The 91,537-nt window shown below is 36.1% G+C and carries 76 protein-coding genes and 1 tRNA gene (1 of these 77 running past the window's edge); 41 read left to right on the top strand and 36 right to left on the bottom strand.

From position 1 onward, the window contains the following. Positions 1–295: 295 nt before the first annotated feature. Positions 296–1,333 (bottom strand): M28 family metallopeptidase, encoded by a 1,038-nt coding sequence (locus tag K8F54_RS11900; protein ID WP_290791234.1) that lies wholly within the window; start codon positions 1,331–1,333, stop codon positions 296–298. A 146-nt stretch (positions 1,334–1,479) separates the two neighbouring features. On the opposite strand from K8F54_RS11900, the gene K8F54_RS11895 reads away from it, so the two are divergent. Continuing rightward, positions 1,480–2,874 (top strand): MBL fold metallo-hydrolase, encoded by a 1,395-nt coding sequence (locus tag K8F54_RS11895; RefSeq protein ID WP_290791232.1) that lies wholly within the window; start codon positions 1,480–1,482, stop codon positions 2,872–2,874. Here K8F54_RS11895 and K8F54_RS11890 read toward each other — a convergent pair. Then, positions 2,871–3,248 carry a hypothetical protein gene (locus K8F54_RS11890; protein WP_290791230.1) on the bottom strand — a complete coding sequence of 126 codons (378 nt, stop codon included), beginning with the start codon at positions 3,246–3,248 and terminating at the stop codon, positions 2,871–2,873. The two genes, K8F54_RS11895 and K8F54_RS11890, sit on opposite strands and share 4 nt — an antisense overlap. A gap of 224 nt (positions 3,249–3,472) precedes the next feature. Here K8F54_RS11890 and K8F54_RS11885 point away from each other — a divergent pair, with 224 nt between their 5' ends. Beyond that, positions 3,473–4,477 (top strand): DUF4397 domain-containing protein, encoded by a 1,005-nt coding sequence (locus tag K8F54_RS11885; RefSeq protein WP_290791228.1) that lies wholly within the window; start codon positions 3,473–3,475, stop codon positions 4,475–4,477. A 128-nt stretch (positions 4,478–4,605) separates the two neighbouring features. On the opposite strand, the gene K8F54_RS11880 is transcribed toward K8F54_RS11885, so the two are convergent. Further along, complete coding sequence (locus K8F54_RS11880) at positions 4,606–5,505, bottom strand: T9SS type A sorting domain-containing protein (protein ID WP_290791226.1); 900 nt, start codon at positions 5,503–5,505, stop codon at positions 4,606–4,608. Positions 5,506–6,434: 929 nt separating this feature from the next. On the opposite strand from K8F54_RS11880, the gene K8F54_RS11875 reads away from it, so the two are divergent. From K8F54_RS11875 to K8F54_RS11845, 7 genes are all read left to right on the top strand, one after another. Next, the gene (locus K8F54_RS11875) at positions 6,435–6,653 is read left to right on the top strand and encodes a DUF6140 family protein (protein ID WP_290791224.1); all 219 of its coding nucleotides are present in this window, start codon (positions 6,435–6,437) and stop codon (positions 6,651–6,653) included. Continuing rightward, the gene (locus tag K8F54_RS11870) at positions 6,654–7,679 is read left to right on the top strand and encodes a PD-(D/E)XK nuclease family protein (RefSeq protein ID WP_290791222.1); all 1,026 of its coding nucleotides are present in this window, start codon (positions 6,654–6,656) and stop codon (positions 7,677–7,679) included. Positions 7,680–8,086: 407 nt separating this feature from the next. Further along, a complete protein-coding gene (locus K8F54_RS11865) occupies positions 8,087–8,884 on the top strand; it encodes an ABC transporter ATP-binding protein (protein WP_290791220.1) in 798 nt (265 codons plus the stop codon). Further along, on the top strand, positions 8,881–9,618 hold the full coding sequence (locus K8F54_RS11860) for an ABC transporter permease subunit (RefSeq protein WP_290791219.1): 738 nt from the start codon (positions 8,881–8,883) through the stop codon (positions 9,616–9,618). Before K8F54_RS11865 ends, K8F54_RS11860 begins: the two co-directional genes overlap by 4 nt. 17 nt (positions 9,619–9,635) lie before the next feature. Continuing rightward, positions 9,636–10,682 carry an ABC transporter substrate-binding protein gene (locus K8F54_RS11855; RefSeq protein WP_290791217.1) on the top strand — a complete coding sequence of 349 codons (1,047 nt, stop codon included), beginning with the start codon at positions 9,636–9,638 and terminating at the stop codon, positions 10,680–10,682. Continuing rightward, a complete protein-coding gene (locus K8F54_RS11850; RefSeq protein ID WP_290791215.1) occupies positions 10,663–11,418 on the top strand; it encodes a class I SAM-dependent methyltransferase in 756 nt (251 codons plus the stop codon). The genes K8F54_RS11855 and K8F54_RS11850 overlap by 20 nt, the downstream gene beginning before the upstream one ends. A gap of 6 nt (positions 11,419–11,424) precedes the next feature. Next, positions 11,425–12,579 (top strand): hypothetical protein, encoded by a 1,155-nt coding sequence (locus K8F54_RS11845; protein WP_290791213.1) that lies wholly within the window; start codon positions 11,425–11,427, stop codon positions 12,577–12,579. Positions 12,580–12,693: 114 nt separating this feature from the next. Here K8F54_RS11845 and K8F54_RS11840 read toward each other — a convergent pair whose 3' ends face one another. Then, the gene (locus tag K8F54_RS11840) at positions 12,694–13,413 is read right to left on the bottom strand and encodes a recombinase family protein (RefSeq protein ID WP_290791211.1); all 720 of its coding nucleotides are present in this window, start codon (positions 13,411–13,413) and stop codon (positions 12,694–12,696) included. Beyond that, entirely contained in the window at positions 13,413–13,727 is a 315-nt protein-coding gene (locus K8F54_RS11835; RefSeq protein ID WP_290791209.1) for a hypothetical protein, read from the bottom strand. The genes K8F54_RS11840 and K8F54_RS11835 overlap by 1 nt, the downstream gene beginning before the upstream one ends. Before the next feature lie 411 nt (positions 13,728–14,138). Here K8F54_RS11835 and K8F54_RS11830 point away from each other — a divergent pair, with 411 nt between their 5' ends. Then, positions 14,139–15,284: a hypothetical protein gene (locus K8F54_RS11830; protein WP_290791207.1), complete on the top strand. Its 1,146-nt coding sequence runs from the start codon at positions 14,139–14,141 to the stop codon at positions 15,282–15,284. 39 nt (positions 15,285–15,323) lie between these two features. Continuing rightward, complete coding sequence (locus tag K8F54_RS11825; RefSeq protein ID WP_290791205.1) at positions 15,324–15,713, top strand: hypothetical protein; 390 nt, start codon at positions 15,324–15,326, stop codon at positions 15,711–15,713. 7 nt (positions 15,714–15,720) lie between these two features. Here the strand turns inward: K8F54_RS11825 and K8F54_RS11820 are convergent, their stop codons facing one another. Beyond that, positions 15,721–16,122: a hypothetical protein gene (locus tag K8F54_RS11820; protein ID WP_290791203.1), complete on the bottom strand. Its 402-nt coding sequence runs from the start codon at positions 16,120–16,122 to the stop codon at positions 15,721–15,723. Between the two features lie 126 nt (positions 16,123–16,248). Between K8F54_RS11820 and K8F54_RS11815 the strand changes: the two genes are divergently transcribed. From K8F54_RS11815 to K8F54_RS11750, 14 genes are all read left to right on the top strand, one after another. Continuing rightward, positions 16,249–16,494: a helix-turn-helix transcriptional regulator gene (locus K8F54_RS11815; protein WP_290791201.1), complete on the top strand. Its 246-nt coding sequence runs from the start codon at positions 16,249–16,251 to the stop codon at positions 16,492–16,494. Next, positions 16,494–17,090 (top strand): DUF1819 family protein, encoded by a 597-nt coding sequence (locus tag K8F54_RS11810; protein ID WP_290791199.1) that lies wholly within the window; start codon positions 16,494–16,496, stop codon positions 17,088–17,090. The genes K8F54_RS11815 and K8F54_RS11810 overlap by 1 nt, the downstream gene beginning before the upstream one ends. Continuing rightward, positions 17,091–17,672, top strand: coding sequence for a DUF1788 domain-containing protein (locus K8F54_RS11805; RefSeq protein ID WP_290791197.1), 582 nt, complete (start codon positions 17,091–17,093; stop codon positions 17,670–17,672). Between the two features lie 6 nt (positions 17,673–17,678). Continuing rightward, the gene (brxC, locus tag K8F54_RS11800; protein ID WP_290791195.1) at positions 17,679–21,173 is read left to right on the top strand and encodes a BREX system P-loop protein BrxC; all 3,495 of its coding nucleotides are present in this window, start codon (positions 17,679–17,681) and stop codon (positions 21,171–21,173) included. A gap of 6 nt (positions 21,174–21,179) precedes the next feature. Next, positions 21,180–24,782, top strand: a complete 3,603-nt coding sequence (gene pglX, locus K8F54_RS11795) for a BREX-1 system adenine-specific DNA-methyltransferase PglX (RefSeq protein WP_290791193.1) — start codon at positions 21,180–21,182, stop codon at positions 24,780–24,782. Beyond that, on the top strand, positions 24,782–25,888 hold the full coding sequence (locus K8F54_RS11790; protein ID WP_290791191.1) for a phospholipase D-like domain-containing protein: 1,107 nt from the start codon (positions 24,782–24,784) through the stop codon (positions 25,886–25,888). The genes pglX and K8F54_RS11790 overlap by 1 nt, the downstream gene beginning before the upstream one ends. Before the next feature lie 241 nt (positions 25,889–26,129). Then, positions 26,130–26,504, top strand: a complete 375-nt coding sequence (locus K8F54_RS11785; protein ID WP_290791189.1) for a hypothetical protein — start codon at positions 26,130–26,132, stop codon at positions 26,502–26,504. Between the two features lie 23 nt (positions 26,505–26,527). Continuing rightward, positions 26,528–27,580 (top strand): 3'-5' exonuclease, encoded by a 1,053-nt coding sequence (locus K8F54_RS11780; RefSeq protein WP_290791187.1) that lies wholly within the window; start codon positions 26,528–26,530, stop codon positions 27,578–27,580. A 9-nt stretch (positions 27,581–27,589) separates the two neighbouring features. After that, the gene (locus tag K8F54_RS11775) at positions 27,590–29,785 is read left to right on the top strand and encodes a hypothetical protein (protein ID WP_290791185.1); all 2,196 of its coding nucleotides are present in this window, start codon (positions 27,590–27,592) and stop codon (positions 29,783–29,785) included. Then, entirely contained in the window at positions 29,778–32,273 is a 2,496-nt protein-coding gene (gene pglZ / locus K8F54_RS11770) for a BREX-1 system phosphatase PglZ type A (RefSeq protein ID WP_290791183.1), read from the top strand. Before K8F54_RS11775 ends, pglZ begins: the two co-directional genes overlap by 8 nt. Positions 32,274–32,275: 2 nt before the next feature. Then, the gene (gene brxL, locus K8F54_RS11765; RefSeq protein ID WP_290791179.1) at positions 32,276–34,288 is read left to right on the top strand and encodes a BREX system Lon protease-like protein BrxL; all 2,013 of its coding nucleotides are present in this window, start codon (positions 32,276–32,278) and stop codon (positions 34,286–34,288) included. Positions 34,289–34,305: 17 nt separating this feature from the next. Continuing rightward, complete coding sequence (locus tag K8F54_RS11760; protein WP_290791176.1) at positions 34,306–34,569, top strand: hypothetical protein; 264 nt, start codon at positions 34,306–34,308, stop codon at positions 34,567–34,569. Positions 34,570–34,643: 74 nt separating this feature from the next. Then, entirely contained in the window at positions 34,644–35,387 is a 744-nt protein-coding gene (locus tag K8F54_RS11755; RefSeq protein WP_290791174.1) for a hypothetical protein, read from the top strand. 75 nt (positions 35,388–35,462) lie between these two features. Continuing rightward, positions 35,463–36,053 (top strand): hypothetical protein, encoded by a 591-nt coding sequence (locus K8F54_RS11750; protein WP_290791172.1) that lies wholly within the window; start codon positions 35,463–35,465, stop codon positions 36,051–36,053. A 596-nt stretch (positions 36,054–36,649) separates the two neighbouring features. Here the strand turns inward: K8F54_RS11750 and K8F54_RS11745 are convergent. From K8F54_RS11745 to K8F54_RS11685, 13 genes are all read right to left on the bottom strand, one after another. After that, positions 36,650–37,528, bottom strand: coding sequence for a hypothetical protein (locus tag K8F54_RS11745; RefSeq protein WP_290791169.1), 879 nt, complete (start codon positions 37,526–37,528; stop codon positions 36,650–36,652). Positions 37,529–37,553: 25 nt separating this feature from the next. Beyond that, complete coding sequence (locus tag K8F54_RS11740; RefSeq protein WP_290791151.1) at positions 37,554–38,054, bottom strand: hypothetical protein; 501 nt, start codon at positions 38,052–38,054, stop codon at positions 37,554–37,556. A gap of 527 nt (positions 38,055–38,581) precedes the next feature. Continuing rightward, on the bottom strand, positions 38,582–39,871 hold the full coding sequence (locus tag K8F54_RS11735; RefSeq protein WP_290791149.1) for a BT4734/BF3469 family protein: 1,290 nt from the start codon (positions 39,869–39,871) through the stop codon (positions 38,582–38,584). Positions 39,872–39,873: 2 nt separating this feature from the next. Then, entirely contained in the window at positions 39,874–40,191 is a 318-nt protein-coding gene (locus K8F54_RS11730; protein WP_290791147.1) for a helix-turn-helix domain-containing protein, read from the bottom strand. An 84-nt stretch (positions 40,192–40,275) separates the two neighbouring features. Continuing rightward, positions 40,276–41,298 (bottom strand): hypothetical protein, encoded by a 1,023-nt coding sequence (locus K8F54_RS11725; RefSeq protein ID WP_290791145.1) that lies wholly within the window; start codon positions 41,296–41,298, stop codon positions 40,276–40,278. 61 nt (positions 41,299–41,359) lie between these two features. After that, positions 41,360–42,580, bottom strand: a complete 1,221-nt coding sequence (locus K8F54_RS11720; protein WP_290791143.1) for a site-specific integrase — start codon at positions 42,578–42,580, stop codon at positions 41,360–41,362. A gap of 241 nt (positions 42,581–42,821) precedes the next feature. Beyond that, positions 42,822–42,906, bottom strand: a tRNA-Ser gene (locus K8F54_RS11715). Between the two features lie 134 nt (positions 42,907–43,040). Beyond that, on the bottom strand, positions 43,041–43,985 hold the full coding sequence (locus tag K8F54_RS11710; RefSeq protein ID WP_290791141.1) for a nuclear transport factor 2 family protein: 945 nt from the start codon (positions 43,983–43,985) through the stop codon (positions 43,041–43,043). Positions 43,986–44,221: 236 nt separating this feature from the next. Then, positions 44,222–44,611, bottom strand: a complete 390-nt coding sequence (locus tag K8F54_RS11705; RefSeq protein WP_290791138.1) for an acyl-CoA thioesterase — start codon at positions 44,609–44,611, stop codon at positions 44,222–44,224. Positions 44,612–44,687: 76 nt separating this feature from the next. Next, on the bottom strand, positions 44,688–45,065 hold the full coding sequence (locus K8F54_RS11700; RefSeq protein WP_290791136.1) for a response regulator: 378 nt from the start codon (positions 45,063–45,065) through the stop codon (positions 44,688–44,690). Between the two features lie 30 nt (positions 45,066–45,095). Beyond that, entirely contained in the window at positions 45,096–47,225 is a 2,130-nt protein-coding gene (locus K8F54_RS11695) for an ATP-binding protein (RefSeq protein WP_290791135.1), read from the bottom strand. Between the two features lie 42 nt (positions 47,226–47,267). Next, positions 47,268–49,325 (bottom strand): PAS domain-containing protein, encoded by a 2,058-nt coding sequence (locus tag K8F54_RS11690; RefSeq protein ID WP_363299759.1) that lies wholly within the window; start codon positions 49,323–49,325, stop codon positions 47,268–47,270. A gap of 86 nt (positions 49,326–49,411) precedes the next feature. Beyond that, entirely contained in the window at positions 49,412–50,992 is a 1,581-nt protein-coding gene (locus K8F54_RS11685; RefSeq protein WP_290791132.1) for a sigma-54 dependent transcriptional regulator, read from the bottom strand. A 384-nt stretch (positions 50,993–51,376) separates the two neighbouring features. Here K8F54_RS11685 and K8F54_RS11680 point away from each other — a divergent pair, with 384 nt between their 5' ends. The 6 genes from K8F54_RS11680 to K8F54_RS11655 all read left to right on the top strand — a co-directional run bounded on the left by K8F54_RS11680 (position 51,377) and on the right by K8F54_RS11655 (position 56,399). Next, positions 51,377–52,012, top strand: a complete 636-nt coding sequence (locus K8F54_RS11680) for an NAD(P)H-dependent oxidoreductase (protein ID WP_290791130.1) — start codon at positions 51,377–51,379, stop codon at positions 52,010–52,012. Between the two features lie 117 nt (positions 52,013–52,129). Next, the gene (locus tag K8F54_RS11675; RefSeq protein ID WP_290791124.1) at positions 52,130–52,738 is read left to right on the top strand and encodes a hypothetical protein; all 609 of its coding nucleotides are present in this window, start codon (positions 52,130–52,132) and stop codon (positions 52,736–52,738) included. Positions 52,739–52,766: 28 nt separating this feature from the next. Next, positions 52,767–53,387 (top strand): hypothetical protein, encoded by a 621-nt coding sequence (locus tag K8F54_RS11670; protein ID WP_290791122.1) that lies wholly within the window; start codon positions 52,767–52,769, stop codon positions 53,385–53,387. A 2-nt stretch (positions 53,388–53,389) separates the two neighbouring features. Next, complete coding sequence (locus tag K8F54_RS11665; RefSeq protein WP_290791120.1) at positions 53,390–54,013, top strand: hypothetical protein; 624 nt, start codon at positions 53,390–53,392, stop codon at positions 54,011–54,013. Positions 54,014–54,210: 197 nt separating this feature from the next. Beyond that, positions 54,211–55,410 (top strand): DegT/DnrJ/EryC1/StrS family aminotransferase, encoded by a 1,200-nt coding sequence (locus K8F54_RS11660; protein ID WP_290791118.1) that lies wholly within the window; start codon positions 54,211–54,213, stop codon positions 55,408–55,410. Positions 55,411–55,517: 107 nt separating this feature from the next. Then, positions 55,518–56,399 carry a hypothetical protein gene (locus tag K8F54_RS11655; RefSeq protein WP_290791116.1) on the top strand — a complete coding sequence of 294 codons (882 nt, stop codon included), beginning with the start codon at positions 55,518–55,520 and terminating at the stop codon, positions 56,397–56,399. On the opposite strand, the gene ribB is transcribed toward K8F54_RS11655, so the two are convergent. From ribB to tpx, 9 genes are all read right to left on the bottom strand, one after another. Next, positions 56,396–57,544: a 3,4-dihydroxy-2-butanone-4-phosphate synthase gene (gene ribB, locus K8F54_RS11650; protein ID WP_290791114.1), complete on the bottom strand. Its 1,149-nt coding sequence runs from the start codon at positions 57,542–57,544 to the stop codon at positions 56,396–56,398. The genes K8F54_RS11655 and ribB overlap by 4 nt on opposite strands. Positions 57,545–57,597: 53 nt before the next feature. Further along, complete coding sequence (locus K8F54_RS11645) at positions 57,598–59,028, bottom strand: LptF/LptG family permease (protein ID WP_290791109.1); 1,431 nt, start codon at positions 59,026–59,028, stop codon at positions 57,598–57,600. 8 nt (positions 59,029–59,036) lie between these two features. Next, positions 59,037–59,675 carry an outer membrane lipoprotein carrier protein LolA gene (locus K8F54_RS11640; protein ID WP_290791107.1) on the bottom strand — a complete coding sequence of 213 codons (639 nt, stop codon included), beginning with the start codon at positions 59,673–59,675 and terminating at the stop codon, positions 59,037–59,039. A gap of 4 nt (positions 59,676–59,679) precedes the next feature. After that, positions 59,680–62,040, bottom strand: coding sequence for a DNA translocase FtsK (locus tag K8F54_RS11635; protein WP_290791105.1), 2,361 nt, complete (start codon positions 62,038–62,040; stop codon positions 59,680–59,682). Positions 62,041–62,144: 104 nt separating this feature from the next. Then, positions 62,145–63,143, bottom strand: coding sequence for a hypothetical protein (locus K8F54_RS11630; RefSeq protein ID WP_290791103.1), 999 nt, complete (start codon positions 63,141–63,143; stop codon positions 62,145–62,147). 10 nt (positions 63,144–63,153) lie between these two features. Beyond that, positions 63,154–63,780 carry a hypothetical protein gene (locus K8F54_RS11625; protein ID WP_290791101.1) on the bottom strand — a complete coding sequence of 209 codons (627 nt, stop codon included), beginning with the start codon at positions 63,778–63,780 and terminating at the stop codon, positions 63,154–63,156. An 11-nt stretch (positions 63,781–63,791) separates the two neighbouring features. Further along, entirely contained in the window at positions 63,792–65,195 is a 1,404-nt protein-coding gene (locus tag K8F54_RS11620; protein ID WP_290791099.1) for a VWA domain-containing protein, read from the bottom strand. 116 nt (positions 65,196–65,311) lie between these two features. Then, positions 65,312–65,671: a diacylglycerol kinase family protein gene (locus K8F54_RS11615; RefSeq protein WP_290791097.1), complete on the bottom strand. Its 360-nt coding sequence runs from the start codon at positions 65,669–65,671 to the stop codon at positions 65,312–65,314. Then, positions 65,671–66,171, bottom strand: coding sequence for a thiol peroxidase (tpx, locus tag K8F54_RS11610; RefSeq protein ID WP_290791095.1), 501 nt, complete (start codon positions 66,169–66,171; stop codon positions 65,671–65,673). Before tpx ends, K8F54_RS11615 begins: the two co-directional genes overlap by 1 nt. A 187-nt stretch (positions 66,172–66,358) precedes the next feature. Between tpx and K8F54_RS11605 the strand changes: the two genes are divergently transcribed. Beyond that, complete coding sequence (locus tag K8F54_RS11605; RefSeq protein ID WP_290791093.1) at positions 66,359–67,675, top strand: OmpA family protein; 1,317 nt, start codon at positions 66,359–66,361, stop codon at positions 67,673–67,675. 20 nt (positions 67,676–67,695) lie between these two features. Beyond that, positions 67,696–69,261: a hypothetical protein gene (locus tag K8F54_RS11600; protein WP_290791091.1), complete on the top strand. Its 1,566-nt coding sequence runs from the start codon at positions 67,696–67,698 to the stop codon at positions 69,259–69,261. A gap of 156 nt (positions 69,262–69,417) precedes the next feature. Here the strand turns inward: K8F54_RS11600 and K8F54_RS11595 are convergent, their stop codons facing one another. The 5 genes from K8F54_RS11595 to nhaC form a co-directional block, all read right to left on the bottom strand. After that, positions 69,418–70,098 (bottom strand): hypothetical protein, encoded by a 681-nt coding sequence (locus K8F54_RS11595; protein ID WP_290791089.1) that lies wholly within the window; start codon positions 70,096–70,098, stop codon positions 69,418–69,420. 181 nt (positions 70,099–70,279) lie between these two features. Next, on the bottom strand, positions 70,280–70,903 hold the full coding sequence (locus K8F54_RS11590) for a response regulator transcription factor (RefSeq protein ID WP_290791087.1): 624 nt from the start codon (positions 70,901–70,903) through the stop codon (positions 70,280–70,282). 45 nt (positions 70,904–70,948) lie between these two features. Beyond that, positions 70,949–74,158, bottom strand: coding sequence for a sensor histidine kinase (locus K8F54_RS11585; RefSeq protein WP_290791084.1), 3,210 nt, complete (start codon positions 74,156–74,158; stop codon positions 70,949–70,951). Positions 74,159–74,335: 177 nt separating this feature from the next. After that, a complete protein-coding gene (locus K8F54_RS11580; RefSeq protein WP_290791082.1) occupies positions 74,336–74,980 on the bottom strand; it encodes a peroxiredoxin in 645 nt (214 codons plus the stop codon). A gap of 109 nt (positions 74,981–75,089) precedes the next feature. Then, positions 75,090–76,586 carry a Na+/H+ antiporter NhaC gene (nhaC, locus tag K8F54_RS11575; RefSeq protein ID WP_290791080.1) on the bottom strand — a complete coding sequence of 499 codons (1,497 nt, stop codon included), beginning with the start codon at positions 76,584–76,586 and terminating at the stop codon, positions 75,090–75,092. A 167-nt stretch (positions 76,587–76,753) separates the two neighbouring features. On the opposite strand from nhaC, the gene K8F54_RS11570 reads away from it, so the two are divergent. Then, a complete protein-coding gene (locus K8F54_RS11570) occupies positions 76,754–79,573 on the top strand; it encodes a tail fiber domain-containing protein (RefSeq protein ID WP_290791078.1) in 2,820 nt (939 codons plus the stop codon). 1 nt (position 79,574) lies between these two features. Here the strand turns inward: K8F54_RS11570 and K8F54_RS11565 are convergent, their stop codons facing one another. After that, entirely contained in the window at positions 79,575–80,774 is a 1,200-nt protein-coding gene (locus K8F54_RS11565) for an aminotransferase class I/II-fold pyridoxal phosphate-dependent enzyme (RefSeq protein ID WP_290791075.1), read from the bottom strand. A 160-nt stretch (positions 80,775–80,934) separates the two neighbouring features. Between K8F54_RS11565 and K8F54_RS11560 the strand changes: the two genes are divergently transcribed. The 5 genes from K8F54_RS11560 to K8F54_RS11540 all read left to right on the top strand — a co-directional run bounded on the left by K8F54_RS11560 (position 80,935) and on the right by K8F54_RS11540 (position 86,344). After that, complete coding sequence (locus K8F54_RS11560; protein ID WP_290791073.1) at positions 80,935–81,396, top strand: Lrp/AsnC family transcriptional regulator; 462 nt, start codon at positions 80,935–80,937, stop codon at positions 81,394–81,396. A gap of 86 nt (positions 81,397–81,482) precedes the next feature. Then, positions 81,483–82,883, top strand: a complete 1,401-nt coding sequence (lpdA, locus tag K8F54_RS11555; protein ID WP_290791071.1) for a dihydrolipoyl dehydrogenase — start codon at positions 81,483–81,485, stop codon at positions 82,881–82,883. A gap of 89 nt (positions 82,884–82,972) precedes the next feature. Beyond that, entirely contained in the window at positions 82,973–83,878 is a 906-nt protein-coding gene (locus tag K8F54_RS11550) for a T9SS type A sorting domain-containing protein (protein WP_290791069.1), read from the top strand. A gap of 19 nt (positions 83,879–83,897) precedes the next feature. After that, positions 83,898–85,436 carry a T9SS type A sorting domain-containing protein gene (locus tag K8F54_RS11545; RefSeq protein ID WP_290791067.1) on the top strand — a complete coding sequence of 513 codons (1,539 nt, stop codon included), beginning with the start codon at positions 83,898–83,900 and terminating at the stop codon, positions 85,434–85,436. 365 nt (positions 85,437–85,801) lie between these two features. Then, complete coding sequence (locus tag K8F54_RS11540; protein ID WP_290791064.1) at positions 85,802–86,344, top strand: NAD(P)H-dependent oxidoreductase; 543 nt, start codon at positions 85,802–85,804, stop codon at positions 86,342–86,344. A 7-nt stretch (positions 86,345–86,351) separates the two neighbouring features. Here the strand turns inward: K8F54_RS11540 and K8F54_RS11535 are convergent, their stop codons facing one another. After that, positions 86,352–86,486, bottom strand: a complete 135-nt coding sequence (locus K8F54_RS11535; protein WP_290791061.1) for a hypothetical protein — start codon at positions 86,484–86,486, stop codon at positions 86,352–86,354. Next, positions 86,477–89,863, bottom strand: a complete 3,387-nt coding sequence (locus K8F54_RS11530) for a TraB/GumN family protein (RefSeq protein WP_290791055.1) — start codon at positions 89,861–89,863, stop codon at positions 86,477–86,479. Before K8F54_RS11530 ends, K8F54_RS11535 begins: the two co-directional genes overlap by 10 nt. A 73-nt stretch (positions 89,864–89,936) precedes the next feature. Here K8F54_RS11530 and K8F54_RS11525 point away from each other — a divergent pair, with 73 nt between their 5' ends. Continuing rightward, complete coding sequence (locus tag K8F54_RS11525) at positions 89,937–91,238, top strand: anthranilate synthase component I family protein (RefSeq protein WP_290791054.1); 1,302 nt, start codon at positions 89,937–89,939, stop codon at positions 91,236–91,238. Positions 91,239–91,317: 79 nt separating this feature from the next. Then, a protein-coding gene (gene tilS, locus K8F54_RS11520; RefSeq protein WP_290791049.1) for a tRNA lysidine(34) synthetase TilS crosses the window boundary here: on the top strand, positions 91,318–91,537 show its start. 1,091 nt of this gene lie beyond the right edge of the window; the window shows 220 of its 1,311 coding nt (coding positions 1–220); its start codon is at positions 91,318–91,320; its stop codon lies off the right edge, out of view.

Here is a 91,537-nt window from a genome sequence, read left to right as displayed (position 1 = left end):
CGTCAGAATGACAAAAAGGGGGTAATGGGACTTGTCACACTGTGCTTAATGGATTCTGACTTGCGTCAGAATGACAAGAAGGGGGTATGGTATTTGTCAGACTGTGCTTGACACAGTGTCCATTGGGTTTATAGTCACTGCAAATAATGGATTCTGACTTGCGTCAGAATGACAAGAAGGGGGTAATAGGACTTGTCACACTGTGCTTGACACAGTGTCCATTGGGGATAATAGTCTCAACGAATAATGGATTCTGACTTGCGTCAGAATGACAAAAAAAAGACACAATTGCGCCTTACTTCAACTTATCGGCTGTAATACGTCCCTCTCGGTTTGCAATCTCCCAGGTGGTTTGAAAAATAAGCTGTGCACGTTTTGCCATAAGCTCATATTCAATTTTATCGGGCGTATCCGTAGGTTGGTGATAATCGGCATGTGTTCCATTGAAATAGAAAATCACCGGAATATTTTTCTTGGCAAAATTGTAATGGTCACTTCGGTAATAGAACCGATTTGGATCGTTATCATCATTGAATTTATAATCCAATTCTAATTGGATGTATTTTTCATTCACGGCTTCAGAAACATCGTGTAATTCCTGACTTAATTTGTCACTGCCAATAAGGTAAACGTAGTTTGGATTGTCTGCTTTATCGGGGTCGATACGACCAATCATGTCGGTATTCAGATTACACACCGTATTTTCCAAGGGGAACAGTGGATTTTCGGTATAATATTTTGAACCGTACAATCCAATTTCTTCACCGGTAACATGCAAGAAAAGTATCGATCTTTTAGGGCCATTGCCATCCTCAACTGCCTGTTGAAAGGCCGCTGCTATTTCCAACATCGAAACTGTTCCGCTTCCGTCATCATCGGCACCGTTATACACATTGCCATCTTTATCGGTTCCCACATGGTCGTAATGCGCAGAAAGCACGATCACTTCCTCCGGTTTTTCAGAACCTTTAATATACGCCACCACATTCTCTGAACCTTTCGGGTCTTTCATTCTACCGAAATATTCGGCTGGAATTGCCTGATAATAGTTTTTATCTTCAATAGGTGAGGGGATTCCTTGGTCCATATAAAAATTCCGAAGGTATTCTGCCGCCAACTTCTGACCTTTTTGTCCGGTCATTCGACCTTCCATCGCATCGCCAGCAAAGATATATAAGTGAGTTTTTAATTCGTCAGCAGTAATTGTATTTGCATAATCAACACGGGAAGGGCTACTCACCGTAGTAGGCGGTACCGAATTCTGAGCAGAATTATGTGTTGAATTACAAGCAACTGCAACAACGGTAATAATTGAGACTAGTAAATATTTCATAGGATTTTTTTCAGATAAAATTGAATTGGCTAAAGATATATAAACTTGAAAACCCAATTGTGAAAATTATGTGAAAAATAGAAAATCGACCTGATTGGAACTCTTGAAACTAGAACAATGGTTATATTTGTGAAAATTCTTGGATTATGCATATCGAGCAAATTTATACCGGCTGTCTCTCTCAAGGGGCCTACTATATTGAAAGTGAAGGCGAAGTAGCCATTATAGACCCTTTACGTGAAGTAAAGCCTTATTTGGAAAGGACGAAACGAGATAATGCCGTTATTAAATATATTTTTGAAACACATTTTCATGCCGACTTTGTAAGTGGTCATGTAACGCTTTCGAAGGAGACCGGTGCTCCTATAGTGTATGGCCCGAATGCAAATCCGTCTTTTGATGCAATTATTGCGAGCGATGGTGCGGAATTCAAATTGGGAAAGATTACCGTTGTGGCCTTGCATACGCCGGGACACACCATGGAAAGTACCACCTATCTATTACGGGATGAAAACGGAAAAGACCATGCCATCTTTAGCGGAGATACCTTATTCTTAGGGGATGTTGGAAGACCCGATTTGGCACAGAAGGCCAATGAAGTGACTCAAGAAGATTTGGCAGGCATCTTATTTGAAAGTCTTCGAAATAAAATTATGCCTTTGGGCGACGATGTGATTGTATATCCGGCACATGGTGCAGGCTCTGCCTGTGGAAAACATATGATGAAAGAAACGGTGGATACGCTTGGGAGTCAGAAACGGCTAAATTATGCACTTCGGGCCGATATGACCAAAGCCGAATTTGTGAAAGAAGTGACCGATGGTTTATTACCTCCGCCGGTCTATTTTCCACTTAATGTGAAAATGAACAAGGAAGGCTATGATGATATTGATGTAGTTATCTCTCGGGGAACTCAAAAGCTCTCCCCGGAAGCTTTTGAACATTTGGCCAATAGTAGTGACGCTGTGATCTTGGACGTGCGCCACCAAAGTGAATTTATAAAAGGACATATCCCTCGTTCCATCTTTATTGGACTGGATGGTGGTTTTGCCCCCTGGGTAGGAGCACTTATCGCCGATGTAGCACAACCTATACTCTTGGTGACTTCTGAAGGGAGAGAAGAAGAGGCCGTTATACGTTTATCACGCGTAGGATTTGACAATACGCTGGGCTATTTGGTGGGTGGCATTGAAGCTTGGAAGGCTTCGGGTAAAGAAACTGACGCTATGGAATCTATTTCAGCTGAAACTTTTAAAACTACTTTGAAACAGGAGGTGCCGGTTATTGATGTACGCAATGAAGGTGAATTTGAAAATGGACATATCCCGGATGCTATGTTAATCCCCCTCGGGTTTATAAACGATCATTTCTCTAAATTCCCGAAAGAAAAAACCTTTTATGTACACTGTGCGGGCGGCTATCGCTCGGTAATTGCAGCTTCCATTTTAAAAAGCAGAGGGATTCACAATGTGATCGACGTGGCCGGTGGATTTGCCGATATCAAGAATGTGGGAATACCTATCGCCTCACTGAGCAATTAATGCAACTGTATTTCGTCTTCAAACTCTAGTCTAAAAGTTTCGGTAGCCGTAGTACCTTGTCCGGTTTCAGAATAAGCATATAAGGAAGCCTGGGTCAATTTGTTGGTGGTAATTACACCATTCGCCAACTTCAACACTATACGTATTTCCGTAAAAACACGACGAGCAGTAGCCGCGTCCTTGAGCATTGGACTATGGCTGTCTTTAGATTTCACAATTAGGTATGCATTCTCACCATCGGACGTGGCTTTTTGTATGAGCATTCGCGTTGCCTTGTTGGTGTTATCCAGTCCGTAAACAGCTATAGCCATATCTTGACTGAATCCTGTTGTCGCAATACACGCGATAAATAAGAAGAAAAGTAATTTTTTCATGGAGTCATATCTATAATGGTATAAATATACTTTTTTAAATTTTGTATTACCAATTGTATGGCTGTAAATGCTACTATACCTCTTTTTGGGAATGTTTTAATAAAATCGATGTTTTTTAGCATGTTTAAAATCAAAAGATTAGATGGTTTGTTAAACTTTTAATAAAAAAGATTAAACAAAATAAATTATTGTTTAGATTTGGTCAAACTTTAAAACAAAACGCTATGAAAAACGTATTACAAATTCTTGTTGTGACCCTTATTTCGTTCACAGCATTTTCACAAACCGCTAGAGTAAACATTATTCACAATTCAGCAGACGCAGCAGCCGAACAAGTGGATGTTTATCTTGATGCAAACCTCACCTTGGACGATTTCACTTTTAGGACTGAAACCGGATTTATAGACTTTCCGGCCGGTGTTGAAGTTATTATAGGAGTGGCGCCACCAACTAGTACTGGCCCGGGAGATATTATTGCTTCTTTCCCAGTGACCTTAATGGATGGAGAAACGTATGTCGTCGTTGCCGATGGGATAGTAAGTCCAACGGGATACGACCCACCACAGCCATTTGGATTACAGGTGTATGTTATGGGTAGAGAAGCGGCCACAAGTGGTACCAACACCGATGTGTTAGTGCACCATGGCTCCACAGATGCGCCAACTGTAGACGTAGTAGAAACCGGTGTAGGAGCAGGTACCATTGTAGATGATATCTCATATACCGAATTCCAAGGCTATTTGGAATTACCTACTGCAGATTATGTTTTAGAAATTAGAGATGAAACAGGATCTGTTGGGGTAGCTGCTTTTGCTGCACCATTGGCAACTTTGAATTTAGATGGAGCTGCTCTAGTAGTATTGGCTTCTGGGTTTTTAAACCCTGCAAATAACAGTAACGGTCCTGCTTTTGGATTGTGGGTTTCGACAGGTGTTGCAGGAAATTTAGTTGAATTACCAAGTGCACCCTTAGGAGTAAATGACTTTGATACTACTACTTTTTCCTTGTATCCAAATCCGACGTCAAATCAATTGAACCTAGTGGTTGAAGGAATTGAATTAGCCAATTTCTATGTTTCAATAACCGATATGTTAGGACGAACAGTTGTTAATAATGTGGTTACATCAAATAATACAATTGATGTTAGTGCATTGCAAACAGGTGTATATCAACTAAGTGTTCTGGATGGAACTGCCACACTGGTTTCAAAAAAGTTTATCAAGAAATAACCTATTCTTGGTTATACCTATATTTGATATTAAATTTGATTTCACAAACGAAAACCCACAACTGAAGTTGTGGGTTTTCGTTTGTGGAAATTATAAAAGCATATTAAACCAATAAGGTACTTTTAGTTTTACGCCACGATAATTTTTAAAACCTGTTTGCTATTGTTGTTGGCTTTAAGCACAAGTATATAGATTCCCGATGGATATTTGTTTAAATTGAGGCTGATCGAATCACGATTATCATTCTCGAAGGATTCTAAAATCACGCCCGACAAATTATAGAGTTGGATAGTTGTAATGTCGGCTATATTTATGATCTCATACACATTGGTTGATGGCGTTGTTATGGCTTTAACAATATTCTTTTCATCTTCAAAGGAAGATGTGTCAAGAATAAACAAAGGCTCACATTCATCGATGATATCTAAATCTGAATAAAACGATTCTCCATTTTTAAACATACAGGCAACTCGACCTACACCGTTAATATCGGGATCCCCACTGGGGGCGGTAATTATTGACATCGATCCAACTCCTTCAATCCAAATAGCATTATTTGTGCTAACCGTGTTGGAAGCAGACGGAGAAAAATAGAAATGGCGGTAATGGTTTCCGTCGACCAAGGGTCGTGGTATGATAGAATCTACCGTGAAATAGCCAGCATCTTCCGGAAATGGAGTAATGGGGTTTTTCATATCAATAGAGTCGCCCACGGGAAGAGAGAAATCATATAATAGATAGTCGCTTATTCCACTTGGTAAAATAACTTTTAAATAAACTTTTCTTTCAGGAATGTTTTCTCGCAATAAAAACCCTCTGGAAATATAGTGATAACCATCCAGCACCTTATAGTTCATGCCATCGACTAGCGTATCCCCATTTGTGTAATACAGATCCGTATCGCATATGGAGGCAAAACAAAATCTAAGATTCCACTCATTGTAATAATCTAACAATGGTGTGTAATCTTGTGAATATGAATGGTTTGAAAAAGCCAACAATAGTAAAAGCACGAGTAGTTTTTTCATTTTTAACTTATTTTTTTTGCAATATATTCAAAATTACAATCAAATTAGAGTTGAAAAAGAAATATGCCCTATCATGATTTAGATCACATGTCTTTTTGAAGGAAAGAGGATTACTTTGCTATGGTTCAGTGATCCCTAGGTGGTAATCCATCACCACCATAAGCACACTAAACACACTGACACGTATTTAGTTTTCAAAAATCACACTGGGATTACTCACCTTGTTCGTGATCCCGAGGTGGTGATCCCTAAGAATGAAATCCTGAGCAAGCATAGAAACCGGACCGAGCGTTAAATAAGTGTCCAGTGGACACTTTTAGTGAAGGAGCCAGTCGGCGGAATGGCATTGTTTACTGTGTTTGTTCTTCGCTACAGAGATCTAGGGATTACTCACTTTGTTTGTGATCCCGAGGTGGTGATCCAATACCACTATAAGCGCACTAACCACATTGACAGGCGTTTGGTTTTTAAAAATCACCCTGGGATTACTTACTTTGTTCGTGATCCCGAGCTGGTAATCCAATACAAACATAGAAACCTCAACCACCTGCGGTGGTTTTGTTTATTGTTCCCAGTCACTTACGAAAGTAAACTTTCGGCGCTCCTGAAAACAATAAACCCACAACTTTCGTTGTGGGTTTCCTTTTGCGGAGAAAGAGGTTCTTCCACCTGTCTTTAAACATCAATGTTTTCAACGCTTCCCAATGGTTGAGTTTTTAGGGTAACCCATAGGGTAACTTAGCTCTCCTGTTTTAAAGAATAATTCTAATCAAATATATAAATTTATGGTAAGCTTTATTTATCTTCAGGAAAAAGATATCGACATTATTGTTTCTCATTTAATATGTTGTGTGCAATTAAAACACAGCGGTCGGAAAAAGCTGAATAAAGACTTAAAACAGAAGTAGGCAAAAAAAAACAAATTAAAAATGGCATTATTTAGAATTACAGTAAAACAAAACAAGTATTCAAGCGGAATTAGACTTGAAAAGGGAATGACGGTAGACGTTTCTTCAAGATACTATAATCCAGTAACCACTAATGGCGGACACGAAGTTATTAATGCCTTTCAAAGAATATACGGAATTGACATTAAAAATAATGGCGGACTTTCAACAGTTTATCTTGACGTGAAAAAGGTGAAATAAATGAAGTTAAAACCAAATCTCTTTGACTATGCAACTTCTGAACTTTCGCAAGACGCATTTTTGACTTGGTTAATTCAATGGGCAGATAAAGACTATCGAGAAGTTGATAGTTTTTTAAATGCTTGTGCTATTTCCTTTGTTCAAGAACTTTTGGGCAAAGACAAATCCTATTCAATTGAAACCGTAGAAGCAGGAAGACAATGGAACAACATTGACGTTTGGGCTTTAGTGAACAACAAATACTTTCTTGTAATTGAAGATAAAAAAGGTACTAAAGAACATTCAGACCAACTTATTAGATATTCTGAACTTTCAAAAAAGCATTACGAAAAATCAGACATTGATATAAAGCTTGTTTACTTTAAAATGGAAGAACAAGGAAAATACAGAGATATTAAGGAAGCAGGTTTTTCGCTATTCCAAAGAAGCAAAATGCTATTAATTCTCGAAGACTATATCAACTCAACTGAACGGTCTCAACAAAACGACATTATTGTTGATTATTACAACAACCTTGACAACTTGGACAAGAAAATTAAAAGTTATCTAAATAAACCGTTAAACGAATGGCATTGGTATTCTTGGCAGGGTTTCTACTCTGAACTTCAAAAACACATTGGCGGAAATTGGGAATATGTAGCAAATGCAGCAGGTGGATTTCTCGGTTTTTGGTGGAATTGGAATTACTCTAAAATTGACGGAAGAGAATTTGAATATTATCTGCAATTGGAACAAGACAGATTTGTGTTCAAACTCTATTCTTACAAGGAAAATGACCGTAGAGAAGTGAGAGATTTTTATCGTAGACACTTGTATAAAAAGGCAAAAGAGTTGAATCTTGGAATTTCTCAATTTGGTCGTTTAGGAGCATATATGGGAGTTGCCAAACTGAACTCTGAATACCGACTAACATACGAAAATGGACTTTTGGATTTTCAAGCGACAGTTGAGAATTTAAAAGGACTTATGAAATTAATAAATGAAACTGAAAAAGAAATAACTGCACTCAACACCTTGTATAGTTAGTGGCGGTTAAATTTATTTAATCTTCACACTTTTTAAAAAGTCGTTGTACCTGAATTGCATAGACTTTTTGATAGTGGACTTATCATAATCTGTGCGAAAGGAAGAAGCGAAACTGTTCTTTCAGAATTAGGTAAAATAATAATCGAAATTGGAATGAGTGTTAATCTAGAAGGTAAAAAGATTTGATAGGTTTATGTTATTTTTTATTACGGAATCTCTTTATGTAATATTATAATTATTAACTTTACTCACTCACTATTACAAACGCCCCAGTTTTATTTAGCAATTCCTAATTGGGATAACAATGATTGAAAACCGTTGTTTTCTGGGTTTAAATTGCTTTATAACCATTTCTAAATAGGACATGTAACGAGTTATACACAAGCTCAAGAACAATTAGAAAAGTAATGAAAATAGAGCTAAAAAATATCTCATTCGGTTATAATGCAACAGAAACCGTACTTGACAATATCTCATTTACCGTAAATCCATCTTCTTGTACATCAATTGTTGGCTCTTCTGGTTCTGGAAAATCAACAATTTTGAGATTGATAAATGGTATGCTTCAAGAAACAAATATCGATTTTCTTAAAGGTGAAATAAAGATTAATGACTCTGATATAATAAAAGAAAAAATCAAATGGAAAAATAAAAGGTCTAAAGGAGAATTGGGTTATATGTTTCAAAATTCAAACCTCCTGCCTCATTTAAGTGTTGAAAAAAATATCAAATTACCGTTAAAAATACTAGGCAAAAAAACCGAAGAAAATGAAATAGTTTCAGACTATCTCAAAATTACTGGGTTAATTAATCATAAAAACAAATTGCCGAAAGAATTATCAGGTGGTATGAAAACAAGAGCTGCTTTAGCTAGGACATTTATAACTAATCCTAAACTACTGCTTTTGGACGAACCTTTTTCATCATTAGATATAGTTTGGAAATCAGAATTATATGAGGAAGTTAAAAGATTGAAAAATCTGAATAATACGACTGTGATTTTAGTTACTCACGATATTTTCGAAGCAGTTTATTTCTCAAATAATATTGTTATTCTTGGAGATAATCACAAAATAATTAAGTCAATCAATATACCAAATTGGTCAGATGAATTAAGCTACAATGATGTAGTGCTAAAATACAATAAAGAATTTGTTGAAATTAAAAAATGTATTGAGGAAAACCGTGGACAAATAAATCTATGAAAAAAAACATTATACTTATAATATTTATTATCATTTTCTTAATAATATGGGAATATGCTGCTTCATATTCTTCAGCAATAAATTATTTCGTATCTAGTCCTACAGCATCATTTGATTATGCAAGAATAAACTATTTGAATCTTCTAAATTCAACTATTACAACTTCATTAGAAGCTATATTAGGTTTAATAATTGCAACTGTTTTTAGTTTTGCAATTATGTTTATTTGTTTGATATACCCTAAAATTTTAAAAATAATTCTTCCAATTTTTGTGACATCTCAAGTACTACCCATTATAACACTAGCCCCATTTTTTATTATACTTTTTGGAATGGGCATATTGTCAAAAATCGCAATGGTTGTATTAATGTGCTTTTTTCCAGTTTTTGTAAATTTTTCAGCAGGTGTTAATAGTATTTCCAATGAAACAAAAGAACTACTCTACACATATGATGCAAATAAGTATTTCACGATTTTTAAAATAATTTTGCCTCTTTCGACACCTAATATTTTCACTGGTTTGAAATTAGGAACAACAATGGCAATGATGGGAGCTATTGTTGTAGAGTTTTTAGGAGCGATTGACGGTCTTGGTAAAAATCTCTATTTAGCACCCAAGAACTCAAAACCTGAATTAATGGTATGTTCAATAGTATTAACAGTATTTTTAGGTTGGTTTTTATTTAAAACTGTTGAAAAACTTGAAAAAAAAATAGGTAAATGGTATATATAAATTTAAATTATAACAATATGAAACTAAAATTTAAAATTTACATATTAGGAATATTGTCCTTGCTGCTTACAAACTGTAAGGACAACAAAGATTGCGATAATTATCGTTCAAAAATGGACGTTAATTCTAAAGGAGAGACAATAATCAAACTACAACAACAATGGTTTCCAAATTCGGGATTCGCTGGTGAACTTTACGCACAAAATGTTACAGATTCAATTTATAACTTGGATATAGAAATCATTCCAGGTTCTGACCAAACCAATATAATGCAATTGGTTAAATCTGGTGAAGTTGACTTTGGAGTAGCTGGTGCAGAACAGGTAATTCAGGCAAATCAAGACAATGACAATTTTGTAATTGTTGGAGTTATCAATTACAAATCCTTAGCTTGTTTCATTTCCAAAAAAGGAAAAAATATTTTAGTCCCTAAGGATATGGTAGGAAAAAAGATTGGGACGATGGAAGGCTCCCCCGTTCACCTAATATACCAAGCTTTAAAACAAAAAGAAAAACTTGGAATAGAAAAGAAAAATGAAATCCCTACGGGATGGGTGTTGACTGGCTTTACTCAAGATGATTATGACGTTTATCCAGCTTTTATTAACGATGAACCTATCACATTAAACGCTCAGGGAATAGAACTAAATTATATATACCCTAGTAATTATGATATTAACTTTATAGGAACAGTCTATTTCTGTAAAAGAGAATTAGTTGAATGTTATCCAGAGATAGTACAAAAATTTGTTAATTCAATTTCTCAAGGTTGGGAACTAGCTCTCAAGAATCCCAAAAAATCAATTGAGTACTTAAAAGAATACGATAAAAATATTGATGAAAACAAAGAACTAAAATCTCTTATACAAGGAATGGAGTACTTCAAAGGAGAAAATGGCAGAATACTTTATGCTAAAGAAGAATCTTGGAGAAAAATGTCAGAACTTTTAACAAGCATTGGTCAAATTAACTCATTTGATTACGAAAAAACTGTTAATACAAAATTCATTTCTAAATATCTTAGTGAAATAAAACCGAAAAACGATGAAAATGCTCAAGAGTAAGTTTGATTTTAGAAAAGAGAATCAAAAAAATTGGGAGAAGAATTCCACTTATTGGTTAAACAATCCACTGAGGCAAGTTGAAGACACACAATCTTTTTTTAAAAAAAAATTATTAAGTCTTGTAAAGCCAAATATGACCATAATAGATATGGGGTGCGGTAGTGCTTGGCTATTAGAATTTCTATTAGAATTAGATATTGATTTTAAATATATTGGTCTAGACTTCAATCCTATTTTTATTAAACATCTAAAAAACAAGTATCATTCTAAATCTAACGTTGAATTTATTGAAATTGATTTCGAAGAAGGAATTCCAAAAAAACTAATACAAAAGGCTGATATTGTATTTAATCTATTTACTTTTTTTGAAAACTCGGATTTAGACACTGCTTTTTCTAATGCTCATCAAATGTTAAAGGCAAACGGTGAATTAGTCATATTTACTATAGACTGTATATTTTTAATACTTGCGGTAAGTAGAAATATGGAAGAGTTCAAAGAAAAACTAAAAATGTATGAAGAAATCAAATCGACTGGAGAAGTTCCATATTTTTTTCAAAATATTGACTTAGGAGATGCAGAAAGTGAAGATTTAAAATATGCAAGTGTACTGTATTCTTTTGATGATTACTACAAACAGGCAAACCTATTGGGAATGAAATTGTCCGACTACGGTGAAGTCGTGAAAACTTCAAAATTTCTTCCAAAAACATATCAATATATGGTATTCAAATAATTATTGATGAAAGTTAATAACACTACATATAGAGTTGGCTTATGGCTAGAAGATGAATTGAATGTTGAAAGTTACACTACAAAAATCAGCAATATAAATTATGAGATTTGTTTTCATTTTGCAGGTGATAACAAATATTGCGACTTAGTGATTACAGATAAGAAATTATCAAATTTTAATGACATTCCCAAAGAAATAAAAAACACTCACGGTACAGCAATAATTGTTTCAAAATTATTGAGTCCAATTGATGAAAGCAAATATGAAGAAGTCTTTGCAAAGGCAAACACTGTAAAGTTTAAAAAAGAAAATATTTTAAAAAATATTAAGACAACAATTAATACTGAACTAGTTAAAAGAAAGGTAATTGAAGGTAAATTGAAAAATTTTAATTTTATCCTTAATAAGTATACGAGAATGGGACTTCTAAAGGAATATTCTCAATTAATATGGCTTTTCATTCCTATCGTTCTTATCATTTTATACTTTATAATTCACTACTTCATTGACGGGTTTTCATTATCAAAACTTTTTCCAAATAACCAAGAATCACTAGGAACTGATAAGGAAGTAGCTTTCTTCATAATATTTTATTCAATATTTAATTTAAAGTTTTTTTATGATTACATACTTTCATTTTTCAACAACATTAACAATGAAGTATTTCAGACTAAAAGGAGGAAAATAGCACATAGTTTTCTTCACTTTTCCGTTCCTATAATCTTATTTTTTTCAACTCTAATAATATTTAAGGAACTATATGTGTTAATTTTTAACAACGAAATAAGGATAATTGAAAGAACTAATATTGAAACAGTTTTTAATAATACTATTCCTTTTTTAAATGTAAAATATCTTATTTATACTTTTATTTTACTAGATGCCTTTATGTGGTTAATAGCTAAAAATTTTATGAGTCAGATAGATAAAAATGAAATAAGCTTTACTTCCAATAAGCAAAGAATAATAGTAGAACGAGGACAAAGTAGTTTTAGGGTTTCTCTTATTTGGGATTTAGTAATTGTTTTTGGAGTACCATTAATTGCATTTATAACACCTATCGAATCTTATCTCTTAATAATTATTCAACTCATCTTTCTACAAAGTATATATTTATATCTTAATTTGAGAACAATTCGGGAAGACTTTAAATATAATTAAGTAAAAGCCAGTGCATAACAAAGAACTGAGTTAAAAAACAAATCTTCTTAGCTCAATTTTGAAACAAAATTCTCATCATAGGTCTTCCCAATTTTGTGATTACAAGGGCTTGTTTTAATCTTCACACTTTTTAAAAAGCCGCTGAACTTGGATAGGATTAAACTGTTTCCCTCGTCTCGTAGTGTACTGTAATTTATTTAATTTATCTGCTATAGCTTGATAAGTCATACCTTCCTTTCTTGCTGAACATATAATATCCATAGCTTGGATATTATTTTTATTGTTGCGTGCATTTTCTTTTATTTTTTCAACACCTAATTTTTGATATTCACCAAATCCATTAGGATTACCCAAACGAACTTCACCATCAATGGGAGTCATAGCTGAGCCATCCTTATTGATATATATTCCTTTGTTGATTTTATCCTTTTTCACTTTTAAAGCGTCCTTAATCCTTTTAGATATAACCTCAGCTTCGTGTTCTGCGATTACTGAAAGTAACTGGATAGTCAATTTGTTTGCATTTGGGTTGTCACAACAAATGAACTCAACTCCACCATTGAATAGGGCAGAGGTGAATTCTACATCACGAGCTAGTCTGTCTAGCTTTGCTACAATCAATATAGCTTTATTAGCTTTTGCTAATTCGATAGCTTTATAAATCTCTACACGTTTTTTCTTTCTAGTTCCTGTTTCAACTTCTGTAAACTCACCAACTAGATTTCCTTTACCATTAACATGATTAGCAACAGCATTTTTCTGAGCTTGTAAGCCAAGCCCAGAACTTCCTTGTTTTTGGGTTGAGACCCTATAATAAGCGACATACTTTTTCATTAGGCTGCGTGTTTTCCTTCGATATAATCTATTACATCTATTAGCATGTCATAATATACACCTTCAACGGTTTTTACAATCTCACGTTTTCTATTGGTGAAAACTACTGTATATGTATCTAACCAATCTAATTCAATTGTTACCCAACCTTTATGTGTCAAACCATTGACCTTAAAACTTAAACCTCCAACTCTAGTTTTATTCTCAGATAAAGAGCAAAATGATTTTGCTCCCCATGCCATAAGAGCACTTCTATCTAAATATTTGATTTGGTATAAAATTGTTTGAGCTATTTGTATAGAGGGATTTTCCATGACTATGTTTTTAAGTTAATCAAAGATAATTATTTTTATAACAAATCGCTAACATTAGTTTGCAATTTGTTATAAATCCGACTTATAAATTAAATGTGAGATTAACACAAGGAGATAGACAGCAGTTTTTATGAAATTTAATTGATGAAAGCTCTACTAAAATATAAATTAAGCTGAAGCTGACCACTGGGTTCGAATATTTAAAAAGAAGAAAGAAAATAAGCTCTCCCTTCAATAGATAAAGCGGTGACTGGTAAAAAAAACAAAAAAGGAAACCTAAGCAGTATAAAAATACTGGCTTAACTCAGTAATAATTGAATAATTGTCATTTTAAATATTGACCTCTTATTTCTTTTTCAATTATTTCCTACAATAAAAAGTTTGTGTAGATTTAATAATTCAAATTAGTATATGCAGATATTTTACGATAATAAACGCTACTATCCTTATTTGTGCATAAATGATGCCTCTGATGAGCAGCTAAAAAAAATAGTGGCTCATTTAAAAAATGCGAATCTAGCTCCAAAGAAATTTTATACTGACCCAAAATATTCAGCTTCTGATGGGGTTAGTTACAGCTACATGTTTAAACTTCCGTTTACAGATGATAAGATAACTAAACCAAGTTCAGAATCGATTAATGAGCTGCTAAATGAATTTATCACTAATAAAAAGGAATCGAAAAAAGCCGATGATAGTGTTATAAATAAAGAATTGAGCATATTTATTGAATCGGAAAAAAAATATTTAAACCAAATTAAAACTTTACTTGATTCTGAGAGAATCATTTTGGAGACTGATAAAGAGTTTTTCAGAGAGCAATTAGACAAGTTAGGCAAGCTTACAAAATCGCTACAACAAGAAAACAATAGAATTATTGACTTTTTTGGAAGTATTAGTTCAAAGATTTCAGAAGACATTGACAATTTATTCAAGAAAAAATCTTTAGATAGTGAAGAATTAAAAGTCTTACAGTCTAATATTGAGAAAAAAGAACAATTACTAATTGAAAGAGAATTAAATATAAAGAAGATAGAAAAAGATTTTGCCACAAGGGAAAAAGATTTCGAACAGTACAAATTAGAACAGGAAAAGAATTTTAAAGAGAGAATTGATTCAATTAGAGCATCAAATATTGGATTGAACATCTCTGAAGAAAATCAAAATGAAGATACTCTTAAAAAAATTAAAATTTTAATAATTGGGGGTTCAACTGTGAATAAAAGTGGAATTATTAAAATTTTCAAGGAAACTTTCGAAAGGAATATCGAATTAACACTTCCTAATAGTTCTATTATTGTTCCGACAACAGATTATGATAAAATGAAGAATATCAACATCTTGAATTATTTTAAAAAAGATTTTGATTACATAATTCTTGGACCAAGACCACATTCAATGAAAGGTATCGACTTAAAGAAAGGTCCTGTCACCCTTAAAAAAGAATATAAACTAAAAGCAAATATATTTAGTGATAATAATAGTAAATTAAGTAGAAATAAATTGGAAGAATTAGCTCTTCAGATTTCTATTGATTGGAAATCAAAAAATTCATAAAACATAACTGAAACAAACTGCCTACAAAAATTCAATAAAATGAAAGCTCGAGAACTAATTTCAAAAATGACATCAAAAGAGACTAATAAAACCTATCTGAATACAGTTCTTTCAGCTTTTCAAAATATGGATTATTATATGCTAAATAATTTGCTTCGTGATGATTGCTTTTATCAAGATATGAGAAAAACGTCTTTCATATATCGTCAAAAAGAAATTTTTCAATACTTTAAAAAACAAGGAGACACCTTTTTAAACCTTTCTACCAATTTATGTACTGGTTGTCTATGCAGTGAACCTGTATTTGTTTTTACAGGAAATAATTCAGGAACCCGCTATAGTATTTACATAGAGTTTGTAAAGGATAATATTGTTGACATATACTTCTGCTCAGAACAATCTAGTTATCTTGGTTTAATGCCATTTTAAGCAGTATTTACCAGTGGTAATAATTATCTAAATTAAATATACCTCCAAAACAATTGCAAAACTTAACACCAGTTATTCGGTCTTTTGTAATATCAAAAATTAGCCCAAGGTTGATACCTGATTCCATTCCAATAAATTCATGGATAATCTCATCTTTGTGAATTTTAAAACAATGGGTAATGTTCAAATAAAATTTCTCATCTTTTAAGATTCTGTGTTTTCTAAATCTATCGCTAAGCATTTCCAAAAACTCTTCCTTACTAGATTCATGGAATTCAACCTCATCAACTAATGCTTCAGCAACCTCTATTATATTCATACTCATAATAGCGTGCCAGACTTGGTTAATATGGTCAGCTCGCTTATTAGGCAACAATTCTTCTGGGTATAGGACTTTAGGCAAATACATTATCTGATTTTGATTGTTAGGGAAAGCTAATAAAATAAAACCACACTATAAAATTCAGTTAATTAGGTTTTTATACTACTTCAAATTTTAGATTTGGTTATCATAAGAGAAAAAATATTGATAGTCATGCAGAAATTATTTATTGCTTTTTGTACATTTGATAGAAGACAAACTTTAATTTTAATTAAAGACATGATGCTGAAAGAACTCTTAAAATCAAAAGGTGTAAAACAAAAGTGGCTTGCCAAAAAAATTGGTGTGAGTGAAGTCACATTGAGCAATTGGGTTAAAGATAAGAGCCATCCCTCTAAAAGTAATCTTAAAAAATTAAGCGAGGCATTAAATATTGATGAATCCGATTTAATAAATTAATGACAGAAACAAAGAAATATAATTTTTCATTTACTGGTTTCTCATTAAGAGAAAATGAAATGCTAAAAGTTGCTGAAGCTATCAGTAAAAGACTTCCAATAGAAATGGTGGATTTTGGTGATGGTAATCGAAATACTGGACAACGTAGATTAGTAGCTATAAAAAGGCGTTTAAAGCAATTTTCCGAACAACAATTTCAATTATTTATGTCAGGTGATTTAAATACACGAAAAAAGCTAGCATTTCTGTCGGTTTGCAAAGCACATGCATTTATAAGGGAATTTGTGGTTGAGGTACTTCGAGAAAAGTTACTAGTTTATGACTATGAAATAAGTGAAGGGGATTACATTTCCTTTTACCGTAGAAAGTTTGAATATCACCCTGAAATGGAATTGCTAACCGAGCAAACAGAGTACAAGATTAGACAAGTCACCTTTAAGATTCTTGAACAAGCTGGAATTATAAATGATGTTAGAGAGAGGTTACTTCAGCCTCAGCTTTTAAGTCCTGAAATTGTGCAAGTCATTGTAAGTGATAATGAAGAATGGCTTAAAGTATTCATGTTAAGTGATGAAGTAATTAACAACATAAGTTAAATGGTAGAACTGGTTAACAAATTTGAAAAGCTTTATGACAAACTATCCTCAAGATGGTTTTTGCAAAAGGATGGTCTAGGTGGTGAAATACCTTTTTTTATTTCACCTTATGATGCTATGGACGAGATAAACGTCATGGACTCCATCCAAATGCTAAAGAAAAAATTAAATAATGCTGGCGTGCCTATCCTTGAAATCAATCTATACGATGTGGTGTGTGAAATATTAGACGAAAAAGGTGGTATGGAGCGTATGTTCAGAGTAGAAAAGGCTAAATCTAAGGACAAGTTCCTTAAAGCATTGCAGTCGTCATTAAATATACATCAAATACTGATACCTAATATTGATGAAAAAATTAAAGCGTCAAATGCCAAGATTTACTTTTTAACAGGTGTAGGTTTAGTATATCCATTTATCAGGTCCCATACTATTTTGAATAATCTTCAAAATATTGCCAAGGAAGCTCCTACAGTAATGTTCTTCCCTGGTGAATATGATGGTCATTCATTAAACCTGTTTGGTCTATTAAAAGATGACAATTATTACAGAGCATTTAACATTGATAATATAGAAGCAAAATAAGATATTATGATAAAGAATTTCTTTCTCAACGACATCAACAGAACTATAGAAACGGTAATCAAAGCAGATGACCGTGAACACATCCCTGATGAGGTAGCTGAATACGTTGTCACCCATGAAATAGCAAAGAAAATAAGAGATTTCTTCTCAGCTTATAATAATTATGCTGGTGCTAACGGTGTTTGGATTTCTGGTTTTTTTGGAAGCGGTAAATCACACCTTCTAAAAATTTTATCTTATGTTTTAGAAAACAAAAAATTTGATGGTTGCAAGAGTGGTGAACTTTTTGCCGAAAAGGTTGAAGATGATGAAATGCTAAAAGCAGATGTACTCAAAGCAACTAAAAGACCTTCTGAAAGTATTCTGTTTAACATAGACCAACAGGCTCAAATAACTTCTAAATCAGATGAGAATGCTATTTTATCAGTTTTTTATAAAGTCTTTTATGACCATCTAGGATTTTATGGATTCAGACCTCACGTGGCAGAATTTGAGATGTGGTTAGATAAGCTTGGTCAATACAACGATTTTAAAACAAAATTTAAAACTGAATTCGGAAAATCATGGGAAGAGGCTAGACTTGATTATCATGACCCATTGGTCGAAGAAGTAGTGGCAAGAGTATTAGGAGAAATAAATAATACGGATTCAAGTAAATACATTGGTGTATTAGATAAATTGGAAGATAATGAAAAACAATCCATTGAAGATTTTGCTAATCGTGTAAAAACATATTTAGATTCAAAAGGAAATGGTTTTAGATTAAACTTTTTTGTTGATGAAGTAGGGCAATACATCAGTGACAATACCAAACTCATGCTTAACCTTCAAACGATAGCCGAAACCTTAGCTACACGGACCAATGGAAATTCTTGGATTCTAGTGACTTCTCAAGAGGATATGGAAAAAGTCGTTGGAGATATGAATAAGAGCCAACAAAATGATTTCTCTAGAATACAGGCGAGATTTAAGATTAAAGTTCCTCTTACTTCAGCAAATGTGGATGAAGTTATAGAAAAGCGACTTCTTAAGAAAAAGGAAGATATCCATAAAAAATTAGCCTCTTCCTTTAAAAAAGACAGTGCACATTTGGAATCCCTTTTATCCTTTTCTGAGGCTGGAGTTCAGTTTAAAGGTTATAAAGATGGGGATGATTTTAGTAATAAATTTCCTTTAGTTCCTTATCAATTTGATTTATTCCAACAATGCCGAAGAGCCTTGTCTACGCACAATGCCTTTCAAGGAAAACATGCTTCGGTAGGAGAGCGTTCTATGTTAGGTGTTTTTCAACAGGTAATCCAACATATTGAAGAAAAGGGGGATAATGCTCTAGTAAGCTTTGATTTAATGTATGAAGGTATTCGAAATGAATTACGTGGCGAGATTCAGAGTTCAGTCATTATGGCTGAACGGAATTTAGATAGCGAGTTCGCCATTAAAGTATTGAAGGCGCTCTTCTTAGTGAAGTACTTTGGGAACTTTAAGACAACCAAAAGAAATGTTTCTGTACTCTTAATTGATGATATTCATGTAGATATCAAAGAGCACGAAAAGCAAATAGATGAAGCTTTAAATATTCTTGAAAATCAAAGCTATGTGCAACGTAACGGTGATTTATATGAGTTCTTAACGGATGATGAAAAAGATGTTGAAGAGGAAATCAAAAACACTGATATTGATGACCAAGCCATTACCCAATTCCTTAAGGAAATCTTATTTGATGAAATCATACGTGATAATAGAATCAAATACCTAGATAACAAACAGGATTATGATTTTACCAGTAAAATGGATGGTGTTATGTTTGGACGTGAAAAGGAACTGGAAATAGAACTCATTACAGAGAATTATAATGATTACGATAACATTACCTTCATTCAATCCCAGACCATGGGCAGTACAGGAATGAAACTAGTTTTGAGTTCGGATGCCCTATTTATGAAGGATGTAAAAATGTACTTGAGAACTGGCAAATATGTAAAACAAAACCTATCCACCTCAATGCCATCAGAGCGTAAGCGAATCCTTCAGGATAAAGCACAACAGAATTCTGAACGTAAACGCAATATAACATTATTAGCCAATAATGCTTTAGCGGCATCTACGGTATATATGAATGGTGCTAAGCATGAAGTTGCTCACACTACAGATGGCAAAACCAAAGTGATTAAAGGGTTTCAGGACCTAATTAAAACCGTGTATTCTAGTCTGCGTATGCTAGGAACCACTCAGTATAGTGAAGACACAATTAAAACCACGGTTAGGTCCACACAAGATGACCTTTTTGGTACTGATGACTCAAGCATGTCTGAAGCCGAATCAGAAATACTAAATCTAATTAATAGACGTAAGAAACAAGCAGACAGAACCTCTTTAAATGATATTAGAGCTCACTTTAGTAGAAAACCCTATGGATGGTATCCAAATGCTATTTGGACCATTGTGGCTAGGCTATACAAAAGGGGGAAAGTTGAGGTGATGCAAGGTTCAAACAACCTTGAAGATGATGAGGTACTAGGAGCTTTATTAAATAGTGCTAAACATAGTACCACTCTCTTAGAACCACAAGCTAATTTTGACTCTAGTGCTGTTAATGCTTTAAAACAAACATATAAAGATGCCTTTGATGAGTCCTGTCCTTTCAAGGAAGCAAAAGATGTGGCATTGGCTTTTAGGGATAAATTAAATCAAATGTCCGTGGATGTCAATCAGATTCTGGCTAGAAGACATGAATACCACTTTTTACAAAGCTTAGATAGTTTGAGTGATAGACTTGATAAACTTAATAAAAAAGAATACAGTTATTTTATTACGAATTTAAAGGATTTTGAAGATGATTTATTAGAAACCAAAGAAGACCTTCTGGACCCTATCAAACGTTTTATTAATGGTGACCAGATTAAAATTTTTGATGATGTTCAGTCGCTACTAAAAGGTAATACAGCCAACTTTGGGTATATAGAAGGTGATGAATTAGAAACTCTAGAAACTTTAGTCAAGAGTAATACACCTTACAAAGGCAATGGCATTCAGTTGGCTAAAGCTGCAAAAGACAGTTTAACAAAAAAGGTCTTAGAAGCTATCAAAGTTGAAAAAGACCAATTCAATACCAAAATTGATGCTATTGAAAAAGACATCAAAAATTCTGATGAGTTTGGCAAAATTGATACAACACAACAGGGTGAAATTCTCGGCGCTATTAATGCTTTAAAAGCCAAAATAAAAAATGAACGGTTCATTGGAAATATAAGAGATGAGGTTCGTAAGCTAGATGACCATTTCTACAGCGACCAAATGAACAAAATGGCACAATGGTTAGCACCAAAAGGTGGTGATGGAAAAGCGAAAGAACCTAAGGCAAAATATATTAAAAGAAGTAACATTCATATAGACTTCAATAAACGTGAGTTGCAGACAGAAGAAGATGTAGAAGCCTATTTAGACGCATTGAAAAAAGCTTATATGGAGCGTATTAATCAGAATCTTAAAATCACGCTGTAATCTAATATGAACACCAACCATCTCAAAAAATTTGCTCAGGAAGCTCGTAGAAAACTACTGGAACTCGTTGGTTCTAAACTTGAGCTTGTATTAACTACAGACTCAGCAGAATTAAGGGAAAAAGCATCGCAATTAAGAAAACTTCAAGAAGCTATCAATGCATCAAGTAAGGAACAAGTCATAGATAAAGTTGCTTATACTTGGTTTAATAGACTCATGGCATTGCGTTTTATGGATGCCAATGATTACCAGCCCATTGGTATAAAAGTAGTCACACCTAAAGAGGGTTATACTTTGCCAGAACTTTTGGATGAAGCCAAACAAGGGAACATACCAGATGAATTATCTGTAAATAACCAGCATATTTATGATGTCTTGGATGGTAAAATACCAAGTGCTAACCCTCAAAACGAAGCTTATAAAGAGTTATTGATTGGAGCTTGTAATCATCTCAACAAAGTCTTTCCATTTCTGTTTGAAAAGTTGAGTGATTATACCGAGTTGTTGTTGCCAGACGATTTAATATCTGAATTTTCAATTGTACAAGATATTAGAGATGGCATGACCATTGAAGATTGTCAAGAAGTTGAAATTATTGGTTGGATTTATCAATTCTATATTTCTGAGAAAAAAGATGAGGTGTTTGCTTCAAAAAGCAAAGTGAAAAAAGAAGATATTCCAGCTGCAACCCAATTGTTTACACCACGATGGATTGTAGAATATATGGTGCAAAATACAGTAGGTAAACTATGGTTACAAAATAAACCTAATTCTAAGTTGCGAGAGCACATGCCCTATTTTATAGAGTCACCCTCAGTTGAAAGTGAAAATTATTTAAAGGTAAACTCTGTTGAAGAGATTACACTGTTAGACCAAGCTTGTGGTAGTGGACATATTCTGGTATATGGTTTTGAATTATTGACCAAGATTTATGAAGAAGAAGGTTATAATCCCAGTGAAATACCACAACTCATCATTGAGAAAAACCTCTTTGGTTTTGAAATAGATGAACGTGCTGCACAATTAGCTGGTATGGCATTACTTATGAAAGCCAGAAGTTACCAACGTAGAGTATTTAGAAAAGAGCTAAAGCCTAATATTCTATGCTATCAAGATTTAAAACTCACTACAGACGAAATCAAAGAAGCATTTATAGGCATTGGAACAGATTTATCTGATGAATTATTGCATGACCTAAAAAACATGCAACAAGCTACCAATTTAGGGTCGTTAATTATACCTCATACTTCTTTAAGTGAGCTTGAACGAATTATAACAGAAATTGATAATAAATTTAATACAACATCCGATGTATTCCTAAAAAGCTATTCGCAGCAATTAACCAGTGCCTTAAGCCAGTTAATACCTTTAACCAAAAAATATCATTGTATTGCAGACAACCCACCATATATGGGAGGTAACATGAATAAAGAATTAGGTAATTACGTTAAAGTAAATTATCCAGATAGTAAAGCCGACTTAATGACATGTTTTATGGAAGCTGGATGGAATGCCCTTCATCCAATGGGTATTCTTGGAATGATTAACCTTCCATCTTGGTTATTTTTATCTTCTTTTGAAAAACTCAGGAAAAAATTAATTAAAGAAAAGCATATTGATTCATTGCTGCATATGGGACGAGGAATATTTGGTATTGATTGGGGTTCAACAGCTTTTATTATACGCAATCAAAAAATTGATAAAGAGTCGTATTACTTTAAACTACACAAGCGTAATTTTCAGCATTTATATCCTAATGACATAAGAGATATATTCTTGAAATCAAAAAATGATTCATCTATAAAAATTAATTTTGATAAGTATAGAGAAGACAAGGAAGTGGCTTCAATTGAATCCTTAATAGATGAATCTGGTCTAAAAATTTCATTTAAAGCTAATCAAAAGGACTTTTTAAGAATACCAAGCAATAGAATTGGTTTTTGGCTCTCAGAGCAACAATACTATGTGCTTGAAAACTCAATACCATTCCACAATGTCTGCGTCCCTAAAACAGGAATGCAAACAGGCAACAATACAAAATATACTCGAAATTGGTTTGAGGTATCTCATAAGCTACAGAGTAGAATGCCACAATTGTCTGAGGAACAATATTGGATACCTTATCAGATGGGAGGGAGTTCTAGGAAATGGTATGGTAATTTAACTCATCTGATTAATTGGAAAGATGATGGGGAATTAATTAGAATGGACCCCAGCTGTCGATTAAATGCAATGGCTAAAAAGGAGAACTATTTTAAGAAAGGAATAAGCTGGAAAAGAATTACTTCTGGAACAAATACAATAAGACTTTTAGAAGATTATTTTTTGTTCGACCAAGCAGCTGATTCATTATTCGTAGAAAATGAGAATGAATTTGGCTATTTATTTGCCTTTATGAATTCTAAGACTATTAAACAGGTCTTTGAATTTATCTCGCCAACCTTAAATTTAACTTCTGGAACAGTAAAAGAGATTCCTGTATATATGAATAGTGATTTCTTTGATACAACCAATGTCATTGTAGAAAATTCGATTCACATATCTAAAGAAGAATGGAACTCACGAGAAAAAGCATGGGATTTTTTACAAAATGAATTAATCCGTATTGATAGTCAAGACCTTGAAGAAACCTACGATTTATACCAACAATACTGGAAAAACAAATTCTTCCAATTGCATAAAAATGAAGAAGAGCTTAACAAACAGTTTATTGAGATTTATGGTTTACAAGACGAGTTAACCCCAGAGGTACCGTTAAAAGATATTACTATTTTAAAAGAAGAAACAGATATTGTAAATGGGGAGTTGGTATTTGATGCTGAAGAGGTATTTGCTCAATTTATGAGTTATGCCGTGGGTTGTATGTTTGGACGTTATTCTTTAGACAAAGAAGGTTTAATCCTTGCAAATCAAGGAGAAACCTTAGAAGACTACCTTAAAAAAGTTGAGAAAACAGAAGATGCCATGTCCTTCCTTCCAGATGATGATAACATTATCCCAATACTAGATGATGAATGGTTTGAGGATGATATTGTCAATCGTTTTTATGAATTCCTAAAGGTAAGCTTTGGAAAACCCAACTTTGAGAAGAACCTAGCCTTTGTAGAAGAGTGTCTAGGGAAAGATATCCGAAAATACTTTGTAAAGGATTTTTATGCAGACCATATAAAGCGTTATAAGAAACGTCCTATTTATTGGATGTTCTCATCACCAAAAGGGTCATTTAATGTGCTTATTTATATGCATCGTTATACACCAGATACCTTAAACCAAATATTAAATGGATACCTAAAGGAATATAGAGAAAAACTCAACACACATTTAGAGCATCTGGACCATATTATAGAAACAGGAAGCTCCAGTGAGCAAACCAAAGCTTCTAAGGAGAAAGACAAGCTGAGAATAGTGCTTTTAGAGCTTCAGGAATACGAAAGGGATGTGTTGTATCCCTTAGCTACAGAACGTATTGCTATAGACCTTGATGATGGTGTATTGGTGAATTATAACAAGTTTGGTAAAGCTATTGCTCCTTTAGCTGGTTTAAATGATAAAAAAACTAAAGACAAGGTGAAGAAGTTTGATTGGATAGATACCACAACCATTAAATAATGAAAACTATAACCCAAAATCTTCAAAAGGAATTGAAGTCGGCTTTAAAAAGTGCCGATGAGGTTTGGGTGGCGGTTGCACTCCTAACCAATCAAGGATTAACTTTCATTCAAGAAAACCTTCCAAAAAAGGCTAAAGAACACTATATCCTAGGTATTGATTTGCCTACTGAAGTGAAAGCACTAAAGGAATTAGATAAACAACAGTATGTTAGTGATGTCGAGGTCTTGATGTTTGCTAAACAAGAATTTTATCATCCTAAGGTCTATATTGTTAAATCTAAAGGGAAGTATAAAGCCTTTGTCGGTTCTGCAAACACCACACGAAGTGGGCTTTTTTCAAATATTGAGCTATCCTTTATTGTTGAAAGTCAAAGAGCTTGTAAAGAGCTTATAGTATGGTTTAATGGGATAAAGGAAAGAGCCTCCATTTTAACCTCAACCTTTATTAGTGAATATGAGGAATCCTATAAGGAACGCTTGGAAAGAAAAAAACAAGACGAGAAAGAGGCTAAGGAAACTAAGAAGGAATTGGAGAAGGAAAATGATGTTATTATGAGTTCTAGAGAAGCACTCATAAAGAAATTGAAGGCATATAGAAATCATAAAAATTACAAAGAGGAATCAAAAGCACGTTGGAAAGATGTTAAGGAATTAAGAAGTAGTTTAGACTTCCCAAACTTCGATAAAGTGGATGTTGATGCTTTTTTTGAAAATTGGGCGTTAGGTCATCTAATATCCATTCCAAAGCCAACGTTAAAGGAAGAGAAAAAGCGATTCAAGAAATTGCTTCAAGTCTTGACAGATGATACCATTGATGTTGCCATTCGTTTCAATAGAGCTTATGAAGGTGATTTATATATTAAAGGCGTTGGAGTTGCAACCATTTCTAAAATTTTGACACTTCATAACCCTGATAAATATTGTGTAAGCAATGATAAAATAGCAGACTTGTTGAATGAATATGGCATTGAATTGCCCCAAAGAATTTCCAAGGGAGAAAAATATAAGGCTACGAATAAGTTTTTCATAGAAATCTGTAAAGAAACAGGAATTGATGATTTAGCAATTCTTGATTATTACTTGTATAAAGAAGCTAATGAATAATGCAAAATAAATGAAACTTTAAGAAAATGAAATTGGGTTTTAATGATAAAAGAGCAAGAGGATAAGTTATGGAGTTTGGTTGGATAGATACGACGAAAATTAATTAATAAATTATGAGATGAAGTGTTCTTGTGGCAATGAAATGAGGCTTGTCTTTTATGCTCCTAGAGAAAGAGATTATACTTTTTTCTGGGGTTGTAGTAACTATCCGAATTGTAGAATGACAAAAGAATATATTCCTATGAGTCCAAAATTGGATATCGCCATTCAAGATACCATGGATGCCATAAAAATTTTAGAAGAAGGTGGAGCTGAAGAAAAAGTTTCAATAATTAATGAAATTAAAGTACAGATGGTAGATATTCTAAATCATTTTATAGATTGTACTTGGGGAGCACATTATATGACGCTTTTTAATAAGATGATTATTCCTTATTTAGATGACCCAAAAGTGTTACAATTTGTACTAAATGGTCCAATCATAGACGACAGCAAAGGAAATGTTTTTAGAGGTAAAAGTGGAACGAAAATGTATAAGGAGTTGTACTTTTATTTAATGCGAGTGGAGGCTGAAAGAATTCGGGATTTTTTATTTATTGAATTTAACAGAACATAGTTAATACGTTAAAAAATATTATTATGGCAAAAGAAGCATGGTACATCAACGAATCCGAATTAGACGATTATCAAACTCCTATTATACAAAAGAAGATGAGCAGCTCTTTTGTAGTAAAAGGCTGTGCTGGTTCTGGAAAAACGGTCCTAGCACTCTGGAAAGCAAGAGAAATAGATGATGCAGAATTAGGTAGTTATTATGTTGTAGTGTATACTAAGGCGCTCCGTCAATTCATTAACGATGGTGTTGATGAGGTAGGACTTGAACAAAGCAGAGTAATGCACCATTATCGATGGAAAAATAACGGTCATAAATCTGCAGATTATATTATAGTTGATGAGGTTCAAGATTTCACAAAAGATGAGTTAACAGAATTGCAAAATTCGGCTAAAAAAGCTTTTATCCTCTTTGGTGATTCTGCACAACAGATTTATAAAGGCTTAAAAAATAATCTTATGACCATGGAGCAAATAGCTTATCACACAGCTTTACCCATGGAGCAGCTCGTTTTAAATCATCGACTACCAAAAAAGATTGCAAGAATTGCTGAGTATGCTAACTCGACAGGAGACTCATTGGAGAGTCGATGTACAAAGGAAGGTGCTAATAAACCGTTTTTAGTTAAAGCTAGTAATTGGTCCCAACAACTAGATTTTATTATGGATACAATAGATGAACGCGGTTATACCGATGTCGGGATATTACTACCAGATAATAAATTGGTAAAGGCAGCTGACGAATATTATAAGGGTAAAGAATTTCAAGTTGAAGCTAAATATGATATCTCATGGCCCGACGACACAAAGTTTACACTTAATTTTCATAGTGAAAACCCAAAAATTTTAACCTATCACAGTGCTAAGGGGCTTCAGTTTGAAGCTGTTTTTATTCCTGAGTGTTCAGATTACAATATAAAGAAAAGAGATGAAAATCCGCTTTATGTTGCACTTACTAGAACGTACCAAGATTTATTTGTTCTGTATTCCGACTCGTTAACTGATTTATTGTCAGGAATTCCAAAATCACTTTTTGAAGCTGTTGACCTAGATGAAGAAGCACTTGACTTACCTTTCTAATATTATATTATGAATAAGTATTATTACATACCCGTTAATAGTTTGAATTTTAATAATATTCTGTCTTCGGAGAGTATATCACCAGTCTCTTTCTATGAAAAAAGAGGGTTTGGATTTAAGCGCTTTGACAGGATTAACGCCAATCCATTTCAAAATTCTATACTGGCATATAATAAAGTTCCATTGCTTTCTGATATTAGAAGTGATAGAGAGGAATACCCATTATATGTTGGTGTTCCTGAGAAGTATCTATCTGAAAGTTATTCAAGCAAATCCATTGATAATATTGATATCATTCAAACGGATAGGTCTATTTATATCAATTGGATGGAGTGTTTTTTCTTAACAAGAACTGAAGAGGAGAAGAAAAAAATAATTGCAAGTACTAGAAGGAGTATTGAGGTTAAAAATGTAGACAATTATACTAATAATATATATGTTTTAGAGGAATTTGATATTGAATCTTTCAATTGGAATGAGTCAGTTATTGCTGACTTGTCAGATGCTAAAAATAGTAATCAATCCGAAATTTTAAGAGACCAGAAAATAAATAAATTCAAGGGATTTGTTTATGCTTATGCTTCTGGAAAGCTAAAAGAACAACCTGAAGAAATGGCTGAAGGGTCAAGATATTTCCAAGAATTTATCAATTCCTTTTCGGCTTTAATGAATGACTTATCTGTGCTTACAAGAAATTACAAAGCAAAGAAGGTCAAATTTGATTATACTTCAACAAAAAAGAAAATAGCTCATTTAGTTGAAATTACTGAGAGAATAAAATTTTTATTTGTCGCATTCGAACAATCAGACATAGATAATTTAATCCAAAAAAGTTTTAATGCTGATAAAAACGACATTGAAATCTTAAACAAGCTTCAATATCAAAGCACTAGGATAAATGTGTATTCATTAGTTTCCGATTTCATAAAAAGCAGAGATAATTCCTTGTACACCATTGATGAATTACTGGAAGTCTTGATTGATAATGTAAATGAATTTTTAGATAATTCTTCTTTGGAGAATTATAAAAGTTTAAATGATAATTTTGATAGGTACACCTCTATTATTAATAATAAAATTAGAGATTACAAATCGATTATAGCGAGAGAAAACGCATTAGATAGTATCAACATTAATATAAATGAAGGCTTAACAGAAGTTAAAACAACGTTCAATGAGATTAGTGAAGATGAGAATTTAGTTTACCGTCTTATAGTTAATGAAGTTCTCAGCAGAGTTGAACTATCTTCAACTGATGAAATTGCACAGTGTAGACAAGGTATCATTCAAAACGTGGCAACTTTAGTTAAAAGCTCTAAAGGTGAGAAGCATGAAAGTGTAATATTCCTGAGAAAGCTATATAAAAGCCTTATAACGGTTGGTGTAGGATTCAAAATAAATGAATCAGAAGACAATGCGCTTAAATCACTGGCTTGTTTCCTCTCACGTTATTCAGAAATGGAAAAACTACAAGATTTTATGGATAGAAATAAATTCTATCATTACGGTCTTGCTTTTGGTATTTGGGGTGCTGCATATGGATATGCAAATATTTCTAAAATACTGATGGAGTCATTAACGTCAGATGATGAAAAACTTTCATTAGTCACAAGGTATATAAACAAGACAATATTTAATCAAGAAATTGACCAAAATGGATTGAAAGCTTATATAGAAACCTTTGGAGAAAAGAAACCAATGCCAACCAAACCGAAATGGAAAATAGATGCTGAGCGAATAAACCGAGAACAGAGCAAGGAAAATTCTATAGAAGAAGAGCAACCTTCTTATGAAACTAATCAAATTAAAGATTACACAAAATCATCGATTAATAAAAGTGAGCAGTTGGATATCTTCCAAACTCCAGAACAGGGAGAGGATACAAATTCAAAAGGTTCAGTTGTTGTTGACCCAGAAATTAAAAACGGTAGAGATTCTAGCAATAAACTAGGGTTCATGGATTTAATTATACAAGATGATTTAATTGGGAAAAGACCTGACTGGGTTTCTTTAATAGAAACTAGTTTCAATCAATTTAATGAGGAATTAAAGGCAAACCCAGATATGGGGATAGGTAGTAAGAAGCACGAATTTGAGCGTCTATTGGCTGAGGGAAAAAGACTAGATAAAATAAAAGGTTTTGGTGCTCAAAAGATTAATGAAGTAATTAGAATATTTATTACCTACATCCAGTCCAATGAATAAAATCCAAGAATCCATATCGACAAAATTCAAGTCTAACAGAATTATATTTTGGTACGATACTATGTCAGAATTGAAGGAAGAGTTTGAGACTCTAGAAGAAAGTGGTTTTGAAAAAATTAGAGTTCAAGGCAATGAATTTGAAGTGAAATACAAAGTGTATAAAGATAATCCCGACAAGAAGTATCTTCTTTACTTCACTGGACCAAAACCAGCACCCGAGGATAATTGGTTGTTGGATTTAGAATTAGCTCACTATACCTTCCATACAGACCAAGAAGCTATGTTCTTGCAAGAGTTAGGTTTAGGGTATCATCTTAAAGAGCTTGTAGCAGAGCATATTGAATTCTTTAAATCGAAAGAACGAAAGGCAAAACTAAAAGAGCTTTTAGGAGATGGAGATGAACATGAGGATATTAGAGGTAAAATGCTGGCAGTTGTTTTTAATACTGATTTTGTTAACCTCAACACATTTATTCAATCCCATAGTACTAATTTTATTGATGGAAATGATAAATTTGATAAAAACTTAGAACGCTTTAATCTGAAGAAATATTACTGGGGTAAAATTAAGCACCAGTTTAACTATACTACTGAAAACCCCACTATTTATGATTTTCTTGTTGAGGTGTTTAACAAAAACTTTGTTTATGGTCAAAAAAATGATTTGAGCAAAGAAACCAGAGTCTTTTTATTGCAATGGAAGGATACAATCCAATTTAAGGAAACATTTCAAAGGGTTTCGTCTAGAGTAGCATTAGACTTAAATATAGAGTCGAAACTGAGTAATGCCGACCTAGATATCATAATGAATGACAATCTATTTGAACTATGTGACCGTAAAATAATACACAACCTGAATGAATTAATAGTTGCTGGTGAAATATCTTCAGATAAGATTAAAAACTATATTAAAATTCGAGAAAACAAATTCTGGTTCTCAAAGTATAAGCACTTTTATGACTGTGTCAATATAGCCGCTGAATTTATAGAACTTGTTAAGAAATATAGTACCACTATATATAGTTCTTTTAAAGAGGGAATAGAACACTACACTGAAGAGTTATATGAAGTTGACCTTCTTTACAGGAAGTTTATATGGAATTACAGGGAGACGAATCAGAATAAAATAATATCTGAGCTGGCACAGACTGTTGAGAAAATTTATTCTAATAACTGGTTATTGAACTATAATAATAACTGGCAAAAACATGTGGATGCAACAAAGCAGTGGTCAACAACAGCTCAAAACAGCCAACGTTCATTTTTTAAGAGTCATATTCAACCATTTATTGAAAAAAATCAAAGAGTCTTTGTGATTATTTCAGATGCATTACGATATGAAATTGGTGCAGAATTAAACAATCGCCTTAAAACAGAAAATAGGTATGAGTCAGAAATTGGGAGTATGATAGGTTCTTTACCATCGTATACTCAATTAGGAATGGCTTCTTTATTACCGCATACTAAATTATCGTTTAAGTCTAAAACGGATTCAATAATTGTAGATGGAAAATCAAGCTCAGGAATTCAAGGACGAACAAACGTGCTTCAATCTAATTCAGGAGTCAGAGCAGTTGCTATAGGTGCTGATGAGTTTATGAACTTCAATTCTAGTACGACTGGTCGGGAGTTTGTAAAGCAGTATGACCTCATCTATATTTATCATAATAGAATTGATAAAACGGGAGATGATAAGGTTTCTGAAGAAAAGGTGTTTGATGCTGTAGAAAAAGAATTAGACTATTTAACGGAACTTTTGAAAAAGATAGCTAATATGAACGGTAATAATATGATTATTACTTCGGACCATGGCTTTATTTACCAGCATAGTCAATTAGATGACAGTGACTTTATTGAATCTGGACATAGTGGAACCATTTGGAAAGAAAATAGACGGTTTATTATTGGTGAAAAACTAAAAGGAGATAATACAACGAAGGCTTTTACAGCTAAAAGCTTGGGATTAGATTCGGATGCTGATATACTTATCCCTATATCTATAAATAGACTTAGAATTAAAGGCGCTGGTTCACGATTTGTTCACGGTGGAGCTACCTTACAGGAAATTGTTATTCCTGTGGTTAAAGTGTCTAAAAAGCGTCAGGACACTACTTCAAAAGTTGAGGTAGATATTATCAAATCTACAGATAGAATTACCACCAATATTTTGGTAGTAGCTTTTATACAAACAGACTTAGCTACAGAAAATACATTACCAAGGTCACTACGTGCTGCTATTTATGCTGAAGATGGTGAGTTGTTGAGTGATATGTTTAAGTATAATTTTAACATTATAGAAGGAAGTGAAAGGCTGAGGGAAGTCAAACATCGGTTCCAATTAATTTCTAAAGCAAGTGGTAAGTATAAAAATCAACGAGTAAAGTTAATTTTAGAAGAACCTGTCGAGGGTACTACCAAATGGAAACAATACAAAGAGTACTACTATACCTTGAATATTTCATTTACTAATGATTTTGATGACTTTTAATTATGAAAGAATTAGACATAAAATTGAATGAGTATTTCGGAGGAAAGGTTGTTAGAAAGGACCTCACTAATGCTGTAAAGGGCAATGCTATAGTTCCAACATACGTTTTGGAATATCTTTTAGGGCAGTACTGTGCTACGGATGATGAGGTTACTATAGTGCTAGGTGTAGAAACTGTAAAAAATATAATATCACAGCATTTTGTTCATCGAGATGAAGCTCAAATAGTTAAGTCTACGGTTAGGGAAAAAGGTTCACATAGAATAATTGATAAGGTATCCGTTAGACTTAATGACCAAAAAGACCAGTATGAAGCTTCTTTTGCAAACCTTGGTCTAAAAGGTATTCCCATTGGAGATAATGTTATAAAAGAACATCAAAAATTATTATCAGGAGGTGTTTGGTGTATTCTAACCTTGGGTTATTTTTCAAGTGATGAAAAGGGAATGGTTCCTTGGCTCATTGAAAGTATTAAGCCTATACAAGTATCTAATATAGATATTAATGAATATAAGGAAGCGAGAAAACAATTTAGCAAAGAGGAATGGATTGATGTATTAATGCAAACCATTGGGTTGAATCCTGAAGAGTTTACTTTTCGGTCAAAATTACTCCAATTAACTAGACTTGTTCCTTTTGTGGAAAACAACTATAATCTCATTGAATTAGGTCCTAAAGGAACGGGTAAGTCTCATATTTTCTCTGAAATGTCACCTCATGGAATCCTTATTTCTGGTGGTGAAGTTTCTAAGGCAAAGTTATTTGTAAATAATAGTTCTGGAGAGATTGGATTAGTTGGATATTGGGATGTTGTGGCGTATGATGAATTTGCAGGAAAAACAAAAAGAACTGATAGAGGTCTAGTAGATATTATGAAAAATTACATGGCTAATAAATCATTCTCCAGAGGAACAGAGGTTTATGGTGCTTCTGCATCTATGGTTTTTGTGGGAAATACAGACCGTTCTGTACCCTATATGTTAAAACACAGTGACTTATTTGATGCCTTACCGAAAGATTATTATGATACTGCATTCTTGGATAGAATGCATGGTTATTTGCCAGGGTGGGAAGTGCAGAAATTAAGAAATGAAATGTTCACGAGTGACTATGGATTTATTGTGGACTACTTAGCCGAAGTATTAAAGGAATTGCGAAAAGAAGACAGGACACATGATTATTCACATTATTTTGAATTATCTGATTCTATTACGACCAGAGATAAAACAGCCATTGCAAAAACTTATGCTGGGTTATCAAAAGTAATTTATCCTCATGGCGAAATAAACCAAGAAAACGCGCGAGAACTTTTAGATTTTGCCGTTGAAAGTCGAAAAAGAGTGAAGGAACAACTTTACAAAATGGATGAAACCTTTGAAGAAGTTGATTTTAGTTATAGCTGTAAAGATTCAGGTGAAATAATAACTATTGAAACACTAGAGGTCCTCGAGTTTGGAGAGCCTATAAAAAAGCTTTATGTAAATCAAGAAAATGATAGGTCGGTTATGTCTATTGCTTCACTGAAAGAAACTAAAATTGAATTACAAGAAGGGCAAAAGATTGTTAGGGACAATCAATCTGGAATTTCATATGATGTGCTATTTGGAGCTTATCTTCTTGGAGCATCAGATATAAAAATAGTAGACCCATATGTGCGGTTGCCTTATCAGCTTAGAAATTTTATGGAATTGGCAAAACTAATTTCAGAAAAGAAAGACCCTGATTCTGAAGTTAAATTACATCTGGTTACAAGTAATGTAGAAGATTATGTTGCAGAAGCTAAGGATGCTTTTGAACAGATGACTTATTCTTTGGAGTCATTAGGCATTATTTTTACTTATGAATTTGATGATTTTATTCATGACCGTTCTATTGTTATGGATAATGGCTGGAAGGTTATTTTAGGTCGAGGTCTTGACATTTGGCAAAAAACAGGCGGTTGGTATGATATTAATGAATACATACAAGAAAAGAGGCTCTGTAAGGCTTGTGAAGTGACGTTTGTAAAACATTAATTCTAAATAAATGGTTTATGTTAGAACGATTTAAGTGTTATCTAATCCAGCAAGGTTATAGCGAATTTACCCCTTCTGGAAATCCATCTACAGTTTATGACTACATGAAACGAGTTCAAAAAATTTGTAAAAGAGAAAACATAACAGTTAACAGAGTGGCTGAAAATATTGATTATTTCATTGAGAAATATGGTCCTACTGGTAATGAATCTGAATTCGGTAAGAAGAGTCATAATGCCTACATAAGTGCATTGAAAAAGTTTGGTGAATTCTTAAAATAGAAAAGGAGTTGTATAGAAGTAAACTTGAAGATGGAAAAACATAATCATCTAACCATTCATAATGAGAATATTTTATGATTTTTTACAACAAACAAGAAATAAATTCGATTGATTTAATTTATAATAAATTTAATAAAAATGAATTTAAATCTCCGAGACGGTCAACAATTCCACTTATAGTTTTGTTTAAGCACAATCAGATTCTTAGCAAAGAATTAATAAACTTAAATTCTATCACAGATATTGATTACATATTTGAATATAAAATATCTGCTGTTAAAGGTAAAGGTTTACCTTCTTGCACTGATTTAATGATTGAATATTCGAATGACTGCATAGCTATTGAGGCTAAAAGAACAGAACCTCCATATGAAAAAGTTAAAAAATGGTTAAGTAATAGTTCTAATAAAAGACTTGTAGTTGAAGGATGGTTGGAAATTATAAACAACTATACAGGATTGAAAATAGAAATCAGTGAAATACAAGATTTGCCATATCAATTAATTCATAGAGTTGCATCTGCTTGTTCGCTAATGAAACTACATACCAAAATAATATACATTGGATTTGATTTAAACAAAAGAAAAAGTAATTATTACTTAAACTGTTTAGAATGTTTTTCATCGATTTTAGAAAATAAACTTGATTTATATCTCTATTGCTACAATATTGATAAAACTGAAGAACAAATTCAACTTGAGAGAAGATGGGATTTAGGAGAAAGAGATTTGTCCAAAAATATTATTAGTGGTTTACAGAATGATAATTTGATGAAATTATCCGAAACAATGAAAAGAAAAATAAACAAAAGCGCCTAACAATGGCTATAAGTAATTGCTAAACCACTCAACTACTGATACACGAGACCGTTGGCAGGCATTAAAATCTAAAGAATGTATTACTATTATTACTATTACTCGGACGTTAAAATAAGCTTCAATTTTAAAGAAAAAGGGGAGTACACTATTGCTGGACAAGACAAAGTCACAATAGAAACACTTTCCTCTTTTCTCTACGACCTTAATCTTCTTAATGACCTGCTTGTTCTTTCAACAATCGAAGATTATGAAAATTATAATTTTTCTCAATTCTTTTATTACCGAAAAGGACGCCCTTTAAAAAGGGAGCACAAGCTTTATTTACACTCAATTAATCACAATTCCCCATTAAGTCTTGAGGTTATTATACCTCTTGCAGCCAGTGCAGCGGGAATTCCTTGGCTTATCTTTCAATCTGTTCAGAAAATTCAAAATTGGAATTTGGAAAAAAGAAAATTAAAAGCTGAAACAGAAAAGGCAGAATTCGATGCTAAAGAAAAACGAATAAAAGTACAGAACGAACAATTGGACTTGGAGGAAAGGTTGATAAAGCGAGATGCACTTGATACTTGGAACAACATACTGAAACGCATTTCAAAAAAACCTTTTATTGCAGACAATATTGAAATCACATTTTTAAATCGAGACAAAGAAGAAGAAAAATAAATATGAGAACCACTAACAATGGTTATAATTAAAACGGGGTTTGTGCCACACTAAAATTAAAGTATCAATAAAACGGCTGGAATTATCTAATGATTTAATATCTCCTAGACTCTGATTCAATTAAAGACCTTATTACAGAGGATGAAGTACCGTGGCTTCTTTTAGCCAATTGATTTAATTTATCCTTTAATTTTTTTGACAACCTAAAAATTACGACTTCATTATTCATGCTTGTTGGTAGTTTTCCCATATCATTTCTTTATATATAAATATGTGAGAAATGTATAAACCTCAGCCAAATATTATAAATATGTTTAACGGTACCATATTGCACTGAACTAGCACCGTTTTTAAAGTATATACTATGGTTGAATTGTCGTTTTTATGCTTATATGGACGGTTACATAGGGAGTGGTGTCTAAATCCAACCCAATAATTGGAAAAATTTATAATGGGACCTCGTATCCTCTCTTATAATAGGGTCAAAAATATTCTTGTATATACATTGGTCGGATATGTAAAAAATATTTTTCTGAAAATTTTGAGAGAATTATTTAAGCATTAAACCTCAACAACTTTGTTATTCACTACTTATTTTAACATCCATATGGAACCGTGTTAAGTAGTCTCTTAAATCCGTTATCTTGAATTTCATATATTTCAAATCCAATGGATTCATAACCAACACCTTGAAATACGAGTTCATAAATTCCGTTATTATTAAAGTCGGTAACACCAATCAAATTGTAACCATTGGACCAGGAGTCGATTTCACCAACCTCTTTTATATAATCTTCAGTTATATTAAATACTAATAGTACTGTATTTCTCTCGTAAATATTTCCAACAGTCGCTTTAACCAATACCTCCTCAACACTATCGCCATTTAAATCAACAGATTGAAGAATATCAATGTCTAATGGTTTGTATACTTCATTGAAGTTATTATCAAATCCAGAAGTTATATCAATTTCTTTATCCTTAAAGGCATTTAATAATTTACTTTTTACAATATTCAAAGATTTACTGTCGAGATTAATAATGTTGTCATTAAGTAAATTTTTGAAATTGGAGTCATTAGTTGCTAAGCTAAACTCATTTTTAATGCTCAAATGAAATTTATTACTATGCCCAACTGTCAAAGGACTGCACTGAAAATCTTTGCTAATAATTTCATCAATTGTAATTTGTTGAACCACTTTATCTTGGTTAATAAAGTATTTAGAATATTTCTCTAAATATGGTTTGCGGTTTACAACATAATCGGCTTTATTATCGTCCCAATCTGTTATCTTTTCAATAGAATCTCCTATAACTTTACCTAAGATAATTATATCTTGAAAATCATATTTTTGATTTTGAACATAAATGGCAATTAATTCTTCAGAAGGTTTTTGAATATTTTTTTCTTTTTTATTACAACCAATAAAGAAAAATAAAGGAATGGTAAATAGAATAAATATTAATTTTCGCATAGAATTTCGTCAATTAGATTACTTTTTATCTGATTAATATCCTATCTGCTAATTCTGATATTTCGTTTTTTCTATAAAAATTATTAGTTGTTAAGTTAACAATAAAACTTTTTTGCCTGTAAAGAAAAGAGATAGAAATATTTTTAAATTCTTGCTCGCCATAAGTTAGATAGGATATACTACTGACAGCACTAATACCATTATTTAAAAGAATAAAATTAGGTGACTCCCCATTGTTTTTGGAATTTGATTCAATCGTTTCAAGAAATGTTTTTTTAAATTCATTAAGACTGCTATCATTTAAGCCATTCATTTCTGTTTGAAGGTTTGTGACTGTAATAGAATAGTTGTCTAGCTTTTCATCATTGTTATATAAATAAGGACAACTATAATTATTTTGATTACCAATATTTCTGGTATATTCAAGTTCACAAGGAGCATTTAAACTAACACCCTCTATTTTGGTAATGATTTGAGCGTTTAATGAACTATAAGTTATTGTTAATAGTATAATTATTTTTTTCATTTATTCTTTTTATCAAGTTAATGAACCTTAAAGTTACTAATCATTTTTAATATTTATATTTCGGAAAGTAGAAATACAAATATTTATTTGCTTAACCTTCACTGACTTTATTCTAAATTTATTTATTCAGGACATTATCTATCACAATAGATACTTTCTTCTTCATCTGTGCTGACTCTATTCTTAACTTTATTGTATAACTACCTGGTTTTCAAATATATTATTATGCAATTTTAATAAAATACACCATATTTGCTGTGTAAAACTTAGGATTATGACACAAGGAGAAAGACAAGACTATAAATGGAGACCGAATGATAATTCATCAACAACAAGATTGAGATATGACCTTGAAGCTGAACATTGGTACAATTCATTTAAAAGTACCGAACTTAAGAATAAACCATCTCCAATTGTAACACAATTAGATTTGATTGGATTATTGCTTCAATTGGTGTTCTCATTATTTGTCTTGGTGGTATTGAGTCTAATTAAGTTTTTCAAATGGCTGACACGTATATGAAAAATTATGCAGATTTTTTCAATTGTGGTTCATTGAGATAAAAATTGGAATAGTCTATTCTACATTCTATCATTTCTGTTCCGTCACCTATTAAACTACCTTTATAGTCATCATTAAGCTCCTTTACAAAGGCTTTAAAGTTGCTCCAATATCTTTTTATGGTTGAAACATGAAGCTCCATTAAATCGGCTACCTTGACCTGATTGATTTTATTATAAGATTGAAAGTCCCATTCTTCAATACATACATATATTTTTTCAATTGTCCTATCTGCTGCCATACTACCTAATTCTTTATTGACGATTTTCATTTTCTCTTTAAAAGGTAATTTCTGTTTAGGATTAAATATGATTCTCCTTTCTTTATTATAGAACATCTCTAATTCATCGGACTCTTTGATTTTAAAAATGCTATTAATTATGTCATTTAATTCACTTTCTGGAAGTTCTGGGTGCATCACATTTAAATTTACACTATCTGCTATAGCTTTTACGTAGGCTTTATTAATATGTGGATTTAGAGCTACTATCTGTGATAAGTAAATAAACAAATAACTATTTCTATTTCCTTCTTCTACCTTTCTTGGTATAAACGGAATACAAAGTTTTTCTTTTTCTTCCTTGAAAACTATATATGTTGAATTATTATCAGTGAAGTAGTCATCAATATTGTTAAACCTAATCTTAATATTTTGAGAAACTGGTAAAAAAGTCTCATTCCTAGTTAAACACTTTTTTTCTTTTTTTTGTTTAATAGCGGATGGTACTTTTTTAATTTCTGCACAATTATAAGTTTTAGCATCATAATTTATATAGATGTCAGGGTCATAACTTTGAACAGTCTGCTGAGTAGGTTTTCTAGCCCCTATATCTGAATTAATCTTTAATAATGATGATATATTATCATATGTGTCATTAAAGTTATTTACTGTTAAGTTATCTACCTTCACGAGAATGCTATATCCTTTTAAAGAAATAGACTTCCATTTAGCAAAAATAAAGTCATTATCAAGTATAGTGTCAGTATTGTCAACATCAATAAATATCAAGCCTGTAGGTTCAGTTATGTTCTTATTTGAAGCCTTTCTATCAAAAAGAAAATTAAATCGGAATGTTGGTATTAGGTTTGCTTTAATTGAATTATAGTCTTCACTTCCTTTATTAAAACTTCTAGCATATTTTATATGATTTAAAGCTGAATCACCTTCTTTAATAATTTTAAATACCTCAGCAATGTCCAATGTATCTTCTACATCTGAACTTTTAATATTTTTATATTTTGTTACTTGAAACATATCTAACTAGCCTTATTTTGGAATAAATCCCAGTTAGAGTTCATTTTAAGAATATCATCGATTTGCTTAATAGGATAAAGGTACACTTCACCAATCATTGTAAATGGAATGACGCCAGATTCTCTATATTTTATAATAGTGTTAGGAGAAAGACCTAATTTTTCTTTTAGGTCTTTATTTCGGTAGTAACCTACTTTATGTGTAGTTGCTTTATTGTTGAGGTATTTCTCAATTACAACCAGTTTATTTAATACTGGATTTAATAGACTTTGTAATTTGTCTATCGATAATAGAACTAAGTGCGAATCGTTGTTTCCCATAATATGCTTTTAAATTATTATTCAGCAAATTTCTGGGATTTCGTCAAGTATAGCTAGGGATTCCCTAGCATTCCCTCAAATTAATTAAAGAAGACCTTCTTCTGAATTAGCTTCAATTTCTTCTTTTTTTGATTTTAGTTTTGATATTAGAAGTTCAATTAGATTAATCTCGTGTTTTTCGTATTTGTTATCATTAAGGAACTTTGAGAACTCCTTATTAATATTTTTAACCTTATCAACTTTTTTGTTCTCCATGTAATACATGTTTGAACTATCAATGTATTTTTTGAGATTCGTATAAGGGTTTTTCTGGTTTTTATTATCTACCTCTATAATCCCAACATCATGAAAAACTCTATAAAATAGAGCAACATCCAACTTATTAATTTTAAATTCAAGTTTTAGATTATTAGGGTCATTGTCATAAACCTCATCTAATGTTAGTTTGTCTTCTTCAAAATTTTCTAGTTTCTTAATATAATTCACAATTGAATCGAGGTGTTGAGTTATGTTTTTTAGCATATCTCGGGTTAATTCTAGACAAACAGATAAATGAACATAGGAGTATAAACTTTCTAATTGGTCATCTTCAACTTTTAATTTTGAAAGTACTTCATCTTGTAAAATATCTTTCAACCCTTCTGGACCACCGCATTCATCATCATTATATATGTCAAATTTTTCAAGTTCAAATATTTCAGACATTTTTGTTAGTATGTAATCAAAATCATCATGTGAATCTGGAGAGTAATAAACTTCTTTGCTCTTTTTTTTAGGTTTTCTAATAAACCCTTCTGAAACATATTTTTGTTTCAATTTAGCTTTAAGAGTGTCCAATTCATTAAAATTTAATTTAAGCTGTTCATTATACTTTTGTAAAACGTCTTGATGAAATACCTTTAGAAATTTCACTTTACTAGGACTATCTAAATCAGCAATATCATTGATTTTTTTCTTGATGGTTTCTTGCCATTTTATAAAATATGTGTAATCTATTTCACTTACCCAGTCCCCAAAAAACATAATATTTTGGTAATGGTGATGATATTCAATTACAGGATTAGTGATTTTTTCAATCTCAGCATTTATTTCAAAAATATTTTTCATAAGACAATAATTTTAAAAAGCTCTCAACTTTGAGAGCTTCTAAAGTAAATAAAATGCTTAACTATATATATTTCTGTCTTAATTTGTTCATATCCCTCTTTACATTAGAATCTAAAACTTTAGCATAGTGCTGAGTCATTGATATTCTGGTGTGCCCCATCATCTTTGAGACACTTTCAATTCCAACGCCATTGCCCAGAGTAACAGTCGTAGCAAACGTATGTCTTGCAACATAGTGAGTTAATTTTTTATTTATCTTACATAAATCGGCAATCTCTTTCAAATATTCATTAATCTTTTGGTTACTTATTTTAGGAAGTAATCTATCCCCATTCAAATAAGTATATTTATCAATGATTCGCATGACAGGTTGCAATACAGGGACATTTGATTTTATATTAGTTTTGGCACGATTAGTTATAATCCAATATGAATTTTCCGAATCTTTAATCAGATTATTCTTAGTTAAGTTCTTCACATCACAAGGAGCGTAACTCGTATAACATGAAAACAAAAAGATGTCTTTGACCTTATTTAGTCTTTCTGAACTGAATTCTTTAGCCTCAATTCTTTCAAGTTCATCTTTAGTGAGAAATACAGCATCCTTTATTTTTAATTTTTCATCGTAGCAGATAAAAGGATTAGATATTATTAGGTTTCTTTTAATGCCATATTTACATATTGTTTTGAAACATTGGAAATACTTAACAACCGAATTATGGCTAATACCAACTTTACTATTAAACGTAGATTCGTATTTCAAATATGATTCAAGGTTATACACAAATTGATTGTCAATGTCAGAAATAGGGAATGATGTTTTTCCGTATTTTACCTTAATATATTTTGTTAATAAATCTTTCGCCCTATTGTATTTTTGTAAAGATGCTTTGCTACGTTCTCCATTCTCAAATTTTCTTTTAAAATAATCGTTGTGTCTTTGGAATAGCTTAAGGATGTCTATTTCGCTTTTTCCTATTGCTTTGCCATTTAGTTTATTCTTTACATCGTCTAGTGTTGTGTTAGGGTCACTCTTCGATAGTTCTAAATAAATAGATTCAATTTTTGTTTCTAGTAAGTCTATCGTTGATTTGGTTATCTTTTCAGTATTTAAACGGAGCGTGTTCTTTAGCTTGTTGGTCGATTTCCAGCGTTCCTTATTAATAAATTTGCCAGTACTTAGAGTTCTTGTTTTACCTTGCAGTTTAATCTTGGCATAAATGGGTGACTCTCCTTTATTGTTTTGCTTGTCAGTTTTTAGATAGAAAAATGTTTTAATCATAGTTTTACTAATTTAAATATTAGACAAAATTATCAGTAAAACAGGGGGTTAGCTAGGGATTCCCAAGGATTCCCTCAAGAAAGAGTTACCCTAATTCTAACGAATTTTAAGGGTAACCTATAGGGTAACTTAACTTTGATATATAATGTGTATTTTGACTATATACCAAAAACAAAAAACCCTCTAAACGTAATGTTTAAAGGGTTTTGACTTTTAAAGTGTCATATGACAACTCTATCAGCGGAGAAAGAGGGATTCGAACCCCCGGAGGTGTGACCCTCAACAGTTTTCAAGACTGCCGCATTCGACCACTCTGCCATTTCTCCTTTAGCGGCTGCAAATATAGCACCTTTTTTTACTCTTTAAAATCTTTTGATTAATAATTTCGACGCGAACTATATTGTGTAACATAAAAAACCCATACAGTGCTGTATGGGTTTTAGTTATAAATTTGAAATGTCTATTTTTTCTCTTTTTTATCTTCAAAGTGAACTAAACTATAGTATCCGGTTTCAGCAATTATCATACCCTCATCGTTAAAGCGATGCGAATAATGGGCAGGTACCACAAACTCTTTTTTATCCTTTTTTCTTAGTAACCGTATGTTCCACCAAGAGTAGACTACTTTCGCATTGTCTTGTTCGTATTCCATATAGTCTGGATAACCTCTAACATCGACACTCTGAATTTCATAGGTTTCCATCATTTTGGTAAAACCTTCCCGGTCTTCGGCAAGTGTATGCGACTCTCCAATGGGCATATTTATATTGCTAAAACGCGCATCCTTATCAAAAAAACTATACGCCTTGTCTAAGTCGTTATTTTCAAGGGCACCCATCATTCGGCGGACCTTGTTAATATATTCATGATTGTTGTAGATGGTTCCATTGGTTCTGGGAGCGTTACTATTTCTAATCTCGCGGAAAGGACTTTCCGAATATTCAATCATTACTGCTACCTTGTTATCGGCATTAACGCGATATAAGGTATGCACCGGACGGTCAATCTTCACACCGGTTTTTTCATGAATACCACGCTGAACATCCCAGGTTTGGACCCATAATCCCGACTCATCATCCTTGTATTCGATAGCATCGGGATAGGCACTTCCTTGGCGGAATACTTTGCCATAGGCAATGTTCTTTTTGTTCCACTTTGTCCAATTTATAAATTGTTGTTTATTGGTGCCTTCAAAGTCTCTGTTGTCGGCCGTGCCATCGAAATACCTAAAATCATCTGCTAAATACATAGCTACTTTAATGGTGTCTCCAACAATACTGGCCTGTTGCAAAGCTTCCACCATGGTAATGGCAGGATGCTCGTTATAAACAGTTCCGTTTTTCTTTTTTTGCGAATAGGCAATGATGGTAAACATCATGACCGAAAGAATTAAAATTTTCTTCATGTTAAATGGTTTTGGTTAGTAAAATATATAGCAGGCTGTTTACCTGTTTCGTTTTTTAAAAGCTCAAATACAATTTTAATCGAAATGGGGATAACATAAAATTAGCAGGCTGAAGTAACCTGCGATAATTTTAAAGATAGGCAATTTAGATCTGAATCCGATATAAGTGATTAAAATTCAGATAATTAATCAAAAAAACAGGTTGAATGGTATTAAAACTGTACGAGAACACCTACTTAATCGATAATTGAAATGGGTTTTTTATCTTCTCCCACCGCCACAAAGGTAAAATAGCCGGTTACGACTTTCTCTCTTTTGGTGCTGTACATGTCTTCCATAAAGATCTCGGTTTTTACCACACAGCTGGTGCGACCCACTTTATCCACTCTGGCAACTAATTCTATGATGGATCCTTGTGGAATGGGGGTGGTGAAGTCTATTTTATCTGTTGAAACCGTTACCACTTTTTTTCTGCTGAAACGCGTCGCGCAAATAAAAGAGGCCTCATCCATCAAATGTAAAGTTGCTCCTCCAAATAGCGTATCGTAATGATTGGTAGTATTAGGGAATACCGCTTTAAATATTCTGGTTTCGCTTCGGTCTTTGCGGGTTTCTATTTCTGACATAGTTTATTGTTTTACTATTGGTAGGCGTGCTTTTATCTGTTCCGAATTGTCGTCCACAAGTGCTATGACTTTTGTACTATTTTTCTTTGGTTTGATGAATACGTTCCATTTTCGCCACAAAAGTTTCAGGATCTATAGGTTTCTCTATATAACCATTGGCACCGGCTTCCAGAGATTTTTCTTTGTCTCCACCCATTGCATAAGAGGTTACTGTTATAATTGTTGTATTTTTAGGTATACTATTATGTCTTAATTTAATACAAATTTCATAGCCATCCATATCGGGTAATTGAATATCAATTAAAATAATCTCCGGTTTATGGTCATGAGCCAATTTTAACCCATCAACTCCATTAAATGCTTGAATTACATGATACCCACTTTTAACAAGGAGGTAGGACAACATATACATATTCTGCTCGTTGTCTTCGATTATTAAAATATTTGTTTTCATTAATTTATGGATTTGTTAAATTAATACGTCTTATTTTATAGGTAAGCTAAATGTAAATGTACTTCCTTTATTTACTTCACTTTTTGCAGAAATAGTTCCACCTAGCTTTTCCACTAAATTTTTGCTAATTGCTAACCCCAACCCGGTACCTTCATGACTCCTCGTGAGACCCCCATCAAGTTGGATAAAAGGCATGAATAACTTATTTAAATCTGAATTACTGATTCCAATTCCTTCATCTATAACCTGAGTGACGAGTGTATTATCTCTGCTATCTACTTTGATGAGGATGGTTCCATTATTAGAAAACTTTATAGCATTTGAAATTAGATTCAATAGAATTTGCTCGACCCTTCTTTTATCACTCTTAATTTTTATCACTTTTTCGGAAATTTCTGTTTTAATTTCAATTCCTTTCTTTGAAGCCTGAGGTACAATAAAATCGATAGTGTTGGTAAGTGTTTTTACATAATCAAATTCAACCATCGATACGACCAATTCACCGGCTTCAATTTTTGATATATCTAAAATGTCATTTATTAAATTTAGTAAATGCTGGCCGCTATTTTTAACCATGGCTAATTGTTTGGCCTGTTCCTCGTTTAAGGGCCCCGCGTATTCCTGCAATAAGATACTTGTAAATCCAATGATCGAATTCATAGGTGTCCTAAGCTCATGTGACATGGTCGCTAAGAAGGCAGATTTCATCAAATCGGCCGACTGCGCCTTTACTTTTTCTTTTTCCAGCTCGACAGATTGAGAATTTAAGTCCTCTAATAGGTTTAATAAAGCTTCTTTGCTATCGTTGAGCTCTTCGGTTCGCAAACTCACTAATTTCTCTAAGTCTGTTTTATAAAGTAATAATTCCTTTTCCGTATCAATTCTTTCTGTGATGTCTAATGCGATTCCAATGTATCCAAGCAAATTATTATTTGCATCGATCAACTTGGTTGCTTTCGCCGCAAGGAATGTAATATTGCCTAACTTATCCTGAAATCTCAATTCCGATTTAAACTCGGTGTCAGAAACAATCGATTCTTGCCATTCGTTCAATACCCTTTCCTTATCGTCGGGATGTATGGCATTTTGATAGCCCACTCCCATTGCTTCAGAAAAACTCATGCCGGAAAATTTCATCCATTCTTCATTTACATAGGTACAGGCCCCGAATTCATTTGTATTAAAAATGGCAACCGGAGCATTGGAAGTTAGGCTGCGATACAACAGCTCGCTTTTTTCTATTTGTGCTTTGGAGGTTTTATGAAGCGTACTTAATTGAGATTCTTGTTCGACTAGTTTCACATTGATTAATTTGCTTATCCGTTCCGATTGTCCTGTAAAATACCAAGCCCCCCAACTAAAAAGGACAGTGAGTATAAATCCAATTAATTCGAACCATATTCCTGTATTAAGGCCTTTTTTTATTGGCACCACATAAAGCTTCCATTCACCGAATGACAATTTAATGGGGACCGCAAAATCTTTAAATGCCGACATATCATGTTCTAAAAAATAATTTTCTTCACCCGTTTCAAAATTAACTCTGGAAAGCTGATAAATAAATTGATTGTCACCTGATGTGTCTATATTCAAATCCTCAAAAAAGGTGGAAAGCTTTGTAATAACGGCCGAAAATCCTGCGAATTTGTCATCAATAAAAATAGGGTGCCTACTTATTATACCCACGCCCCCTTGTTTTAGGTGAACGGGACCTGCTATAAAAAAATCTTTTCTTTCAATGGTAGCTAGTGCTCCACTACTAGCGGTAGCACTTTTCATAATATTAAAACCTATTACTTCATTTCCCTTTAATGGATAAACATGTGTGATAAAACCATCGCCATCCACCAATTGCACGGCGTCAAAATATTCTTGTTTGTCTAATAATTTGATGGCGATGCTATCAAAATCTGGAGGTATACCATTTCTTTCAACAATGTACCCCAGTGTTTTTGTTGTCGAATAGCTGTACATCACCAATGCCTGCAGTTTCTCTTTGATTAGGTTTACCTGATTGTCTATTTCTTTCTTTTGATCATTTTCATTAATCAAGTACTTCTGATAGGCAATGTATTGACTAATAGAAAGGAGTATTATAAAAGTTGAGAAACCCGCTACCAAAGGCCTTTTAAAGAAAAGATAAAATGGGTTGCTCTTCATACTAAAACAAAATTGAATGGTTTTTTCACGCTCATGCTATATCTAACTATCTTTTTTAAACTGCAACTCTTGTATAATATTCTTTAGTTCTTTCATTTTTAATTCTCTCCCAACAAACAATTTATTCATGCGTTGTAATTCAGTGTTTTTAGAATTAACCTCTTCAGTTCTGAGTTTCACTATTTCCTCAAGATTATTTTTGTGCTTTTCTAACTCCTCTTCATCTTTCTTACGTCCTGTAATATCTCTAATAGTTCCAATTAGAAATTTAGTGCCGCTATCATCAATAAACCGGGTCTTTTTCGTGGAAATTATTCGTGTTTCATTGGCATTTACGGTTAGGGTCTCCTCATTAACATTTTCAAGACCGGTTTCAAGCACATGTCTGTCGATACTTAAAAAACTTTCTCTTTCTTGCGATGGAACGTTTTCTGCCAAAGTCTTTCCGATGATGTCTTGTTTTGAAAGGTTAAATATTTTACAAAAAGCATCGTTTACGAGTAGTATATGACTCTGTTCATCTTTTACAAAAACAGGGTCTCCAATATTATTAATGATGTTTTCTAAGTACTGTTCACTTTTTATTAAAGCAGTTTCTGCCAGTTTTCGATGGGTCACATCCCTTGTTACTCCAAGCAATGAGATTATATTTCCATCTGTATCTTTAAAAGGCACTGCATGTGTTTCGAGCCACCTCTTGGTTCCTTTAAGTCCTTTTATTTCAAATTCAAGGCGACCTGACTGTCCTTTAAAAACTTTACTATTTAATTCTTTAAACGCCTTTTGATGTTCGGGCAGTATGAGACCTAAAATAGAGTGTCCTTTGACCATATCAAGATTTTCTGCTTCTATCATTGCTAATCCTGCAGGATTCATATAAATTAATTCGCCTTTAGTGCTCAATTGCTTAATACATTCAGGTTCGGTTTCTAATATGGTTCTAATATGATTTTCACTTTCTTTTAAAGCTAATTCTGCTTTTCTTTTCGCTGTGATATCGGTAAAATAAATGGTTAGCCCGTCGGGTGATGGGTAAATTCTGTTTTCAAACCAACGGTCAAAGGGTTCGTAATACTCTTCAAAGTAGATTGTTTTTTGAGTTTCCACGGCCTTATAGTATGCCTTATAAAACGGGAGGTCAACACCTTCGGGAAATTCGGTCCAAATATGCTTGCCAATTAAAGTTTCGGGTGATTTTCCTAAAAATTCGGCCCCTTTTTTATTGACATAGGTATAACACCAATTAGTGTCTAGTGAGACAAATCCATCGGAAATATTATGTAAGGTAGTCTCAAGTTGAGAGGTCAATTTTGATTCAACTTGTTTTTTTTCGACTAGTAGGTCTAGAAACTTCTGTTTATATGTAAGAATTGATAAAACATCTCTGTTTTGATTGGCGATAAAGGCAGTGTTTTTTTTATCATCATCAACAAATTTTAAATAAACATATAGGATCACTGAAAATATAAGTGCCGAAAAAGATTTGCCTATGATATGACCAACTATTGAATTTACTAGATCGGGAGAATCATATCGGAGAATTATATTAAAGGCGAAAGCATCGAAAATTAAAACGGACAATAAGGAAATAAAGAGCACTAGCAAGTAATTCAATTTTTTGATTTTTGAAATCAGAAATTGATAAATGATCCCCAATAAAATGAAATCTACTAGCAATATGACCGTGCCTACAATAAAAAATTTATAATTAATTAAAAAGGATGAAACAGCATTGAGGTCTTGATTATTTCCAAGCACAAGTTCTTGTTGGTAAGTGATTCCAAAAAGTGCAGACAAAACGAGGTTTGAAATAATAATTCCAATAATAAGCATGCGTGCACTGGTAACACCTTCCTTTATATAAATTAATAAAACAGCAAATAAGACCGCAGAGAATAAAATGACAGAGCCGGGATATATGGTAAATCTGTCGAAGATTTCAAAGGCTACCATTGTATTTGAAAGTGCCTGTATATATTGAACAGTTCCTAAAAGAATGTACAAGGGAGCTAAGCCCATTTTTTTCCTAAATTTAAATAGGAATAGAATACTAGTGGAGATTAGTAAGAATTCTAAAAATATGCTGATGTATATGTTCATCGGGTACTAACTATTTGGGGTATCCGGCAAGTTATGAAAATAGCATCCAAATCCTATTTCGCAACTTGGAATATCAACCGGATGTCTTATTTCTTACGCGGCTTTTTTATGCCGAGTTTGGTCATTTTATCTCGTAATGTGCTGGGTTTCAAATTTAATATTTCTGCCGCTCCTTTTGCTCCGCTTATTTTCCAGTTACATTGTTCCAAAACTTGAATTATATGACTTCTCTGAATCATTTCTAGCGTTAAATCGTTTTTATTGGCAGCGATAAGTTGTTTAGAAGCTTGGGTTTTCGATTCGAATCCCGGAATGATTAAGGTTTGATTTGTCGATAAAATGGAAGCTCTTTCAATTAAATTTTCTAGTTCTCTAATATTCCCAGGCCAGGGATACGCCTTGAGCTTATTAATTGCTTCATCCGAGATATACTTAATATTCTTTAAATACGCCTTATTAAACTTGTCGACAAAATGCTCCACTAACAAAGGAATATCATCTTTTCGATCTCTTAATGGAGGTATAATAATTGGAAATACGTTTAGACGAAAATATAAATCTTCCCTGAAACGCTTTTTATAAATCTCTTTTTTTAACTCTCTATTTGTGGCAGCAATGACTCTCACATCTAACTTCTTTATCTCGGTACCACCAACCACTTCAATCTCACCTTCTTGTAAAAATCTTAAAATTTTTGGCTGCATATCAATGGGTAATTCACCAATTTCGTCCAAAAACAAAGTGCCTCCATCTGCCAGCTCAAACTTACCCACTTTATCGTTTATCGCCCCTGTGAACGATCCTTTCTTATGTCCAAAAAACTCACTTTCTATAAGTTCTCTCGGTATTGCAGAGCAATTAACCTTTATCAAGGGTTTGTTATTTCGTAAACTTTCATTGTGAACGGCTCTGGCTACTAATTCTTTTCCGGTACCGGACTCTCCTTGTAACAAAACGGTAGCATCGGTTGGGGCCACTTTTTCAACCTGTGCAAGCACATTTGCAAATGCAGCACTGCCATATACTAATTCCCCATAGTTAAATACCAAATCCAGTTCGTCTCTCAAATAAACATTTTCTTGTTCCAGTTGTTTTCGTAAATGAACTAGCTCTAAATTTGCCTTAGAAAGCTGCTCGTTTGTTGAAATTAATTTTTCTTCTGCTTTTTTGCGTTCAAGAATTTCATTTTCAAGTTCAATATTTTTAAGTTCTAATTTATTTACCAGACGTTCGCTATATAATTTTAGCACTTCTTTATCGGTAACCTGTATGTTCTTTCCGGTTTTCGCTTTAAAATTATCCGTATTGAAGATACTTTGAATTTCACGCATTAATTCGTCTTGCTCCATAGGTCTTCGTAAAAACTTAGCCCCACCAAGTTTTAAAGCAAAGTCTTCATCTAGTTTGGCGGTGTAGGTTGAAGAATAAAAAACGAATGGAATCTCTCGAAATAATTTATGCTTTTTACATGCCTGACAAAACATATAACCATCCATTACCGGCATCAGAATGTCCGATATAATCATGTCGATTTTATTTTCATGAAGTATTCGTAGGCCTTGTTCCCCATTTTCAGCTTCAAATACTGTAAATCCTCCTTTTTGAAGGATCACACGAAGTAAATATAGATTTTCAAAGGTATCATCTACTATGAGTATACTTTTCATACTGCTAAATGCGTCAATTGGATATTAAATTATTGGACTAGAACTAATTGAGGAGAAACGCCTTGTAAATTATGCTGAATATATGATAATTAAAGGAATTATTAAAACTTAATTTCCAGAAGCAAAAGTGAAACTGTCAATTTTGTGCTCGAAAAAATAATACACCCGCATCGATTCAATAGCGTACTAGCCGGCCAATTTGTTTGGCGTGAAGATTAGGCGTGATACATGGCAAGTTGGGTTTAGAACTTCTGGTTTCGCTTCTGTCTTTGAAGATTTCTATTTCCGACATAGTTTTTTGTTTTGCTACTATTAGGCATCATTATGCGATATGCTTCGCCAATCGTCCAAGTATTCTTAAATTTGCTCTCAAAGATACAGTAAATGACTTCCAATATAATTGAACGACTTCAATGGCGCTACGCCTGTAAAAAATTCGACCCGTCTAAAATTCTTTCCGAAGAAAAACTGAATATTTTAAAGGAATCCTTCAATCTTACGGCTACCTCTTATGGATTACAACCCCTTAAAATGATTGTAATTGGCAATACTGAAATAAAAAAGAAATTGGTTCCATTAACCATGCAGCAAAAGCAAGTGCAAGATGCTTCGCATGTGTTGGTCTTTTGTATTGAAACCAAATTGACGGCAAAATATATCGAGAATTATTTTGACCGTGTAGAGGAAATCCGAAACACTCCTCGCGCGATCTTGCAACCATTTGAAACTTTTTTAGTAGACGATTTTTCTGAAAAATCCTCGGCGTCAATTGATGCATGGATGGAAAAACAAGCCTATTTAGCGATGGGGAATATATTGACCGTCTGCGCACTAGAGGGGATCGATGCCTGTCCTATTGAGGGTTTTGAGCCTGAGGGCTATGATTCCTTACTCGGATTAAATGCTCTCGGACTGAAATCGGTATTGGTATTGCCCATTGGGTATCGATCAGACGACGATATGTTCGCCAATTTCAAGAAAGTTAGAAGAGGAATAGACGAAGTCATCATAAATTTATGATATGTTAACAAAAAATGCATTTCATCGAGTAAATAATACACTTAATCGGAAAAAAAGGCAATAATTGTTTGTTTTGTAAGGAATTATACTTAGGTTTATCGCCTAAATATTCCAGACATGAAGATTACTATTTATGTGTTGCTCGTCATTCCCCTTTTCGTCTCATTTTCTCAAAATGTTGGAATAAATACCACAAATCCACAGGCTACATTGCATGTGAATGGCAACCTAAAATTTGAACCTAATTTATCCATATCAGCCACTAGACTTGTAGGTGTTGTTCAGAATGGTGGAACACGAGAATTTGAATTAGGAACTACCTTTAATATTACCAATGGCACCTTGGAGGTCACCGAATCGGTCGACCCGAATATCTTTTTGATTGGAGATGTAGATCAATCGATCACGGCCTCCGTAAATCAATATAACAATTACGATATAGGATTAGGAGATGTGAATCAGGATAAAACGGTCATTCGGTTTACAGGAGAGACATCTGGTTATGTGGTAACTGGTTTTGCCGGCGGCTATGATGGGCGTATCATTTATTTCTATAATTCTCAATTTCAAAGTGTGACCTTTTATAATCTTAATGCTGCCAGTGATTCTGAAAATAAAATTATAACGGGATCAGGAGCAAACATAGGAATTAACAATGTGGGTGTGGCAGAGTTTATATACGATGGGGCCATTGAAAAATGGATCTTGGTCAATGTACGGGGCTAATTCATTTTATTAATTCAAATATTTAATTATGAACAGAACTATATCCATTTTACTGTATTTTTTGGTTTGTAATCTGTATGGACAAGTAGGGATTGGAACTCTTACTCCTCATGAAACATTAGAAGTTAACGGGGATCTCATCGTAGAAGGATTGGAACCACTAGAAAATTCCACTTCCCTTGTTGGGGCCGATGATGTAGGCAACCTAACTATTCTGAATTTAGACAATCAGCTTACCTTAGAGAACAATCGACTCGAACTAAGTAGAAGTATCTATTACAGCATAGGGGATACCGATTTGTCTGGAATTTCGGTGGGTCCCGGAAATTTGGTTCATAATATAGATCTTGAAATGGGTTCGGGTGAAATAAATGAAGGAAAGACTGTGATAAATATTATAGCGCTTCCTTCTAATATAAAAATCACAGGGATAGATGATGGGGTTGATGGACAACATTTGTTCGTTTATAATTCGGTGACCAAGAATATTGTGTTTATCGATGAATCGGACCCTAAGAGTTTAAATTCCTTACCGAGGAATAGGATGAAGGTTCTTGCCGGTTCGGAAACACTCGCCGGCACCGGAAGTGTGGAATTTATTTATGACGGCAATGCACAACGCTGGATTCTATTATCAATACACGACTAACTATGAAAACAAGAGTAGTATTTTTCGTCATATTCTCTATCATTTCTTCTACGGCATCGCCTCAAGTAGGGATTGGAACATCTAATCCTCAAGCGACGCTCGATGTGAATGGAACAGTTAGAATAAATCAATTGCCAGTTGGGACTACCAATGAAATCTCACTCACAGGAACGGCTTCTTCCAGATCTCTAAATAGAACTGACCTTGGGGCAAATCTTATTATTATAGATAATAGTCTAGACACTGCACCGGTGTCTGGGACTGTGGGTGATTTTAACCTGGGTCCATTAGCTGGAGGTACCATTAATAACCTAGATCTTGATTTGGGGTCATCCGGCATTAATTCGAGGGCCACATTCATTAGAGTTTATGGGTATTTAGTGAGTGCAAATATTGCTGGGATCACAGGAGGTGTTAATGGGAGACATGTGTCACTTTATTTTTCAGAAACGGCTGGAGTAAGTATTTTGGAGAACAGTCCATTGGCACTACCTCAAAATAGAATATTGACTGCAGCCACTTCACAACTTTCAATTAGTGGAGAAGGATTTATCGACCTTGTATACGACGATGATGCTGGTTCGGATGGTTTAGGACGTTGGATCGTTATAAAATTTCGCAGTTGAGCGGAAAGTTTTAAACGTTTTTAGTCTCTTTTCTTTGTACAACGGCTTTTAATTAGGTCTAGCATCTCTTTCTATGTTTTAATTTATTTACTATAAATTAAATCGAATACCAATTTTGAATTGACAACGCAACGCTTACCTTTGTCATTCATCTACACCCTTTAGATCATAGTTAACAATCAAAATTAAGACAAGATATGCCCGGATTTGAAATTTTTGGCGCCGAAGAACGCAAACAAGTAAGTGATGTTTTAGAAAGTGGTGTGCTCATGCGCTATGGTTTTGATGGTATGCGAAATGGCCACTGGAAAGCCAAGGAATTTGAAAAGGCCTTCGCCGAACGTATGCAATCGCAATATTGTCAATTGGTTTCCAGTGGGACTTCGGCTTTGACCACGGCACTCGCTGCCGCCGGAATTGGAGCAGGGGATGAGGTAATCATGCCTACGTTTACCTTTGTTGCCAGTTTCGAATCGATTATGATGCTGGGCGCTGTTCCGGTATTGGTCGATATAGATGATACATTGACCTTGGATCCAAAAGCGGTCGAAGCAGCAATCACGCCAAATACACGATGCGTGATGCCGGTGCACATGTGTGGTTCCATGGCTAACTTGAAGGCCTTAAAGGCCCTCTGCAACAATCATAAACTCATTTTGCTGGAAGATGCTTGTCAGGCCTTAGGAGGTACCTATGAAGGCAAGCCCTTGGGTAGCATTGGCGACTTGGGATGTTTTTCATTCGATTTTGTAAAAACCATTACCTGTGGTGAAGGTGGCGGTATTATTACCAATAACGAGCAGTACGCCGTAAAATTAGATCAGTTTCAGGACCATGGTCACGACCATGTGGGAAATGATCGCGGTGCTGAATCACACCCTTATTTAGGGTATAATTTCAGAATTTCAGAATTGCATGCGGCAGTAGGTTTGGCACAGTTGGACAAGCTTGACGGAATTCTAAAAACACAAAAACGAAACTATTCGATAATCCGAGAGGCCCTCTCCACTATTGAAGGCGTGACCTTTAGACGTGTGCCGGAAGGTGGCGAAGAGAATTATTCTTTTTTAAATTTCTTTTTGCCTACCGAAGACCTTGCCAAAAAAGTACATAAGGCATTGGGTGAAGCAGGAGTAGATGCTTGCTTTTATTGGTATACGAACAACTGGCATTATATCAAAGGGTGGAATCACTTGAAAGAACTGAAATCCATGGGCCGCCTGCCTTCAGAAATTAGAGCCCGGATGCAGGATCTAAAAACAGCCGATTTCTCTAAGAGTGATGCCTGGATGAGCAGAACGATTTCTTCTTTAATCAAAATAGGTTGGAGCGAGGTAGAAGTTCAAGAGCGCGCAACTATTATGAAAGAAACGATAGAAAAGGTGCTTAGTAGTTAACATACGCCGTAAATTCCAAGCCGTGGATTGTAATTTCATTGTGTTTGGTTTACTTGCTGTTGGGGGACTAAAACATATTGAAATATAAAAACCTAAACTTATATATTATGAAACCAACAATAATTATTCTACTTGCATTTATCTTCTTGAATAGTTGTAAAAATAGTGAAGATTCCAAAAACGAATCTTCTGCAATTCAGGATAGTATTGCTAATGCTAAAACTGTTAATGTAGAAAATATGAAGTCTGAAGTTATAAGCGAGAATAACAGTTCAATAGCTGAAAACTCCCAAGACGATTGGTATTGGAAAAATACTATGATGAGTAAAAATAATAAGTTCGAAAATTGGGATGGTGGTTCTGCCAAGCTTTTAATGTCGTATAAATCAATAGGAAATGGATCTGAGCCTAAAATAATACACGTTGGGAGTGTAAATTCTGAAGGTCTTGTACAGATTAATTTACCCGAAGTTATAACAACCGAAACAAGCTTAGACTATATAGGGAACCTTGTGTTTTTCGATTTCCAAGATATTGGAGCATTACGTTATGATAATGGAAAAGTCGGTTCTTTTTCCAGAACTTCTTTACAAGTGGAACAACATGATAAAATTATTGGCAATATTACAATGGGAAACTCTGTACGTGTAACCTATAATCTTACCAACCAAAGTACATTGACCATGGGTGACGAAGGTTATATTCTTTATTGGGTATATGTAGATGAGGCTTGTAAGATGCAAGGAACCGAAAATAGAAAAGATAAAGTTCGAAGAGATGGGACCAATACAATAGATGCAGCAACAGAGGTGGTTTATGACCTTCAGTTGAAACAAGGTTGGAATTTTGTAAAAACGGAGGTAATAGGTAGTTACGATTTAGATCATGAAAGAGGCTTAAATGCGTCTTGGTTTAAAAAACACAAACATACGGTAGTACCTGAAATTCCAAGTGATGCGGTTTATTTTTTCAGAAAAAATAACTATTAATAGCTCACATATTCTGTAATCTCAAGCCCATACCCAATCATCCCAACACGCTTGGTTTGTTCACTATTAGAAATAAGACGAATTTTGTGAATTCCCAAATCGTGGAGAATCTGGGCTCCAATCCCGAAATCCTTGCTGTCCATATCAATACGCGGCGCTTTGGCTATTTCGTTTGGTTTTTGCGCTCCTTTCAGTTCTTTTAAGCGATTCAAAAGGTTTAGCGATTGACTCTGTTGATTAATAAAAACAATGGCTCCTTTCCCTTCAGAATTGATTACACTAAACATATCGTCTAGTTTCTGTTCGGTATTGTTTGTCAACGTACCCAAAATATCACCGTTTACCAGAGTGGCATTTACGCGAACCATCACGGGTTCATTCTCTTTCCAATTACCCTTTGTTAAAGCAATATGAACCTGATCATTGGTAGTTTGTTTATATGCCCGTAATCTGAAATTACCAAACTTGGTATTGATACTAAAGTCCTCCTCTTTTTTGATAAGCGAATCGTGCTCCATGCGATAGGCCACCAAGTCTTCAATAGAGATGATCTTTAAATCGAATTTTTTAGCCACTTTTACCAATTGAGGTAAACGCGCCATCGTGCCATCTTCGTTTAGAATCTCCACCAAAATACCTGCCGGTTGAAAACCGGCCAGCCTGGCCAGATCAATTGTGGCTTCGGTGTGTCCTGTACGGCGCAATACTCCGCCGGTTTTAGCTTTTAAAGGAAATATATGTCCGGGTCTTCCCAGATCACCCGGTTTGGTATCTTTGTTTACTAATGCCTTAATGGTCTTCGCCCTGTCGTGTACCGAAATTCCCGTAGTACAACCGTGACCAATTAAATCTACCGAAACCGTAAACTGTGTATGGTGCAAAACAGTGTTGTTTTCAACCATCATATTTAGGTCAAGGGCATTGCATCTTTCTTCTGTGAGTGGGGCGCAAATAAGTCCGCGACCGTTCGTCGCCATAAAATTGATCATTTCGGGAGTTACCATCTCGGCGGCGGCAATAAAATCGCCTTCATTTTCGCGATTTTCATCATCCACTACAATAATAATCTTCCCATTCCTGATATCTTCTATGGCTTCGGAAATGGTATTGAGTTGTATTGATGTGTTTTTTTCGGTAGTAATCATAGCATTCAATTGTAAGTGCAAAGATATTGAAAACTAAACTTCTTTGGTAAATGCTATTCTTTCTTTTTAAATAGACCTGTAATTCGTTGCATGAAAGAATCAATATCAAAGATGCCTTGATCTGTAGTAGCGCGATAGGTGAGCCAAATACTTAATGGGAGCATAATTGCCGTACTCAACCAACTGGCAATAAAGGGGTGCATGGTGCCATCTTCGGCACTATTTTTAGCAAATATTCCTATAAAATGATAGGTAAGAAATAGCAATACTGCTACCACCATGGGTAATCCCATGCCCCCTTTGCGGATGATCGCCCCCAATGGAGCACCCACAAAGAACAAAATGATACACGCCAGCGCCAACACATACTTTTCATGCAATGCGATTTCGTGTTTGTTAATCCGTTTGGTCTTGATATGAAATTCAGTTTTTTTGCCCTTTACCGCTTGAATGGTACCCCGAACATTTGTAATGGCCAGCGAAATAATATCGGCCTGTTGTTTGGTTTCGTAAAGATCGGTTATCAAATTAAAGGGTTTGATGGAGTCTTTTTTAACAGGTGTTTCCCCGCTAAACTTGGTCACTCCGGTACGGGTATACATGGTTTCAGAAAAGGCCGCAATATCTCTGGTATAGCTATTGGACAGGGAATCGATCTCAACGAACAACTCATTAATTTTGTACATATTATGGTTGTTGAGTTCGTTTTCTTTATCGATATCGGTATCGTTAAATTTGGTAAGATCGATATTGATGGTATAGGATTCGAAATAGCTTTTGGCAAAGGGTTTTCGAAGTTGTTTTTTTATGTCCTTAACCTGTACATCATCGTAATAATTTCCGTCATTCAGAATTAAAGAAAGCGTATTGCTTCCTTCTTGGCTAGCCAGTTCGCCATTATCGGCAATAATAACCGTGTAGTTTCCATTGGGCTTCGAAGGTTTTTTTTGATGAATTACAATATCGTTCAAAAACTGATCTCGGTCTCCACTTTTCTTACCTACCTTTATGTTGAAATCGTCACCAATCTGACTAAACTGTCCTTCGGCTATGATCATGGACGGACTCACCTGTGCGATATTTCGCCTTAGGTTTTGCCATTTATATTCCGAATAGGGGATCACATTATTGGCAAAGAGAAAGGCAACGCCTGCAAGCACTAAAATAAAAACCGTAAGACTTCGCATGGCGCGCTGCAGTGATATTCCGGTCGACTTCATCGCTGCGAATTCGTATTTTTCAGAAAAACTTCCAAAAACCATCAAGGAGGTTACCAAAATTGTCAGCGGTAGCACCAATGGAATTAGGCGCGGGGAGACGTACCATAAGAATTTTAATACAACCCAAACATCCAGATCCTTTCCCGCGAGCTCATTGATGTACAACCAAATAGTTTGAAGCACAAAAATGAACATTAAAATAATGAAGACGCTAAAAAACGTCTTCAGGAAGGTGACTAATATGTAGCGATCCAGAATTTTCAAAACATCGGCTAATCAAGCTTATTGATGTAGTATCCATCCTGCTTGTACTTAGCTTCGTCAAAGGTAAAAAGAGTTTTGGACAACGGCTGATTGGTTTTGAATGAATTTACCGTAAGCGTGTATTTTGTTCCCTTGGCATCGGTTTGTATAAGTTTATAAATATGTTTCGTTTGCACGTCTATACCTAGTAATACTTCTTTCATTTCGGCCTTAGAATCGATGGGAATCAATTTTACAAACTGAATTTTCCGACCCTTTACATTCTGTACAACATCCATTTTGGACGTATATCCCTTCTCGTAAAAAGTCAATAATTTTGACGGTGTTACATCTTTATCATCCTGTGTATTATAGGTAGAAATGGTTACTTCTTCATCTTCAGGAACAATGGTAAATATCTTTTTACCGTCAAACAAACGAGTGGTTCCCATCATGTGTAATATATACTTATTTCCCGAAAGCGTGACATCACCTCGTGTATCCTGATTTACTTTCTCTTTTACGTTGTTGAGATTGTATTTGAAATCAATCTGAATATTATCATAGCTCTTTGCCTTGGCTGAAACTTCATTCAACAAGGATTTTGCATCTTGTGCGTAGCTCGAAAAGGTAAAAAGGATAAGTACTAAAAAGGCTAACTTTTTCATGTTACTAAGAATTACTTTCGTTTTCTAATAGTTGGTTTAATGCGTCAATGGTTGGAACAAGTACTTGTCTGGCCTTGCTCCCTTCAAAAGGACCTACAATTCCAGCAGCCTCTAACTGATCGATGATCCTACCGGCACGATTGTACCCTAGTTTCAACTTTCGTTGTAATAAGGAAGCAGAGCCTTGTTGAGCAATCACCAAAACTTCTGCAGCATCCCGAAACATCTTGTCTCGTTCCTCTATGCTAATATCAAGATTTGTGCCACCTTCTTCTCCTTCGTATTCTGGTAATAAATAAGCATCGGGATAGGCTTTTTGAGATCCAATATAATCGGTTATATCGGCAACTTCAGGGGTATCGACAAAGGCGCATTGCAATCTGGTTAGATCATTTCCTTGTGTAAATAACATATCGCCACGACCAATCAATTGATCGGCTCCCGAACTGTCCAAAATGGTACGGGAATCGATCTTACTAGTTACCCTAAAAGCAATACGAGCCGGGAAGTTGGCCTTAATAATACCGGTAATTACATTTACCGAAGGACGTTGTGTGGCAATTATCAAATGAATTCCAATAGCTCGCGCCAGTTGTGCCAGTCTTGCGATGGGTGTTTCCACTTCCTTGCCTGCAGTCATGATAAGATCGGCAAATTCATCGATTACTAGTACGATATACGGCAGGAAACGATGTCCCTCGTGGGGGTTTAGTTTTCGGGCCTTGAATTTGGTATTGTACTCCTTAATATTGCGCACCATGGCATCCTTAAGGAGGTCGTAGCGGGCGTCCATTTCAATACAAAGTGAATTCAGTGTATACACCACCTTGTTGGTATCGGTTATAATGGCCTCTTCGGTATCGGGTAGTTTGGCTAGATAATGTCGTTCAATTTTATTAAAAAGCGTCAATTCCACTTTTTTAGGGTCAACCAGTACCAATTTAACTTCTGCAGGATGTTTTTTATAAAGTAAGGAGGTAAGTATGGCATTTAAACCTACCGACTTCCCTTGTCCGGTGGCTCCTGCCATAAGTAGGTGAGGCATTTTAGCCAGGTCGACTACAAAGGTTTCATTGCTGATGGTTTTTCCCAATGCCATGGGGAGTTCCATTTCGGCATTCTGAAATTTAGGTGAAGCAATCACCGAACGCATCGAAACAATTTTTGGTGTTTTGTTGGGCACTTCAATCCCAATAGTACCGCGCCCCGGGATAGGAGCTATAATTCGAATCCCCAATGCCGAAAGCGATAGGGCAATATCGTCTTCTAAGTTCTTAATTTTTGAAATCCGAATTCCCGCATCCGGTACAATTTCGTATAAGGTCACCGTAGGCCCCACGGTTGCTTTGATGTTTGCAATCCCTATCTTGTAGTTATTAAGTGTATTGACAATTCGGTTCTTGTTTTCCTCGAGTTCTTCTTGATTGATGGTAATTCCTTTTCCACCTGTATAATCTTTCAACAGTTCGATCGATGGAAATTTATAATTACTGAGTTCCAAAGTAGGATCGAATTCGCCAAAATCTTCTACCAGTTTTTTGCTGATATCTCCTTCCATGATCTCTTCTTCGGGAGCCTGCTCAATTTCCATTTCGACATTGGTTTCTTCAGAAATAGAAAAATCTTCGGAAGTTTTTATAACCGGTTCGGGAAGGTCCTCTATTTCTTCTTCGGAAGGCAATACCGCATCAACTACCTCCTTTTCGTAATCGGTTTGCGAGATGGCATCGGTTCCTATTTCCGAAGCAATTGTTTCTGAAGCAAAATCGTTGGCTATTTCCTTTTTAGTACTTTTTAACGCGGTCGTAACCTTATCGGGTGTTACTTTTAAACGCACCACCAGGTAGATGATGGCAAGAAAGGTCATCACTAGAATAGCGCCTATTAAACCCAGATAATCCTGAAGCAGATCGTTGAGTTCATATCCTATGGTGCCACTGAACAAATTGGCGGTCGATTTGAAAAATCCAAAAAATACCGAGAACCATATCATAAGTAAGACGCCCCAGAACCAAAAGCGTTTTAATTGTTTTTTTGCGAAATCGAAAAAGAAGTAAACTCCGGTAAGGGTGATTAAAAAGGCTAGGATAAAGGCCGAAATTCCGAAGCCGTCATATATAAAAAAATGACCGACGTTGGCCCCAAATTTGTTCAACCAATTCTGGGCTTCCAAGTCGCGATCGCTTAGAAGGCCGATATCGCTTTGATCGGTCTGCCAGGTAAAAAAATAGGAGGCAAAAGAAAACAACAAGGCAATCCCCAATAAGAACAGAAAGCTACCCAAAAGTACCTTTTGTTGTTTAGAGAGCGTAAAACTAATTTTTTTACGTGGGGTTTTCGATTTAGCGGATTTCTTTTTCGCCATGTACGCTTAGGTTGTCTTTGAGCAAAAATACAAATATACAACGGCACAAGCTAAATAAAATTTTATAAAAAAAAGGGTGTTTAAAATCCAACAATCTTAGGAGACTATATGTTGGGAAGCTCATATTTTATCAATAATTCGCCAGCTGATTGCCAACGCATCCAACCTTTTCCCACTTCGCGATAATTCTTGTCATTTAAGACGAGCTGTACCCATTCATCCTTTACTTGTAATGGGCGGAGGTGAATATAGGGGGTGTTGACTTCTCCTGCAATATCCAAGGGCTTTATTTTTGGAATTTGAGATCTACCCTCGATACATTCAATGGATGAAACCGTTAAAAGAAACTCCGGCCAAAAAAGCAGCTCTCCATTTCGTTTATTGAGATAGGCCGTTTGCCCTGTTTTTGAATTCACTACCACTTCAATAAATTCGCGACCCACGGTTTTCACTTTAAAATAAAAGATGCCAAATGGTGAATTCATGGCCTCAGGCAACAACCAAGGCGGTGCTGAAACTAGGGCGAAATCACCAAATTGATCACGTCCTAGTGCAAGGCTATCTGTTGGGGTATGTTGGCTTACCGATTTTTCATGGGTCACGTTACCGTAAAAAAAAAGAGTGGGATACTGATAAAAGTTAGGCTTGAAAAATCCGAGACCCATATCGTCATTTTCTCCCATTGGATTTTTTATTGGTATGGAATGAGAAGCGTCGTTTTTATAATATGTTACCATCCCAATTGGCTCAGTCTGCTGAGTTGGCTCGGTAGGGGCCGGTTTAAACTGTTCGCTTTCCTCTTTGGCATTTTGACGCTGAATATAGCGGTAATGTGTTATCCCGTAACCGATAAGAACTACCGCCAATAAAACGATATTGGCATATACGATAAATTTGTGCCGTGCATAATGGGCAATAAAAAAGGAAGCGATAAATGCGATAACGCCAAACATTATACCATACCCCAATACAATAGCTCCACCAGCTAGGCCTTGTCCCTTGCCTGCATCAATGAGGCCGGCGAAGTAGAGGCCAATGATAAAAAAGGCAACAAGCATTAAAAAGTAAAATCCTAATCGGGCGGGTTTGAAGAAGTTTTTCATATTTTAAAATTTAAGCGAACAGGTTATAAGTAATCAAAAGTTTTCCGTCTTTTTTCCAACGTATCCAACCTTTTCCTTTTACGGTGTCGTAATCGTCGGCCAATATTTCCACTTCCATCCAATCGCCCATAATGTAGCGAACCCTAAAGTTTGTAGGACTTACCACTCTTCCTGCCGATTTTATCATAGGGTTGTCGAAAACTTTTTGGTTTTTGTCTATAAATTCTACCGAATGGCAATTGAGAAAAAACTCGCCCCAGGTCATAAAGTTTCCTTGCCAGGTACTCACATAGGCCGTCTTCCCGGTTTCTTCATTAATGATAATTTCATGATAGTCTCGGCCCATACGTTTTACCCGTATGGCAAAAACACCATAGTCCAATTTTTCATGAAACGGCGCAAAACCTTCGGGGGCATAGCCAATTCCATCCACATGGTTTGCGTATCGTTTTACAAAGGTGATACTATCTATGGGGCGTTCTTGGCTGCCTGCCCTGCTGTTGGGAATGTCGTACAGGTACAGGGTTTCGACTTCCTCTGTTTTGGGTGAAAAAAAGCCCTCTCCAAGCTCGTTTTGTGCCACTATGCGAACACAACTAAAAAATAAAATGATCGAAACTATGAGGTAATTCTTCATTATTTAGATTTTTAATACTTGAAGACCTGTTTAACATCTTCGCCTTTTTTAATCGTCACGGTGGCCGATTTTTCACCCTCAAAGCCGGTTTTCCGTAGTGCCTTTACTTTCACCTGGTATGTGCCCGGGTTGATAAACATCTTTACCCCACGATCATAAGACCTTCCTCCACCTACACTTTTACCCGAAGCAACCTCAATTACGTCAACCGTACAGTCTATTATTTTATCACCACCCATGGGTAAGATTTCCAATGTGCCCGATTCAAAATTATAATCCACTTTAGTGGTTTGTCCACCTATGATTACTTGGTTCTCTAGTGTTGTTTTTGTGTGTAAACCATTCAATTTGAGTGCCGCTATAGCAATACTGTAGGTGCCTGCATTCAATTCTATTTCGTTTGATCTACCGTAGGTACGACTTCCACCCACAGACTTTCCTTCTGTATTTTTTACATTTACAGTAGAGTCCCAACCTTCACCGTTGTTGGTCGTGGTAACTATAAATTTTCCACCGTCAAAGCTTACATTACTGTATGTCTTTTTATCGTCTGAAGTTTTAACTCCCTTTAGCACTATGGGGGCTACTTTAGAGTTTTCAAGGGGGCGAATTTCAAGATCATAGGTTTCTTGGGGTAGATAAATATATGCTGTATCTCTATAGGTTCGTGTGCCTCCAGCCTCGTTTTTAGTGCCCGATTTATAGGCAATTACCAAAGCGTCAATGGCTTTGCCATTCATTGTGGCATACACTCCGTGGTTGCCCTCGGGCTTATCCACTGTTTGGGAGGCTACTTGGGTCATGGCATCGCCCAATCCACCGGCATCGGCAGCATCGTAATAATTACCATCGCCCGCTTTGGCAGCACATTCTAGTTGTTCGGTTTCGCCTTTTTTCAGACCAAAACCAACGATGTGAAGTTTAAAATCAATCCCTTCGGCCTTGGCTGCTTTTACCACATCACAGATGTTACCATCGCAGGATTCTATTCCGTCAGTAATTAAAACTATTGTAGCTTTTTCTTTGCTTTTCCGAAGCTGATCAATAACCGTGGTCGCTGAGTAGGCGAGGGGTGTCATTCCCAAGGGTTTAATACCTTTTACGGCGGCGGCCACCTTACTTTTTGAAGTATTTTCAATAGAAAGTAATGTTTCCACATCACGGCAATCTCCTTTTTTACGGTGTCCATAAGCTACCAAGCCTATCTTTTGATTTTCGGCAAAATCGTTTATTGAATTTGAAAGGACAGTAGATGCTATTTCCATTTTAGTTTTGCCCTGCATTTGTCCCCACATTGAGCCACTGGCATCATAAATAAATATAATGGGTGAGGGAACTTCGGGGGCTTGTTTGGTCTGCGATATAGTTTGAAAAAAACATAAAAATGTGCAAAGAAGGATGGCTACTTGTTTCATTTTGAAAAAGTTTTGGTTAAAAAGAGTTTTACTAAATATAATTAAAAAATTAAATTAGGAATAAACCTACGAATCTAGTAAAACGCTGTCAACTACCTGTTTGGGTGATTTTCAAGCTAGAATTTTGGGATGTAGATAAAACAGGCAATTGCGATTGCAGCAATAGCAGCGAAGAATACTGCTCCGGCAGCAACGTCTTTTATATAACCAATTTTATCGTGGAAGTCGGGATGTACAAAATCGGCCATCTCTTCGGCCGCCGTATTTAAGCCTTCGATGCTCATTACGAGTCCGATCGCTCCAATTTGAAACATCCATTCGACAGCCGATATTTCAAAATAGAATCCGGCAATGGTCACGCCAATAGCAATTACCGCCTGCACTTGAATACTGGGTTCATTTTTTAACAGCATGATGGCCCCTTTCGTTGCATAAACGAACCCTTTAAGGCGTTTTCCTATAAACGAATTCCACATTAGACCACTGCTTTTAAAGCCGAAGCATAGTCAGGTTCCAGACCAATTTCGGGAACCAATTCGGTATAAAGAACTTTATTGTTTTCGTCCAACACCAGCACTGCTCGGGCCAGTAAACCGGCAAAGGCGCTTTTAGTAATCAACACACCGTAATCGGTTCCAAACTTTACATCTTTAAAATCGCTTAACATCTCGACATTTTCAATCCCTTCGGCCGCGCAAAAACGCTTTTGGGCAAAAGGAAGGTCTTTTGAGATACAAAGCACTTTTGTATTGACGAGATTTGAAGCTTCTTCGTTAAATTTTCTTGCCGAAGCGGCACAGATTCCTGTGTCAACGCTGGGAAAAATATTCAGTATTTTTCGCACAGGGCCATAGTTGCTAAGGGATTTAGCGGATAAATCGGTTGCGGTTAACGTAAAATTAGGAGCCACACTGCCCACTTTTGGTAATGCGCCATTTGTTTCGGCAGGGTTGCCCCCTAGGGTAATAGATGCCATAGTTTGAGTTTTAATTCAGGATATAAAAATACATATTCTAGCGAAGTATTTCATTAAAGGGAATGGAAAGGATGTGGTTTTAATAACAAATTAACTTCAAAATTACCCAATCGGGTAATTGACAGCCTCTTAGCGAAATAATAGCTTTGGCATATACTAATCTTCCTCAATGTTAAATATTAATTTTATGAAAAAACAACACACCATCGTAACAATTGTATTGTCTGTTCTTTTTGTATTTGCAGGCACTCAAGATGTAGAAAGCCAAATTCTAAAAAAATTAAAAAAGAAAGCCGAAAATACCGCCACGCGTAAATTGGAACAGAAGACCCAAAAGGATACCGAAAAAGTTATGGATACCTTATTGGGTAATGGTGGCAACAATGGAGGCACTTCAAGTGGTGGCAGTACCTCTGGAAACAGCGGATCTTCCAATGAGGCAGAAACGAATTCAAATTCAACGTCTAATTCCAATTCGGATATAGTGGACATGTACTCCAAAAGTGATTGGGTAGCTGGTGAAGATCTTATCTTATTTGATGATTTTGCCGACGATCCTGAAGGTGATTTTCCGCAATTGTGGAATACTAACTCATCCGGTGAAATTGTGACGTTAAGTAGTCACCCTGGGGTTAAATGGCTGAAACTATACAATAGAGGAATGTATCAGCCCGATCTTCCTAAAAATTTGCCTAAGGATTTTACAATAGAATTTGACGCCATAGGCTTTAATATTCATGAAGACAATACATCTCAGACGGCCAACTTATATGTGATTTTAGGGGACGGCCGAAAAGCGTTAAAAGAGGGAGCATATTATGCATCAGCATCTTTATCTCCCTATCAAAAATGGGTAAAAGAACAATTCTTTAAATCATGGGATAGCAAGCAAGGGGAAATTGTACGGGGGAATCGCGACAAAGATATTCGTCAGGCGTTTCAGGAAGGTGCACATATTGCGATTTCTGTAAAGGGAAACCGGTATCGTCTTTATGTCAACGGTGATAAGATATTTGATTTTCCGCGGGCTATAAAAGATGGAGCATTGTTAAATTCGGTGCTTTTCAATTGTTATGGAGTGGGAGATGAAAAGCAGAATGTATTAATTACCAACCTTCGTATTGCTGAAGGCCTGCCCGAGCCTCGTGCTAAATTATTCAGCACCGGAAAATACACTACAAATGCTATTTTGTTTGATGTAAATTCAGCCGAAATTAAGGCCGAATCCTATGGAATTCTTCGGGAAATAGCCGAAGCCATGAAAACCGAGCCCGATAAGAATATTTTGATCGTAGGCCATACAGATAGCGATGGCACAGATAGCCACAACCTCGAACTTTCAAATAATCGGGCGGCATCAGTGAAAAATGCTCTGGTTTCTCAGTTTGGGGTCTCTGCAGACAGATTGACAACTAAGGGTAAAGGCGAAAGCGAGCCGGTAGCTTCGAATGATTCTGCAATGAATAAGGCAAAAAATAGAAGGACGGAATTTATTGTCCAATAAATTTTAAACATATATACTTTATGAAAAAAATATTCTTTTTACTACTAGTAATAGTTACGATGGGTCTGTATGCCCAAGATGATTGTATCCCAATCCCTAACGGAAATTTCCAAAATTGGACTGGGAATGACGACCCCGTGAATTGGCTTACCACAAATATGGGTGATAAATACGGAACTCCCACAGTAGAATTTGACATGCGAAATGTTTTTAAAACTCCGGGGAAGTTTGGTAATGGTGTACGTATAAAAAATGCGTCTGTTTTGGAGATGATCAAAGAGGAAAAACCAGAGGAATACGCTAAGCTCCCTGCGTCTTTAAAAGAACAATTGCGTAAAAGCTCTTTTAGTGGGTCGTTGTTTACTTGCCAAGGTGACTGTGAAAGTGCCACTTTATCGGAAAATGAGATATTCATGCGTCAAAACATGTTCTTCCCGCTAGAAAAGGCTCCTGGAGCGTTGTGCGGATATTACAAAGCCAATTTAAAGGAAGGAGATAAATTATGGATCCTTCCCTATCTTGCCATTGAAAATGATTTATCGGCGGGCGGCGTTATGCCCGGCGAAACAGCGTCGGTCATTACAAAAAGCGTGAGTGTCTGGACACCCTTTAGGATTCCGCTAAGGATTCTACCAGACAGGACTCCCGTAAAAGCTTTGATCCAAATGCAAATGGTGGGCAGTGGATTTCCGGTTACACCTCCCTATGGGATGGGTGCTGTAGAGTTAGCTCAAAAATACCCAAGCACAGATGGCAGTGAGGTTTTTATTGATGAATTGTGTTTTTGTGGCGAGGCTGATGTGATAGATCCAGATGATCCAATTTTGGCGACTATCGATTTGGGTACAGACACAAATGGATCTGATCCCGGAGATGATCAAAATGACGATAATGATACTTCTGAAAAAATATATATCGCCACAAACGGAAGTGACACTAATTCCGGAACTAGCTCCAGTCCATTTGCCACCATGCAAAAAGCATTGACTGAAGCACATGTAAAGCGTTTGCGAGGAAAATCGGTCAAGATTATAGTAAAGAATGGTACGTACAGACAAGAAGCCAATTTTAACGGCACGGGAAGTGCAGCATTGCCACCGCTTTTAATCGAAGCCGAAACAAGACATCAGGCTATATTTATTGGCTCTGAACCGATTACCGAGAACCCCAATTGGCAAAGCCAGACTCCAGGATTATACATGTCTAATAAAGGAACCTTACACCCAAATCAAAAACCGATATTTGATGCTGCTAACTACGGCAATCCTATGGATACTTCGGTACCGGCCTTGGTAGTAAATGGTACGCAATTGAAACATCAACAGGGAGGAGATCTTAGAAATATACCGAATGCATACATGTACAGTCCACAATTGTTTATGGTAAATCCCGGTGCTGCAAGCCTCTCGTCGGCTATGGTTGAAGTTAGCGTGCGTGAAAACGCAATTAAGATAACTAATGGAGGAAATGTGACGGTAAAGGGATTACGACTAAAAGGATTTCCACAAGCAAGCATACCCCAACTTAACGAACAACAAATGCCAGGTCTCGATGGAGTTACCGCAGTAGATTGTAAATATGAGTAGGTAGTGTTTATATTGATATGTTTTTCAACAGGCAAGGCCCATAAAGTTAATTCTTTAGGGCTTTTGTCTTTTTAAGTACTTGAGTTTTTTCTGAAACCTTCTCCTCGGCACGTACGTAACGACGACTCGCACCTTGGAATTAAAATACTTTTAATTCTACTTCCGCATATCACTCAAGATGTGCCCTTTAGCAGAAAAGATAGTTGTATCGACTTCTTTTGAAAGATTTTCAACTTTTAAGGAAAGATCGGGCTTGTCATTTTTGCCTCTTAAAATTGTTTCGATGGCAAAGGATTGTATGCCGCATTTGTCAAGCATATCAATTGCTTTAGTATCTTCTCCTGCTCCCACAGTTTGGTAGGCCAAAAGTTGAATTAGAGTCAGCTCAATGGTGTTTGTACCCCAAACACTTATTTCAAACTCTTCGCTTTCGCAGTTTATTTCTGAACACCAAAGCCCGTTAATTTCTTTTTGCTCGCCCGTGTAATTAAGCTTCGTTCGTGGGCCTGTTCCGTATTCACGCAGCGCATAATGCATGGCCGGCCAGTTTTTTTCATTCATTGGCAGGATATAGCCGCCTTTTGTGTCTTTTATTTCGAATAGCCCGGTGATAGTAGTGTCTGCCGGACTGAAAACCAAACGCAAGTCTGGTTGATTTTGTTCGGCATGTATAATTATGGCTGTTTTTGTTTCATTAAAATAATATGAAATGGAATCGATCCGTTGGTTGCCATTATTATATACCTGAGTTATTATCAAATCGAAACTTCCTGTAAAGGATTGGGCTTGGGAAAGGGTTGCTGCCAACAGTGCTATAAGTAATAATTTGTAATTCATATTTTTATAAATTAAGGCTGTATAATTAATATGAGTCCCTAAAGTTCTTTAAGGTTTTGATTGTCTAAAACTAATTTGCTAATCATTTTTCGATAGCTTTTACCTAGAAGAATTTACAATACATTGGATATACAAGACCTTAGGGCGTTTATTGCCTTGAATGTATTTACCCTTTATTTTATTATATCCATCCTCTTTTAATGGCCTTGCTTACCGCTTCGGCACGAGAATTTACGTGCAATTTTTTGTAAATATTCTTTATATGTGCCTTGATAGTGTTAGTGGAGACAAATAGATCTTGGGCAATTTGTTTATTGTTGGTGCCGTTGCTGAGTTTTTGAAGCACTTCCAATTCTCGTTCACTAAGAACACTCCCTTTGGTGGGTTTAAAAGAAGCAATTACTTGCCTGGCAATGGATGGGCTCATTGGGGCTCCACCTTCAAAAACTTCGGAAATGCCTTGCAGCAAATACTTCGAATTGGAACCTTTAACCAAATATCCAACAGCCCCCTGCCGTAAAGCAGAAAATACCAGATCTGATTCCTCATGAACGGTAAGCATCACGATGTTGAGTTCGGGTTGCAGCTTTTTTAGCTTCGGAATGGCTTCAATGCCACTTATACCGGGAAGATCAATGTCGAGTAAAAGCACATCGGGGTGATGTTCCTTTAAATTTTCCAATGCTGCTTCGGCCGAAAAAAAAGTTCCGGTTACCGAATATCCTTCGGCATTATTCAAAACTTGCTGAAGCGATTTCAGTATTAATGCATCGTCTTCAACTATGCAAATTTTTATGATTGGCATATTATTCAATAGTTTTCAGAAAGATACGATTCAAAATATTAAAATTCAATTACCCAAGCGGGTAGTTTCCAAGGTAAGGGTGAGCGTGGTGCCACCATTTGTTTTCGATTTAATTTTCAGTGCACCTCCAAGGGCTTCAGCTCTTTCGCGCATGTTGTTTAGGCCATTCCCCGTATTTTCTTGGTCTATATCAAAGCCGCTGCCATTGTCTTTTAGCCTTAAAGTGAGTTTTCCGGGTTGATGTTGAATGTAAAAATGCAGGGTAGTTGGTTTACCATGTTTTACGCAATTGTTCGTGGCTTCTTTTAAAATCATTAATAAATGGCGACGTTCTGCCATATTAAGTTCTTTAGTCTTTAATGACTCGGATATAGGCTCCGACTTAAACTGGATATTTGCATATTCGCAAAAATTGCCTGCAAATTCGGTATATCGCGTTAAGGTTTCATATGCATTATCCTTGGTAGGGTCCAAGGCCCAGATAAAATCACGCATCCCAGCATTGAGATCTTGTAGATTCTCTTCAATTTGTTTGAGGTGATTTTGAACTTCGGGTTTGTCTTCGGTGTTTAGCTTAACCAATTCGGAAATTAGTGCAATTCGAGTAATTTTTGTACCGGCCTCATCGTGGAAATCACGTGAGCTTCTTTTCCGGAAGGCCTCCCGTTCCTGTGTTCGAGCCTTGTCGATCTGTGCCTGCACCTTTATTTTTTGCGTTGCCTGATTAATACGATGGCGTACAAAAAGGTAAAATAGTCCCGAAAGAAGTAAGAAATAGGCTAGATACGCATACCAACGCAACCACGGAGGATTGCTAATATGTACGTTTAATGAGGCGCCGGTTTCGTTCCAAATCCCACTGCTGTTAGCTGCCTGTACTTTAAAAATATAGTCACCGGGATCGAGGTTAGTATAGGTGGCAGATCGATCGTATCCGGCCGCTACCCAATCTTCATTAAAACCCTTCAACATATAGCGATAGGTGTTTTTTTCTGGGCTTATAAAGCTTAGACCTGCAAAATTGAAGGTAATCATATCGTGCTTCCAAGAAAGTGAAATAGCCTTTAAATAGGGCAGGTTTTTCGTGAGTGTAACTTCTTTGGTATCAGATATGAGATTTTCAACTTTTACAGGTTCATTGAATAATGACATGCCGGTAAGTACCACAGGAGGTACAAATTGATTTCCTACTAAGCTGTCCGGATGAAAAATATTAAAGCCGTCAACACCTCCAAAATAAAACAAGCCCTTGCGATCCTTATAATAGCCATTTTGGTTGAATTCATTGCTTTGAATCCCCTGACTCACATCGAAGGTTTTAACTACCTGTTCCGTTTTGATATCAAAGGCCACAAGCCCTTTGTTTGTGGACATCCATAGATTTCGATGACTGTCTTCAAGTATTCCGTAAATTACATCATTGGGAAATCCTTGTTCCTGTCCAAAATTGACGAAGAGCGAATCGTTTTTTCTTTCCTTTTCTGAACTAAGCACATCGAACATATTCGATTTAAGTTTAGGAATAAGCTTGTTTAACCCACCATTTGTCCCAATCCATAGGTTGTTCTGCCCATCTTCATAAAGAGACAAAATTATATCGTTACTGAGGCTGTTTTTGTTTTCAGGGTTGTTTAGAAAATAGATAAAACGTTCTGTTTTCGGATCAAACAGGTTCAATCCACCCGTAGGAGTCCCAAACCAGAGGTTGTCGAAGCTATCCTGTAAAATGGTAAATACATAAGAGTGACTTGTCCCGGTACCGTCTTTTGCAGGGCCGTACTTTTTGATAGTATTTTTTTGCACATCGTATTTCCATAAACCGGCTCCGCCAGTTCCCAACCAAATAAACCCTTCTTTGTCTTCGGTAATAAAATGAATGGAAGTCTTGTTCACAGTGGCATTTGCAGGTTTAATACGAGTGATCTTATTTCCAGAATCGATTTTGTAAAATCCATTACTTCGGGTACCCATCCACTTATTCCCCTTGGAGTCTTTAAAAAGACAGAGAACATAATTGGTCTGTAATTCGTTATTTTTAGAATCCTCCTTTCTGAAAACTGTAAACGAATTGTTCTTTTTGTCGTAAAGATTTAAACCGTCCGTCGTACTTATCCAGAACAGGCTGTCGTTCTCTTCCATAAAGGAGTTGACATTCTTACTACTTAGTCCTTTTTTTCCGGCAATATTTCGGATATGGATAAAATCGGGTTTTTCCTGTTCTATTTTATTTAATCCGTTTCGGGTTCCTATCCAAATTACACCATCATCCGATTTCAGAAGGGACAAAACATTGCTGTGCGAAAGACTTTTGTCATCTGTAGCATCGCTTTGAAACGTACTAATTTTACCGGATTTTGAATCGAATATAAGCAGCCCGATATTGGTTCCAATAGCAAAGCGCTTATTGTTTAACGGAAGTACATTTCGAAATCCGGGAGTTCGGTCGTCCATCTGAATGGATGAGGCGTCCAAAAGCAACGTATCTGTCTCTTGTTTTGGATCAATCTGAAGCAAACCGGTCGTACAAGAAACCAACAATTTTCCATTCACAAACTGTATATCGGAAACATTTCCCAAGCTAACCGAATTTGAGTAAGGACTACGTTGGTAATACACTGTTTGGTGTGTCTTGGTATGGAAACGCGTGAGTCCCGAATCACTTCGGAGCCATAAATTACCACTATCGTCAGCCGTCACTATACCAATATAGTTGTCGCGAAGTGTTTTATCCGAATTTTTGTGCGAGAGGAACAACTCAGATTCTCCCGATGATTTGTCAAATTTGATAAGTCCTTCATTGGCACCAAGCCAGAGTGTGCCATTTGGATACTCAGTAATAGAAAACAAACGGTTACTGGGAAAAGAAGCAGGGTCATCGGGATTCAATTTATATCTATGAATGACGCCGGTTTGTAAATCGAGACTGTTTAAACCGCCTCCAAAGGTTGCGATCCAAAGCACATGGTCATCATCTTCATATAAATCCCAAATATAATTATTGCTTATGCTATTTGGATTTCCTCGCTCATTTCTGAACTGCGTATAGGTATACCCATCGTATCTATTTAGTCCATCCTGCGTTCCAAACCACATAAAGCCCAATTTATCCTGATAGATACATGTGACCGAATTTTGTGAAAGTCCGTCATCAATGGTACTCTGTTTGAAGGTGAGGATTTCCTGCTGTGCAAAACTCTGTTGCAGGAATAGGAGGAGGCTAATAAAAATAAAAATGGTACATAATTTCTTTTGCACTGAAGTTGTATTTAGTTGACTCAAGTAGCGTGGGGAAGAAACAAGAAAGATAGGTTCATTCTTTGAAATTTACAAGCATGAAGTTTTAAAATTATAATACAGTAAAATGAAAAGCCCGTTTCCATGGAAACGGGCTTACACTAATCTAACTTAAACGAAACTATCTAAACAATACTTTTAATTGAGTTGTTGCGTTAAATATTGGGCAACACCATCTCTATCTGCGTGCATGGCGGTAGCTCCTTCTTGCCAGTTGGCAGGACATACTTCACCATTTTCTTGTACATGTGCGTATGCATCGATTAAACGGATAAATTCAGCCACATTTCTGCCTAGCGGCATGTGATTGATACTTTCGTGGAATACGGTTCCTTCTTCATCGATCAAATAGGTCGCACGATAGGTTACATTATCACCGTCTACCAAAACGTTTCCGGTTTCTTCATCGTAGCGTTCGTTGGTGATATCTAAAATATCTAATTGCGATGAAAGGTTTCGGTTGCTGTCTGCAAGGATAGGGTAGGTAACGCCTTCAATCCCTCCGTGATTTTTAGGAGTATTCAGCCATGCAAAATGCACTTCAGCAGTATCGCAAGAAGCGCCAATCACCAAGGTGTTTCTTTTTTCGAATTCACCCAAGGCAGCTTGAAATGCGTGTAATTCGGTTGGACACACAAAGGTGAAGTCTTTAGGATACCAAAAAAGGAGTATTTTTTTACCTTCCGTTTGTGCTTTGGACAAGATATTTATTTTTTGTGTAACGCCTGTTTTATCGGTTGCGGTAACACTTAGATTTGGGAATTTTTTTCCTACGAATGCCATTGTGATATTTTTTGAATTTTAGTACTTGTTTTCAGCCTGCAAAAGTACGACTTCAAAAAGCAAAACACAATGATAAGACACTTAAATTTATGTGAAAGTTAGTGCGTTTTTACCTAGGCAAATACCCTCCGTTAAGTTGTTTGATTTTTATTCTGAATCCTGCAAAAATAAGTGTGGTAAACGGACTTATCCAGTTAAAGAAGGCATAGCCGGCGTAGGACAAAGTATCTACTCCAAGCACGCCACTCTGATAGGCGCCACAGGTATTCCAAGGGACAAGTACTGAAGTTACAGTTCCCGAATCTTCCAAGGTCCGACTTAAATTTTCGGGAGCCAAATTTTTATCTTTAAATGCTTTGGCATACATCCTACCCGGAATGACGATTGCCAGGTATTGGTCTGAAGCTAATGCGTTCAGGCCTACACAGCTTATGACCGTACTTACAAACAAGCCAAAGATAGAATCGAATAGGTTCAATACGGCATTACTAATTTTTGAAAGCGCACCAATTGCGTCCATCACACCACCAAAAACCATGGCACAAACGATCAACCAAATAGTACCTAACATTCCGGCCATCCCTCCAGATGAGAACAGGTCGTTCAAGCTGGCATTGGATGTTTCAATAGCCGTATCTACTGTCATTGCATTCATCACCCCTTGGTATCCGCTTAAAAAAGTAAGCTTATCTGCACCTGCGATTGTTTTGACTATTTCCGGCTGAAAAATTAGCGCGAATATACCGCCCAATAGGGTTCCGGCTAGCAGTGCGACTAGCGGTGGTGTTTTCTTTACAATCAGGACGACCACCAAAACAGGTACAATAAACAGCCACGGACTAATAGTAAAAGATTCTTTTATAGATGCTAACATGGCCGATGTGTCTGTAGTACCCTGTACGTCTATGGACAAGCCAAGAATGATAAAGATTATTAATGTAAGTATAATCGTAGGCACCGTAGTATATGTCATATATTTAATATGCGAAAACAATTCGCCTCCGGCCATGGCGGGCGCTAGGTTGGTTGTGTCACTTAACGGTGACATCTTATCCCCAAAATAAGCCCCGGAAATAACCGCTCCGGCTGTCATCCCCGGATTAAACCCTAGGGCACTTCCAATGCCAACCAAGGCAATTCCTACCGTTGCTGAAGTCGTCCAAGAACTACCCGTTGCTACCGAAATAATAGCACAAATGATAACACAGGCAGGTAAAAATATTTCCGGACTCAATAGCTGAAGACCATAATAGATCATGGATGGAATAATACCGCTAATGAGCCATGTACCTGCTAATGAACCAACAAATAAAAGAATAAGCAAGGCGCCTGTTGTGGACTTTACATTTTCTGCTACTTCATCCAGCATTTGTTTATAAGAGACTTTGTTGAAGAATCCAACGATGGCTGCTACTGCCGCCCCAAGCAATAGAATAAACTGATTACTGCCGGATAGGGCATCATCTCCGAAGGCATATTTTACGTTAAAGAAGAGCATGAGAACCAATGCGATAACCGGTATAAGTGCTTCCCAAATATTGAGTTCTTTATTTTCTACAATGTGTTCGTCTTGCGGCTCTCTTGGTTTAATGTCTTGGCTTTGCATAGTTGGAATTTTTGGAAATGTAATGTTACGATTTTGTAGACTCGTATGCAAATAGCAGTATTTTTACCAAAAAATACAGGGATTTTCCCCTATTGTGTTTACTTTGAATATGTTATATTTGAATCCCGTCTTACTTTAACTTTCCCTACATTCTAAATTTTATAGACATGATAAGGATTGTTCTAGTATTAACTGCGCTTATTTCACTAATTACTTCTAATGCTCAAGTTGGAATTGGAACTGTGGTTCCGGATCCGTCCTCCGTAATGGATATTTCCGCGTCGAATAAGGGAATATTAATCCCTCAGGTTTCCTTGGGAGATGTTACCGATACCATGATCGATGGTGTTAACACGGCAGCCACAGGTTTACTGATATACAATACCAATGCCGGTACTACCGGCGGGAGTGGGGTAGGATACTATTATTTTAATGGTGCCACATGGGAACGATTAACCACTTCATTAACGGCTACTGAGGACATTGATTGGTACGAAGAGGGCACCACGGTCGCACCGAATGATATTACCGACGATATGTATACCATGGGAAATGTGGCCATTGGTAAGACTACAGCCGATTGGCCTTTAGAAGTGGAAGCACCCAATGGGGGTCGTGGTGTCTCCATACGTATGAATGGTTCTACAAATGTGCCCACCTACGGATTGCTTTCTGAAGTTACAAATTCGGCTGACGATACACATATTGGCCTGTATGGCAGGGTGGCCAATAATGGAACTGGGGATCATTATGGCGTATTTTCTCAATTATTAGGTACTGGTGATGGCATTCAATATGGAATAAGAAGTGACCTAGTCAACACAGGCTCTGGAGATCATTATGGAACTTATAGTCTGCTTTCCGGTACCGGTATTGGCACTCAAATTGGAAATAGGGTCATTATTGCTAATTCAGGAGATGGGCTGCACTCAGGGCAATATATAAATTTACAAGGAAATGGTTCTGGCGTACATAATGGGTCCGATATTCGACTAGCGGGCAGTGGAGATGGTATACAGCGCGGTACATATAATACCATTTCTAACTCTGGCAATGGATTGCATATAGGATCGTACAATGTTTTAAGCGGTTCAGGAACCAATACACATACTGGAAATTGGACCCGATTAACAGGAACTGGAACAGGTGTTCAATATGGTAATTATACTGATATTGATAACTCTGGAGATGACCGACATACAGGAGCATATTTTAGAATAGACGGAGGTGGTTCAGGCATTCATATAGGTACAGAAAACTATATATCTGGTGGTGGTACTGGCCCACAGATTGGGACATCTCAAATTATTAATAATTCCGGCGATCAAACACATACAGGAGTTAGCAATCATCTTTCGGGTAATGGTACGGGAATTCATTACGGCACGTACAATTCATTAGATGGATTGGGTACTGGTAATCATTATGGAACCTACTCGGAACTTTCGGGAAGTGGCAGTGGCACCCATTTTGGTAAGTATATTGAACTTGCTGGAACAGGGACTGGTCCGCAGATTGGAAGCCAAATAGATATAACTAATACCGGTAATAGTCTCAAAATAGGATCGCAAATTAATATTTCTGGAGGTGGTTCTTCAACAATGGCTGCTGCTCAAAATTCAATTATTGATGGATCTGGTCTACTATTGGGAACTGTAAATATTATATCGGGTTCAGGTAATGGTCCACATTATACAGTGAATAATAATTTAAATGGCACTGGAACAGGTGAACATATTGGAGTTAGAAATGTATTTAACGGAGCGGGTAATGGTATTCATCAAGGAGTCCTTAACAATTTGAGTAATTCTGGAAGTGGTACTCATATTGGAGTTACAAATACAATTGCCGGTTCTGGTTCCGGATTGCAATACGGGATAGAAAATTTAATAACAAATACGGGCAATGCTATTCATCGAGGTATATACAATAGACTTGAGGGCTCCGGTAGTGGGGATCATTTCGGGGTATATTCGTTTTTAACAGGTAGTGGAAATGGAGAGCAATATGGAATAAATAACAACATTGTTAATACAGGCTCTGGAGTTCATTACGGCACGTATAATAATTTAGGTGGAAGCGGTTCCGGTATTCAATACGGTAATTATACGCAGGTTGGAGTTGCCGCAAATAATACACATTATGGCTCGTATATTCTTTTAAATAGTACAGGCTCTGGAGATCATTATGGTATATATAATGACAACCCTAGTGCTGGGTCAGGGATACAATATGGGCTGTACAATTATATTAGAGGTACAGGAATTAATCCTCACTATGCTATTTATAATCGTTTAACCGGCACAAATACCGGAAATAAATATGGCTCCTATAGTATAATTGAAACTACAGCAGGAGGAACCCATTATGGGGTATATTCAGATGTTCAAAAGGCCGGTAGTTACGCTGGTTATTATTTAGGTAGGATGTACATAAGTAACTTTGCTGGTATTGGTACTGCAACTCCTGCTACTTCGTTACACGTTAATCATCCCACAGGCACAACAAACGGATTATCTATTTCAAATGCTACAGATGCAGATAGATGGCATTTTTATACCTATTCTACAAATGATCTATACATCTTATTTAACAATGCGGTTCGAGGCAGTTTTGATGATGTTTCAGGTAATTATACTGCTCTTTCGGATAGAAATTTGAAAACAAACATTTCTGAAGTTGATGAAGTCTTAGGAAAAGTTAAATTACTTAAAGTTGTGGATTACAATTTTAAAGATCAAACTAATTCAAAAAAATATTTAGGGTTCATTGCCCAAGATATAGAAAAAATATTTCCAGAACTAGTTAAAAAACCTTCTTATTCTAGTGACGAAGAATCCCCCTATATGCTAGATTATTCAGGTTTTGGAACTATTGCCATTAAAGCTATACAAGAGCAACAGATTATTATTGAAAATCAAAAAGTCGAAATTGAAGCACTTAAAGAGGATGTTGAAGCGATTAAAGCATATTTGAAAGTACAATAGCCTACAACACCCCAACTTCAACCATACACTGCCGCATCATTTTGTAGGTACGTGCTATATCGTTGTCCAAACCTATGGAAAAACGAATCAATCCATCAGTAAGCCCCATTTCTACTTGCTCTTCTTCTGGTATTTCTGAAGAAGTTGAGGTGCCCGGGGCACTAAACAGGGTTTTATAGAATCCTAAACTCACCGCCAAATAACCCAGATTTCGTTGCTGCATCAATTCCATCAACTCATTGGCCTTCTCCAAACTCCCTACATCCACAGTAAGCATACCTCCGAAGCCATATTCTTCATTCATCATGCTTTTGTACAATGTATGTCCGGGATGTGATTTCAAGCCGGGATAGACGGTTTTTAATCCGTCTGCCTCAAACTTTTCGGCTAAAAATAAAGCGTTATGACTATGCTGCTTCATACGAATATGCAGCGTACGCATATTTTTCAGAATAGAAGCCGCACGTAAACTATCCATGGATGCCCCTAACAACATACAAGCACCGTCGTTGACATTCCGAAGGGAATCAATTAACTCCTGACTCCCACATACAACGCCACCCATGGTATCACTACTTCCGTTGATGAATTTAGTCAAACTGTGCAGGACCACATCGGCACCTAATTTGGCAGGAGAAATCGTCAAGGGAGAAAATGTATTATCCACTAACAATTGCAAGCCGTGTTTTTTTGCGATTTTAGCCAGTGCGGCAATATCGGCTATTTCCAACAGCGGGTTACTCACGCACTCACAAAAGATAATTTTTGTCTTAGAGGTAATGGCGGCTTCTACTACGTCTAACTTGGTGATGTCGACAAATGAAGTATCAATCCCCATTCTAGGTGTAAAATTCTTTAAAAACGCATAGGTACCCCCGTAAATAGTCCGACTCGAAATAATATGATCGCCAGCTTGGCAAAACTGAAGAATAGTAGGAGTAATAGCCCCCATTCCACTTGCCGCGACATTGGCGGTTTCGGTACCTTCCATAGCTGCTAGTGCCTCTCCTAAATAAAGATTTGACGGGGTGGTATGGCGCGAGTACAGATAACAGCCTTCAGCATTTCCTTCAAAGGTGTCGAACATGGTCTTTGCCGAAAGAAAGGTGTAGGTAGAAGAATCGGAAATAGAAGGGTTTACACCTCCAAATTCGCCAAAATATTGTAAGTCTTGTATTTTATCTGCGGGTTTGAATTTCATCTCGTTTCAATTTAAAGTGCTAGGTAAATCTATTGGTAATTAGAATATTTGTCAATGATATGGGTCATATATAGAAAATAAAACTATAATTTGATAGATTTGTAGCTATTTATAAGAGAATTACAAGCCTTTTTGGTGGTTTTTAGAAAAATTTTCAGATATGGAATTGGACAAAATAGATAAATCGCTGTTGCATTATATACAACAGGACTGTAAACAGACCAATAAGGAACTTTCCAACAAATTGAATCTATCGGTCACAGCGGTCTATGAACGTATCAAAAAGTTAGAACGGAATGGTATCATCAAAAAATACGTCACCCTAGTCGACAAGGACAAGGTAAATCTAGGTTTTTCGGTCTTTTGTCAGATTAAACTGGAAAAACATTCAAAAGAATACCTTACCAAGTTTGAGGCAGAGGTAACGCAACTGGATGAGGTCTTAGAGTGTTTTCATGTAAGTGGAGAATATGATTATTTGCTGAAAGTATTGGTCACCGATATGAAACATTTCAGGTCCTTTATGGTAACCAAACTAACCACCTTACAGCACATTGGTAGTACACAAAGTTCGTTTACCATCAACGAAGTGAAGAATACCACCGCACTGGTTATAAATTAGCGTAAAATTAACAATCCTTTTTCACACAGTATTGGCAGTTGCTAAATAGTATTGTAACTTTGTGTTTCGAATTTAAAACACACTTTATGAGCACCTACGATGTTGCCATTATTGGTTCAGGCCCCGGGGGATATGTAGCCGCTATCCGCTGCGCCCAATTGGGGATGAAAACCGCCCTTATTGAAAAATATAGTGTCTTAGGAGGCACCTGTCTTAACGTTGGATGTATTCCAAGTAAGGCCTTGTTGGATTCTTCACATCATTATGAAGAGGCCATGAAACACTTTGCAGAGCACGGGATTGAAATTCCGGGAGAGGTGAAGATCAATTTCAAAAAAATGATCGAGCGGAAAGCATCGGTGGTTGAACAAACCACCAAGGGTATTGAATTTTTGATGAACAAGAATAAGGTGGATGTCTTTACCGGAATGGGTGCTTTTAAAGATGCCACGCATATTGAGATTACCGGTGATAAAAAACAGACGATCGAGGCTAAGAATATTATTATTGCCACCGGATCTAAGCCTGCAACATTACCTTTTATAAAAATTGATAAAGAACGTATTATTACTTCTACGGAAGCCCTGACTTTAACCGAAATTCCCAAACATCTAATTGTCATTGGTGGCGGAGTGATTGGTTTGGAACTTGGACAGGTATACCGACGTTTAGGAGCCGAAGTTTCTGTTGTGGAATATATGGACCGTATTATCCCAACCATGGATAGCGCTCAAAGTAGGGAACTAACCAAGGTGATGAAGAAGCAAGGTGTGAAGTTTTATCTGTCGCATAAGGTTTCCGCCGTTTCAAGAAAGAAAAACGAAATTACGGTTACCGCAACCGATAAAAAAGATGCGGAAGTGACACTTTCAGGAGACTATTGTCTGGTTTCTGTAGGGCGTCGTCCATACACAGACGGTTTGAAGGCTGAAAATGCCGGTGTAAAAATCACCGAACGAGGGATGATCGATGTAAACGAACACTTGCAGACCAATGTAAAGAATATCTATGCGATTGGGGATGTTATTCGTGGCGCCATGTTGGCACATAAGGCCGAAGAAGAAGGCGTATTTGTTGCTGAAACCCTTGCCGGACAGAAACCGCATATCGATTACAACCTAATACCGAGCGTTGTTTATACCTGGCCCGAAGTAGCCTCGGTTGGCAAGAACGAAGAACAATTACAGGAAGCTAATATTGTGTACAAAGTTGGACAATTTCCAATGCGGGCTTTGGGACGTTCACGTGCCAGTGGCGATATAGATGGATTTGTAAAGATCCTTGCCGATAAAACGACCGATGAGGTATTGGGCGTACACATGGTAGGAGCCCGTGTCGCCGATTTAATTGCTGAAGCGGTTACGGCTATGGAATTTAGAGCCAGCGCCGAAGATATCGCCCGTATGAGTCATGCGCACCCTACCTATGCAGAGGCCGTAAAAGAAGCTGCCCTAGCGGCTACAGCGGATAGAGCGCTGCATATCTAAAGACTTAAAAATCAATTTTTTAAAAGCCATTCGTCGAAAGCGAATGGTTTTTTTGTACCTTTAAGAGACAACTAAAAAAACTTTTTCTTATGAAAAACAAGTACCTAATGGCGATGGTGCTTTGTTTCTGCATGCTTGGAGCAAACGCACAATTTTATGATGATATGGAATGGCCGGCTGGAAATTGTCCGGCGCACTGGGGTGGTGGACCACCTTTTGGTTGCCCACCGATTGGAGTGGGAAATGCACATAGCGGAGTACAATACGGATATATACCGGATGATGGTACTACCGATGTAGTTTTAGATTTAGGCAGTAAGGTAGCCGGCGAATGGGGATTGAAATTCTGGATGTTTGTACCACTTGGTAAGGAGGCCTATTGGAATTTACAAGGAGAGTATCCGGTAGGTGCCGGACAATGGATTGTGGGAAACATCTATTTTAATCGTGATAATACTAGTCCGGGTGTAGGTGAAATTGATGACACGGCGCTAGGATCGGTTATGTTTGCGTTTCCGCATGACGAATGGTTCGAAATTATTATCAATGTCGATATCTCCAGCGGGATTAACGCATCCACCTGGCAGTTTTATGCCGATGGAGTCGAGGCAGTGCCGGCAGGAACACCCTTTACCAATGGAAGCGGTACCTATCCAACGAGTCTGGGCGGGGTAGACTTCTTCTCAATTAATTCCAATAATCAATTGTACATTGACACCTTCGATTATATCAATGGTTTTCACACCCCTTCTTTGGGGATTGATGATGTTTCTGCTGTTGTTTTTTCAGTAGTTCCCAATCCGGTAGCTAATTTCTTGCGAATTCATTCGCAAGAAGATATTATATCGCTCAAAGTTTACAACATCATAGGAAGACAAGTGATGGAAAGCAATAATTCGGATATTATGGATGTCTCCCTATTGGCAGATGGTATCTACGTGATCGAAGTGACAACGCCGAAGGGAATCGGACTTCAGAAATTTATAAAGAAATAACACCTTAAAACTAACTGGTATGAAAACGACAATTTATTTATTGGCGGCCACGCTTTTTTTAAGTTGGAATGCAACTGCTCAACTTGTAGGAGATTTTGAGGAATGTATGTTTGATGGACAAATTCTTGATGGTGGTATATGGACTTGGTGGGGTTGTGGAGGCGGAGCAGGATGTGGTATAGCATGTTCATCTGCTCAGGCTCATAGTGGCGAATGGTCCGGTTTAATACCGGGCGATGGCACTACAGATGCCGTATTAGACTTAGGCAATAAGATCTTTGGTGAATGGGGCTTGGAATTTTGGATGTACATTCCCAGTAATAAAGTGGGCTATTTTAACTTACAAGGAACGGTTCCCATTGGAGCAGGTGAGTGGATAGTAGGCAACTTTTATTTTAACCAAGACAACATCAACCCGGGTGTTGGACTTATCGATGATACTGCATTAGGGGAAGTATATTTCAATTTTCCTCACGATGAGTGGTTTAAAATAGTTATGAACGTTGACATTAGTACAGGCATTGGTACTGCGACCTGGCAACTATATGTAAAAGGGATTGAAGTGATTCCTGCCTGGACACCCTTTACGGATGGTAGCGGAACTTACCCCACGAGTTTGGGTGGCATGGATTTCTTTTCTATTTCTACTGATAATGAATACTACCTAGATGATTTTTATTATACGAACCAGTTTATCGATCCGCTGCCAATTCCGTTTGTAGATGATATGGAATACGAAGCAGGCGGACCCTTTGCTGAATGGTGGTACGATTGTCCGTCAAATTGCCCAATTATCACAACAGATCAGGCGTATAGTGGCACTAAATCGGCAATGCTGCCGGGTGACGGAACTTCAGAACTTATCTTGGACTTGAACAATCAAACGCAGGGAGCGTCCGGCATCAAATTTCAAATGTACGTGCCAAGCAATCACGAAGCTTCCTGGAACTTGCAAGGAGAACTTCCCATTGGTGTTGGCGAATTAATTGTTGGGAATTTCATTTTCAATGAAGACAATCAAAATCCCGGAGTGGGCCTTATCGACGATACCGCCCTGGGTGATGTAGCCTTTTCGTTTCCGCACGATCAATGGTTTGAGTTAATTGTCAATGTGGATATTATGGATGGAATAGGAACATCTACATGGCAGTTCGCAATAGATGGAGTGGAAGTAATTCCCGAAGGGACTCCATTTACCAATGAAGCAGGTACTTATCCCACAAGTTTGGGAGGGGTTCAGTTTCGATCGAGTTCGACAGATAATTTGTACTATTTGGACGATATTGATTATGTAGAAGCGTTTCATACGTCTGTTTTAGGAATAAGTGAATTTGAAGGTATTGCGTTTGTATTGTATCCCAATCCGGCAGGTGAAACACTTTTTATTCAGTCTTCGGAAGACATTTTGAATGTTAACATATACTCAATGCAGGGCAGGTTGGTGAAGGAATTAACGGCTACTACAACGATCGCTGTTTCCAATTTGGAAGCAGGTATGTATTTTGTTGAAGTGACAACTCCCAGGGGTATCGGACTTCAGAAATTTATAAAACAATAAAAAAACCATCCGCCAAGGGCGGATGGTTCTTAATTTTTCACCAATCAAGACAATCGGGGGGATTGGTGAATCTTCAAATGCTGTGTTACTTCATTATTTATAAACGGGTCCTTTAGGTATAATCATGGATCTTTGACTTCTGTTTAGTGATAAGATTAGCTCTCATCCCGTTAAACTTCTTTGACAATATTAAGGAAAATTCCTACACATAATCAAACTTATATGTCTGAAACACATAGTTATTCGTTAAAGTGTTTTAAATATTCGACAAACTTCAATTATTGCGTAAAAAAACGAATAATTTTAAGAGTTGCTTTTTGTAAGTATTGCCAATTTGTGCGTCTTAAATTAAATATCTTTGCCTCATGAAAAAAATATTGGCCTTCGCAGGAAGCAACAGTAGTACCTCTATCAATCATCAATTAGTTCAATATGCGGCATCTAAAATGGTAGGCCATCAAGTAAAAGTGGTCAGGCTGACCGATTTTCCATTACCTCTATTTAGCGAAGACCTGGAACGTGAAAAGGGATATCCCATTGAACTCAGCTTATTGAAAAATGAAATTGCAGCGGTAGACGCACTGCTTATTTCCGTAAACGAACATAACGGCACGGTTTCGGCCTTTTTTAAAAATACGATGGATTGGCTGTCCCGTTTGGAATATAAGTTCCTGATAGATAAGAAAGTGTTGCTCATGAGTACCTCCAACGGAAAACGAGGCGCCCTTTCGGCTTTAGAATATACAAAGGGTGTATTGCCGCGTTATGGCGGAACCGTTATTGAGAGTTTTGCTTTTCCTTCTTTTTCTGAAAACTTTTCAGTAGAAAAAAAGGAAATTACCAACGAAGTGCTTCAACTAGGATTTATTGATGTGCTGCAAAATTTTGCCCATGAAATAGACGTATAACGTTTAGTTATTCTTCATTATACTTTTTGAGCAATTGTCTTCCCTGAGCTTCCCAGTCCTCTACAAGTGTATCCCTGTCGAAATATCCGTAATTACGTTTAAAGTCGTGTAAAACCACCGGAATATCTTCAATTACCGCCACGTATCTCGCCGTATTATCCTCATCCTTAAAACCATAAGAAAACACAAAATAGTCCTTTTCATTTTCAGTAAAGATGCCCACCAAATCAATAAAATAGGGGTACCCTTCGTAATTACCAATACATTATAAATGCATAATCTAGCGAATTCCTGAGGCTCCAAATAGGCTTCAGGAACATTTTTTAAGTTGCCGCTATTTATTAGAGCTTCCATGATTTCAAAACGGGAATACAGTGTATCCAAAGCTTTCTTCAGCACGGCCTCTTTTACAGGAGCGCCAATATGTAAGGAAGTAATCAGCGCTTTTGACTGTAACCAGTTGTCCGATTCAAGTTGCGACATAAGCTTATCGAGACCCGTAGCGACATCGTCCGGATTTACTTCCAGGGTATTAATAACCTCCAAATAGTTATACATAAGTGAATAGTTACAGTATTCGTACTTTTCTCTGGAAATGCTGTCCATATAACGCGTGACGTCTATTTCGAAATGTGCCACGATATCCTTTATAAACTTTATAAAATCACTCACATCCAAGCTGTCGTACTGCGTTCGATCACTGACATAGGAAAGTAGTTTGTCTCGATATCGCTCTGTTTTAAGCAGTGGAATGATCCGATTGGCATTTTCTGCAAACACCACGGTGGTGTCATACAAGGGATCAAGAACGGGATAGGGAATATCTTTTATTCGATCAGGCGGATGATTCGCTAACAGATCGAAATAAGTAGTGATTGCATTTTTAGAAGGAACCTTCGGAATGGCACCTATCAGCGCCAGTTTTTGAATCGCGCTGGTCCTGCGATCCAGATACATTTTTTTAAATTCTGAAAGCGTCTTATCATTGCCCAACGGAGCCAGAGCTGCTATAATTTTATTCTTAGCCCCCTCAAGCAAGGTGTCGTCTTTAAACGAATGCGACATTTGTTTCGACAAGAGCGATACATCTTCTTTTTCAAATTCATAATAACTCAAAGCTCCGAACGCATTATTAAACCGAATTGAATCCTTCGATTTTAAATGTTTAAAAATTAGATATGCCTTCGATTGTATCCTGTCAAATCGTTGTTGGCCGTCACCTTTTTTGAAGCTCTCGAAAAAGGATTCGGAAAACTTCGCCTCGTGTTCTTCTTTCCCATAATACCCTTGGATTATAAAGAGGTTATCATCGTCCAGCAGGAATTGGATACGCTGTAAGACATTTGTACTTGGATTTGAATACAACACCTCTCTTCCTGGCAATCCGGCAATCTGGATATTGGTATTGCTTACGATGGAATCATTCCATTCCTTTAAGTTTTCGATGTATTCATCGTAAAATTCGGGCAGTGATAAAACCTTGGCATAGGCTTTAAGTTTGGTGTGCTCCACCAAATAAACACCGCCGGAAGCTGCTTGGCGACCATAATAGGTAGTGGTGGTATCGAAATATTCGTCAAAGGAATACTCCGCACTTATACGTGTCTTATAGTCCTTCGGAAAAGAAAATGAATAGCGCTCATCTATGGTGACAACAGTATCGAAAGCCACAGGTACATACTCTTTGAGCTTGAAGGAATTGAAAAACGGGTTGTCGCGATCTACCTTATCCTCGGTAATATATTTTTGGGCAAGAAGGAAATAGGTTCGATTCCCGCGAAAGAAGACTCGGCCAATAGTATGTAAGGAGTCACCAAACATAATTTCATACTCCCGGGTTTCGATTCCCTCAGTTTCCATAGACTTGACCTCTCCGATCACGGTTCCTTTCTCTTTGAAGTACTTCAGAAATTCTTCATACGAAGCTCCCTCATCATTGATATAGTAACCCGAGGGCTGATCGTTATATCGAAGTAAATAATTCACCTTTTCATCGGCATCGCTTCCCATAAAAATATTGAGCTTATAGGGTTCAATATCTTCCCCTAACGGATTTGCAACTTCCCTGGAGACATCGCGTACATTGCCTTTTGGCAGCTCCACCGAATACGAACCCGGTTGATCGTAATACTCCTTCCAGATGGTATTTATTTTTTTTGTAGGAAAGAGTTTGATCGAATTGAAGAAGGCATTTGAGTAGTCCGACCGTATTTCATCCCATTTCGCATCCATAAAAAATCCGTAAACTATATGGTTTGACATTCCTATTTGCATTCTTTGAAAATTTTTCTTCTTGCCTTTTAGAATGACTTCAGTAAAAGGAACCGAGTCAATGGTCACAATTCGCTTTTCGAGAATATTTGTCGAGTCACCTCCTGTTTGGTATTGAATGTAATTACCTATAATATCGTAGTTTTCTTTTAATTCTTTTCCTCGCATGTCGATCGCAAAATATGCATAGCTGGCCCCGGACAGCATATCGATGGATGTTTTTACATCAAATGTCGCTTCCATTTTAAAGTTTTCGGCCCTGGTAGGTGTAAGGACACTGTATCCAAGTTCAAGATCTTCTCCTTTATACCATCTCTTTAAATTTAGTACGGGTTTGAAGTCTTCCTGTTTATTATTGAAAGTTCCGACTACCTTAGTCACCTTATAGCCGTCCTTTTTCAATAATTCGATAATGCCATTTTCTCCCGGAAGATGCGCTGCGCCCACTGCGGCGAACAGCGTCTTGTGTTTTGTAATGGATTTAATACTATTCGCCATGGTTTTGTTTCTCTGTGTCATAATGGCGTCGTAAGCACCAAGCCCCATGGCGTATTCGTGGATGCGAGAAATATCTCCTTCGTAATAAATTTGGATCATCTCTTCGATCGTTCTCTCGTATTCCTCTTCGCTCGTATCAAGGATTTCTAAAATGCTGGTCCGCAATTCCGAATCGCTTAAATTTTCAGATAAGGGCAACTGATCTTCTACGCGTTCAAGTCCGTTAATTTCTTTATCATAAGCATCGGCAATACCGTACAAATACACATCGACAAAGGTGTTTTTATCGTCTTCTTTTACCGGCTCTTCGATGAGCATGGTTTCAATCATCATGGGATTGTTCATCGAAAAGCTATCTAACGATATTCCATTGATCCTTATAAACCGCTCGTCCAATCTACTGTATTCACTTGGTGTTAAGATCCTTTTGTAGATGTTTTCCTTTTTTACGGTAAACATCTCATCGGCCATGGCGGCATAAATAGAATCCGGGTGAATTTCCAGCGCAAAACTCTCCGAATTCTTAATAGCTGGCAGTACGGCATCACTAAATTCGAACAACCGTTTGTCTTGTAAATGCATGGTTCCAAAAAGGTATGAAACCTTTGCGCCGTCCTTGTGTTCAATTTTCCACAACAGATTGTAGTTATCCCTGTTTTGCGAAAAGGAAATAGTACCGGTAAAAGTGAAGAGAAGTAGTATGGCGATACTTCCCGCTTTATAAAAGTACAGGCTGAATGGATGGGACATTAAATTATATATTTAGATTCGTAATCTATATCTTTCAATAATAGTAATTTTATAGCTTTTAAATCTCAATTTTTTGCGTTTCTCTAAAAAAATATCAGGCATCTCAACCCAAGTAATTAAAAAGCAGGCACTTCATTGGGCACAGCAGTTTGATGAAGTTATTTGGTTGGATTCTAATAATTACGATCAAGACCACAGTTCGTATCAGGCTATTTTAGCAGTGGACGCATTTACCGCTATTAAGACCGACTTCCAAGATGCATTCACCAAACTTGAGGAGTATCAAACCAAAACCGAAGATTGGCTTTTTGGGTATCTCACTTACGATCTTAAGAACGATACCGAACAAATGGCTTCCAACAATTTTGATGGCCTACAGTTTCCCGATCTCTATTTCTTTCAGCCCAAGAAGGTATTTCTTTTTTCTGAAAATGAAGTGGAAATACAATATTTGAATTGTGTGGATGATGAATTGGATTCAGATTGGCGTGCAATTTTAAATACCAAAACTTCCGAAGCATCCTTCTTGGTAGAACACGAACAGCCTGTAAAAATTAGCCTGCGTACTTCCAAGGATGCCTATTTCGAAAAAGTGAATCGATTGTTGGCACATATCCATCGCGGCGATCTCTATGAGGCAAATTTTTGTCAGGAATTTTATTCAGAAAACACCAAGATCGATCCGTTTAAAAGTTATCACCATCTCAACGAAATTTCCAAACCGCCTTTTGCTACCTATCTGAAACTACAAGACCTGTACTTACTCTCAGCATCCCCCGAACGATACCTTAAAAAAACAGGAGATACAGTTGTTTCTCAACCCATAAAAGGCACCGCAAAGCGACTTGACGACCCCATAGAGGATCAAAAAATGACCGACTTGCTTCGCAACGACCCCAAAGAGCGCAGTGAAAATATAATGATTACCGATCTGGTTCGCAACGATCTGTCCCGAATCGCAGAGAAGGGGAGCGTTAGGGTAGAAGAGCTTTGCAAGGTGTATACATTTAAACAGGTACATCAATTAATCTCTACAATTTCGTGCCAGGTCGCCAAGGGTGTTTCTAATGTGGCCATACTAAAAAACACCTTTCCTATGGGGAGTATGACCGGGGCACCAAAAGTTTCGGCCATGCAGATCATAGAAAAGTTGGAAGACGCCAAACGTGGGTTATACAGTGGAACGGTGGGCTATTTTGCTCCCAATGGCGATTTCGATTTTAATGTGATCATTCGAAGTATTCTCTACAATGCCGAGGCGAAGTATGTTAGTTTTTCGGTAGGTGGTGCCATTACCGCCAAATCCATTCCCGAAAACGAATATGAAGAGTGCCTGCTTAAAGCCAAGGCGATGCGGGAAGTTTTGGAAAATTAGATTTTTTATAACAGTATGCCCTAGTTGAGGTTGTGTCTTGATTGCTTAACTTTGCGTTTCATTTTTAGGAAACATTCACTTGCTTCAAAAATTAGAAAACCATATCGATCAAAATCTTCACTTTCTTATCGGAAAGAAATTACTCATTGCCTGTAGTGGAGGGTTGGATAGTGTGGCACTTACGCATTTGTTGAAAAAATTGGCCTACGATATTGCCCTGGCTCATTGTAATTTTTCGCTGCGCGGAAAGGAAAGTGACGAAGATGAAAATTTTGTGGTTCATCTGGCGGACAAGTTAT

The organism is Altibacter sp. (assembly GCF_019913785.1).
Taxonomy (GTDB): domain Bacteria; phylum Bacteroidota; class Bacteroidia; order Flavobacteriales; family Flavobacteriaceae; genus Altibacter.
The sequence above is the reverse complement of the archived record's forward strand: the minus strand, read 5'-3'. Positions and strand labels throughout refer to the sequence as shown.

Bases quoted from the DNA above. Each gene is read 5' to 3' on its own strand.
- K8F54_RS11590 (WP_290791087.1), bottom strand. From the start codon at position 70,903: ATGCCAATCATAAAAATTTGCATAGTTGAAGACGATGCATTAATACTG.
- K8F54_RS11840 (WP_290791211.1), bottom strand. From the start codon at position 13,413: ATGAAAAAGTATGTCGCTTATTATAGGGTCTCAACCCAAAAACAAGGA.
- K8F54_RS11760 (WP_290791176.1), top strand. From the start codon at position 34,306: ATGTTAGAACGATTTAAGTGTTATCTAATCCAGCAAGGTTATAGCGAA.
- K8F54_RS11825 (WP_290791205.1), top strand. From the start codon at position 15,324: ATGAAAGCTCGAGAACTAATTTCAAAAATGACATCAAAAGAGACTAAT.
- K8F54_RS11640 (WP_290791107.1), bottom strand. From the start codon at position 59,675: ATGAAAAAGTTAGCCTTTTTAGTACTTATCCTTTTTACCTTTTCGAGC.
- K8F54_RS11725 (WP_290791145.1), bottom strand. From the start codon at position 41,298: ATGAAAAATATTTTTGAAATAAATGCTGAGATTGAAAAAATCACTAAT.
- K8F54_RS11895 (WP_290791232.1), top strand. From the start codon at position 1,480: ATGCATATCGAGCAAATTTATACCGGCTGTCTCTCTCAAGGGGCCTAC.
- K8F54_RS11845 (WP_290791213.1), top strand. From the start codon at position 11,425: ATGAAAGTTAATAACACTACATATAGAGTTGGCTTATGGCTAGAAGAT.
- K8F54_RS11595 (WP_290791089.1), bottom strand. From the start codon at position 70,098: ATGAATTACAAATTATTACTTATAGCACTGTTGGCAGCAACCCTTTCC.
- K8F54_RS11755 (WP_290791174.1), top strand. From the start codon at position 34,644: ATGATTTTTTACAACAAACAAGAAATAAATTCGATTGATTTAATTTAT.
- K8F54_RS11680 (WP_290791130.1), top strand. From the start codon at position 51,377: ATGACTTCCAATATAATTGAACGACTTCAATGGCGCTACGCCTGTAAA.
- K8F54_RS11710 (WP_290791141.1), bottom strand. From the start codon at position 43,985: ATGAAGAAAATTTTAATTCTTTCGGTCATGATGTTTACCATCATTGCC.
- K8F54_RS11545 (WP_290791067.1), top strand. From the start codon at position 83,898: ATGAAAACGACAATTTATTTATTGGCGGCCACGCTTTTTTTAAGTTGG.
- K8F54_RS11810 (WP_290791199.1), top strand. From the start codon at position 16,494: ATGACAGAAACAAAGAAATATAATTTTTCATTTACTGGTTTCTCATTA.
- K8F54_RS11865 (WP_290791220.1), top strand. From the start codon at position 8,087: ATGAAAATAGAGCTAAAAAATATCTCATTCGGTTATAATGCAACAGAA.
- brxL (WP_290791179.1), top strand. From the start codon at position 32,276: ATGAAAGAATTAGACATAAAATTGAATGAGTATTTCGGAGGAAAGGTT.
- K8F54_RS11830 (WP_290791207.1), top strand. From the start codon at position 14,139: ATGCAGATATTTTACGATAATAAACGCTACTATCCTTATTTGTGCATA.
- K8F54_RS11670 (WP_290791122.1), top strand. From the start codon at position 52,767: ATGAACAGAACTATATCCATTTTACTGTATTTTTTGGTTTGTAATCTG.
- K8F54_RS11850 (WP_290791215.1), top strand. From the start codon at position 10,663: ATGAAAATGCTCAAGAGTAAGTTTGATTTTAGAAAAGAGAATCAAAAA.
- nhaC (WP_290791080.1), bottom strand. From the start codon at position 76,586: ATGCAAAGCCAAGACATTAAACCAAGAGAGCCGCAAGACGAACACATT.
- K8F54_RS11570 (WP_290791078.1), top strand. From the start codon at position 76,754: ATGATAAGGATTGTTCTAGTATTAACTGCGCTTATTTCACTAATTACT.
- K8F54_RS11605 (WP_290791093.1), top strand. From the start codon at position 66,359: ATGAAAAAACAACACACCATCGTAACAATTGTATTGTCTGTTCTTTTT.
- pglX (WP_290791193.1), top strand. From the start codon at position 21,180: ATGAACACCAACCATCTCAAAAAATTTGCTCAGGAAGCTCGTAGAAAA.
- K8F54_RS11740 (WP_290791151.1), bottom strand. From the start codon at position 38,054: ATGAAAAAAATAATTATACTATTAACAATAACTTATAGTTCATTAAAC.
- K8F54_RS11735 (WP_290791149.1), bottom strand. From the start codon at position 39,871: ATGTTTCAAGTAACAAAATATAAAAATATTAAAAGTTCAGATGTAGAA.
- K8F54_RS11690 (WP_363299759.1), bottom strand. From the start codon at position 49,325: ATGAACATATACATCAGCATATTTTTAGAATTCTTACTAATCTCCACT.
- K8F54_RS11855 (WP_290791217.1), top strand. From the start codon at position 9,636: ATGAAACTAAAATTTAAAATTTACATATTAGGAATATTGTCCTTGCTG.
- K8F54_RS11695 (WP_290791135.1), bottom strand. From the start codon at position 47,225: ATGAAGAGCAACCCATTTTATCTTTTCTTTAAAAGGCCTTTGGTAGCG.
- K8F54_RS11615 (WP_290791097.1), bottom strand. From the start codon at position 65,671: ATGTGGAATTCGTTTATAGGAAAACGCCTTAAAGGGTTCGTTTATGCA.
- K8F54_RS11665 (WP_290791120.1), top strand. From the start codon at position 53,390: ATGAAAACAAGAGTAGTATTTTTCGTCATATTCTCTATCATTTCTTCT.
- K8F54_RS11560 (WP_290791073.1), top strand. From the start codon at position 80,935: ATGGAATTGGACAAAATAGATAAATCGCTGTTGCATTATATACAACAG.
- K8F54_RS11540 (WP_290791064.1), top strand. From the start codon at position 85,802: ATGAAAAAAATATTGGCCTTCGCAGGAAGCAACAGTAGTACCTCTATC.
- ribB (WP_290791114.1), bottom strand. From the start codon at position 57,544: ATGATTACTACCGAAAAAAACACATCAATACAACTCAATACCATTTCC.
- K8F54_RS11820 (WP_290791203.1), bottom strand. From the start codon at position 16,122: ATGTATTTGCCTAAAGTCCTATACCCAGAAGAATTGTTGCCTAATAAG.
- K8F54_RS11880 (WP_290791226.1), bottom strand. From the start codon at position 5,505: ATGAAAAAACTACTCGTGCTTTTACTATTGTTGGCTTTTTCAAACCAT.
- K8F54_RS11620 (WP_290791099.1), bottom strand. From the start codon at position 65,195: ATGAAACAAGTAGCCATCCTTCTTTGCACATTTTTATGTTTTTTTCAA.
- K8F54_RS11630 (WP_290791103.1), bottom strand. From the start codon at position 63,143: ATGAAAAACTTCTTCAAACCCGCCCGATTAGGATTTTACTTTTTAATG.
- K8F54_RS11890 (WP_290791230.1), bottom strand. From the start codon at position 3,248: ATGAAAAAATTACTTTTCTTCTTATTTATCGCGTGTATTGCGACAACA.
- K8F54_RS11705 (WP_290791138.1), bottom strand. From the start codon at position 44,611: ATGTCAGAAATAGAAACCCGCAAAGACCGAAGCGAAACCAGAATATTT.
- K8F54_RS11860 (WP_290791219.1), top strand. From the start codon at position 8,881: ATGAAAAAAAACATTATACTTATAATATTTATTATCATTTTCTTAATA.
- K8F54_RS11805 (WP_290791197.1), top strand. From the start codon at position 17,091: ATGGTAGAACTGGTTAACAAATTTGAAAAGCTTTATGACAAACTATCC.
- K8F54_RS11580 (WP_290791082.1), bottom strand. From the start codon at position 74,980: ATGGCATTCGTAGGAAAAAAATTCCCAAATCTAAGTGTTACCGCAACC.
- K8F54_RS11790 (WP_290791191.1), top strand. From the start codon at position 24,782: ATGAAAACTATAACCCAAAATCTTCAAAAGGAATTGAAGTCGGCTTTA.
- K8F54_RS11835 (WP_290791209.1), bottom strand. From the start codon at position 13,727: ATGGAAAATCCCTCTATACAAATAGCTCAAACAATTTTATACCAAATC.
- tpx (WP_290791095.1), bottom strand. From the start codon at position 66,171: ATGGCATCTATTACCCTAGGGGGCAACCCTGCCGAAACAAATGGCGCA.
- K8F54_RS11625 (WP_290791101.1), bottom strand. From the start codon at position 63,780: ATGAAGAATTACCTCATAGTTTCGATCATTTTATTTTTTAGTTGTGTT.
- K8F54_RS11530 (WP_290791055.1), bottom strand. From the start codon at position 89,863: ATGTCCCATCCATTCAGCCTGTACTTTTATAAAGCGGGAAGTATCGCC.
- K8F54_RS11635 (WP_290791105.1), bottom strand. From the start codon at position 62,040: ATGGCGAAAAAGAAATCCGCTAAATCGAAAACCCCACGTAAAAAAATT.
- brxC (WP_290791195.1), top strand. From the start codon at position 17,679: ATGATAAAGAATTTCTTTCTCAACGACATCAACAGAACTATAGAAACG.
- K8F54_RS11745 (WP_290791169.1), bottom strand. From the start codon at position 37,528: ATGCGAAAATTAATATTTATTCTATTTACCATTCCTTTATTTTTCTTT.
- K8F54_RS11720 (WP_290791143.1), bottom strand. From the start codon at position 42,580: ATGATTAAAACATTTTTCTATCTAAAAACTGACAAGCAAAACAATAAA.
- K8F54_RS11655 (WP_290791116.1), top strand. From the start codon at position 55,518: ATGAAACCAACAATAATTATTCTACTTGCATTTATCTTCTTGAATAGT.
- K8F54_RS11875 (WP_290791224.1), top strand. From the start codon at position 6,435: ATGGCATTATTTAGAATTACAGTAAAACAAAACAAGTATTCAAGCGGA.
- pglZ (WP_290791183.1), top strand. From the start codon at position 29,778: ATGAATAAAATCCAAGAATCCATATCGACAAAATTCAAGTCTAACAGA.
- K8F54_RS11785 (WP_290791189.1), top strand. From the start codon at position 26,130: ATGAGTCCAAAATTGGATATCGCCATTCAAGATACCATGGATGCCATA.
- K8F54_RS11900 (WP_290791234.1), bottom strand. From the start codon at position 1,333: ATGAAATATTTACTAGTCTCAATTATTACCGTTGTTGCAGTTGCTTGT.
- K8F54_RS11730 (WP_290791147.1), bottom strand. From the start codon at position 40,191: ATGGGAAACAACGATTCGCACTTAGTTCTATTATCGATAGACAAATTA.
- K8F54_RS11660 (WP_290791118.1), top strand. From the start codon at position 54,211: ATGCCCGGATTTGAAATTTTTGGCGCCGAAGAACGCAAACAAGTAAGT.
- K8F54_RS11700 (WP_290791136.1), bottom strand. From the start codon at position 45,065: ATGAAAACAAATATTTTAATAATCGAAGACAACGAGCAGAATATGTAT.
- K8F54_RS11550 (WP_290791069.1), top strand. From the start codon at position 82,973: ATGAAAAACAAGTACCTAATGGCGATGGTGCTTTGTTTCTGCATGCTT.
- K8F54_RS11685 (WP_290791132.1), bottom strand. From the start codon at position 50,992: ATGAAAAGTATACTCATAGTAGATGATACCTTTGAAAATCTATATTTA.
- K8F54_RS11775 (WP_290791185.1), top strand. From the start codon at position 27,590: ATGAATAAGTATTATTACATACCCGTTAATAGTTTGAATTTTAATAAT.
- K8F54_RS11565 (WP_290791075.1), bottom strand. From the start codon at position 80,774: ATGAAATTCAAACCCGCAGATAAAATACAAGACTTACAATATTTTGGC.
- lpdA (WP_290791071.1), top strand. From the start codon at position 81,483: ATGAGCACCTACGATGTTGCCATTATTGGTTCAGGCCCCGGGGGATAT.
- K8F54_RS11885 (WP_290791228.1), top strand. From the start codon at position 3,473: ATGAAAAACGTATTACAAATTCTTGTTGTGACCCTTATTTCGTTCACA.
- K8F54_RS11870 (WP_290791222.1), top strand. From the start codon at position 6,654: ATGAAGTTAAAACCAAATCTCTTTGACTATGCAACTTCTGAACTTTCG.
- K8F54_RS11600 (WP_290791091.1), top strand. From the start codon at position 67,696: ATGAAAAAAATATTCTTTTTACTACTAGTAATAGTTACGATGGGTCTG.
- K8F54_RS11750 (WP_290791172.1), top strand. From the start codon at position 35,463: ATGTATTACTATTATTACTATTACTCGGACGTTAAAATAAGCTTCAAT.
- K8F54_RS11675 (WP_290791124.1), top strand. From the start codon at position 52,130: ATGAAGATTACTATTTATGTGTTGCTCGTCATTCCCCTTTTCGTCTCA.
- K8F54_RS11815 (WP_290791201.1), top strand. From the start codon at position 16,249: ATGCAGAAATTATTTATTGCTTTTTGTACATTTGATAGAAGACAAACT.
- K8F54_RS11780 (WP_290791187.1), top strand. From the start codon at position 26,528: ATGGCAAAAGAAGCATGGTACATCAACGAATCCGAATTAGACGATTAT.